Here is a 112,053-nt window from a genome sequence, read left to right as displayed (position 1 = left end):
CCCCCGGGAGGCGCCCAGCCGGGCGGCGGCACGGGGCGACATACTGGGACGTCCGCCGGGCCGGGGGCGGTCCGCGCGGCGCGGGAAAGGGAGAACGGTGATCAATCGGGTACGGCAGTTGCGCAAGGAGCGGCTGATGACACTGGAGGCGCTCGCCGAGCGGGCCGGCGTCACCAAGAGCTACCTGTCCAAGGTCGAACGCGGCCACAGCGTCCCGTCCATCGCCGTCAGCGCGGCACTCGCCCGCGCCCTGGACACCCCGCTCGACCGGCTGTTCTCCGACGCGGAGCACATCGCGGACGTCACCGTCACCCGTGCGGCGGAACGGCAGCCCCTCACCTCGGGCCGGGAACCGGGCTCCCACTACGAGGGCATAGCCCTCCAGGCCAGCACCAAGCGGATGACCCCGTTCATGCTCTACCCCCCGCACGACGCCGGTCCCGTGCCCTTCAGGGACCATCCCGGCGAGGAGTTCCTCTTCGTCCACGCCGGCCAGGCGGAACTCCTCCTCCCCTCCCGCTCCATCAGCCTCGCGCCGGGCGACTGCGCCTACCTCAAGGCCACCACGCCGCACAAGATGCGCTCCCTGAGCGCGGAACGCGCCGCGGTCCTCCTGCTCGTCTGCGACGACCACACCGCCCCGGGGACCCCCGGCCTCCACCACCCCTGAACCGGTGGGTCCGCCGGGAAGCCGGCCGTGTGCTCACGTGCGGCGAGCCGCTGCGCGGCCAGTTTCCGCAGCAACTCGCCCGACGTGGCGCTCAGGCGGGGATCCGGCGGGCGCGAGCCGCACAGGACACGGAGGGCCGCGGCCTCTCCCCCGCCGCGCGGCGGGCCGCGGGGGTCCCGGCCGGGCCCGGGCGCCGGAGGGCGGCGCGGGTGCGGCCGCCCGGCGCCCGGCGGCACGTCACCGGCGGTGGGCGCCGCCGGGGCAGTCGCCGGACGCGTCCGGCCGGGGGGGGCGCCGCGCGGACGCGCCAGCACCGGCCGGGGGCACGCCTGGTTGTGGCACCGGCCGACGTGACCCCTCGCGGGGGGGGCGGGAACTCGCCGGACGCCGACGCCGTGGACGCGATCCTGCTCTGCGAACCGCCCGGCCCAACCCGGGTCCGTCCGATTTTCGGGTGCGTCCTGCTCCCTTCTGCGAACAGCGTTCGACTACTAGCATCCGGGCACACCAATGGAAGCGCTCCCACGGGTCGGCCCCGCCTGCCCGTGGCCGGGCATGCTCGGGAAGGACGAACCGTGCGCAGAACACGACCGGTCGGCGCGCTGCTGGCCGCGCTGGCACTCACCGCCGGGTTACTGGGCGGCTCCGCGTCGGTGGCGGCGGCAGGCCCCCCTGCCGCGGTCTCCGCCGACAGCTACACGTGGAAGAACGTCCGGATCGACGGCGGCGGCTTCGTGCCGGGCATCGTCTTCAACCGGTCGGAGAAGGACCTCGTCTACGCGAGGACCGACATCGGCGGTGCCTACCGCTGGAACGAAGGCGCCCAGGAGTGGGTGCCCCTGCTGGACCACGTCGGCTGGGAGAACTGGGGGCACACCGGGGTCGCGTCCCTGGCCACCGACCCGGTCGACCCGGACCGGGTGTACGCGGCCGTGGGGAACTACACCAACAGCTGGGACCCCGGCAACGGCGCCATCCTGCGCTCCGCCGACCGCGGCGCCACGTGGCGCAAGACCGACCTGCCGTTCAAGCTCGGCGGCAACATGCCGGGCCGGGGCATGGGCGAGCGGCTGGCCATCGACCCGCACGACAACAGCGTCCTCTACCTCGGCGCCCCCAGCGGCCACGGCCTGTGGCGCAGCACGGACGCGGGCGTCACCTGGTCGGAGGTCACCGCGTTCCCCAACCCGGGCAACTACGTCCCGGACCCGGACAGCGACAACGACTACCTCACCGACGAGGTCGGGGTCGTCTGGGTGACCTTCGACGAGTCCACCCGCCGCCCGGACGGCCGGACGGGGACGCTCTACGTCGGCGTGGCGGACAAGGAGAACAACGTCTACCGCTCGACCGACGCGGGTGCCACCTGGGAGCGCGTGCCGGGGCAGCCGACCGGCTACCTGCCGCACAAGGGCGTCCTGGACGCCGAGAACGGCTACCTCTACCTGGCCACGAGCGACACCGGCGGCCCGTACGACGGCGCCAAGGGCGAGGTGTGGCGCTACGCCACGGACACCGGGACCTGGACGGACATCAGCCCGCTGGCGGAGGCCGACACCTACTTCGGCTACAGCGGACTGACCGTGGACCGGCAGAACCCGGGGACGGTGATGGTCACCGGCTACAGCTCCTGGTGGCCGGACACCCAGATCTACCGCAGCACCAACAGCGGTGAGGACTGGACGGCGGCGTGGGGGTACAGCTCCTACCCGAACCGCGAGGACCGGTTCACCATGGACATCTCCTCGGTGCCGTGGCTGTCCTTCGGGGGGAACCCCGCTCCCCCGGAGTCGGCCCCGAAGCTGGGCTGGATGACCGAGTCGCTGGAGATCGACCCGTTCGACTCGGACCGGATGATGTACGGCACCGGCGCCACGATCTACGGCACCGAAGAGCTGACGGCCTGGGACGCCGACGAGACGTTCACCATCGAGCCGATGATCAAGGGGCTGGAGGAGACGGCGGTCAACGACCTGATCGCCCCGCCCTCCGGCGCCACGCTGCTGAGCGGGCTCGGTGACATCGGCGGGTTCCGCCACACGGACCTCGACGAGGTGCCGGAGCTGATGTACCAGTCGCCGTTCATGGGCAACACGAGCAGCCTGGACTACGCCGAGGCGTCCCCCGGCACCGTGGTGCGCGTCGGCACCAGCGAGACCGGCCAGAACATCGCCTTCTCCACCGACAACGGCGCGAACTGGTTCGCGGGCGCCCAGCCTGCCGGGGTCAGCGGTGGCGGCACCGTCGCGGCGGCGGCGGACGCGAGCGGGTTCGTGTGGAGCCCGGACGGCGCGGGCGTGCACCACACCAGCGGCTACGGCAGCGCGTGGACGCCGTCGGAGGGCATCCCGGCCGGTGCGCGGGTCGAGGCGGACCGGGTGGACCCGGACACGTTCTACGGCTTCGCGGGCGGGACCTTCTACGTGAGCCGGGACGGCGGTGCGACGTTCACCGCGACCGGCGCCGAGGGCCTGCCCGGCAGCGGCAGCGTCCGGTTCAAGGCGGTGCCCGGCGAGGAGGGGCACGTCTGGCTGGCCGGCGGCACGGACGGCGGCACCTACGGCCTGTGGCGTTCCACGGACGGCGGCGGCAGCTTCACGCGGATCGAGGGCGTGGAGGAGGCCGACACCATCGGGTTCGGCAAGGCCGCCCCGGGGGCCTCGTACCAGGCGCTGTACACGAGCGCGAAGATCGGCGGGGTGCGGGGCATCTACCGGTCCGACGACACGGGCGCGAGCTGGGTGCGCATCAACGACGACGCCCACCAGTGGGGCTGGACGGGAGCCACGATCACCGGCGACCCCCGCGTCTACGGCCGGGTCTACGTCGGTACCAACGGGCGCGGCGTGCAGTACGGGGACAGCGCCGGCACGCAGGAGCCGGGCGACCCCGACGAGCCCGGTGACCCCGACGAGCCGGGCGATCCGGACGAGCCGGGCGAGCCCGGTGAGACCGGGTGCGTCGTGACGTACACCGTCACCAACCAGTGGCAGGGCGGTTTCCAGGCGGACGTGACGGTGCGCAACACCGGCGACACGGCCGTCGACGGGTGGACGGCCGCCTGGTCCTTCCCCGACGGCCAGCGCATCGGCCAGGCCTGGAACGCGCGGGCGACGCAGGAGGGCGCGCGGGTGACCGTGACCGCGGCCGACTGGAACCGGCGGCTGGAGCCGGGGGCCTCGGCGGCCTTCGGGTTCACCGGGACCTGGTCCGGCGCCAACGGCGTACCGGAGGAGTTCACCGTCAACGGCGCGGAGTGCGCAACCGGCTGAGCCGGGACGGGTGCCGCGGGGGGCCGGTGATCCGCCGGTCCCCCGCGGCGACGCGTTGACAGGGAGCGCGCGGCGGGCGAAGAATAAGCGAGCGCTTAGTCACCTCGGGATCGGACCTCGCCATGCCCTCCTCCCCGTCCGCCGCTTCCCTCCTGTCCCGCCAGGACCTCGCCTTCCAGCTCTACACCTGGCTCGACGCGGAGTCCCTCACGAGCAGGAAACGCCACGCCGACCACTCCCGTGAGACGTTCGACGCGGTGCTGGACCTGAGCAGCCAGCTCGCCGCCCGCTACTTCGCCTCGCACAACCGCGAGAACGACCTGCACGAACCGCACTTCGACGGCACCCGGGTGCACACGATCCCCCAGGTGGGCGAGGCGCTGGAAGCCTTCGCCCGCTCCGGGCTGCTGGGCGCGACCATGGACCACGAACACGGGGGCATGCAGATGCCGCACGTGGTGGCCACCGCCTCCTTCGCGTGGTTCCACGCGGCCAACATCGCCACCGCGGCCTACCCCTTCCTCACGCTGGGCAACGCCAGGCTGCTGTGCGCGCACGCCTCACCGGAGCAGGTCGCCACCTTCGTCGGCCCCATGCTGGAGGGCCGGTTCTTCGGCACCATGTGCCTGTCGGAGCCGCAGGCCGGTTCGTCCCTGGCCGATGTCGCCACCCGCGCCGAACCGCGTCCCGACGGCACCTACCGGCTGTTCGGCAACAAGATGTGGATCTCCGGGGGCGACCACGAGCTGGGCGAGAACATCGTCCACCTGGTGCTGGCCCGCATCCCCGGCGGCCCCGCGGGGGTGAAGGGCCTGTCGCTGTTCATCGTGCCGAAGTACCTCGTCGAGCCGGACGGCACCGTGGGGGAACGCAACGACGTCGTCCTGGCCGGGCTCAACCACAAGATGGGCTACCGCGGCACGACGAACGCGGCGCTCAACTTCGGCGAGGGCGCGCACCTCCCCGGCGGCGCGGCGGGCGCCGTGGGGCAGCTCGTCGGCGAGCCGCACCGAGGGCTCGCCTACATGTTCCACATGATGAACGGCGCCCGCATCGGGGTGGGCGCCGGTGCGGCCGCCCTCGGCTACACCGGGTACCTGAAGTCGCTGGAGTACGCCCGCAGCCGGCCCCAGGGGCGGCCGCTGGGCGCCAAGGACCCCGCCGCGCCGCAGGTCCCGATCACCGAGCACGCCGACGTCCGGCGCATGCTGCTCGCGCAGAAGTCGTACGTGGAGGGCGCGCTCGGCCTCGTCCTGTACTGCGCGCGGCTGGTGGACGAGCAGCACACCGCGCCCGGCGAACACGAGCGGGCGCGGGCGCGGCTGCTGCTCGACGTGCTGACGCCGGTCACCAAGAGCTGGCCCTCCCAGTGGTGCCTGGAGGCCAACAGCCTCGCGCTTCAGATCCACGGCGGGTACGGGTACACCCGCGAGTACGACGTCGAGCAGCACTACCGGGACAACCGGCTCAACCCCATCCACGAGGGAACCCACGGCATCCAGGCCCTCGACCTGCTGGGCCGCAAGGCCGTCATGGACGACGGGGCCGGGCTGCGGGCCCTCGGCGAGGCGGTCGGCGCCACGCTGGCGCGCGCGGAACGGGCCGGCGGTGAGACGGCGCGCCTGGGCGGGCTGGTGCGGGCGGCCTGGGACCGTGTCGAGGCGGTGACCGCACGGCTGTGGAGCACGGGTGACGCCGACCGGGCGCTGGCGGGTGCCACGACGTACCTGGAGGCGGTGGGCCACGTGGTCGTCGCGTGGATCTGGCTGAGCCAGTTCCTGGCCACGGGCGAGCGCGACGACGCGTTCCACCGGGGCAAGCGGCAGGCCGCGCGGTACTTCCTGCGCCACGAGCTGCCGCGGACCGGCCCGCAGTTCGACCTGCTGGAAGCCATGGACACGACCGTCACCGACACCGACCCCGGCTGGCTGTGACGGCCGGCCCGGCGCGGGCACCCCGGCTGGTGCCCACCGCGCCGGCGCCGTTGCCGGCCGGGGTGCCGGCCGCCGCGTACGTACGGTGTTGTTTGTGGTGTTATTTGCCGTGTTAGAGGTGGTTCCGGTGCGGTACCCGGGGCGGCATGCTGCTGCTGAGGCCCCCTGGGGTGTACGCCCCGCAAGCTGACACCTGGCTCCTGCGCCAGGCCCTTGAGGAAGCCGCCCTGGCGCCGGGCGCCCGCGTGCTGGACCTGTGCGCGGGCACCGGAGTGCTCGGCATGGCCGCGTTGCGGATGGGCGCCAGTGAGGTGGTGGCCCTGGACTGCGCGCGGCGGGCGGTGCTCGCGGCGCGCGTCAACGCGTGGCTGCGCGCGCTCCCGCTCACCGTGCGCCACGGCGACCTGGCGCACGGCGTCGGCGGGCGCCGGTTCGACGTGGTGCTCGCCAACCCGCCCTACGTTCCCTCCCCCGGGCCGGTCCCCCGGCGCGGGGGCGCGGCGCGCTGCTGGGACGGCGGGCCCAGCGGCCGGTCCGTGATCGACCGGCTGTGCACACAGGTTCCCCCGTTGCTGGACGGCGGCGGGACGCTGCTGATGGTCCACTCGGCCGTCTCCGGAACGCACCAGACGCTGGCGCTGCTGCGCCAGCAGGACCTCAAGGCGGCGGTGGTCGCCCGTGCCACCGAGCCCTTCGGCCCCGTCATGCGCGAGCGCGCCGCCTGGCTGGAGGCCAAGGGGTTCGTCGAGCCGGGGCAGCGCACGGAGGAACTGGTGGTGATCCGTGCCGACCGGACGTGAGGTGCCGGACGCGCCCCGGCGCCGGGTGCTGATCGACCCCGAGGGGCCGGTGCTGGTGGAGGGACCGGTGGAGATGCGGCTTGCCGACGGCACGCTTGTGTGCTCCGACCGGTTCATGGTGGCCGTGTGCACCTGCCGCCGGAGCCGGCGCTACCCCTGGTGCGACACCAGTCACCGGCGCCGGGAACGCCGCGCCCGCCGCGACGCCGCCGACGGGGCGGACGCGAACGGCGGCTGCCGGGACGGGGAGCGGGAACACCGGGAGCGGGACGAAGTGGAGCGGGAACACCGGGAGCGGGCGCACGGGGACCCCGTGCCGCCCGAGCCGGGTGGGCACGAGCGGCACGGGGGAGGCGGCGGGGAGCGCTGAGCGCCCGGGACGGTTACCGGCCCGCTCAGCCCGTGGGCGGGGAATCCGCCAGCGGGCGGCGCAGGGAGGTCGTCCCCCGCCGCCAGGCGGTGAGCAGGTGGTGCGCCAGGCGGTCCTCAAGGTGCTCGGTGGCCCGGATGCCGAGGACGACGTCGGCGGCGAGTTCGGGCTCGCGCCCGAGCAGGTCGCCCAGGACCTCACGGCGCATCACCTGCTCGTGGACGGCGTCGGCCTCGATGTGCTCGGTGAAGAAGTGCGCGCAGGCCGCGGCCGCCTCCATGCGCTCCAGGGCCTTGGCCATCTTGCGGGCACTGGGCGCGGTGGAGATCTCCGCCGCCGCGAAGTGCCCGACCAGCGCACCGCGCAGGGCCCGGTGCAGCCCGAACATCGACATCATGTTCACGATGGCGATCGCCGGGGCGGGCACGTCGTCCAGGTGGTGCAGGTAGCCGGGGTCGAGTCCGGCGCCGGTCAGGGCGTCGGCGAAGAGCCGGGCGTGCACCCGCGCGCCGTGGCCGCCGCCGAACTCGTCGAACTCCACGGCCACCAGGGACGCCTTGGCCTGGCCGTCGAGCCGGGGGATGACCCAGGCGTGCGGGTCGGCCTCCTTGAGGTGGTAGACGGAGCGGTGGGTGAGGTATTCGCGCATCTGCCACCAACGGCCCTCGTCGAGGAGGTAGCCGGCGACGCCGCCGCCCTCGGCGGGCTCGACCAGCAGTTCGCCGAGGGCCGCGTCCACGTCGTCCCCGGCCGCCGTGTCCGCGTGCAGAGCGGTGAGGAAGACGTCCTCCAGGGCGGCGCGCAGGGTCAGCAGCGCCGGGTCCCACTCGAAGCGGTCCGGTACCCCCTCCAGGCCCTGGTAGTGCAGCTCATAGCACAGGTGCAGCGCCAGGTGCAGGTCCTCCCCGTAGGGGTCGGTGCCGGGCGGCGGGGCGGGCAGCCGTCCGGGCGGGTCGCCCGCGCTCAGGACGCCGAGCACGGCGGCGCTCAGGTCGCCTCGGGGCGCGGGGAGGGGCGCTGGGGTCATGGGGTGTCGGGTCCCTTCGCTTCGGTCTGTGCGGCCAGGTACGCGGCGACGGCGGCCGGTCCGCCGCGCCGGAAGGCCCGGCGCTGCCGTTCCGCGCCGGTGCCGTGGGCGAGGACGGCCTTCAGCAGCCGCTGGACGGTGGGGGCGTCGCCGGTCTCCGCGAGGTGCGGGGCGACGTGGTCGAGCAGGGCCTGGAGCAGCGCGGTGGCGGGTGTGCGCCGCCCGGTGAACGGGTCGACGCCGTCGCCCGCGAGCCCGTACCGGGCGGCGGACCACACGCAGGCGGAGGAGAGCTGCGGATCGAGCGGGGGCTGTGGCCGCCCCGCCGCGATGTCGGCCAGGGCCCGCCGGACCAGGGCACGGCTGAGCGCGGCCTGGAGCACGGCTTCGGCGGCGGTGGGAACGGTGTCCGCGATCCGGAACTCGACGGTCGGCAGCCACGGGGAGGGGCGGGCCAGCCAGAACGTCATGCGGTCGTCGACCAGCACCCCGGCGTCCACCAGGGACCGCACGGCGGCGTCGTGGGCGGCCGCGTCGGGGAACTGCGGGGCGGCTCCGGAGCCGGGGAAGCGGGCCTGCTCCATCATGCGCCAGCTCGCGAAGCCCCGGTCGCGGCCCTCGGCCAGCGGTGAGTTCGCCGACAGGGCCAGCAGGCTGGGCAGCCAGGGGTGCAGGTGGCCGGTGACGGCGACGGCGGTGTCGCGGTCGGCGACCCCGACGTGGACGTGGCAGCCGCAGACCTGGTAGTCCCCGGCGACGTCGGCGTAGAGGCCGGCGACGCGCGTGAACCGCTCCCCCGGGGTCAGCCGCGGCCGCTCACCGGGCAGCGCGGGCGACCCGCAGGCGAGCAGGGCCAGGCCCAGCTCACGGGCCGCGCCCGCCAGCCGGGCGCGGGACGCGGCCAGGTCCGCGTGCAGGGCGTCCAGCGTGGTGCACACGCCGCTGGCGGCCTCGACCTGGGTGGTGCACAGTTCCGCCTTGACGCCCGTGCCCGGTCCCGCGTCCGGGGCGGGCTCGCGCGCGGCGCGGCGCAGGACGGCGTCCGCGCCGGGTGCGGGGCCGCCCGACGCCGGGTCGGCGAGGAGGAACTCCTCCTCCACCCCCATCGTCCAGCCGTCTGCGGTAGCGTCCCTGGTCACAGCGTGCGGGGTGCCCCGCTCGCCCTTGCCCAAACCGCCCCGCTCCCCCTGCCCGGACTGGAGCGGCGCGGGACGGGTAGCGTGCCGGGCACCGTCCTTACACGTCCGTACCCCCCCCGAGACAGAGGTTGTGCATGGCTGGTCTGCGGTTCGCCGCGGCACAGGGTCCGAACGGCGGCATCGCGGGATGGGTCACCAGCGTGATCGAGACGCTGGGCGGCCCCGGAGCGGGGCTGGCCATCGCGCTGGAGAACCTGTTCCCCCCGCTGCCGAGCGAGGTGATCCTGCCGATGACCGGGTTCGCGGCGGGCCAGGGCGTCCTCAGCCTGGCCGCGGCCCTGTGGTGGACGACGCTCGGGTCGGTGGTCGGGGCCCTGGCCCTCTACGGGATCGGCGCCGTCTACGGGCGCCGCCGCGTGTACCTGCTGTGGGCCCGGCTGCCGCTGGTGAAGACCTCGGACCTGGAACGCACCGAGGCGTGGTTCGCCCGGCACGGCAGGAAGGCCGTCTTCTTCGGCCGCATGGTCCCGGTGTTCCGCTCGCTGATCTCGGTGCCCGCGGGTGTGGAGCGGATGCCGGTCCCGCTGTTCCTGCTGCTGACCACCGCGGGCAGCTTCCTGTGGAACGCGGTGCTGATCCTGGCCGGGTACTGGCTCGGTGACCAGTGGACCGTGGTCGAGAGGTACGTCGGCACGTTCTCGACGGCCGTGCTGGTGGTGGTGGCGGCCCTGCTGGTGGTGTTCACCGTGCGGCGGCTCACGGAGCGCCGCCGCGGGGGCCGCCGGGGATGACGGCCGCGGCCCCGGTCCGCCGGACGCGCCGTCAGCCCGGGGCCGCCGCCCGGCCGGCGGCCCGTGCCGCCCCCTGCGGCCGGGCGCGGATGACGAGCGCCATCAGCGCCGCCGCCGCGCACAGCGCGCCGGAGGCGACCCAGGCGACGTCGTAGGAACCGAAGGCGTCCCGCGCCAGCCCCGCGAGGAAGGCGACGATCGCGGCGCCCGCCTGGTGGGAGGCCAGCACCCAGCCGAAGACGATGGCCCCTTCCGCGCCGAAGTGGGCCCGGCACAGCGCGATGGTGGGCGGTACGGTCGCCACCCAGTCGAGGCCGTAGAAGACGATGAAGAACACCATGGGCGGCTGCACGCTGTCGGTGAACAGCAGCGGCAGGAACAGCAGGGACAGCCCGCGCAGCGCGTAGTAGACGGCGAGCAGCCGCCGTGCGTCGAACCGGTCGGTGAACCAGCCCGAGGCGATGGTGCCGGCCAGGTCGAAGACACCGATGACGGCCAGCAGGGAGGCGGCGGCCGGCACCGACATGCCGTGGTCGTGGGCGGCCGGCACGAAGTGGGTGCCGACCAGGCCGTTCGTGGAGGCGCCGCAGATGGCGAAGGTGCCGGCGAGGAGCCAGAACACGCGGGTGCGGGCGGCCCCGGCCAGGGCGCCGAGCGCGCGGCGGGCGGCGCCCGCGGGTGCGGGCTCGGGAGGGCGGTAGTGCTCGTCCGCGCCGTAGGGCAGCAGCCCGACGTCCTCCGGACGGTCGCGCAGCAGCCAGGCCACCAGGGGCACGACGGCGAGTGCGGCGCCGCAGACGACCAGGGAGGCCGCCCGCCAGCCCGGTCCCTGCACGAGCAGGGCGATCAGGGGCAGGAAGACGAGCTGCCCCGCGGCACCACCGGCCGTCAGCACGCCGCTGACCAGGCCCTGCCGCCGGACGAACCAGCGGTGGGTGACGGTGGCGGCGAACGCGAGCGCCATGGAGCCGGTGCCGAGCCCGACGAGGACGCCCCAGCAGAGCAGGAGCTGCCAGGACGCCTCCATGAAGACGGTCAGCCCGCTTCCGGCGGCGACGAGGAGCAGCGCGCAGGAGACCACCCGGCGGATGCCGTACCGCTCCATCAGGGCGGAGGCGAACGGCGCGGTGAGGCCGTAGAGCAGCACGTTGAGGGAGACGGCGGCCGAGATGGTCCCGTGCGACCAGCCGAACTCGCGTTGCAGCGGGTCGATGAAGACGCTCGGCGTGGCGCGGAAACCGGCCGCGCCGACGAGCGCGACGAAGCACACGAGCGCCACCCACCAGGCACGGTGGACCCGGGGGCGCGGCGTGGCCGGCGGGGGGTCGTGCGGGCGGCCGGGCACGGGCCGGGAGGAGGCGGTCTGCGTCACGCCGCTCAGCCTCGCGGACGCCGGGACGGTCGACGAGTGGCCGCAGGGCCACGACGCGCAAGGATCGGGCCAGCCGGTCCGCCCGCGCCCCGGCCGCACCATCCGTCCCGTCCGCGCCGTCCGCCCGCGCCCCGGCCGCCGGGCGCGGTGGCGGCGCGGACGGACGGGGCGCGCCGGGGGGGTCAGCGCCAGATCGCGTCCACCCACTCGGGGCGGTCGACGAACGGGTTGCGGTTGTGCTGGAAGCGGTCGTGGATCACGTCGTTGCGCCGCCGCTCGAACGCGTCCGGCGGGTCCTGCTCGTGCCACTGCCTGAGCACCGACAGGCGCCCCATGTACGGCGCCGACCCGTTGCCGACCGCGTTGTTCAGCTCCAGGTCGGCGTGGCCGTCGCCGCCCTCGTAGCGCACGGCCATGTAGAAGATCATGCGTGCGACGTCGCCCTTGACGGCGTCGCGGGGCTCGAAGCTGTCGCCGTCGGTGTAGTTGCCGGGCGCCTGGCGAACCGTTCCGCCACCCTGGTCGAAGTCCTTGTTGCCGCGGATGCTGTTGACGGTCACGTCGGTGGGGCGCAGGTGGTGCAGGTCCGTGCCCGGCCCGGTGGACGTGCCGAAGCCGCCGTGGGACTTCGCCCAGACGTGCTCGCGGTTCCAGTCGCCGACGGAACCGCCGTTGTCGTACTTGCCGCGGGACTCCCCCGAGTACAGCAGGACGACGCTGGACGGGTCGCCCGGGGCCTCGTCGGTTTCGCGCAGGGCGCCCCAGACCTGGGAGTAGGAGAGCTTCGCCTGGTCGCGGACGATGCCGTGCAGGGCCGCCTTGAGCGCCGCGCCGCTCTTGCCCTCGGCGGCGTCGTAGTAGCCGGCTGCCGCTTCGGCCGTGGACGGCGGCGCGGTGGGCAGCGAGGCGGTGGCCGGGGCGGGCAGCGCGGTGGCCGCGAGGGCGGCGGCACCGGCGAGCGCGGTGGCCAGGGCCAGCCGGGGTCTGCGCAGGACGGGCATGGGGGCGTCCCTTCGGGTGCGCCCGCCCGGCCACGGGACACGCGGGGTCCCGGCCGGAGGGCGAGTTGACGTGAACCGGTCAGTTGAGCGTGGCATGCCGCCGACTGCCTGGCGTGAACATCCCGTGGCGGCTGGGTGCCCATCCGGCGGCCACCGCGGGCGGACCGGCCGCACGCGGGCGGACCAGGCGGCGGCGCCCACGGACGCCGGGCTGGCAGGATGCGGGCATGGGGAGCGGAATCGAGCTGCGCCGGCTGGACGAGGCGCTGCTGCGGGAGCTGCTGCGGGCGGCGGTCGCCGACGCGGAGCCACCGGAGGTCATGCCGCCCGTGCCGGGGCCGCCGGGCTGGAGCACCGCACGGCGCGCGGCCTTCACCGCCTTCCACCGGTCGAGGTCGCTGGCCGCGGAACCGGTGGAGCGGACGTACCCCGTCGTGCTGGCCGGGCGCGTCGTCGGGGCCGCCCGGCTGTGCCCGCCGCCGGAGACCGGGCGCCCGGTGGAGGCGGGGCTGTGGCTGGGGCGGTCGGTGCGGGGCGCGGGGGTGGGCACGGCGGTGCTGGGCCTGCTGCGGGAGGCGGCTGCGGCGGACGGAGCCGGACGGCTTCGGGCCCGAACGACGGCGGACAACACCGCGGCCCTGCGGGTGCTCTCCTCGATGGGCGCCGAGCTGAGGCACGACGGCTCCGAGGTCGGCGCGTGGCTGGAGACGGGCGCCGGGTGAGGTGACCGGGCTCCGCAGGGGCACGGTCACGGCGTATGTGGGTACCCGGGAGTGGACCCCGGGGCACGCCGGGGCCCGCGACCGCTGAAGGAGGCGAGTGACCATGGCCATCGCCACGGTGAACCCGGCCACCGGTGAGACCTTGAAGACCTTCGATCCGCTGAGCGCCGAGGAGCTCCAGCAGCGGATCGCCGAGGCGTCCCGGGCGTTCGACGTCTACCGCCGCACCGGGTTCGGCGAACGGGCGCGCCTGCTGGAGCGGGCCGCCGGTCTGCTGGAGGAGGAGCAGGACTCCGTCGCCCGCACCATTACCACGGAGATGGGCAAGCCGCTGGGCGCGGCGGGGGCGGAGGTGGCCAAGTGCGTGAAGACGATGCGCTGGTACGCGGCGCGCGCCGAGGCCCTGCTGGCCGACGAGCACCCGGACCCGTCCGACGTCGAGGACTCCGGCGGCGCGCGGGCGTTCGTGCGCTACCGGCCGCTCGGCGTGGTGCTCGCCGTCATGCCCGTGGAACTTCCCGCTCTGGCAGGTGATCCGGTTCGCCGCCCCGGCGCTCATGGCGGGCAACGTCGGTCTGCTCAAGCACGCGTCGAACGTGCCGCAGACCGCGCTCTACCTGGAGGAGCTGTTCAGCCGGGCCGGGTACCCGCGGGGCTGCTTCCAGACGCTGCTGGTCGGCTCCGCCGAGATCGAGGGCGTCCTGCGCGACGGGCGCGTCGCCGCCGCGACGCTCACCGGCAGCGAGCCCGCGGGCCGCTCGGTCGCCTCGATCGCCGGGGACGAGATCATGAAGACGGTGCTGGAGCTGGGCGGGAGCGACCCGTTCCTGGTGCTGCCCTCGGCCGACCTGGAGGGCGCGGCGGCCACCGCCGTGACCGCCCGGGTGCAGAACGCCGGACAGTCCTGCATCGCCGCGAAGCGGTTCATCGTCCACCAGGACGTCTACGACGCGTTCAGCGCCCGCTTCACCGAACGGATGGCGGCCCTGCGGGTGGGCGACCCGACGGCGCAGGACACGGACGTCGGCCCGCTCTCCAGCGAGCAGGGCCGGGCCGACGTCGAGGAGCTGGTCGAGGACGCCGTGCGGCGCGGGGCGACGGTGCTGTGCGGCGGGCGGCGGCCAAAGCAGCCGGAGCGCGGCTGGTTCTACGAGCCGACGGTGCTGGCGGACGTCACCGCGGACATGCGCATCCACCACGAGGAGGCGTTCGGGCCCGTCGCCACGCTCTACCGGGCGGCGGATCTGGAGGAGGCCGTGGCGCTGGCGAACGACACCCCGTTCGGACTCAGCTCGAACGCGTGGACCCGTGAGCCGGCCGAGCAGGAGCGGCTGGTGGCCGACCTCCAGGCGGGCGGAGTGTACTTCAACGGCATGACCGCCTCGCACCCGGGGATGCCGTTCGGCGGCACGAAGCGCTCCGGCTACGGGCGCGAGCTGGCCGGGCACGGCATCAAGGAGTTCTGCAACGTCACCACGGTCTGGTACGGGGCCGGGTGAGCGCGCGCCGTCAGTAGTTCTCCCACTCGTGGCGGGTGTACTCCAGGACCGCCGGGTCCATGAGCGTGCTGGCGCGCACGTCGGCGGCCCGGCGGTCACGGGGGAAGACGGTGGCGGCCCGCAGCACGTCCTCGTCCAGGAAGCGCAGCGCCGGCGCCTCCGCGGCCAGGCGCAGCCGGGGCGTGGACTCCTCCCGCGTGGCGATGACGAAACCCCAGTCGCCGAAGCTGGGCACGTCCACGTGGTAAGGGGTGGTGGCGTAGCCGGCCTCGCGGATGCCCGCCTCGATGGACCAGTACGCCTTCGGCGCGAAGAACGGGGAGCCGGCCTGGACGACCACCCGGGCCTCCGGGTCCAGCGCCTTGGTGAGCAGGTGGTAGAACTCCACCGAGTAGAGCTTTGCCATCGCGGCGGTGTCCGGATCGGGGAAGTCGATGATCACGGCGCCGTAGCGGCCGGGGACGTCCCGCAGCCAGGTGAAGGCGTCGGCGTTGACCACCCGCACCCGGGGGTCGGCCAGCGCGTCGCCGTTCAGTTCGCGCAGCGGCCGGTAGGAACGGGCGAGGCGCGTCATGGCGGGGTCGAGGTCGACGAGCGTGACCTCCTCGACGTCGTCGTAGCGCAGCACCTCGCGCAGGGCCAGCCCGTCGCCGCCGCCGAGGATGAGCACCGAGGAGCGGTCGCCCGCCAGGGCCGGGTGGGCGAGGGCCTCGTGGTAGCGGTACTCGTCGACGGAGGAGAACTGGAGGTCGCCGTTGAGGAACAGCCGCAGGTCGGCCTCGCCCGTGAAGGCGGCGGCACGGGTGACGACGATCTCCTGGTAGGGCGTGCGCTCGGTGCGCACGATCGGGTCCCGGTACAGCTGCTGGCGGGCGGTGACCTCGATGTCGTCGGCGAGCGCGTAGGCCCCGCCGAGGATGCCGAGGACGGCCGTCACTCCGGCCAGCAGGGCGCCCTGCACGGCGCGCCGGGTCTGGTGGCGGAAGATCCACAGCACCAGCAGGACCCCGGCGACGGCGTTGACCACGCCGATCACCAGGGCGCCCTTGAGCTGGCCGAAGGTCGGCAGGAGGAGCAGCGGGAAGCACAGCCCGCCGACGAGGGCACCGATGTAGTCCACGGCGAACATGTCGGCCACCGCGCCGCCCGCCTCCTGCTGCCGGATGCGCTGGAGCATCGTCATCAGCAGCGGGATCTCCGCACCGATGAGGACCCCGACGACGAACGCGATCACCACCATCGCCGGGGTGTAGATCTTCAGCCAGGCGAAGGCGACGTACAGGGTGAGCACGGACAGGCCGCCGACGAGGGCGAGGAGGCCCTCGACCAGGGCGAACGCGCCCACGGCGCGGCGCCGCAGCGGTTTGGCGGCCAGCGAGCCCACCCCCATGGCGAACACCATGACGGACAGGACGATGGACGTCTGGAGTACCGAGTTGCCGATGAGGTAGCTGCCCAGCGCGGTCAGCGCCAGCTCGTAGACCAGGCCGCACGCCGCGCACAGGAACACGGCGAACAGCAGCAGGAACCGCGGCAGGCGCGACGGAGCCGCGGGGGGCCGGGCGCTCACGCCGGTGCTCAGGTCAGCGCGGCACCGACCATGAAGGCCGTGCCGACGTACATCGCGCCCTGTACCCAGGCGGCGGGGTGGGGACGGTCGCCCTCGTCCTGGAGGACGGAGGAGCCCATCTTGCCGGGGGTGACGAGCCCGACCATGGCGAAGACGAAGGTCATCACCAGCACGCCGGCCAGACCGTAGAGCAGGGTGCTGACCAGGCCGTAGCCAAGACCCAGCTGGGACTCGCTCGCGCCGATGGCCTGCGCGATGACCAGGCCGATGCCAAGGGTCTGCCCGGTGAGGACGACGGCGGCGCCGCGGTTGCGCTCGGTCCACACGACTTGCACGAGCTTGCCGGGCGTGACCAGGTCCAGCGCGACGAAGCCGACCGCCATGACGACGAATCCGACCAGTCCGTACAGCAGGGCGACGCCGGCCGACTCCATGATCTCTGTCACGTTCTGCCTTCCAGGGGTGGGTGGTGCTCGGCCGGCCGGGGTGACGCGGCGAGCCGTGGGTGGGGGGTTACTTGCCGGAGCCGGGGCCGCCGCCCCGGAAGCCGTTGCCGCTGCTGCCCGGGGCCGGCCACACGTGCGCGACGTGGGAGTGCCAGCGCCGGTGACCGTCACGGTAGTCGTCGATCTCGATGCGGCTGCCGGCTCCCCGGTAGGGGCTGATCGCGACGATGTCGTCGCGGTAGCGCAGGAAGACCCGGTCGCCGCTGCGGGTGCGGTCGTGGGCGGAGCGGTGGTCGTCGATCTTGTTGGCCACCGCCCCCGGGCTGGAGCCCGCGGCGATGTAGTCGTCGCCGGAGCCGGCGTAGCGGTCGGCGATCCAGCTGCGCGGGACCTCGTTGGGGCCGCCACTGGAACACCCCGCCACCAGCGCCGCGGCAAGCGCGGTCGTGAGCGCGAGTCGGGTGGTGTGCTTCATCGTGCCTCCAGCCGGGTGTGCGTCGCCACGATCTGGCGGCTCTGCGGGTAGGTGTGCCAGGTGCGCCAGTCCAGTGCGGCGCCCCGCCGTTCCACGGCGAGCGCGGTGACCGCGTCGGGTGAACCGGGGAAGACCCCGCACAGTGCTTCGCGCCGCCCTTCCAGCCGCTCCCGGAGCGCGGCCACCCGGTCGGCGAACTCGGCTCGCCGGTAGTGCAGGACGCGCGCGGTGAACCGGTAGTTCCAGCCCTCCACCTCCTGTTCGACGGCCGGGGGCAGTCCGCCCGCCGTGCCCGGCAGGCAGGCGACGGTCTCGCGCACCGGTCCGGCGAACACCTGGTGGGAGGCGCCCAGCAGCCTGAGCTGGACGGTGGTCTCCCCCGCCGGGACGTCCCGCACCGCCAGTGCGGGACGGGCCGGCTGGTCGAGGGTGAAGGAGAGCTGGTCGGCGCTGGTGTCGAGGTAGGGGGCGGCGAGCCGTATGCCGCTCACACGCCGCTGCCCGGGTAGATCGTCAGGGTGCCGTCGGGCACGCGTTCGCCGAGGGACGCCTCCCAGGTGCCGCGGCCCTGCGCGCCGACGAAGCGTTCGAAGGCGAGGCTGCGCCCGCCGGGACCGTCGAAGTCGGCGTACTCCACGCGTCCGGTCTCGCCGAGCCCCGTGGTGCCCTCCGAGCGGTAGGAGGCGGTGCCGTGCTCGGTGCGGTGGTAGGTGACGCCCTCGACGACCAGCGTGGCACGGCTCGGAGTGAGGTCGGTGCCGCGGTGCTCGGTCCAGAGCACGACCTCCAGCGTCGGGTCCTCCTCCACGGACAGCCAGCGGCGGCCCCCCTCGGTGCCGTCCATGGCGTCCAAGAAGTGCTCGGACCAGGTGTAGCCGCCCTCGGTGAGCCGCAGGGACCCGCGCACGAACAGCCGTTCGCCGAGGTACTCGACCATGTCGCCGGCCTTCAGCGTCCGCGGGTCGCCGGCGGCGCTGTCCTCCGCGGCGAAGGGGTCGCGGGGCGGAGCCGGCGGAGCCGCGCGGCCGGCCGTGCGACGGCGCGCCCGGATGACGGCGGCGATCAGCGCGATGATGACGACCGCGGCGAGCAGGCCCATCAGAAGCCTCATGGTGTTTCCCCCGTGCGTGGTGCGACAAGCGTCGCCGAGTATCGCACAGCGGCCGGCGTGTCCCCCCGGCGGCGGGCCCTCCGGCCGTTTGCCGCCCGTTCCGGGCGGGAACCCGGCGCCCCATGGCGACTGACGACGCGTACGGAAAAGCGGTACGGAGTGTGCGACGGGTTCTGCCGGGCCAGGGGCCGGGCCGGGTGCTGTCCGCCGTCGACCGGCTGGAGCACGACACGCGGCTGGACGCGGCGGCGGCACCGCTGCGCGACTGGATCGGGAAGCTGCCGCTCGGCGGGGCGCGGGACGCGCTGCACGGGCGGTGGCTGGGGCATCCGCTGCACCCGCTGATGGTGCAGCTGCCCGTCGGGGCATGGCTGTCGGCGGCGGCGCTGGACGTCCTGCCCGGCCACCGGCGCGGCGCGCGGGCCCTGGTGGCGCTCGGCCTGGCCGGCGCCGGCCCCGCGGCCGTGGCCGGCTGGGTGGACTGGGCGGAGCTGAGGCCGCGCCAGCAGCGCGTGGGACTGGTGCACGCCGTGGGCAACGTGGCGGCCGTCGGGCTGTACGCGGGGTCGTTCGCGGCGCGCTGCGCCGGACGGCACGGGCTGGGACGGGCGCTCGGTTTCGCCGGGCTGACCGCGGTGGGGGCCAGCGGCGCGCTCGGGGGGCACCTCGCCTACCGGCAGTCCGCGGGCGCCAACCACGCGGAGGGGCTGGCCGCGCGGGCGGGCGGCGACTGGCACGACCTCGGTGAGCTGGGGGACTTCCCCGTGGGGGAGGCCGTCCTGCGGCGGGCCGGCGAGGTGGCCGTGGTGGTGGTGCGGGAGAGCGAGGAGACGGTGCGGGTCCTGGTGGAGCAGTGCAGCCACCTGGGCGGCCCGCTGTCGCAGGGCGAGGTGGTGGACGGCTGCCTCCAGTGCCCGTGGCACGGCAGCAGGTTCCGGCTGGAGGACGGCTGGAACGTCCAGGGCCCGGCGACGGCGCCGCAGCCGGCCTTCGAGACGCGGATCGAGGACGGGCGGGTGCAGGCCCGTCTCCGGGACTGACCCGCCCGCCCCCGCCCCGCGTCCGCCGTGAACGGCCGGAGCACATCCCCACATGGTCCCGGCCGTTCACGCCCCCCGAGCCGCGGGGCCGTAAGCGGAACCGCGTCAGACGCGCTGCCAGAGGGCCGGAACGTTGGGCGGTTCCCAGCCGGTCATCGACCGGTGGCCCTGCAGGCAGCGGTAGGTGGCGGACCCGTAGGTCACCTGGTCGCCCGCCCGGTAGTCGGTGCCCGCGGCCCAGGTGCCGCCCGGCTCACCGGGGTCGCCCGGGTCGCCCGGGTCACCGGGGTCGCCCGGGCCGGTGGTGGTCTTCAGGGTCAGGCCGTACGCCTGGAGGATCTCGTTGAGGGGCTGGTGGTACGTCGTCCCGCCGGTGCGGCAGTTGCCGGAGCCGCCGGAGGTGACGCCCTGCGCCTGGCTGCCGGAGATGTAGGCGCCGCCGGAGTCACCGGGCTCGGCGCACACCGAGGTCCGGGTCACACCGGTGATGGTTCCCTCGGGGTAGGTGACGCTGGTGTTGTGCTGCTGGATCGTCCCGCAGTGCCAGCCCGTGGTGGAGCCGGAACGGCAGATCGACGCGCCCACCGGCGCCTGGGTGGAACCGGCCACCTGGATGTTCTGGCCGCCGCTGCCCTTGACGTAGGGGGTGGCGGTCCAGCTGCTGTTGGTGGCGACCCAGGCGTAGTCGTTGCCGGGGAAGGACGAGCCCTGGAACGTCCCCTGGGCGGCCTGGTTGTAGCCGGACGTCGACGTGCCGGTCCGGCCGCAGTGCCCGGCGGTGGCGAAGCCCTGCTGGGTACCGCGGGTGACGGGGAAACCGACCGAGCAGCGGCCGCCGCTGCCCATGTAGTAGGCGTCCCCGCCGCGCAGGTCGTACAGCGGACGCGGCTGCTCGGCCGACCTGACGACGCGGACCAGGTCGCCGTCCACGCCGCTGGCGGTGACGAAGGCGCGGGCCTGTTCCGGCTTCGGGGAGTGCACGACGACCTGGTTGGCCGTGACGTCCACGTACCAGACGCGCGCCGCCTGGGGAGCCTGGCGGGTCGCGGCCCGGTCGAGCGCCGCCTTGGCCGCGTCGAGCTCGGTGAGCGCGTGCGGGACGACGCGGGCGCGGGCGCCCGCCGCGGTGATCAGGTCCGCCTCGGCGGTGTCGGTGGTGGCGACGGTGAGCGTGGCGGCGTCGCCGTGCACCCAGGCCCCGGCGAAGCTGCCGGCGAGGGTGGAGCGCAGGGTGTCGGCGGTGGCCCCGGCCCGGCTCTCGGCGGCCAGGCGTCCGACGGCCTCGTCCCGGGTGAGGCCGAGGTCGCGCTGGAGGGCGTCGAGCAGCTGCGGGTCGGCTGCCGGGGGTGCCGGAGCGGCGACGGGGGCGGGGCCGGCCGCCGCCGCCGGGTGTCCGGCGACGACGAGGGCACCGACCACGAGGGCGGCCGAACACGCGCCCTTGACGTATCTGTGGAGCATGGGTGTCTCCTTGGTTTCGGGTGAGCGAAACCGTAGCCGTGAGCACGTCAAATGCAGGAGTGATCAGCCGGCCCCTGCCCCGGTGTTATGGAAGGCGCCGCCGCGCCCCGGGAGGCCGCGCGGCGGCGGACCCCCGGGGCGTCAGACGGCCGCCGGGTGCGCGGGGCCGAACCCGGGGTGGCCGACGAGCCAGGCGGCGTAGTCGGTGTTGCGCGCGACGGCCTCGGCGTGTGCCTCGCGGGCGTGCCCCAGCACGGTGGTGGCCAGGCCGGCGGACGGCGCCCCGGGGTGCCAGCCGATGAGGTGACGCCAGCTCAGCGGCGCCCCCGCCAGCGGCCGGGTGACCAGCCCCGGGGTCGGCGGGAACGTCGCCCGGCACAGCCCCACGGCCCGTCCGACCTGCACGAGGTGGACGCAGGAAGCGGTGTCCGTCTCGTAGACGGAGGCCGGGGTGAAGCCCGCTCTGGCGCAGGCGGCGGCGAAGCAGTCGGCGAAGCAGCCGTCGCCGGGGACGTCCGTCCAGGAGGCGTGCGCGAGGTCGGCCAGGGAGATCTGCCGCCGGGCGGCCAGCGGGTGGTCGTGGGCGAGCATGACGAACACCGGGTCGGTGCCCACCTCCCGCCAGGTGAGCCGGTCGGTGGCCGGCGGCGGGCTCTCCCCGCAGGTGCCGATGAGGGCGAAGTCCAGCCGCCCCTCCCCCACGCCCTGGGCGACCTCACGCTCCGACCAGGAGGTGTACGTCGTCACCGGGACACCGGGGTGGGCGGTGGCGAGCCGGTCCACCAGTCCGCCCAGCAGCGGTCCGTGCGTGCCGCCGAGGCGGAAGCGCGGGGCCCCGGCGAAGGCATGGGCGAACCGCACGGCCTCCTCCTGGAGTTCGGTGACGGCGGGGAGCACCACCCGGGTGCGGTGCAGCACGAGTTCGCCCAGCGGGGTCGGCCGTACCCCGTGGCGTCCCCGCTCGAAGAGCCGGCCGCCCAGCATCCGCTCCACCCGCTTGAGCTGCGCGCTCAGGGCGGGCTGGGCGAGCCCGAGCACCGAGGCGGCCTTCGTGAGGCTTCCGGCCTCAGCGATCGCCCTGATGATCTTCAAGTGGCGCAGCTCCAGGTCCATGGTCCGAGCTTGGGCCTGGGCCCGCCGCTGCCACAAGGGCCCGGACGGCGCGGCCTGCGCTCCCCCGCCTGGCTCCGGCCGGATGACGGCGATGGGGGCGTAACCCGGCGCGCTGCGGGAACCCGCTCGGTTCAACGAGAAAGCGAGGTGGACGGCATGATCGGATCTGTGCGCCGCCGACCGGCCGAAACCCCCGAGTCATCGGTGGGCGAGCTGGTCGAACGGGCGTCACAGCAGCTCTCCGAGCTGGTGCGCCAGGAGATGCGGCTGGCGCAGGCGGAGCTGTCGGAGAAGGGCAAGCGGGCCGGGCTCGGCGGCGGCATGTTCGGCGGGGCGGCCGTGGTGGGCTTCCTGGCCCTGGCCGCCCTCGTGACGGCCGCGATCGCCGCAGTGGCGCTGGCCCTGCCGCTCTGGGCGTCCGCGCTGATCATCGGCGTGGTGCTGCTGGCGGTCACGGGCGTCCTGGCCCTGGCCGGACGCAAGCAGCTCGGCCGGGCGACCCCGGCCAAACCGGAGCAGGCCATCGGCAGCGTCAGGACCGACATCGAGGAGATCAAGGGGAGGGCCCACCGGTGAGCAGGGATTCAGCGGGCTCCTCCGACCAGGAGCGGCTGCGCGCGCAGGTGGCGGAGACACGCGGCCGGCTCGGGGACACCGTGGCCGAGCTGGCCGCCAAGACCGACGTGAAGGCGCAGGCCCAGGCGAAGGCGGCGGAGGCCAAGGCGCAGGCGCAGGTGAAGGCCGCCGAGGCCACGGCGCAGGCGCGGCACGTCGCCTCGGCGGCGGCCGAGCGGGGCCGCCGCCATCCCGGACCGCTGATCGCGGCGGGTGCCGTGGTGGTGCTGCTGGCGGTGGTGCTGGGCAAGCGCTGCGGAAGGGGCTGAGCCGCGATGAAGGTGATCAACCGGGTGATCAGCCTGCTGGTGGGCGCCGTCGGCGGTGTGGTGGCCGGGGCCCTGTTCAAGCGGGTGTGGAAGGTCGTCAGCAAGGACACGGACGCTCCGGACGCCACCGACCTGGACCGCAGCTGGCGCGAGGTGCTGACGGCCGCCGCGCTGCACGGGGCGGTCTTCGCCCTCGTCAAGGCGGCGCTCCAGCGGGGACAGGTGTCCGGCGCCCGCCGTGTGAGCGGCGGCCGGGCGGGCTGAGCCGCCACCGGGCGGGCCGCGCCGGCGGCGGTGGACGGCACCCGCGGGGGCGGCCGTCCAACCGCCGCCGGCGGCGTGTGCCGTGAACGAAATGAACACAAGCGTGACCCCTCCCGCGCGGCGGTGAAGAGTGGCGGCACCCCGCGGGTGCGGCCGTGAGCCGCACCCGCCGCCCCAGGGAGGAGACCAGCGTGACCGGGCAGACTCCGCCGCCCCACCCGTCACGGACGGGACACCCGTCGGTGCCGCCGCCGAAGCGGCGCGACCGCACCCACTACCTGTACATCGCGGTGATCGCGGCCGTCCTGCTGGGCATCACGCTCGGTTTCGCCGCGCCCGGCGTCGCCGTCGGGCTGAAGCCGCTCGGGACCGGCTTCGTCGCCCTGATCAAGATGATGATCTCTCCGGTGATCTTCTGCACGATCGTGCTGGGGATCGGCTCGGTGCGCAAGGCCGCGAAGGTCGGCGCCGTGGGCGGCCTGGCCCTCGGCTACTTCCTGGTGATGTCCACGGTGGCCCTGGCCATCGGCCTGCTCGTGGGGAACCTCCTGGACCCGGGCTCCGGGCTCCAGGTGACGGAGGCGACCCGGGACGCCGGAGCGGCGCAGGCCGGGGACTCCGCCGGGTCGACCACCGACTTCCTGCTGGGCGTCATCCCGACCACCCTCGTCTCCGCGCTGACCGGCGGCGAGGTGCTGCAGGCCCTGCTCGTCGCCCTGCTGGTGGGCTTCGCGCTCCAGGCCATGGGCCCCGCCGGTGAACCGGTGCTGCGGGGTATCGGGCACCTCCAGCGGCTGGTCTTCCGCGTGCTGGCGATGATCATGTGGCTGGCGCCGGCGGGCGCGTTCGGCGCGATCGCCGCCGTCGTGGGCGAGACGGGCGTGGACGCGCTGACCTCGCTGGCCGTCATCATGACCGGCTTCTACGCGACCTGCGCGCTGTTCGTGTTCGTCGTCCTGGGCCTGCTGCTGCGTGTGGTCGCCGGGCTGAACGTGTTCACACTGCTGAAGTACCTCGGCCGGGAGTTCCTGCTGATCCTGTCCACCTCCTCCTCGGAGTCGGCGCTGCCCCGGCTCATCGCCAAGATGGAGCACCTGGGGGTGAGCAGGCCGGTGGTGGGGATCACCGTGCCGACCGGCTACTCCTTCAACCTCGACGGCACGGCCATCTACCTGACCATGGCCTCCCTGTTCATCGCGGAGGCGATGGGCGACCCGCTGTCCCTGGGCCAGCAGGTCTCCCTGCTCGTCTTCATGATCATCGCTTCGAAGGGCGCGGCCGGGGTGACCGGCGCGGGGCTGGCCACGCTGGCCGGCGGCCTCCAGTCCCACCGCCCGGAACTGGTGGACGGTGTCGGCCTGATCGTCGGCATCGACCGCTTCATGAGCGAGGCGCGGGCCCTGACGAACTTCGCGGGCAACGCGGTGGCGACCGTGCTCGTCGGCACCTGGACCAGGGAGATCGACCGGGCCCGGGCGGGCGACGTGCTCGCCGGGAGGCTGCCGTTCGACGAACGGACACTGGTGGACGACGGGCACGGCGGCGCCGGGGGTGCGCAGAGCCCGGAGGGCGCCGAGGAAGCCGGTGCGCCACGGTCCGGGGAGGGTCCGGAGCCCGCACCGGCGCAGTCCTGACCCCGTCTCCGCCCCGCCCGGCCGCCGGGCGCCGCCGCACCGGCTTCCGCCCGGCGGCCGGGCGGAAGCGCGGGGCGTGGCCCGCGGCGGCGGCGCGGGTCAGCGGATGGTCATGCCCGACAGCGTGCGGGCGATGACCAGGCGCTGGATCTCGCTGGTGCCCTCGAAGACGGTGTAGATCGCCGCGTCGCGGTGCATGCGCTCGACCGGGTACTCCCGGGTGTAGCCGTTGCCGCCGAGGATCTGCATGGCCTGCGCCGTCACCGCCTTGGCGGTCTCCCCGGCGAACAGCTTGGACATCGAGCCCTCGGCCGAGGTGAACGGGCGGCGGGTGGCGGCCATCCACGAGGCGCGCCACACCAGCAGGCGGGCGGCGTCGATCTGGGTGCGCATGTCGGCGAGCTGGAAGGCCACGCCCTGGTTGTCGATGATGGGACGGCCGAACTGCACGCGCGTCCTTGCGTAGTCGAGCGCCGTCTCGTAGGCGGCCCGCGCGATGCCGACGGCCTGCGCGCCCACGGCCGGGCGGGACGCCTCGAAGGTGGCCATGGCGGCGTTGCCGCCGGTGCGCTTGCCGCCCTCCCGGGCACGGGCTAGCCGCTCGTCGAGCTTCTCCTTGCCGCCCAGCAGGCAGCTTCCCGGCACCCGGACGTCCTCCAGCACGACCTCGGCGGTGTGCGAGGCCCGGATGCCGTGCTTCTTGAACTTCTGGCCCTGGCTCAGGCCCGGGGTGCCGGGCGGGATGATGAAGGAGGCGTGGCCGCGGGCGCCCAGTTCGGGGTCGACGACGGCGACGACGACGTGCACGTTGGCGATGCCGCCGTTGGTGGCCCAGGTCTTCGTGCCGTTGAGCACCCACTCGTCCTTGGCCTGGTCGTAGACGGCGCGGGTGCGCATGGCGGAGACGTCGGAGCCCGCGTCGGGTTCGGAGGAGCAGAAGGCGGCGACCTTCACGTCGCTCACGTCCCCGTACATCTGCGGTATCCAGGTGCCCACCTGCTCCTCGGTGCCGTTGGCCAGGACGCCGACGGCGGCCAGTCCGGTGCCGACGATCGACAGGGCCAGGCCGGCGTCGCCCCAGAACAGCTCCTCCATGGCCATGGGGATGCCGAGGCCGGTGGGGTCGAAGAACTGCTGGGCGTAGAAGTCCAGGGAGTACAGTCCTATCTTGGCGGCCTCCTGGATGATGGGCCAGGGCGTCTCCTCGCGTTCGTCCCACTCGGCGGCGGCGGGGCGCATCACGTCGGCGGCGAAGCCGTGGATCCACTCCCGCACGGCCTTCTGGTCGTCGTTGAGGTCGAGTGCGAACTCGGTCATGGCGGGCCCTCCAGGACATTGTTACTAGCGGTAACCCAGTCTGTTACTCGCCGGTAGGCCGTGTCAACTCCCCCGGCCGCCGGTGGCCCGCGCCGTCCGGGTGTTACGTTGCGCGGGCAGCGCACGAGTACCGGCGGGAGTTACGCCTTGGAGACGACAAGCCAGGACGGCCAGCGCGGCGGTGCCTCCGCACGCAGACGCGAGGAACTGCTGGAGGCCGCCAACCGGGTGGTGATGCGGGAAGGCCCCGAAGCCTCCATGAACGCCATCGCCGCCGAGGCGGGCATCACCAAGCCCATCCTCTACCGGCACTTCGGCGACAAGGGCGGCCTGTACCGCGCGCTCGCGGTGCGGCACACCGACGCCCTCCTCGACTCCCTGCGAGCCGCGCTGGACGCCCCGGCCGACCGGCGGGAGCGGGTGGAGTCCACCCTGGACACCTACCTGGCCGCCATCGAGGCCCGCCCGCAGGTGTACCGCTTCCTGATGCACCCGGCCGAGGGCGGCGCGCGCGACGAGCAGGGCGTCACCGCCGGCCAGCACACCGCGCCGCTGCTGCGCCGGCTGGGCGAGGAGCTGGCCAAGGTCATCGACGACCGCGTCGACCTCGGGCCCGACAGCGCGGAACTGGCCCGCGTGTGGGGGCACGGCATCGTCGGCATGATGCACGCCGCGGGCGACTGGTGGCTGGCCGACCGGCCCTGCTCGCGCCAGCAGCTGGTCCGGCACCTCGCCGACCTGCTGTGGGGCCGCCTGGCCGCGGCCGGGGACCGGCTGGGCGGCCCGCGGTTCTGACCGGAGCGTCGTCGCGCGGCCTCAGCGCGGGGCCGCGCGGGCCCACCCCGCGCGGCGGGCGGACCACAGCAGACGGCGGCGGCGCAGCCCGCCGAGGCGGTCCGCGTACACCGTCCCGGCCAGGTGGTCGCACTCGTGCTGGAGGCACCGCGCGAAGAACCCGCCGCCCTGGACGCGCACGGCGGTGCCGTCGGCCCGGTACCCCTCGACCACCGCGTGGTCCGCGCGGACCGTGCCCGCCTCCAGGCCGGGCAGCGACAGGCAGCCCTCGGGCCCCCGCAGCGCCACACCACCGGTGTGCACCAGGCGCGGGTTGACGAGGTGCCCGACGTGCCGCACGTCCTCGTCGTCGGGGCAGTCGTACACGAAGACGCGCAGGCCGACGCCGATCTGATTGGCCGCCAGGCCGACGCCCCGGGCGGCGTACATGGTGGCGAACAGGTCCTCGACCAGGCGGGCCAGCGGCGCCCCGAAGCCGGAGACCTCGGCGCAGGGCGCGTGCAGGACCGGGTCGCCGAAGAGGCTGAGGGGGCGGACCCGGCCGGAACCACCGGGGATGGCGCGGCGTCGCATGACCGCCACCCTACGGCGCCGGGCCCGCCCGGGAACCGGTGCGGTGCGGGAGCGGCCCGGTGATCTCGGTAGGCTGCACTGTGACCGAAGCGCAAGGAGGACCCACCACGATGTCGGGCAACACGGAGCCGCTGTCGCCGCGCGCCAGGCTGGCAGTGACGGCAGGAAAGGCCGCGGCGGCGGTGTCACGGGCGGCGGGCCGCGGGAGCGGCTCGGTCATCGGCGGCCGCGTTGCCCTGAAACTCGATCCCGACCTGCTGGCACGGCTGGCCGCCCACCTGGACGTCATCCTCGTCTCCGCGACCAACGGCAAGACGACCACCACCCGGCTGATCGCCGAGGCGCTGCGGGACGCGCCCGAGGACGTCGTCTCCAACGCGCTCGGCGCCAACATGCCGGCGGGCATCACCTCGGCGCTGGCGGGTGGTTCACGGGCGCGCTTCGGCGTGATCGAGGTCGACGAGAAGTACCTCGCCACCGTCGCGCGCGACGTGACGCCGAAGGCCATCGCGCTGCTCAACCTCTCCCGCGACCAGCTCGACCGGGCCGCCGAGACCAGGATGCTGGCCGAGCGGTGGCGCGAGGGGCTCTCCGGCTCCAAGGCCGTGATCATCGCCAACGCCGACGACCCGCTGGTGGTGTGGGCGGCCTCGTCCTCACCGAACGTGGTCTGGGTGGCCGCCGGGCAGGAGTGGAAGGACGACGCCTGGTCGTGCCCGTCCTGCGGCGGCGTCATGCAGCGCCCGGGGGACGACTGGTTCTGCGGCGAGTGCGGCTTCCGACGCCCGACGCCCACCTGGGCGCTCTCCGGCGACCACGTGCTGGACCCGCACGGCTCGGCCTGGCCGATCAGGCTGCGGCTGCCCGGGCGCGCCAACAAGGCCAACGCGACGACCTCGGCCGCGGTGGCCGCCGCCTTCGGCGTACCGCCCCAGACGGCCCTGGAGCGCATGTACGCGGTCACCGCCGTGGCCGGACGCTACGACGTCGTCTCCTACGAGGGCCGGGAGATCAGGCTGCTGCTCGCGAAGAACCCGGCGGGCTGGCTGGAGACGTTCTCCCTGATCGACGCGCCCCCCGCGCCGGTGATCCTCGCCGTCAACGCGCGCGGCGCCGACGGCACCGACACCTCCTGGCTGTGGGACGTGGACTACGGACGGCTGGCCGGGCACCCGATCTGCGTGATCGGTGACCGGCGGCTGGACCTGGCGGTGCGGCTGGAGGTGGCGGGCGTGGACTTCCAGGTCTGCGAGAGCGCCGAGGAGGCCGTGCGCAGGTGCCCGCCGGGGCGGATCGAGGCGATCGCCAACTACACGGCCTTCCAGGACCTGCGCCGCGTCGTGGGCAACTGACGCCGTGCGCGAGAGGGGAAACGAACATGAGTGACAACCAGCTGCGGGTCGTGTGGGTCTACCCCGACCTGCTGAGCACCTACGGCGACCAGGGCAACGTCCTGGTGGTCGAGCGCCGGGCGCAGCAGCGCGGCCTGGGTGTGCAGCGCGTCGACGTGCGCTCCGACGAGCCGGTGCCCACCTCGGGTGACATCTACCTCATCGGCGGCGGCGAGGACCGCCCCCAGCGGCTGGCGGCGGAGCGGCTGGTGCGCGACGGCGGCCTCCAGCGGGCCGTGTCCAACGGCGCGATCGTCTTCTCGGTGTGCGCCGGGTACCAGATCCTCGGCCACGAGTTCGTCAACGACCAGGGGCAGCGGCAGGCCGGGCTCGGCCTGCTGGACGTCACCAGCGAGCGCGGCGCCGGCGAGCGGTGCGTCGGTGACGTGCTGGCGGACATGGACGAGACGCTGCGGCTGCCGCAGCTCACCGGCTTCGAGAACCACCAGGGCATCACACGGCTGGGACCGGCCGCGCGCCCGCTGGCCCGCGTGCGCCTGGGCCAGGGCAACGGCACGGGTGACGGCACCGAGGGCGCCTGGAACGGAACCGTCTTCGGCACCTACATGCACGGGCCGGTGCTCGCGCGCAACCCGCTGATCGCCGACCTGATGGTGAAGCTGGCGCTGGACGTCAACGCGCTGCCGCCGGTGGACGACCGCTGGTACGAGGCGCTGCGCGCGGAGCGGATCGCGGCGGCGACCCAGCCCGCCTAGGCCGGGCCGTCCCGCCCGGGGCCGCCCGGGGCCGTCCGGCCGCTCCGGCCGCCGTCCCGCCACGCCCGCCCCCGCCCGCAGCCGCGGCCGGGGGCGGTTCTACTCTGGTGCGGGCAATCGGTGCGAATGGGGAGCGTTGCGGATGGATCACGGCGGACACGGCATGACGGCGGACCTGCCGCCGTTCACCCTCGGCCGCGGGCTCGCTCTCACCGGGGAACCGGTCTTCCTGGCCGGGTGCGTGCTGGCGCTGCTGCTCTACGCGTGGGGCGTGGTCCGGCTGCGGCGGCGCGGGGACTCCTGGCCGCCGCACCGCGCCGCGGCCTTCGCCGCCGGGGTGCTGACCATCGCGCTGGTGATGTGCACCGCGCTCAACACGTACGGCATGGTGCTGTTCAGCGTCCACATGGTGCAGCACATGGTGATCAGCATGCTGTCGCCGATCCTGCTGCTGCTCGGTGCCCCGGTGACCCTGGCGCTGCGCGCCCTGCCCGCGGCCGGGCGCGGCAGGACGGGGCCGCGCGAACTGCTGGTGCGGGTGCTCCAGAGCCGGTACGTGCGGATCATCTCGCACCCGGTGTTCACCATCCCGCTGTTCATCGCCAGCCTGTACGGGCTGTACTTCACCCCGCTGTTCGACTTCCTGATGGCCTCCCGCCCCGGGCACATCGTGATGATGACGCACTTCCTGGCGGTGGGCCTCGTCTTCTTCTGGCCGATCATGGGGGTGGACCCCGGCCCGCACCGGCCGGGTTACGTCATGCGGATGCTGGAGCTGTTCGCGGGCATGCCCTTCCACGCCTTCTTCGGCATCGCGCTGATGATGGCCTCCGAACCCATGGTCGGCACCTACGCGGACCCGCCGGCCTCGCTGGGCGTGACGGCGCTCGGCGACCAGCACGCGGCGGGCGGCATCGCGTGGGCGTTCAGCGAGATCCCGTCCGTGCTGGTGCTGATCGCCCTGGTCTTCCAGTGGTACGCCTCCGAACAGCGGCAGGCCCGCCGCCAGGACCGGGCCGCCGACCGCGACGGCGACCGGGAGCTGGCGGAGTACAACGCCTACCTGGCGTCCCTGCGGGCCCGCAGCCGGTAGCGCCCGCCCGCCCGGCGGGGGACCATGGGTGCGGGCGCCGGAGCAGCCGGCGCCCGCCCGACCCGCGCGAGGAGGTGGCGGCGATGCCCTCGGCCGCGAAGGCCATGACGGTGACCACGGTGGTCACCCTGGTCCTGGTGACGGCGTACACGGTGGCGCTGGGCGGCAGCGGCTGGGTGTGGTTCGCCTGGATCGTGCTGGGCCTGGCCACGCTGGGCGTGGTGAACACCACGGGCGACTGACCGGCGCAAGCCGGTCACGGCGTCACGGCCGTTCCCGGTCCGGGCCCGGCCACACGTACGGCAGGTCGTCGGGCACGGCGGGGAAGTGCTCGCGGTAGAAGCCGGGGTCCTTGCGCACCAGCGCCGACTGGTGGCTGCGGTGGAACGCGGCGTCGCCCAGCCAGCGCGGCAGCGCGCCGTCTCCCGCCAGCTCCTCCTGGCTGCGCACGGCCGTGCGGCCCGTGCCCGCCGCGAGGTCGGTGGCGAGGGTCGTCGCGCAGGTGTCCTGCCGTCCGGCCGCGCACCAGACCCGGCACATCTCCAGGCCGTACCGCACGAGCGCCTCCTCGTAGCCCGTCCACATCAGCACGGCCGGGTGGCGGCGCCAGCCGTAGCCGGGCACCGTGAGGCCGCGCAGCACCTGGATCGTCTCGACGCGCTGCTTGCCCAGGCGGCGGGCGTCCAGCACGAGGGCGGTGGCCGAGAAGTCCGGGTACGGCAGGAAGGTCTGCATGGCTCCTGTCTAGCCTCCGTGCCCGGCGCCCGCCGCTGTACCGGCGGGCGGTGCGCCCATCACAGCCGGTCGGAGCAGCCGGGTACGGCCGGTCGGCGCAACGGCCGCCTTTCCCCCGGACCCGGACAGCCGTCCGCAGGCGCGCCGGGACGCCTAACTCCAGTCCCAGCGGTCATACGTTCGGATATGGAGCCGCACCGTCCGACCCGGAACGAGACCCCGCTGGAACGCGACGACCGCAACTTCGTGGAGCTGCTGCAGGAGCTGCGGGTCATCCAGACGGGGGTGCAGATCCTGTTCGCCTTCCTGCTGACGCTGGCCTTCACGCCCCGCTTCCCGGAGCTGGACGACGTCCAGCGCGGCACCTACGTCATCACCCTCCTGCTCTCGGCGCTGACGGCGATGCTGTTCACCGCGCCCGCCGTGGTGCACCGCGCGCTGTTCCGCCGGGGGGCCAAGCGGCGGGTCGTGGAGGTGTCGGCGAAGCTGGCGGCGACCGGGCTGGCCGTGCTGGGCCTGGCGCTGACCGGCGCGGTGCTGCTCGTGGTGGACTTCGTCCTGGGCCGTGGCTACGGCGTCGCGGTGGGGGCGGCCACCCTGGCGGCCTGCGCCGCGCTGTGGATCGCCGTCCCGTGGCGGGTGCGGCACACCCACGCGCGGGCGAACGGCCACACGGCGGCGCGGCAGCCGGACGCGGGGAACCGGGACGTACCGTGACGGGACGCCTCCGCGTACCGGGCGCGTACCAGGGCGGAGGCGCGGGACGGACGGGCGCCGTGGCGTGCCGGTGGGGGGACGGGCGCGCGCCGGGTGCGGGGCTCAGGGGTGGCGGGGGTGCCGCCACGGCAGGGTGACCCACACGGTCTTGCCGCCGTTCCCCGCGGGGACCACCGTGAACCGGCCCCCGGACTCGGCGGTCAGTGAGCGCACGATGACCAGCCCGCGCCCGTTGTCCTGCTGGACGGCGGCGGGCAGCCGGCGGGGACGGCGGGGGTGGCTGTCGGTGACGCCGACGCACAGCACCTCCTCCCGTTCCAGCCGCACCCCGACGGTGAAGGTGGGCGACAGCCCGGAGGTGTGCAGCACGGCGTTCGTGACCAGCTCCGAGACGATGAGCCGGACGGTGGTGACGACGTCGGCGCCCTCGGGCGCTCCCCAGTCGGCGAGGGCGTCCACGACGTACCGGCGCGCCGCCGCCACCGAGGCCGGAGCGCTCGGCAGGGTGATGGATGCTTCCTGACAATCTGCCATGCGACGCTGTCCCTTTCCCACCGCGGGGGCAGGCTCCGGGTGCGGGGGGCATGGGGGGCGGAGCCGCCTGCGGATGGCTTCGGGCGTCAGCCTGTCATCCGGACGGGTGTGCCGCTGCGGTTCCCCGGGATCTGCGGGTGACTGTCCCCCGATGCGGTGAACTGTGCGGCACCAGGGTGGTTTTGGGGAGGTATGCCCCGTACGCCGTCGGCCGGGAGGGGCCGCGGTCGGTCTCAGGGCGCCGCGGGGGCCGTGGCGACGACGGTGCGCACCGCCTGGTCGAGGTCGGCTCCGGTGAGGTCGGCGCGGGCCGTCAGCCGCAGCCGGGAGACGCCGTCGGGCACGGAGGGCGGGCGGAAGCAGCCCACCGCGAGGCCCGCGGCACGGCAGTCGGCGGCCCAGCGCACGGCCGCCTCCGGCGAGGGTGCCCGCACGGAGACCACCGCGGCGTCCGGCCGGACCGCCGTCAGACCGGCCGCCGTCAGCCGCGCGTGCAGGGTCAGGGCGATCTCACGGACCCGCTCGGCGCGCCGCGGTTCGGCGCGGAGCAGGCGCAGGGCTTCCAGGGCGGCCCCGGCCGCGGCGGGCGCGAGGCCGGTGTCGAAGATGAAGGTCCGCGCGGTGTTCGTCAGGTGCTCGATGACCGCGGCCGGTGCGGTGACGGCACCGCCCTGGCTGCCCAGCGCCTTCGACAGCGTGACGGTGGCGACCACGTCGGCGGCTCCGGCCAGCCCGGCCGCCGTCAGGGCGCCCCGGCCGCCGTCGCCGAGCACGCCCAGCCCGTGCGCGTCGTCCACCAGCAGACCGGCGCCCGCGCCGCGGCAGACGTCCGCGAGCGCCCCCAGCGGGGCGGCGTCGCCGTCCACCGAGAAGACGGCGTCGGTGACGGCGAGCGCGGGGCCCGGGTGGCCCGCCAGCGCCTTGGCGACGGCGGCGGGGTCGGCGTGCGGTACCACGGTGGTCCCGGCGCGGGCGAGGCGGCAGCCGTCGATCAGGGAGGCGTGGTTGTCCGCGTCCGAGACCACGAGAGCGCCGCCGGGGGCCAGGGCGGTGACGGCGGCGAGGTTGGCGGCGTAACCGGAGGAGAAGACGAGGGCGCCCTGCGTGCCGCAGAAGTCCGCGAGTTCGGCCTCCAGACGGGCGTGCAGCCGGGTGGTACCGGTCACCAGGCGCGACCCCGTCGCGCCCGCGCCCCAGCGGTGGGCGGCCTCGGCCGCCGCGGCGGTGACGCGCGCGTCGCGGGCGAAGCCCAGGTAGTCGTTCCCCGCCAGGTCCAGCAGGGGTGAGACGGCGGGCCGGGGGCGCAGGGAGCGGACGAGGCCGGCGCGACGGCGCTGCTCGCGGGCCGCGTCGAGCCAGCCGAACGGACGTGCGGTCATGGGCGGCGGTCCCTCCTGCGTCGGTGCGCCGGGCGGCGCCCCCTAGAACCTAGCGGTGCCCCGCCGTGTACGGTGTGTGGCGATCCACACACCGTCCAATGACCCTTGTTGTGTGTCCCGTCCTTGGCCAAGACCTCGTCCGTGAGCGAGGATGCGCGCCATGGACCTGCTGAACACGCTGGTGGACAAGGGGCTGCGGCGCGAGCTGCCGACGCGCGATGAGGCGCTCGCGGTGCTGGCGACCTCGGATGACGAACTGCTCGACGTGGTGGCCGCGGCCGGCCGGGTGCGGCGCCACTGGTTCGGGCGGCGGGTGAAACTGAACTACCTGGTCAACCTCAAGTCCGGCCTGTGCCCCGAGGACTGTTCGTACTGCTCGCAGCGGCTGGGGTCGAAGGCCGAGATCCTGAAGTACACCTGGCTCAAGCCCGACGAGGCCGCGCAGGCGGCCCGCGCGGGGCTGGCCGGCGGCGCCAAGCGGGTGTGCCTGGTCGCCAGCGGCCGGGGGCCGACCGACCGCGACGTGGACCGGGTCTCGGACACGATCGCCGCCATCAAGCGGGAGCACGAGGACGTGGAGGTCTGCGCCTGCCTCGGGCTGCTGTCGGAAGGTCAGGCGGCCCGGCTGCGCGGCGCGGGCGCCGACGCCTACAACCACAACCTCAACACCTCCGAGGCCACGTACGGCGGCATCACCACCACGCACACCTACGCCGACCGCGTCGACACCGTGCGGCAGGCCCAGGCGGCGGGGATGTCGGCGTGCTCGGGACTCATCGCGGGCATGGGCGAGAGCGACGCCGACCTCGTCGACGTCGCCTTCTCCCTGCGCGAGCTGGACCCGGACTCGGTGCCGGTGAACTTCCTGATCCCCTTCGAGGGCACGCCGCTGGCCTCGGAGTGGAACCTCACCCCGCAGCGGGCGCTGCGCATCCTGGCCATGGTCCGCTTCGTCTGCCCGGACGCCGAGGTACGTCTCGCGGGCGGGCGCGAGGTGCACCTGCGCTCCCTCCAGCCCCTCGCCCTGCACCTGGCCAACTCCATCTTCCTGGGCGACTACCTGACGAGCGAGGGGCAGGCCGGGCAGGCCGACCTCGACATGATCGCGGACGCGGGCTTCGAGGTGGAGGGTGCCGGCACCACCACGCTGCCGCAGCACCGGCGGGAGGCGGACGCGGCGGCCCCCGGCTGCGGCACGTCCGCGGACGGCGGCTGCGGGCCGTGCGGGGAGACCGGCGGTGCGCGGGACGCCGTGCCGCAGGCCCGCCGGGAGGCGCGGGCCGGGACGACCACCCAGGCCGCGCCGGGCGGGCCGGGCGCCCCCGTGGCCGGTCAGGCGCCGGGCGGGCCGGCGCGCACGGACCTGGTCGCGGTACGGCGCCGGGGCGCGGGCACGGAGCTGCCGCCCAATGCCTGAGCCGCTGACCACCTCCGAGCTGCTCGACCTGGACCGGCGGCACGTGTGGCACCCCTACGGTCCGATGCCGGGCCGCCAGGAGCCGCTGCCCGTCGCCTCGGCGACGGGCGTCCGGCTGCGGCTGGCCGAACCGGTGGCCGGGCACCGGGAGCTGGTGGACGGCATGTCGTCGTGGTGGTCGGCCATCCACGGCTACAACCACCCGGTGCTCAACGAGGCGGCGCGCGGGCAGCTTGAGCGGATGAGCCACGTGATGTTCGGCGGGCTCACCCACGAACCCGCCGTGCGGCTGGCCAAGCGGCTGGTGGACATCACACCCGAGGGTCTGGAGCACGTCTTCCTGGCCGACTCCGGGTCGGTGTCGGTCGAGGTGGCCGTCAAGATGTGCCTCCAGTACTGGCGTTCGGTGGGCCGTCCGGACAAGCGGCGGCTGCTCACCTGGCGCGGCGGCTACCACGGGGACACCTGGCAGCCGATGTCCGTGTGCGACCCGGACGGCGGCATGCACCACCTGTGGTCGGGAGCGCTGCCCCGGCAGGTCTTCGCCCCCCGGCCGCCGGACGGTTTCGACGCCGGGCCCGACGAGGCGTACGCGCGGCGGCTGCGGGAGCTGATCGCCCGGCACGCCGACGAACTGGCGGCGGTGATCGTCGAGCCGGTCGTGCAGGGGGCGGGCGGCATGCGGTTCCACTCCCCCGCCTACCTGCGGGTGCTGCGCGAGGCCTGCGACGCGCACGGTGTCCTGCTCGTGCTGGACGAGATCGCCACCGGGTTCGGACGCACGGGCGCGCTGTTCGCGGCCGGACACGCGGGGGTGAGCCCGGACGTGCTGTGCGTCGGCAAGGCGCTGACCGGCGGTTACCTGACGCTGGCGGCGACGCTGTGCACGGGCGAGGTCGCCCGGGGCATCGCGGAGGGCGAGGTGCCGGTGCTCGCCCACGGGCCGACCTTCATGGGCAACCCGCTGGCCGCCGCCGTCGCCGACGCCTCGCTGGGACTTCTGCTCGCCCAGGACTGGGCCGGTGAGGTCAAGCGCATCGAGGCGGGGCTGCGGGAGTCGCTGGCGGCGGCCGAGGGCGCGCCGGGCGTGCGCGACGTGCGGGTGCTCGGCGCCATCGGCGTCGTCGAACTGGACCGCGAGGTGGACATGGCCGCGGCGACGCGGGCGGCGGTGGAACACGGGGTGTGGCTGCGCCCGTTCCGCGACCTCGTCTACACGATGCCCCCCTACGTCACGGGCGACGAGGACGTGGCGCGCATCGGTGCGGCGGTGTGCGCCGCGGCGGCGGCGGGACGCGGCCGGTGAGCGTCTGGTGCGTGACCGGGACCGGGACGGAGGTCGGCAAGACGGTGGCCGTGGCGGCGCTGGCCGCCGCGGCCGTGGCGGCGGGGCGCCGGGTGGCGGTGCTCAAGCCCGCGCAGACCGGTGTCGCGCCGGACGAGCCCGGCGACGTCGCCGAGGTCGTGCGGCTGGCCGGCCCCTCGGTCACCGGCGTGGAACTGGCGCGCTACCCCGAACCGCTGGCCCCGGAGACGGCCGCGCGCCGCGCGGGCCTGCCGTACGTGCGTCCCGCCGACGTCGCCGGGGCCGCGCGGGAGCTGGCGGCCGGTCACGACCTGGTGCTGGTGGAGGGGGCGGGCGGCCTGCTGGTCCGCTTCGACGCGGAGGGGTCCACACTCGCGGACGCCGCCCGGCTGCTGGGGGCGCCCGTCGTGCTGGTGGCCGCCGCGGGCCTGGGCACGCTGAACACCACCGCCCTGACGGCCGAGGCGCTGCGCGCGCGGGGCCTGGCCTGTCCCGGTGTCGTCGTCGGGAGCTGGCCCGCCGTTCCGGACCTGGCGGCGCGCTGCAACCTCACCGATCTGCCCCGGGCGGCCGGGGCCCCGCTGGCGGGGCTGCTGCCGCAGGGCGCCGCCCGGCTGGACGGCGCGCGGTTCCGGGCGGCGGCTCCCGGCTGGCTCGCGGAGCGGCTCGGCGGCCGCGGCTTCGCACCGCCCGGCCCGGCCCCCGCCTCGACAGGGCACCGCGAGGGTGCTGGGATACGGGTATGAACGACGTGCGGATACGGACCGCGCGGCTCGCGGACGCCGCGGCGGTGCTGGACTTCTGGCGGGTGGCGGCCGAGGGCGTCAGCATCTCCGACGACCGGGACGGCGTGAGCGCCCTGGTCCTGCGCGATCCGGAGGCCCTGCTGCTCGCCGAGCGGGACGGCGCGCTGGTGGGCACCGTCATCGCGGGTTTCGACGGCTGGCGCTGCCATCTGTACCGGCTGGCCGTGCACCCCGCCCACCGGCGGCAGGGGGTCTCCACCGCGCTGCTGGCGGCGGCCGAGAAGCGCTTCGCTGAGCTGGGCGGCCGACGCGGCGACGCCATGGTGCTGGAGGGCAACACGGTCGCCCACCGCGCCTGGGGCTCGGCCGGGTACGCCCGCGAGCCGCAGTGGGGCCGCTGGGTCAAGCACCTGTGAGCCGCAGGGCCCGGGGTCGGCGCGACGGCCGTCGCCGCCCGGGCCCGTCCGGCGGTGATCGCGTACGCTGAACGTACCTGTCCGCGAAAGCGACGAAAGGGACCAGCGTCCGTCCATGGGCCAGCCCGACGGCGTCCGAGGCCGACCGCACCGCTCCGCAGGGCCCGCACCCGTGACGGGGGCGGCCCGATGACGGAGCTGCTCCTGCTGGGCGCGGCCGTCCTGCTCACCCTGGCCTGCGGCGTGTTCGTCGCCGCGGAGTTCTCCCTGACGACGGTGGAGCGCGGCGCGCTGGAGGAGGCCGCGGCCCAGGGGCAGCCGGGCGCGGCCGGAGCGCTGAGTGCGGTGCGGTCGCTGACGTTCCAGCTCTCCGGCGCCCAGCTCGGCATCACCCTCACCAGCCTGCTCATCGGCATGCTCGCCGAGCCGTCGGTGGCCACGCTCCTGGCGGGGCCGCTCCGCGGCGCGGGACTGCCCGCCTCGCTCACGCCGTCGGTGGCGCTGGCCCTGGGCACGGGCCTGTCCACGGTGGTGCTGATGGTGATCGGTGAGCTGGTGCCGAAGAACTGGGCCATCTCCCGTCCCCTCCCGGTCGCCAGGCGGGTCGGCCCCGCCCAGCGGGTCTTCTCCGCGGCGTTCCGGCCGCTGATCCGGCACCTGAACAACACCGCCAACCGCACCCTGCGCCGGCTGGGCCTCCAGCCCACCGAGGAGCTGGCCTCGGCCCGTTCCCCGCAGGAGCTGGTCGCGCTGGCCCGGCACTCGGCGAAGGAGGGCGTGCTGGAGGCGGACAGCGCCGATCTGTTCGTCCGCACCCTGCGGCTGGCCGAGCTGACGGCCGAGAACGTGATGACGCCCCGCGTGCAGGTGCACGCGCTGGACATGCGGGCCACGGCCGAGGACGTCGTCAGCGCCAGCCGTGCCACCGGCCTGTCCCGGTTCCCCGTCTACCGCGACAGCCTCGACACGGTGGTCGGCGTCGTCCACATCAAGGACGTCGTGGCCGTGCCCGCCGCCGCCCGGCCCCGGCGGCCGCTGGGGGGCCTGCTGCGCGAGCCGCTGCTGGTGCCGGAGTCGCTGACGGTGGACCGCCTGCTGGACGTGCTCTCGGAGCGGCGCAGCATGGCCGTCGTCATCGACGAGTACGGGGGCACCGCGGGGGTGCTCACGCTGGAGGACATCATCGAGGAAGTCGTCGGAGAGGTGCGCGACGAGCACGATCCGCAGGCCGTGCCCGGTCTGCTGGCGGCGGGCACCGACCCCGGCGGGCGGCCGGTGTTCGACGCCGACGGCGCGGTCCGCGCCGACCAGCTGGAGGACATCGGGCTGCGGCTTCCCGAGGGGCCCTACGAGACGCTGGCGGGGCTGGTGGCCACGGAACTGGGCCGCATCCCCGCACGCGGGGACCGCGTGGACGTGGCGGGCTGGCGGGTGGAGGTCGCCAACGCGGACGGCCGCCGGGCCGCCCGGCTGCGGCTGCGCGGCCCGCGGGCGGCGTCCGGCCCGCCCGGCGGCCCCGGGGAGGCCGGCCGGTGACCGTCCTGCAACTGGTCATCGGGGTACTGATGATCTCGTGCAACGCCCTCTTCGTCGGCGCCGAGTTCTCGCTGATCTCGGTGCGCCGCAGCCAGATCGAACCGCGCGCCGAGCAGGGCGACCGGCGGGCCGTGCGGGTGCTGTGGGCGCTGGAGCACCTGGCGCAGCTCATGGCGACGGCGCAGCTCGGCATCACGCTGACCACGCTCATCATGGGCATCGTCGCCGAACCGGCCGTCGAGCACCTGCTGGCCCCCGTCCTGCTGGCCGTCGGGGTCTCCGGCGCGCTCGCCCACACCGTCTCCTTCGTCCTGGCGCTGGCCTTCTTCACCTACCTGCACATGCTGTTCGGCGAGATGGTGCCCAAGAACATCGCGCTGGCGGAGCCGGAGCGCACCGCGCTGCTGCTGGGGCCGCCGCTGGCCGCGCTCACCCGGGGACTGCGCCCGGTGATCTTCTCGGTCAACTCCCTGGCGAACGCGCTGCTGCGGCTGCTGCGGGTGGAGCCGCGCAGCGAGGTGGAGTCGACGTTCTCCGACGACGAGCTGGCCCGGATCGTGGCGGACTCCAGTGAGGCGGGGCTACTGGAGGAGCGGGCCACGGCCCGGCTGCGGGACGCCCTGGAGCTGGGCCGCCGTCCGGTGGCCGAGGTGGTGCGGCCCACCGCGCGGGTGGTGTCGGCCCCGGCGGGGGTGACGCCGGACGGGCTGGAGCGGCTGTGCGCGGTCTCGGGGTACTCGCGCTTCCCCGTCGTGGACGGAGGCGGCAAGGCTCTGGGCTACCTGCACGTGAAGGACGCGCTGGACGCCGCCGTCCGCGACGCGCCGTTCCCGGCGTCGGCGCTGCGGCCCATCGCACGGGTGCGGGCACAGACCCCGCTGGACGACGTGCTGGGCGCGATGCGGGGCAGCGGGACGCACCTGGCCGCCGTCATCGGCGGCGACGGGCGGGCGGCCGGACTGGTGACGATGGAGGACGTCCTGCGCGAGCTGGTGGGCCGCACCCCGCCGGAGTCCGGCGCGCCGCCGGACGCGTCCCCCGGGAGTGGCGGTCCGAACAGTCGTTGACCTGGGCAACCGGTTACGATGGCCCGGCCATGGACACCACACCGCAGATCAGCAGTTTCGTCGCGCTCGGCGACTCCTTCACCGAGGGCATGTCGGACGTCGGCGCGCACGGCGCCTACCGCGGCTGGGCCGACCGCCTCGCGGAGCAGCTGGCCGCGGGCCAGGACGGGTTCCGCTACGCCAACCTGGCCGTGCGGGGCAAGCTCATCGGGCAGATCGCCGACGAGCAGGTGGACCGGGCGGCGTCCATGGGCGCCGACCTGGTCACCCTGGTGGGCGGGCTGAACGACGTGCTGCGGCCGTCCTGCGACATGGGCCGCGTCCGCGGGCTGCTGGAGGAGTCGGTGGGGAAGCTGGCCCCCTCCTGCGGGCAGCTCGTCCTCATGCGCAGCCCCGGACGGAGCGGCCCGGTGCTGGAGCGCTACCGGCCGCGCATGGAGCAGCTCTTCTCCTTCGTCGACGCGCTCGCCGCCCGGCACGGCGCCCTCGTCGTGGACCTGTACCGGTCACGGGCGCTCGGCGACCCGCGGATGTGGGCGGACGACCGGCTGCACCTGACGGCCGAGGGCCACCGGCGGGTGGCCGAGGCCGTCCGGCAGCGCCTGGGCCTCCCCGCGGCGTTCGACTGGGACGAGCCGCTGCCCGCCGTCGCGCCGGTGGTCTGGTACGACCGGCGCCGGGCGGACCTGCGCTTCGCCCGCGAGCACCTGGGGCCGTGGGTCGTCCGGCGGCTGACCGGGCGGTCCTCCGGCGACGGGCTGAGCCCCAAGCGCCCGGACCTCGCCCCGCTGGCCTGCGAGGACACCCCGTAGAATCCGGCACCGTGACAGACAAGCCGCGCATCCCGAACGTCCTGGCCGGCCGCTACGCCTCGGCGCAGCTCGCCCTCCTGTGGTCCCCCGAGTACAAGGTGACGCTGGAGCGGCGGCTGTGGCTCGCCGTGCTGCGGGCGCAGAAGGACCTGGGCATCGACGTGCCCGAGCAGGCCGTCACCGACTACGAGCGGGTGCTGGAGGACGTCGACCTGGCGTCGATCGCGCGGCGGGAGCGGGTCACCCGGCACGACGTGAAGGCGCGGATCGAGGAGTTCAACGCGCTGGCCGGGCACGAGCAGGTGCACAAGGGCATGACCTCCCGGGACCTCACGGAGAACGTCGAGCAGTTGCAGATCCGGCTCTCCCTGGAGCTGGTGCGCGACCGCACGGTGGCGCTGCTGGCCCGGCTCGGCGAGCTGGCGGGCGAGCACGCGGCGCTGGTGATGGCCGGGCGCTCGCACAACGTCGCCGCCCAGGCCACGACGCTGGGCAAGCGCTTCGCCACCGCCGCGGACGAACTGCTGGCCGGGTACGCCCGGCTGGAGGACCTGCTCTCCCGCTACCCGCTGCGCGGCGTCAAGGGCCCCGTCGGCACGGCGCAGGACATGCTCGACCTGCTGGGCGGGGACCCGGCCGGACTGGCGGAGCTCGAGCGCCGCGTGGCGCACCACCTGGGCTTCGCCCGCACTCTGACCTCGGTCGGCCAGGTCTACCCCCGGTCGCTGGACTACGACGTGGTGAGCACGCTCGTGCAGCTCGCCGGCGCGCCCTCGTCGCTGGCGAAGACGATCCGGCTGATGGCCGGCCAGGAACTGGTGACCGAGGGCTTCAAGGAGGGCCAGGTCGGTTCCTCCGCCATGCCGCACAAGATGAACACGCGGTCCTGCGAGCGGGTGAACGGCCTCGCCGTCATCCTGCGCGGCTACGCCTCGATGGCCGGTGAGCTGGCGGGCGACCAGTGGAACGAGGGCGACGTGTCGTGTTCGGTGGTGCGCCGGGTCGCGCTGCCGGACGCGTTCTTCGCCTTCGACGGGCTGCTGGAGACCTTCCTGACGGTGCTGGACGAGTTCGGGGCCTTTCCCGCCGTCGTCTCCCGCGAGCTGGACCGCTACCTGCCCTTCCTGGCCACGACGAAGGTGCTGATGGCCGCCGTCCGGGCCGGGGTGGGCCGGGAGGTGGCGCACGAGGTGATCAAGGAGCACGCGGTGGCCTCGGCGCTGGCGCTGCGGGCGGGGGCCGAACGCAACGAGCTGCTGGACCGCCTCGCCGCCGACACCCGCATCCCGCTGGACCGGGCGGGCCTGGACGCGCTGATGGCCGACCGGCTGTCCTTCACCGGAGCCGCCGGGGCGCAGGTGGCCGGGGTGGTGGCCCGGATCGAGGAGGTCACGCGCGAGCACCCGGAGGCCGCCGCCTACCGTCCGGGAGCCATCCTGTAGCGCGGCGCCCGGACGCCGGGGCACGTCCCGCGGACGCGCTCCCGGCGGAACGGGGGTTTCACACGCGCACAAGCGGCAACGAGATGGTCATGCCCACACACCGACGCTCCGTAGGCGCCGCCCGGGTCGTGACCGCTGTCGCCGACCTCGCGGCCTTCATCCTGGGCCTGTGGATCCTGATGTACCTGCTGGACGCCAACCGCACCAACGACCTGGTGATCTTCGTCCGGGACGTGGCGGGCTGGCTGGCCGGCTGGTCCCACGACCTGTTCACCTTCGACGCGGAATGGCTCCGGGTCGTCTTCGGCTACGGCCTCGCGGCCGTGGTCTACCTCTTCCTCGGCCACCTCGTGGCCGGACGCATCGTGCGCCGCACCTGACCCGCTCCGGGCCGCCCCGCCCCCTGCGGCGGCGCGGCACCGTACTGCTGTTCGCCCTCGTCCGTGCCAGTGGATACGATCCGCCCACGCGCACGGCACAGGGAGGCGATCGTGGGGAGGCTCACCGGCGGGGACCCCTCGCTGCTGCGGAGGATCAACTCGGCGGTCGTACTGCGCGCGTTGCGCGGAGCCGACGGCTCCCCCACGCTCACCGACCTGACCGGCCTCACGGGCCTGTCCCGCCCCACCGTCGAGGGCGTGGTGGAAGGGCTCGTGGAGTCCGGGCTGGCGGCCGAGGCCGCCGCCGGGACGTCCCCGGCCCGGCGCCAGGGGCGGCCCGCCCGGCGGTTCCGCTTCCGCGCCGAGGCCGGGCACCTGCTGGGCCTGGAGATCGGACCCCACCGGGTCTCCGCCGTCCTGTCCGACCTCACCGGCCGGCTGGTGGGCGCCTCCGAGCGCCCCGTGTCCGAGGAGGCCGGTGCCGACGAGCGGCTGGAGCGCGTCCGGGCCGCCGTCTCCGACCTGCTGCGCCGCTCGGAGGTGGCCCGCTCCACGCTGCGGGCGGTCGGCGTCGGGAGCCCCGGCATCGTCCACGCGGACGGCAGCGTGCGCCTGTGCACCGCGCTGCCCGGCTGGACGGGGCTGCCGCTGGGTGAGCGGCTGCGCCGCTCCTTCCGCTGCCCGGTGCTGGTGGAGAACGACGCCAACGCCGCCATCCTCGCCGAACGGTGGAAGGGCGCGGCGAGGGGCTGCGAGGACGCCGTCATGGTGCTGGCCGGGCTCAGCCCCGGCGCCGGATCGCTGATCGGCGGACGGCTGCACCGCGGGTACGGCGGCGCGGCCGGGGAGATCGGCGCCCTGCACCTGCTGGGCCGCGAGTCCTTCCCCGAGCGGCTGCTGTCCACCACGGGCGAACCGCTGCACCCGCTGGACGAGGCCGCCGTGGCCCGGGTGTTCCGCGAGGCCAAGGAGGGGGACGAGCAGGCGCGCCGGGCCGTCGACCGCTACATCCAGCGGCTGGTGCACGACGTGGCGGCCCTGGTGCTCGCGCTGGACCCGGAACTCGTCGTGATCGGCGGCTGGGCCGCCGGACTGGACGGGGCGCTCGCGCCCCTGCGGGCCGAACTGGCGCGCTACTGCCTGCGGCCGCCGCGGGTGACGCTGTCCCTGCTCGGCGAGGCGGCCGTGGCCACCGGAGCCCTGCGCGTGGCGCTCGACCACGTGGAGGACCAGTTGTTCTCCGTGCAGGAGGCCATGGGCTGAACGACGCCGCCGGCCGCCGCCGGCGCGGGGGCGTCCGGCGCGGCTGACGGCCGCCGGCGCGGGCGGCCGGGCCGTCAGCCGGCGAGCAGGTCCATGGCACCGCAGTCGCCGAAGGTGAGACGACAGGTGTCCGCGCGGTACGTGGCGGCGGACACCGCGACCGTCGCACCGCGGGCCAGGTAGCGGGTGGTGACGACGAGGACGGGGGCGCCCGGCAGCCGGTCGAGGCGGCGGGCGTCCTCCGCGGGGACGGATCCCAGCTCCACCGAGCGGTCCTGCCCGTCCGGCCCCAGCCGGTGCAGGGCGCGCAGGACGGCGCTCCCGCGCGCCGCCCCGGTGCCCGCCGGCTCCCCGGCGAGCGCGGCGGGCATGTACAGCACCTCGGTGGCGACCGGCTGGCCCAGCTCCGTCCGCAGGCGGCGCACCGCGTGGACGGGCCCCTCGGCGCCGTCCAGCAGCCGCGCGACGGCGGCCGGGAGCGCGCCGGGCGCGAGCAGCGCGCAGCCCTCCGTCCGCCAGGCGTCGCCGGGTGCGCCGGGCCGGGCCCCGGCCTCCGGCGCGACGTCCACGCCCATGCGCGGCGGGGCGACCGTCGTGCCCACCCCCCTGCGGCGGTGCAGCCGGCCCTCGAGTTCGAGCTGTTCGAGCGCCTGGCGCAGCGTGGCCCGTGCCACGCCGTACCGCGCGGCCAGTTCCCGCTCGTTCGGCAGGACCTGGCCGACGGCGAACTCCGAGTCGAGCGCCTCGGACAGCACCGTCTTGAGGTGCCAGTACTTCGGCTCCGGAACCGTCTCCACCGGTGTGGTCCCCACCCTTGCCTCCGCAGTCGCCGTGTTTCCCGGGGTGATTTCGCGCGATTGTTTTTTAAAGCTTGTTGCGTATGCCTCCCGTGAGGCTAGGACGGCTCCTCCCCTTGGTCAAGACCAATCCCGGTCCGCGCCGCGCCGGCGCCCCGCGTGGGATAGCGTCGTGGCGCCCCGGCCGCAGGGAGGCGGGGCGGGAGGGCGAGGCATGACACAGCAGGTCACGGTGGTCACGGGCGGCAGCCGAGGCATCGGAGCGGCGGTTGCCGTGCGGCTGGCCGCGGCCGGCCACCACGTGGGAGTGGGGTACGAGCGGGCTGCGGACGCCGCCGAGCGGACGGTGGCGACCGTGCGGGCCGCGGGCGGGGAGGCCGTGGCCGTCCAGGTGGACACGGCCTGCGAGACGCAGGTCGAGGCCCTGTTCGGCACGGTGGCCGAACGGCTGGGGCCGGTCACCGGCCTGGTGAACAACGCGGGCGTCACCGGACCGCTGGGCCGGTTCACCGAGACGCCGACGGAGCACATGCGCCGCGTGGTCGAGGTCAACGTGCTGGGTGCCCTGTACTGCGCCCGCCGCGCGGCCCTGGCGATGTCCACGCGGCACGGCGGCCGGGGCGGCGCGATCGTGAACATCTCCTCGGTGGCCGCCACCCTGGGCGGTCCGGGTGAGTACGTGCACTACGCGGCCAGCAAGGCGGCCGTGGACGCCCTGACGGTGGGCCTGGCCAAGGAGCTGGCCGAGGACGGGGTGCGGGTCAACTCGGTGCAGCCGGGGACGGTCGTCACCGGCATCCACGCGGCGATGGGCGACCCGCAGCGCCCCTGGCGCGTTGGGGAACGCGTGCCGATGCGGCGGCCCGGGGAGCCGGACGAGGTCGCCGGGGCGGTGGCCTGGCTGCTGTCACCGGAGGCGTCCTACACCTCCGGCGCCGTGCTGCGGGTGGCGGGCGGGCTCTGAGACCTGCCCGCCGTGCCGGTGCCGGAGGCCCGGGTCGTCCCCGGCACGCCGCGCGGAGGGGACGGGCGGGGGCCCTGCGGGGCCGGGGCTCCGGCGCCCGCCGCCCGGCGCAACGGGTGCCCCCGGGGGTGATCCGCCGCCGGGCCGGACGGGTGAACCGGCCGTCGCGGAACGGCGGCCGCCGACGCGCGGCCGACCTGGGGGTCCACCTCCGGTACCGGCGGCCGGCGGGGCCGCGCGGGGTTCCGCCCCGGGCTGCGGGAGCGGCGGACGGCCGGTATCGGCCGCCGGTACCGGATGGCCGACGGCCGTGTTCCCCGTCTTCACGCGGCGCATTACGATTCGGCAACGGGCCGCGCTTCCCGGCTGCGCACGCCAGGTGCCGGAGGCGGGCCCGCTGCCGCGCGGAAGGGTGGTCGCACTGTGCCCGCAGGGAACCATGCAGCGTGGGTGGGCGTTGGTGCAGGCACCCCGCCGAAGCGGTCGCACCGCCCCCGCAGAGGCGGGCGGCAGTCGAAGCGTCAACGCTGGAATGGCTCACATGGCTGAAAAGGCTTCCAAACCGTCAGAAGCACCCTTAACTCATCGGTCACAGAGCGTTCGTGACCAGGCAACACCCGTACCGGAGGGTGTCCGTATGCCTGACTGCACCGATGCCACCGCATCCGCCGCCGGAAGGCGGCCGGGCGCCCTCCGCAAGGGCGCGCTGCGCCGCCACCACTGGCGCCGCGACCTCGTCGAACTGGCGGCCGTGTTCACCGCCGTCACCGTGGCCGACACCCTCGCCAAAACCACCGTGAACAGCCCCCAGGGGCCGGTCCTGCTCCTCGGTTCGGCCGCCGTCCTGCTGACCACCGCCGGGGTCAACGCCTGGTGGACCCAGCGTCGGCGCCACGGACCGCCGCCCGATACGGGCCCCGCCACGGCACCCGGGCCCCGGACGGGTCAGGAGGGGACCACGGACACGGTGCTGTGGCGGATGCGCACCACCGTGCGCGACGAGCCGGGCGCGCTGGCCGCCCTGTGCACCGCGCTGGCGGTCCGGCGCGTGGACATCCTCGCGCTCCAGACGCACCCGCTGGGCGGCGCCACGGTGGACGAGTTCCTGCTGCGGGCCCCGCTGGAGCTGGAGCCGCGGCGGCTCACCGCGCTCGCCGCGCAGGGCGGCGGCACGAACACCTGGCTGGAGCGGGCCGACGCGCACGACCTGGTGGACGCGCCCGCCCGCATCCTGTCCCTCGCCACCCGGACCGCGCTCGACACGGCCGAACTCCCGCTGGCCCTGCGCGAGCTGCTGGGCCGCTGCACGATCCGTTCGGTCCCCGCCGCCCCGGCGAGCGGGACGCGGGACGAGCCGGCCGGGCCGGAGGGCGTGCTGGAGGAGACGGTGCTGCGGCTGCCGGACCCGGCGGGCGGGACGCTCGTCGTGCAGCGTCCGCACCTGCCGTTCACCCCGACGGAGTTCGCCCGCGCCCGCGCCCTGGTGGAGCTGGACGCGCGCCTGGGCCCGCGGATGCCGGCCCGCCGGGACGTGCTGACGCTCCCGGAGGGCGACGCCATCACGGTCCGCCGCGCCGGCCCTGAGGATCTGGAGGCCGCGCGGGCGATGCACCTGCGCTGCTCGGAGCGCACGCTCACGCTGCGCTACCACGGCCCCGTCCAGGACGCCGACCGCTACCTGTCGCACCTGCTGTCCCCGCGCTTCGGGCGCACGCTCGCGGTGGAGACGGCCTCCGGCCGGCTCGTGGCCCTGGGCCACCTGCTGTGGGACGGCGAGGAGACGGAGGTGGCCCTCCTCGTGGAGGACGAGTGGCAGCGCCGCGGCATCGGCGCCGAGCTGCTGCGGCGGCTGGTGGCGCTGGCGGTGGAGGCCCGGTGCGAGAGCGTCTACGCCGTCACCCGGGCCGTCAACACGGGCATGGTCGCCACCATGCGCGGCCTCGGCCTGCCGCTCGACTACCAGATCGAGGAGGGCACCATGGTGCTCAGCGCGCCGCTTGCCGCTGCGGCTGCCGCTGCTCCCGCCGACGGGCACTGAGGGTACCGAGGGCCGCGTCGAGGTCGCGCCACAGGTCCTCCACGTCCTCCAGGCCGACCGACATCCGCAGCAGCCGTTCGCTGATGCCGCCGGTGCGCCGGTCCTCCTCGTGGACGATCCGGTGGCTGATCGAGCCCGGATGCTGGATGAGGGTGTCGACGCTGCCGAGGCTGACCGCCGGGGTGATCAGGCGCACCCCGGCGATCACCTCGTGCGGGTCGCCGCTCACCTCGAAGGAGACCATCGCGCCGCCCAGCCGCGGGTAGTGCACCCGCTCCACGCGCGGGTCGGCGGCCAGCCGCCGGGCCAGTTCGGCCGCGGTCGCCGACTGGGCGCGCATCCGCACCGGCAGCGTGGACAGCCCCCGCAGCAGCAGGTAGCCGGCCAGCGGGTGCAGCACCCCGCCGGTGGCGAAGCGGACGCGGCGCAGTTCGCGCGCGAAATCCTCGTCGCAGGCGACGACGCCGCCCAGCACGTCGCCGTGCCCGCCCAGGTACTTGGTGGCACTGTGCAGCACCAGGCGCGCGCCGTGGGCGGCCGGGCGCTGGAGCACGGGCGTGGCGAAGGTGTTGTCCACCAGCAGCGGCACCTCGCCGCAGGCCCGGGCGACGGCCGCCAGGTCCACTTCGGCGAGCGTGGGGTTGGCCGGGGTCTCCACCATGACCAGTCCGGTGTCGGGACGGACGGCGCCGGCGATGCCCGCGGCGTTCGTCCAGGTCACCTCGGTGCCCAGCAGTCCGCTGCCGAGCAGGTGGTCGCTGCAGCCGTACAGCGGGCGGACCCCCACCACGTGCCGCAGCCCGCCCGCCCCCCTGGCCAGCAGGACGGCGGTCAGCGCCGCCATGCCGCTGGCGAAGGCGACGGCGGCCCCGGTCCCCTCCAGCCGGGCCAGCGCACGCTCGAAGCGGGCGACGGTCGGGTTGTCCAGCCGCGCGTAGACGGGTGGCCCCTCCAGCTGGGCGCCGGTTGCGGCGAAGTCGTCCAGCCGGGCGGCCTCCGCGCGGCTGTCGTGGCTGGGATAGGTCGTGGACAGGTCCAGCGGGGCGGCGTGCAGGCCCAGGGCCGCGAGGTCCTCGCGCCCGGCGTGCACGGCGTGGGTGGCCAGCGCGCCCGGGGCGGCGGCCGGGTCCTCGTGGGCGGGCGATCCCGTCGCGTGACGTGTGGTCTCCATATCCGCATGCTGAACAGCTACCGGGCCGTAGCGGGAAAACCCCGTGCTACGTTCGGCCCATGGCCGATTCCGTCCGTCTCGATCCGGTCGATCTGGAGATTCTGCGGCTCCTCCAGAACGACGCCCGGGCGACGTACCGCGACCTCGCCGCCGCGGTGGGGCTCGCCCCGTCCACGTGCCTGGACCGGGTGGCGCGGCTGCGCCGGGGCGGGCTCATCCTCGGTCACGCGCTGCGGCTGGATCCGGCCAAGCTCGGCCGCTCCCTGGAGGCGCTGCTGTCGGTACAGGTGCGGCCGCACCGGCGGGAGCTGATCGGTCCCTTCGTCGAACGGATCAGGACCCTGCCGGAGTCCCGGGCGCTGTTCCACCTGACCGGCCCGGACGACTACCTGGTGCATGTGGCCGTGACCGGCACGGCCGACCTGCAACGGCTGGTCCTGGACGAGTTCACCTCCCGCAGGGAGGTGGCGCGGGTGGAGACGCGGCTGATCTTCCAGCAGTGGTCCTGCGGCCCGCTCCTGCCTCCCGAGGCCCCGGCGCCCGAAGGCCCGCCCGGGCAGTAGGCCCGCCCCGCGCGGGGCCACGCACCGGGCGGGCGGGGCGCCGGTGACGGCCGGGGGTCTTGCGTTGCAGGATGGCACGCATGTCCGAGACCACGCGAGCGGCTTCGCTCCCCCGCCAGATCGCCGACGCCTACGTCGACGCCCTCGTCGCACTCGATCCCATCGCAGGCACCTATCTGGGCGTCCCCGGGAGCCACGACCGGCTGCCCGACTTCTCGCCCGACGGGCAGGAAGCCGTGGCGGCGCTCCAGCGCGCGACCCTCGCCCGGCTGTCCGGTGCCGAGTCGCTGCCCGGCGCCGACGTTCCGTCCGAGCGGCGCTGCGCCCGGCTGCTGCGGGAGCGGCTGACCGCGCACCTGCACGTCCACGACGCCGGGGAGGGCCTGCGGGCGGTGAGCAACCTGCGCTCCCCCGTCCACGCGGTGCGGTCGGCCTTCACCATCACGCCCACCGCCACCGAGGACGACTGGGCCGCCGTCGCCCGGCGGCTGCGGGCGGTCCCGGCCGCGCTGGAGGGCTACCGGGCGTCGCTGGCGGCGGGCCTGGACAAGCGGCTGCCGGCCGGGCCGCGCCAGGTGGCCACGGTGATCGGGCAGCTCGCGGAGTGGACGGGCGCGACGGGCCCCGGAAGCTGGTTCGCCGCCTTCGCCGCCGGGGGGCCGGCGGCGCTGCGCACGGAGCTGGACGCCGCCGCGGCGGTGGCGACGGAGGCGGTGGACGGGCTGCGCCGCTGGCTGCGCGAGGTGTACGCGCCGGCCGTCGAGGGGACGCCGGACATCGTGGGGCGGGAGCGCTACGCCGGCTGGGCGCGCTACTGGAACGGCACCGACCCGGACCTGGAGGAGGCGTACGCCTACGGCTGGGCCGAGTACCACCGCATCCACGCGGAGATGCGGACGGAGGCGGCGAAGATCCTGCCGGACGCGGCCACTCCCTGGGACGTGCTGCGCCACCTGGACACCCACGGCGAGGCGGTCGAGGGCACCGAGGAGGTGCGCGTGTGGCTCCAGTCCCTGATGGACGAGGCCATCGCGGCCCTGGACGGCACGCACTTCGACCTGGCCGAACGGGTCCGGCGGGTGGAGTCGATGATCGCCCCGCCGGGGGGTGCCGCCGCTCCGTACTACACCGCGCCCTCGCTCGACTTCTCCCGGCCGGGGCGGACCTGGCTGCCGACCATGGGCGAGACCCGGTTCCCCGTCTACGACCTGGTCACCACCTGGTACCACGAGGGGGTGCCGGGCCACCACCTCCAGCTCGCGCAGTGGGTGCACGTCGCCGATGACCTCTCCCGCTACCAGACGTCGGTCGGCATGGTGAGCGCGAACGCGGAGGGCTGGGCGCTGTACGCGGAGCGCCTGATGGACGAGCTGGGCTTCCTGACCGGACCCGAGCGGCGCCTGGGGTACCTGGACGCCCAGATGATGCGCTCCACCCGCGTCATCGTGGACATCGGCATGCACCTGGAGCTGCCCATCCCCGCCGACTCGCCGTTCCACCCCGAGGAGCGCTGGACCCCGGCGCTCGCCCAGGAGTTCTTCGGGCGGCACAGCGGGCGCCCCGCCGACTTCGTGGACAGCGAGCTGGTCCGCTACCTGGGCATGCCGGGGCAGGCGATCGGCTACAAGCTGGGCGAGCGGGTCTGGCTGCGCGGCCGGGAGGCCGCCCGCGCGGCGCGGGGGGCGGCGTTCGACGCCAGGGCCTGGCACATGGCGGCGCTCTCCCAGGGCTCCCTCGGCCTGGACGACCTGGCCGCCGAACTGGCCGCCCTGTAACGGGCGCCGCTCCGGGGCGTCAGCCGGCGGCCGGGACGGCGCCGGTGTGGTGGCGCAGCAGCGAGCCGGTGCGGTGCTTGACCACCTCCAGCTGGACGGGCACCCGCTGCCGCAGGTCCGCCACGTGGCTGACGATTCCCACGCAGCGGTCCCGCTCCCGCAGCGAGTCGAGCACCTCCAGCACCTCGTCGAGGGTCTGCTCGTCCAGGCTGCCGAAACCCTCGTCGATGAACAGGGTGTCCAGCCGCGTGCCGCCCGCCTCGTCGCCCACCACGTCGGCGAGGCCGAGGGCGAGGGCGAGCGAGGCGAAGAAGGTCTCGCCGCCCGAGAGGGTCGCGGTGTCCCGTTCCCGGCCCGTCCAGGCGTCGACGACGTGCAGCCCGAGGCCGGAGCGGGCACCGCGGCCCGCCCGGTCGTCGGAGTGGACGAGGGTGTAGCGGCCGGTGGACATCCGCTGGAGGCGGGCGCCGGCCGCGGCGGCGACCTGTTCCAGCCGCGCGGCCAGCACGTACGACTCCAGGCGCATCTTCCGCTCGTTCTCCGCCGAGGTTCCGGCGGTGAGGGACGCGAGGCGGCTGACGCGGTCGTGCTCCGCGCGGCGGGGAGCGGAGGCGCGGGCGGCCTCGGCGGCCCGGACGGAGAGCCGGTCCAGCTCGGCGCACATGGTGCGGGCGGCGGCGTCGGCGGCGTCGGCGGCCCGGCGCCGCGCGGTGGCCGCCGCCGCGGCCTGCCGCGCACCGTCCACGTCGGCGGGCGGCTCCTCGGCCGCGTCCCGCACCCGGGCGTCCGCCAGCTCGGCGGCGACGGCGGCCTCCTCCACCTGCCAGTCGTCCAGCCGGCGTTGCAGCTCACGGACGCGGCCGTCGTCCAGGAGCGCCTCGGCGGCCTCGCGCGGGGTGGGGAACCCCGCCCGCCAGGCGGCGTCGGCGAGGTGGTCGTCGGCCTGCTTGAGGTGGCGGGCGGCGGCCTCCGCCCGCCCGGCGCTCTCGGCCGCGCTCCTGAGCGCGGCGGCCAGCCCGTCCAGCGCGGCGGCACGCTCGGCGACGCTCGCCGCCCCGCCCCTGGCCTCGGCGACCTCCGCCAGCCGTGCGGCCTGTTCGTGGCGCAGCGCCTCACGCCGGGAGACGCGGGCGGCCGCGCGCCGCCCCGCCTCGCGCTGGGCGTCCAGGCGCCGGCCGTGCTCCCGCTCGGCCTGGTCCAGGGCCTCCCGTGCCGCGTGGGCGGTGGCGGCTTCCCTGCGAGCGCCGTCGAGGGCCTTCTCCAGGTCCTCGACGTCCGCCGCGCAGTCGGCCACACTCGCCGTGCCCGCCTCCTTCGCGGCGGCCGCGGCCGCCTCCTCCACCCGTTGCAGGGCGCGCTCGGCCTGCTCGCGGGCGGTCTCGGCGTCCTGGTGGGCGCTCAGCGCGGCCTCCTCGGCGGCGCCGTCCACGTGCCCGGCGGTCAGGGGGGCCTTGCGCGGGTGCTCCGGTGATCCGCAGACAGCGCAGGGACGGCCCGGTTCCAGGACGGCGGCGAGTTCGGCGGCGATGCCCGCCAGGCGCCGCTCCCGCACGTCGAGCCAGTCCGTGCGGGCCGCCGCCGCACGTTCCCTGGCCCCGGTGAGCGCCGCCGCCAGTTCCGTGCGCCGTGCGGCCAGCCGCTCCCGTTCCCGGGCGGCGGCGAGCCGGCCCTGGGCGGGGGCCAGCCGTCCGGCGAGCTGCTCGGCACGGGTGGCGGCCCCCTGGGCGTCCTCGACGCGGCGCCGGTGCCCGGCGCGGCGCGCGGGCCAGCGCTCCAGCCACTCCTCCGCCTCCCGCAGCACGTCCTCGTCGGCCGCCGTGTCGCGTTCCATGGCGGCCAGTTCGCGGGCGAGGGCCGTGGCACGCTCCTCGGCCCGGCGGGCGGCGTCCAGCGCTCCGCGCCGCTGCCGCACCGCGTGTTCCCGCTCGGTGAGGTGGCCGGGCGAGGCGCGGGCGAGGTCGTCGGGCAGTGCCGCGCGGGCGGCCTGTTCGGCGGTCGCGGCCCGGCGCTGCTCGGCCTCCGCGGTCGCCCGCAGGTCCAGCGCGGGTGCCACGGCGCCGGCCGCGCGGGCCCGGTCGAGCCGTTCGCGGACCTCGGCGCGCTCGGCCGCCCGCGCGGTGAGCGCCCGCGCCCGCTGCCGGGCCTCGTCGTGGCGCTGCTGGAGCGCGGCCCGCTCCTGCTCGGCCGCCAGCCGCCGCTCGGCGGCCCGGTGGGCGTCCTCGGCGGCGCGCACGGCCAGCGCGGCGGTCGTGGCCCGTTCCCTGGCGGTGCTGCGGGCCTGTGCCGCCCAGGCCAGGACGGCGTCGGGCAGCCCCGGGTCGCCCGGCGACCCGTCGCCCGGCGCCGCACCGGGGGGGGCGTCGTCCCCGGCGGCCTGCCGCATGCGGTGGGCCAGGGCCAGCAGCGTCTCGTCGGACTCGCGCAGCCGCTGCTGGGCGGTGGCGCGGCGGTCGGCGAGGTGCTGCTCGACGGCCCGGAAGCGTCCGGTGTCGAAGAGGCGCCCGAGCAGGTGGGCACGCTCCTCGGCCCCGGCGCGCAGGAAGCGGGCGAACTCTCCCTGCGGGAGCAGCACGACCTGGCAGAACTGCTCGCGGCTCATGCCGAGCAGCTCGCCGAGTTCCTGCCCGATCTCCTGCTGGGAACGGCTGAGCGCCCGCCACCGGCCGGTGGCCGCGTCGTACTCGCGCAGGAGCGACTGGGCCTTGTCCGTGGTCGTGCCCTGGCCGCGCCGCTTGGGCCGCACGTGCTCGGGCCTGCGGGTGACTTCGAGACGGCGTCCGCCGACAGTGAGTTCGAGGACGACCTCGGTGCGGGTGCCCGCGGCGGCGTGGGTGCTGCGCAGCCCGCCGCGGCCCTGGCTCTGCCGGGCACCGGGCACCCCGTCGTAGAGGGCGTAGCAGACGGCGTCCAGCACGGAGGTCTTGCCCGCGCCGGTGGCGCCGTGCAGCAGGAACAGTCCGGCGGAGCTGAGGGCGTCGAAGTCGACGTGCTGGGAGGCGGCGAAGGGGCCGAACGCGGTGACGGTGAGCCGGTGCAGTCTCACGCGGCCCCCTCGGTACGGGCGCCGGTGACGCGGACGCTGTCGAACGCGTCCCGCAGGACGTGCCGCTCGTCCTCGTCCGGGCCGCGCCCGGCGCGCACGTGGGTGACGAAGTCCTCGGCGATCTCCCGGTCGGTGCGCCCGCGCAGCCGCTCGGCATAGGAGCGGCCGGGCCCGCCGGGCCGCTCCTCGGGGTCGAAGAGGAGGCTGAGGGCATGCGGGAAACGGGCGGCGAGCCGGGCCATCGGGTCCGCGGGACGGGCCGCGTCGGTGAGGGTCGCCTCCACCCAGGAGCCGGTGTGCGCCTCCAGGGCCGGGTCCTCCAGCAGGTCCGCCAGCCGGCCGCGCAGACGGGCCAGGGGGCGCGGCACCGGGCAGTCGAGGCGTTCGGCGTGCACGCCGCCGCCGGCGTCGAGGTCGACCAGCCACATCGACTTGCGGTGTGCCGCCTCGGAGAAGGAGTAGGCCAGCGGCGAGCCGGAGTAGCGCACCCGGCCGGTGATGCGCTGGCAGCCGTGCAGGTGGCCGAGCGCCACATAGTCGACGCCGTCGAAGACGCTCGCGGGGACGGCCGCGGCGCCGCCGACGGTGATGTCCCGCTCGCTGTCGCAGGGCCGCCCGCCGGTCACGAAGGCGTGGGCCAGGACGACGGAACGGGTGGCGGCGGGCCGGGCGGCCAGGTCGGCGCGGACCCGTCCCATCGCGGCGCCCAGCACGTCGGCGTGCGCGGTGCGCGCGGCGCCCAGCTCGTCCCTGACGAGCGCCGGTTCCAGGTAGGGCAGCCCGTAGCAGGCGACGGGCCCGTGGGCGTCGGCGAGCAGCACCGGTGTGCCGCAGCCCGCCGGGTCGGTGCGCAGGTGGACGCCGGCGCGGTGCAGCAGCCGGGAGCCGACGCCCAGCCGGCGGGGCGAGTCGTGGTTTCCCGAGATCATGACCGTGGGCACGCCGAGGGCGGCGAGCCGGTGCAGGGCCTCGTCGAACAGTTCGACGGCGGGGAGCGGGGGCACGGCGCGGTCGTAGACGTCACCGGCCACGAGCACCGCCTCCACGCGCTCGCTCCGCACGGTGCGCACCAGGTGGTCGACGAACGCCTCCTGCGCCGCGAGGAGGCTCACGCGGTGCAGTCCGCGGCCCAGGTGCCAGTCGGACGTGTGCAGGAACCTCAACGCGCCACCCCAACCTGCATGTCTCCCCTTCCCCGTCCCGCGTCAGGCGCCCGGTTCACCCGGGGCCCGACGGCGCGGGACCTCGCCCGGCCCGACCCTAACCGCTGGCCGGGCGCGGCCCGCGGGCTGCCCCGTGCGAAGGGCGCCTTCGCGCGGGCCCAGTGGCGGGTTCCGGGGGCGGAGCGGCTCAGGCATCGGTGAGGGTGATGCGCAGTCCGACGGTGCCGTCGGCGCCGCGGCGCAGCCTGCTTCCCGCGAGCGTGAGCCGTCCGATGAGGCCGTACTTGCGGGCGATCAGCGTGCGGCAGCGCCGCGTGCCCCCGGCGTCCAGGATCTTCGCGCGCCCCGGCACCGCGTCGCCCGTGGCCCGGCCCCGGACGTCGCAGGGGGCGAGCAGGACGTCGGCGCGGTTGCGGATGCGCTTGACCTTCCCCGACCCGGCCCCCGTCCACACCGTCAGCGCGTCCCCGTCCCGTGCCGCCCACACCGGGGTCGGCACCGGCTTCCCGCTCCGTCGGAAGGTGGTGACCAGGAGGTACTTCCCCTCGCCCAGCCGGCGCAGGGTGTCTGTGGCTTCGGTCATGGCCCCCAGCCTACGCACGTGCCGCGGCGCGGCCGTCTGGCAAGGGCGGTCAGGAGGGGGCGGGGCCGTAGCCGTCGCCGTGCAGTTCCAGCCGGGCGGTGCCCGCCGTGGCGTCGGCCACCCACGCGCGGAAGTCCGCCACGTCGGCGGTGGGCAGGCCGAGGTCGAAGGCCACCTCCGCCCCGTACCGGACCGCGCGCACGTCGCGTCCCGTGGCCCGCAGGTCGTGTCCCAGCCGTCCCGCGCGGTCGTGCCCGACGGTGAGCGTGGCGAGCCGCAACCGCTGCCGGGTGACGGTGCCGACGGCGTCCAGCGCGGCCCCGACGGCGCCGCCGTAGGCGCGGATCAGCCCGCCGGCGCCCAGTTTCGTGCCGCCGAAGTAGCGGGTGACGACGGCGACGGCGTACCGGACGTCCCGGCGCAGCAGCATCTGGAGCATGGGCTGCCCCGCGGTGCCGCCGGGCTCCCCGTCGTCGGAGGACTTCTGCACGTCGGCGTCGGCGCCGATGACGTACGCGTAGCAGTGGTGGGAGGCGGCCGGGTGCCCGGCGCGGACACGGGCGAGCACCGCCTGCGCCGCCGCCTCGTCGGCCGCGGGGGCCAGCGCGCACAGGAACCGCGACCGGCTGACCTCGCTCTCGTGCACACCCGCCGCCGCCACCGTCACGTACCGCTCCCGCATCCCGCCACCCTAAGCGGGGAATGCGGTGGCGGGCACACCGGTTGTCGCGGGCATGGATGACGCACTGCGGGCGGACGAGAGCGCCGTACGACGGATTCTGACCGGGACGGGCGACACCTGGGCGGTGGTGGGGCTGTCGAACAACACGGCACGGGCGGCCTACGGCGTCGCCGGGGTGCTGCAGCGGTTCGGCAAGCGTGTGGTGCCCGTCCACCCCAAGGCCGAGACGGTGCACGGAGAGCACGGTTACGCCTCGCTGGCGGACATCCCGTTCCCCGTGGACGTGGTCGACGTGTTCGTCAACTCGGGCCTGGCCGGGGCCGTGGCGGACGAGGCTGTGGCGGTGGGCGCGAAGGCCGTGTGGTTCCAGCTCGGTGTGGTGGACGAGGCGGCCTACGCGCGCACGAGGGCCGCCGGGGTGGAGATGGTCATGGACCGCTGCCCGGCGATCGAGATCCCCCTGCTGTGAGCGGCGTCCGCCCGCTCACCGCCCGCCGTCCCGCTCCCCGGGCTCCGGCTGGGGCGCTCCTCCGTCACCGGTCTCGGTGAGGGCGGACAGCGCCAGGAGCTGCTGCGCGGTGACGCCTTCGGGGACGGGGACGGGCGGCGGGGTGCGCAGCGGGGGCTGCCAGCCCGCCGTCGCGTCCCAGCGCCGCACGACGCGGGCGGGAGCGCCTGCGACGACGGCGTGGTCGGGCACCTCCCCGCGCACCACCGAACCGGCGGCCACGACCACGTTGCGGCCGAGCCGGGCGCCGGGGAGGACCACCGCGCCGTGCCCCAGCCAGCTTCCGGAGCCGATCTCCACCGGCGCCGAGCGCGGCCACTGCTTGCCGACGGGCTGGTGCGGGTCGTCGTAGGAGTGGTTGGTGGAGGTGACGTAGCAGTAGGGGCCGAAGAACACGTCGTCGCCCACGGTCACGGTGGTGTCCGCGATGACGTGGCTGCCGCGGCCCAGGACCACGCCGTCGCCCAGCCGCAGCACGGTGTCGGCGCCGAGGTCGAGGCCCGGCATCATGCCCGCCGTCAGGGTGACGTCGGCGCCGATGACGCAGTGGTCGCCCAGTTCGATCCAGGGCGTGCCGAAGACGGTGCCCTGCGGGAACGCCAGCCGGGTGCCGGTGCCGATGCGGCGGAACGTGTAGGGGCCGGGCCGTCCGGCCGTGACGGCACCGGCCTGCTGGACGCGGCGCCAGGTGCGGTGGACCGCCTTCGAGAGCAGGACGCCGGCGGCCTGACGGAGCATCTCAGCCCGCTTCCCGGCCGTCCGCGGCGGCGCGGTGCGTCTTCGCCAGCTCTTTGTAGGCGGCCGCGTTGAGCCGGATGTGCTCGCGTTCCTCGTCGGTCAGCTGCCGCTTCACGCGGGCCGGGACGCCGGCGACCAGCGAGCCGGGCGGCACCGTCATGCCCTGCGGCACGAGGGCCTGCGCGGCCACCAGCGAACCCGCGCCGATCACGGCGCCGTTGAGCACGGTGGCGCCCATGCCCACGAGCACGTCGTCGCCGACGGTGCAGCCGTGCAGCACGGTGTTGTGCCCGACCGACACCCGGGCGCCGATCAGGACGTCGAAGCCGGGGTCCACGTGCACCGTGCAGTTGTCCTGCACGTTGCTGTCCGGCCCCACCGTGATGGTGCCCATGTCGCCGCGCAGCACCGCGTGGTACCAGACACTGGCGCCGGGTGCGATCCGCACGTCCCCCACCACGACGGATGTCGGCGCGGTGTACGCCTGTCCGGCGACGTCGGGTTCCCTGCCGCCCACGCACTCGATCAACGCCTCGGTCATGGCATCTCCTCACCTGTGTCGGGAGCCGCGTCCACCGGCACCGTAGCGAACGGTCCGGTAGTCCGCCGCCGTGGTCAGTCCTTCGGGCGCAGGGTCCACGTGATCGTCATCTCGCCGGTGACGGCGCCGTCCTGTCGGGTGATGGTGACCTCGACCGGGAACTCGGGGCGCTCCCCGGCGTCGAGCTGCGCGATGACGTCCGCGGCCGGGCGCCCGAGCCGCGCGGTGGCGGTCACCGCCCCCATGGCGAGTTTGCGGTAGCCGATCTCGGCGCGGACGGCGAGCGGCACAGCGCGGGAGAGCTGGTCGCCGAAGGCGGCCAGGACGACGGCGCCGCTGGCGGACTCCGCGAGGGTGAACATCGCGCCGGCGTGCGGGCCTCCGACGTGGTTGTGGTACTCGCTCTGGTCGGGCAGCCGGACCACGGCGTGTCCGGGCGTGGTCTCGCCGAACTCCAGGCGCAGGGTGCGGGCCATCGGCACGGTGGCCGCCATCATCTCGCCGATCGACGGCTGGTTCGCTGACATGGCCGCACATTACCAGTCGGTAGCTTGCGGCTCCCGGTCCTCCGCGCGGCGGCCGGTTGTCGCTGCCGCGTATCAAAACGGGGGCGGCCGTGGCCCGGCCCCCGGACCGCTCGTAGAGTGCGGGCTTATGTGGCCAGGACAGCAGCAGCCCGGGGGCGGCCAGAATCCGCAGGACCCGAACCCGTACCAGCAGCCGGGATACCAGCAGCCGAACCCCTACCAGCAGCCGGGGCAGCAGCCTCCCGGCTACCAGCAGCCGGGGTTCCAGCAGCCCAACCCGTACCAGCAGCCGGGGCAGCAGGGGCACCCGCAGCCGGGGCCCGGCCCGTGGGGCGCCCCCGGCGCGCCGGGCCCGCCCGGCGGCGGGCGGAAGAACGCCAGGCGCAACACCGTCATCGCCATCGCGGTGTCCGTCGCCGTCGTCGCCGCGGCCGTCGTGACCGGTGTGGTGCTGCTCGGTGACGACCCGGACGGGGCGTCCCCGGCCGGCGGGGGCGCCCCCAGCGCCAGCGCCTCCGCGCCGCAGGACCCGAAGGAGGCCGCGGCCGACCCCTCGGAGGAGCCCGGCGGTCACCGGGACCCGGACAGCCCGCGCGGCAGCGGCGAGGACGAGCCCGGCCCGGAACCGGTGGTGGACGGCTGGCAGGTCGTGGTCAATCCCAAGCACCACAGCGCCTTCGACGTGCCGAAGGGCTGGGAGCTGGCCAGCCAGGACACCATCGTCGGGTGGGGCGAGAAACAGGACGAGGACGCCATGTTCGCCACGCCCCAGGTGGCCATGAGCGCCCCGGCCTTCCTTGAGGAAGGCTGGTGCGAGGACTCCGACGGCGGTACGTACTCGCGGGCGACCGTCGGCACCAAGGGGGCGCAGGGCGCCAAGAACACCAGCGAGGCGGCGCTCAGCGCGGCCCAGAACTTCGTCTTCTACCGTCACGACGAGGACAGGGACAAGCTCACGTGGACGGAGGCCGAGCCGTTCACCAGCGACCACGGCATCAAGGGGCACGTCGCCACCGCCGCGATGACCGGGGTGGAGAAGGCGAACAAGTGCGTCGCCGACGGCAAGGCGGTGGCCGTCTCCTGGCTCGACGCCTCCCGCGACCTGCGGCTGTGGGTCCTCATCAGTGACGCCGGCGTCCCCGACGAGGTGGACCAGAAGACCATCGACACGATGATGAAGAGCCTGCGCCCCTACGGCGAAGAGGAATGACACCGGCGGCGCGGCCCACCGCGAGCGGGACCGGGCCGCGCCGCCCCGCCTGGGCGGGCCGCAACTACGTCCTGCTCACCGCCGCCGCCGTCATCACCGGACTGGGCGGCTCCGGTGCGCTGATCGCGTCGGCGTTCGCCGTGCTGGAGGCCGGCGGCAGCGCCACCGACGTGGGCCTGGTCGCCGCGGCGCGCACCGTCCCGCTCGTCGCCTTCCTGCTGGTCGGCGGCGCCGTCGCCGACCGCTTCCCCCGCCACCGCGTCATGGTGGCGGCCAACGTGCTCAACTGCGTCTCGCAGGCCCTCTTCGCCGTCCTCGTCCTGACCGGGCAGGCCCAGCTGTGGCAGATGGCGGTGCTCGCGGCGCTCGGCGGGACCGGGCAGGCGTTCTTCGCCCCCGCGGCCGAGGGCATGGTGCTGGCCTCGGTGACCGGCGAGCAGGCGAGCCGGGCCTTCGCGGTGTTCCGCATGGGCATGAACGGCGCCGGGATCGGCGGGGCCGCCCTCGGCGGCGCGCTGGTCGCCGCCGTCGGGCCCGGCTGGGTGCTCGCCGCCGACGCCGCCGCCTTCGCGCTGGCCGGAGCGCTGCGGGCCTTCCTGGACGTGAGTGGGATACCGGTGCGCGAGGCCACCGCCGGGCTGCTGCGCGATCTGCGCGAGGGCTGGCGGGAGGTGGCCGGACGGCGCTGGCTGTGGGCCGTGGTGCTCCAGTTCGCCGTCGTCAACTCCGTGGTCGCGGCGGCCGAGGCGGTGTACGGGCCGCTGGTGGCCGAGGAGCACCTGGGCGGCGCCCGGCCCTGGGGGCTGGCCCTGGCCGCCTTCGGCGCGGGCACGGTGCTCGGCGCGCTGGTCATGACGCGCTGGAAGCCGCGGCGCATCCTGCTGACCGGGGTGCTGTGCGTCTTCCCGCTCGCCCTGCCGTCGGCCGCCCTGGCCGCCGCTGTGGAAGCGCCGGTGCTGACGGCGGTGATGTTCGGCAGCGGGCTGGCGGTGGAGGTCTTCGCCGTGACGTGGATGCTGGCGCTGCACCAGGAGATCCCGGAGGAGAAGTTCTCCCGGGTGGCCTCCTACGACTGGCTGGGTTCGCTGGCCCTGGTCCCCTTCGCCACGGCGCTGGCCGGGCCGGTCGCCGGCGCCGTCGGCCGGGACACCGCCCTGTGGGGCTGCTCGGCCCTGATCGTCGTCCTCACGGCCGCCGTGCTGTGCGTGCCGGAGGTGCGCCGGCTGCGGCGCCGGGAGGGGGCGCCGGCGGCGCCGGTGGCGGACGCCGCCGTGGCGCCGGACCCGGCTCAGCCGATGCTGAAGGCCCCCGCGGGCGGCTCCGGCGACGGCACGGCCGACGCGTCCTGAACCGGCTGCGCGTCACCGGTCATCCGGTGCAGGGCCCGCCCGTGGACGACGCGGGCGGGGAACGCGTCGGCGGCGGCCCGGCGGGCCAGCTCCGCGGTCGGCAGCGGCGCCCGTGAGGCGGCCACCACCACGTTGCCGAAGCGGCGCCCGCGCAGCACGGCGGGTTCCGCGAGGAGGCACAGTTCGGGGAAGACGGCGGCGAGCGTGGCGAGCTGGGAGCGCAGGAAGCCGAAGGGCGTCCCGTCGGCCAGGTTCACCACGTACACGCCGTGCGGCCGCAGGGCGCGGGCGGCGGCCCGGCCGCAGGCGACGGTGGTCAGGTGCGCGGGCACCCGCGCGCCGCCGAACACGTCGGCGACGACGAGGTCGGCACCGGCCGGCGCCGCCGCCTCCAGCGCCTCCCGGGCGTCTCCCGCGGACACCGTCACGCCGCTGCCCTCGGGCATCGGCAGTTCCTTCGCCACCAGGGCGAGCAGGGCCGCGTCCAGCTCCGCGACGTGCTGCCGCGACCCGGGGCGGGTCGCCGCGGTGTACCGGGGCAGGGTGAGCGCGCCGCCGCCGAGGTGGAGCACGTCCAGCGGGCCGGGAGGCCGCGCGGTGTCGATGACGTGCGCGATGCGGCGGGTGTACTCGAATTCCAGGTGGGTGGGTTCGGCGAGGTCGACGTAGGACTGGGGCGCGCCGTCGACGGTCAGCAGCCAGGCGCGCCGACGGTCCACGTCGGGCAGCAGCCGGGCGGTGCCGAAGGTGACGGCGCGGCTCACCGGCAGGGGTTCGTGCACCGTCCCATTGTGCGGGCCCGTGCCCACCGGGGGCCGCGGGGGGCGCCCGGCACCCCCCGGTTGGGGCCCGCGTCACCGTACGGACCCCGCCGCTTCACCTTGGTCGGTTACCCTCCCCCGGTGCCCGCCCCTCCCCCGTCCGCCCTTCCGGTCCGGCCCTCCTCAGCACCGGCCGCGCCGGTCGCACCGGCCCGGCCCGCAGCGCCGGCCGTCCGCCGCTCCGTCCTGGCCGCCGCCCGCCCGTGGCTGCGGCTGGGACTGCTGCTGGCGCTGGTCGCGGCGGGCTCGGCGGCCGCGGTGGTGTACGAGCCGCAGCGGCTGTTCACCGGCCCGTGGGCCGACGGGCTGCCCACCGTGGTGGCGGCGACCGCCTTCGCCGCGGCCTACGGCGTGTGCACGTCGGCCTTCGTGCCGCGCCCGGTCCTGACCCTCGCCGCCGGCCTGCTGTTCGGTGCTGCGGCCGGGACCGCGGCGGCCCTGGCGGGCACGGTGCTGGGCGCCGCGCTCTCCTTCGGGCTCGGCCGGCTGCTGGGGCGAGAGGCGCTGCGCCCCCTGCTGCGCAACCGCCGGCTCGCGGCGGCCGACCGGCTGCTGAGCCGGGACGGCTTCCGCGCGGTCCTGGTCCTGCGGCTGCTGCCCGGGGTGCCGTTCGCGGCGTCGAACTACGCGGCGTCGGTGTCCCGGATGCGCTGGCCGGCCATCGTCACGGGCACCGCCGTCGGCGGGCTGCCGCACACCGCCGCCTACGCGGTGGCGGGCAGCCGGGCGGCCGACCCGACGTCACCGGCCTTCCTGGCGGCCTCCGCGTTCCTCGCCGTCACCGGCGTGGGCACGGTGGCGCTGGCCTGGCGCCGACGTCACCGGCTGCGCGCACCCGCGCCGCCCGTGCCCGCCGCTGCGGTGGGCTGACGTCCGCCGCGCTGTGCGCACGCCGTAGCATCACTTTCCTGTCCGCCCACCCGACCACAAGGACGAGCGCATCCCGACATGACCTGGTTCGAATCACTCATCCTCGGGATCGTCCAGGGGCTCACCGAATTCCTGCCGATTTCCTCCAGCGCCCATCTGCGCCTCACGGCGGTCGCCGCCGGATGGCCGGACCCGGGGGCCGCGTTCACGGCCGTCGTCCAGATCGGCACCGAGGTCGCCGTCCTCATCTACTTCCGCAAGGACATCACGCGCATCCTCAGCGCCTGGTCACGCTCGCTCGTCGACAAGGCGGCGCGCCGGGACTTCGACGCCAAGATGGGCTGGCTGGTGATCGTCGGCACCATCCCGATCGCCGTGCTGGGCCTGACGCTCAAGGACTACATCGCCGGGCCCTTCAGGGACCTGCGGCTCATCGCGTTCAGCCTCATCGCGCTCGGCATCGTGCTCGGGGTGGCGGACCGCCTGGCGGCCAACGCCGCCCGGCGGGCGGAGACCGGCGGACGGCACCGGGCCACGCGGCACGGCAAGGAGCTGGAGGACCTGACGGTCCGCGACGGCATCCTCTACGGCTTCTGCCAGGCCCTGGCGCTCATCCCCGGCATGTCCCGCTCGGGCTCCACCATCACGGGCGGGCTGTTCCTCGGCTACAACCGTGCGGCGGCGGCCCGCTACTCCTTCCTGCTGGCCATCCCCGCCGTGCTGGCCTCCGGCGTCTACGAGCTGACCGAGATCGGCGAGGACGGCAGTCACGTCTCCTGGCTGCCGACCCTCTTCGCCACGCTGGTCAGCGGCCTCGTCGGCTACGCGGTGATCGCGTGGTTCATGAAGTTCATCTCCACCCGGAGCTTCCTGCCGTTCGTCGGCTACCGGGTGGCACTGGGCATCGTGCTGCTGGTGCTCATCCAGGTCGGCGTCATCGACCCCCTGGCGGGCAGCCAGGCGGGTCACTGACGGCGCCTGACGGCCGCCGCGCGGGCGGCGGCCGTCAGGCGGCGGACGCGAGCACGGAGGTGACGACCTGTTCGCACAGCTCGTGGGTCAGCAGCGCGTCCCGGGCGTCGAGCGTGCGGCCGGTGCGCACGGCGTCCAGGAAGGCGAGCGCCGCCTGCTCGATGCCGCGCTGGCGGGCCACCGGCACCCAGTCGCCCCGGCGCCGCACGCTGGGCTGGCCCTTGTGGTCGACGACCTCGGCCAGGTTGCGCACCTCGCGCTTGCTGTCCTGGCCGGAGACCTCCAGGATCTCCTCGGCCGATCCGGAGAGCCGGTTCATGATCCCCAGCGCTGTGCAGGAGGGGCCCGAGAGCTGGAGCACGACGTGGTGCAGCAGCCCGTCGCGCACCCGGGCCCGGACATCGACCCGGTCATACGGCTCGGGCGCGAGGAAGCGGAGCGTGTCGACGACGTGGATGAAGTCGTCGTAGACCATCGGGCGCGGCTCCTCGGGCAGCCCGACGCGGTTCTTCTGCAGCAGGACGAGGTCGCGCGGGTGGTCCAGGCACTGGACGTAGCCGGGGGCGTGGCGCCGGTTGAAGCCGACGGCGAGACTGACGCCGCCCTCGCGCGCGAGGGCCACGAGCCGCCGCGCGTCCGTGAGGTCGTAGGCCAGCGGCTTGTCGACGTACGTGGGCACCTTGGCCTGGAGCAGGCGGGTGACCAGCTCGGGGTGGACCTCGGTCGGCGCGTGTACGAACGCGGCGTCCAGCCCGGCGCCGAGCAGGGAGTCCAGGTCGGCGTGGCGGTGCTGCCGCGGCACGCGCCAGGTGTCGCCGGTGCGCTGGAGCGTGGCCGGGGTGCGGGTGTGCAGGTGCGGCTCGACACCCGGCTGGGCGGCGATCACGGGCAGGTAGGCCTTCTGGGCGATGTCCCCAAGACCGATGACGCCGACCCTCACTGCATGCTCCTCGCCTCGTCCGCTACGGCTGCCCCTGCGGGACCCCGGCAGCATACGCGGACGGCGGCGCGGTCCGGCCGTCACTCCTGCGGGGAGTTACCGTCCGCCGCGCGCTGCGGCACAGTGGCCGGGTGCGACGCACCACCCGAACCCTGCTGCTGGCCGCGGCCGCGCTCGCCGGAGCGTCCGGCTGCGTCTCGGTGCCCGCCGCCGAGCGGGACCACCCGCCGGCGGCCACACCCGCGCCGGTCCGCCCCGCGAGCCCTCCCGCGCTCACCCCGTCGGCCGCGCGGGAGACGATCACCGAGCCCCGGCGCAGGCAACCGCCGGCGGCCCTGGCTCCCCGTATCCCGCCGGCCGCCGGCGGGCCCGGTCCGCGCCCTGCTCCGTCCCCGTCTCCCGAGCCGCCGCCCGCCGGGCGCCGCCTGCCGCAGCAGGCCCCGCCCGTCCCGCTGCCGGACCCGGTGGCGACGGCCGCCCGGGGCCGGGGCGCCTGCGAGCTGGGTGAGGCGTACGGCGGCTGGAGCCCCGGCGGCGAGCTGGCCCGGCTGTGCCGGGACGTCTACGGCGGGTGAGGACCGCGCGGCGCCGTCGGGCCGGACGCCTCGGCCAGGCGCCGCTCCATGCGGTCGGCCGCGGCGCGGACGCCCGCCCCGTAGGCGTCGTCGTCCAGCTCCCCCAGGCAGGCCCGGCACCGGTCGAGTTCCTGCCGGGCCGCCACCGTGTCGGCGACCTTCAGGTAGGCCGCCGACAGGTTGAGGTAGAGCGACGGGTAGAGGGCGCGCACGGCGAGGGCGTTGCCCTCCCGGGCGACCTCGTCCGTGGTCAGGGCGTCGGCCGCCGCCAGCGCCCGCAGGTCCCACGCGAGTTCGTCGTGCGCGTCCTCCTGGGTGTCGGCCATGTAGTGGGCGACGGTCAGCCGGTGGAAGAGGTCACCGTCCTCGCCCAGCTCCCTCCACAGGTCCGTGAGGCGGTTGCGGGCCTCCTCCCGGTCCCCGCCGTGGAGGAGGATGACGGCCTGACCGATCCGCGTCGTCATCGCCTCCCCGGACGACTCCTGCTGCTCGGTCACGTGCTCCTCCTGGCTGACGGTGGGGATGCCGGGCGTGCGCGGGCGCCGCGGGGGCGGCCGCGCGTCCGACGCTAGCCGCCCGCCGCCGTGATGCGGGGCAGGCGTTCAGTCCGCCAGGCCGGGAATGCACCAGTCGACGGGCGGGTGCCCCTGGGCTTCGACGGCGCGGTTGATCTGGGTGAAGGGCCGGGAGCCGAAGAACTTCTTCGCCGACAGCGGCGAGGGGTGCGCCCCGTGGACGACGGCGTGCCGCGCGGTGTCGATGAGCCGCAGCTTCTTCTGCGCGTAGTTCCCCCACAGCACGAACACCACCGGGTCCGGCCGGGCGTCGACCGCCTGTATGACGGCGTCGGTGAACTGCTCCCAGCCCTTGTTCTTGTGCGAGTTGGCCTCGCCCGCCCGGACCGTCAGCACCGCGTTCAGCAGCAGCACGCCCTGCTCGGCCCACGGCATCAGGTAGCCGTTGTCCGGGACCGGGCAGCCCAGCTCGTCGTTCAGCTCCTTGAAGATGTTGCGCAGGGAGGGCGGGACGCGCACGCCCGGCCGCACCGAGAAGCACAGCCCGTGTCCCTGCCCGGCGCCGTGGTACGGATCCTGGCCGAGCACGAGGACCCTGACCCGGTCGTACGGTGTGGCCTCCAGGGCCGCGAACACCTCGTCGCGCGGCGGGTAGACGGGCCCGCGCGCCCGCTCCTCCTCGACGAAGGCGGTCAGTTCCCTGAAGTAGGGCTTCTCCAGCTCCGCGCCGAGTACGTCCTGCCAGGAAGCGGGCAGCATGCCGTTCACGTCGTCACCCCTCCGGTGCGCTCGCCTGCGCTGACGGTCCCGTCAGACGCCGTCGAAGGTACCGGTGCCCACTGACAGCCGTCTCACCAGCTCGACTTGCGGTGCAGTTCCCACATCCGCATGATCGTCGACGCGTCGATGGTCCATTCGATCCCGGCGATCTCCTCGTGCGCCGCGATGTAGACCCGGCCCTGCCACAGCGGCAGCAGCCGCGCGTCCTCGGCGATGACGCGCTGGGCCTCCTTCAGCATGTTCCCCGCGGCCGCGCGGTCGCTGAGCCGGCGGGACTGCGGCAGCAGGGTGCCGGTCAGTTCGGGGTTCTCGTAGGGCACGCCCAGCGAGTTCCTGGTGCCCACGAAGGGACCGATGTAGTTGTCCGCGTCGGGGAAGTCGGGGAACCAGCCGCGGCCGAACGCGCCGTACTTGCCGGTGCTGTAGCCCTCGTGGAAGGTCTTCCACTCCTGGCCCTCGATCTGCACCTCGAAGAGGCCCGAGTCGTTGAGCTGGCGCTGGATCTCCTCGAACTCGGCGCGGGTGCTCGTGCCGTAGCGGTCGGTGGTGTACCAGAGCTTCAGCGGCACGGGGGTGCTCACGCCCGCCTCCGCGAGTAGCTGTTCGGCCTTGCTCTGACTGGGCTCCCCGTACGCGTCGAAGTACGCGCTGGTGTGTCCGGTGATGCCGCCGGGAACCGTGGAGTACAGCGGCTCGGCGGTGCGCTGGTACACCTCCCGCACGAGCGCCTTGCGGTCGATGAGCTGGGCGACGGCCCGTCGCACGGCCGGTTCGTCGGCGCCGGGGTGGGCGGGGTTGAAGACGAGGTAGCGCACCTCGGTGCCGACGGCCTCGTGGAGGGTGAGGTTGTCGTTCCCCGCCTGCCCGCCCCGGAAGGCGGAGATCTGCTCGGGGGTGAGGCCGCGGAAGCTGAGGTCGACCTCCTCGTCCTCCAGCGCCCGCACCATGCTCGCCGAGTCCTTGAAGTAGCGGATCGTCACCGCGTCGTTCTTCAGGTGCGCCGCGCCCTGGTAGCTCTCGTTGCGCACCAGCTCCGCCGACTCGCCCGGTGCGTACGCCGCGAGGCGGTACGGCCCGGACCCGGATATCTCCGCGCCCTCCAGCAGCCGGTCCGCCGGGTACGTCTCGGGGTCCACCAGCGAGGCGGCGGGGGTGGCGAGGACGAGCGGGAACGTGGCGTTGGACTCCTTGAGGTGGAAGACGACGGTGTCGGCGCCGCTGGTCTCCACGCGGTCGAGCGAGGCGAGGAGCTGCGCGGGCCCGGAGGGCGCGTCGATGTTCAGCGTCCGGTCGATGGAGTACTTGACGGCCCGCGCGTCCAGCGGGTTGCCGCCGGAGAACGTCAGTCCGTCCTTGAGCGTGCAGCGGTACACCTGGCTGGCGTTGTCGGTGAACTCGCAGGCGCGGGCCGCGTCGGGCTCCGGGGTGCCACTGGAGTTCGGGAAGTGCAGCAGCGTCTGGTAGACGTTGCGGTACAGCTCCCAGGAGCCGTCCCAGGCACCGGCCGGGTCGAGCATGGTCGGCGCGCTGGTGGTGCCGACGACGATCGTCCCGCCCTCGTCCCCGTCGTCCCCCGGCAGCGCGGTACAGCCGGCGAGCACGGCCGTCACGGACAGCATCGCCATGGTTCTGAGAGGGCTGATCCGGCTGACCACGTGCACGCTCCTCGTTCAACGGGGCCGTCGCGGGACGCCGTGCGTGGGAGGTGTTCACGGACCGAGCGGCGCGCGGGCGCCCGGCTCGGCCCCGCGCAGAGCGCACCGGTGCGGTGGAGGGAACCCGCGGGCCTGTGACAGCGCAGACCCTACCGCAGCCCCCGCCGGTTCTGCATGGACAGATCAACCATCTTCGCCGCGCGTCCGGCGGTCGTCACGGAACCGGCCGGGAACGTGACGGGGCGGGAAGGACGGCGGCGGGCCGCGGGCCGCTTCCGGGCGGTCGCGGACGCCCGGAAGCGGGGGTCCGCGACCGCCGCCGGACGGGTGGCCCGTCACGCCCGGCGGGCGGGACGGAGCACAGCCGGCGGGTCAGGCGACGCCCGCGTTGAGGAAGAGGCCCCCGTCGACGACGAGCGTCTGGCCGGTGATCCAGCCGGAGTCCTCGGAGGTGAGGAACGCCGCCGCGCCACCGATGTCCTCGGGCACGCCGAGGCGGCCCATCGGGTACCGGGCCAGCACCTCCTCCTCACGGCCTTCGTAGAGGGCCGTGGCGAACTTCGTCTTGACCACCGCCGGGGCGATGGCGTTGACCCGCACGCCGGGCGACAGCTCGTGTGCGAGCTGCTGGGTGAGGTTGACCATCGCCGCCTTGCTGACGCCGTACGCCCCGACGAACGGGGACGCCTGGAGTCCCGCGACGGAGGCGATGTTGACGACGCTCCCGCCGTGGTCGCGCTGCCAGGCGGCCCAGGTGCGCTGGGCGAAGCCGAGCGCCGAGACGACGTTCGTCTCGAAGACCTTGCGCACGACCCCCAGGTCGAGTTCGGCGATGGGACCGAAGACGGGGTTGGTCCCGGCGTTGTTGACCAGGTGGTCGACGCGGCCCCAGGCGGCCATCACGCGTTCCACGGCCTCGGCCTGGTGCGCCTCGTCGTGGGCCTTCCCGGCCACGTACATGGCCCGGTCGGCGCCCAGCGAGGCGACGGCCTCCTTCAGCGGGCCCTCGTTGCGCCCGGTGACGCACACCCGGTCGCCGCGCGCGACCAGCGCCTGCGCGATGCCGTAGCCGATGCCGCGGCTGCCACCGGTCACCAGGGCCACCCGGCCACTGTCCTGCACTGTCATCGTCCCTCTGCCTTTCTCGTCCGTATGGGCGGCCGGGTCAGTCGAGCGGCCCGCCGGCCACGTACAGGACCTGGCCGGAGACGAAGCCGTTGTCCTCGCCGGTGAAGTAGGCGACGGCTCCGGCGACGTCCTCGGGCCGGCCCACGCGCTGGACCGGGATCTGGGTGGCCGCGGCGGCCTTGAAGTCCTCGAAGTCCATGCCCACCCGGGAGGCGGTCGCCGCCGTCATGTCGGTCGCGATGAAGCCCGGGGCAACGGCGTTGGCCGTGACGCCGAACTTGCCCAGCTCCTTGGCGAGCGTCTTGGTCAGCCCCTGCAGGCCGGCCTTGGCGGCGGAGTAGTTGGCCTGGCCGCGGTTGCCGAGCGCCGAGCTGGAGGAGAGGTTGACGATCCGGCCGAAGCCCGCGTCCACCATGTGCTTCTGGCAGGCCCGGGCCATCAGGAAGGCACCGCGCAGGTGCACGTTCATGACGGTGTCCCAGTCCGACTCGCTCATCTTGAACAGCAGGTTGTCGCGCAGGACCCCGGCGTTGTTGACGAGGATCACCGGCGCGCCCAGTTCGCCGCTGATCCTGGCGACCGCCGCGTCGACCTGCTCGGCGTCGGAGACGTCGCAGCCGACGGCCAGCGCGCGGCCGCCCGCCGCGGTGATCGTGCCGACCGTCTCCGCACAGGCGGCCTCGTCGAGGTCGAGCACGGCGACGGCGCGGCCCTCCTCGGCCAGCCGGACGGCCGTGGCCGCGCCGATCCCGCGGGCTGCGCCCGTCACGACCGCGACACGCTGCTCAGTGCTGGGCATGCTGGTTCTCCTCGTCCTGGTGGGTGAGCAACCGCTTAGTATCTTCGGCAGACGTGACGCTAGAAGCCCGTCCGACGACTGTCAACGGTTGCCCTGGTCACGTCCGCGGTGCCGGGGCCGGGACAGGGAGGGGGCGGGGCGCGCGGACCATCACGTCGAGCAGCCGTTCCGCCTCCGCCCGCGGGTCGGCCGTGAGCCCGGTGTGCACCGGTCCCGGCTGCACCACGGTGCTGCGCGGCGCGATCAGCCACCGGAACCGCCGCCCGGCGTCGTCGGAGGCCGCCTGCCCCGCGCCGGAACCGCCCCGGCAGACGTCCTCCACCGCCCGCAGCGCCGCCCGCACCCCGGCCACGTCCACGGCCGGGTCGAGCGCGCGCAGCCGGTCCTCGTCCAGCGCGGTGCGGGCGCACAAGAAGGCACGGGCGCGGCAGTACACCAGCACACCCGCGTTGATCCGCTCGCCCCGTTCGACGCGGGGGACGACGCGCAGCAGCGCGTACTCGAAGACGTCGCGGTCCGCCGTCGCCCCGCTCACCGGACCGCCTCCGTCCGGCCGGTGAGCCAGCCCGGTGCCTGCGAGGGCCGGTCGGTGCTCGGCTCCCCGAGGGTGACGCGCTCGTGGATCGACGGGGCCCGCGCCGCGAGGGCGTCGGTGTAGGCCCGGCGCACCTCGTCCGGCGAGGCGAAGCCCGGCTCGTCCGCCAGCCACACGTCCGGCACCTCCGCGGCGCATGCGCCCAGCATCTCGCGGGTGACCCGGGGCGCCAGCTCTGCGGCGGCCGCGGCGACATCGGGCCCGAAGGGGGCGAGCACGTGGTCGGACGCGTCGTAGCCGCGGGCGGCGGCGGTGGCGGCGGTGGGCCAGTTGTGGTGCCAGATTATGGTGGCGCCGTGGTCGATGAGCCACAGGTCCCCGTGCCAGACGAGCAGGTTGGGGTTGCGCCAGGACCGGTCCACGTTGCCCACGAGCGCGTCGAACCACACCACCCGGCCGGCCTCGGCCGCGTCCACCCGGTAGGCCAGCGGATCGAAGCCGATCGACCCCGGCAGGTAGTCCATGCCGAGGTTCAGCCCGCCGCTGGCCTTCAGCAGCTCCTGCACCTCCTCGTCCGGCTCGCTGCGGCCGATGACCGGATCGAGCCGCATCCGCACCAAGGCGGGCACCCGCAGCCCGAGGCGCTGGGCGAGCCGGCCGCAGATCACCTCGGCGACGAGGGTCTTGCGGCCCTGCCCCGCGCCGGTGAACTTCATGACGTAGGTGCCCAGATCGTCCGCCTCGACGATCCCGGGGAGCGAGCCACCCTCACGCAAAGGCGTGACATAGCGGGTCGCTACGACCTCTTCCAACACGTTCCCAGGCCACCCATCTCTTCAGCCTTACGATCCACGGACGACTCCCCCGGAGCGTAGAGGCAGGAATCACCGGTCAACGGCGCCGGGGAGCGTCGGGGGAGTTTCGGCTGGCGAGCCGGTCCCCCGCTCCCCCAGCAGACCGTCGAGGGTGCCGCGCCCCTTGCTGCCAGCTTCCGGCATGCAGTGAGCATAGTAACCGAGGGTGATCGCCGGCGAGGAGTGTCCGAGCCCTCGGACCAGGGTCACGACGGATTGTCCGGCTTCCAGCATGATCGAGGGCGTAGGTGTGCCGAAGCACGTGGAAACCATCCTTCGGGGCCGCCGCCCACTGCCAGGCTTTCGCCCCCTCGGCACGTGGCGGGATGACGCCAGCCTTGGCCAAGGCTGGCTTCCACGTATAGGTGTTCCATGTGTTCACCGCGACGGCGTTGCCGAAGCGTGTGGTGAGCAGCAGGGAGAACTTCTTCCTCTCCCCCTCCGGCTTCCCCCACGGCAGCTCCACCTGTACCGGCGGGAACGCTTCGATGTGACGCATGACTTCCTCGGCTACCGAGGGGGGCAGGTCCACCGTGCGGATCTTCTTCCCCTTCGGCAGGGCGAAGTACAGCCTTCCGTGAATCGCCTGCACCCGGCGCCGCACGTGAAGCATGCCGCGTTCATAGTCGATGTCCTCCGGACTCAGCCCGAACACCCCGCCCTGGCGAAGTCCACACCCCAGACCGACTACGACGGCGATCCTGTTCCGCTCGCTGATGGCATCGCGAACTCGCAGTGCCGTAGCCATCGACCACGCATCGCGCCGCTCCCGCGGCGACTTGGGCCACCGCACAGACTTCACGCGCATAGGGTTGCGTGCAAGGCGCTTGTCGTCGACGGCCGCTTCCAGAATGGAGGAAAGCTCGGACAGGATGCCACGCTGGTAGTCGACTGACGAGACTGTCGACTCCAACTTGGTTATGAAGGCGCGCAGATCCGTTGCGGCGATGCTCCTGAGCGGAAGCTGGCCCAGCTGCGGGACTATATGGAGACGCGTTTTACGCTCTTGACTGTCCTGGGTTTTCGGGGCTCCTCCTCGCCCTGGCGCCCAGTGCGTCGCGATGTAGTCGGCCAGCGTGATGGACCCGTCGCGCGGGTCTACGAACTCGCCTCGCTCCTCGTCCGTGGCTGCCCTGCGAAGCCATGCCTTGGCGTCCTCAAGCACATCGAAGGATCGGTCCCGCACTCCAGGTATGCCAGCAACCTTGTACCGCTTTCCCTTACCGTAGCGAGCGGTCTTCTCTCTTCTCCCGGTGACGGGGTCCTTCTTTTTCTTGATCCAACGGTCCTCGATGTAGCCGGCCAAGCTGGTTTCCTTTAGAAATGGCGTGAATGGTGCGCACCGATATTCGAGTCGTCAGGAACCGGCGTTCCTGCGTCGCTGCGGAGGTGCACTCAGCGGGCTCAAAGCAGAGTTACTGAGGTTGAACGCGTGGTGTCGTAGGGGGCGACGGCTGGCCGGTGGCTGCGGTATCACCGGAGTCATGCGGTATCCACAAGGGGGCGGGCTGACCGCCGAACGGCAGCAGTTCCGCGAAGAGTTACGGCTCCAGGCGGCCGAGCGGTTCGCCCGGGGCGAGGGCAGTACCGGTGATCGCCAGAGATCTGCGGGTCAGTGTCCGCTCGGTCCAGCGATGGCGTCACGCGTGGGCCGAGGGCGGCCCGCGATCCCTGCGGTCGCAGGGGCCGGCGTCGCTGCCGAGGCTGAGCGATCAGCAGTTCGCTCAGCTGGGGCGGAGCTGGCCAAGGGGCCGGCCGCGCATGGCTGGGAGGACCAGCGCTGGACGCTGAACCGCGTGAAGACGGTGATCGGCCGACGCTTCCATCTGACGTACACGATCCAGGGCGTGCGGAAGCTGTTGGTGCGTAACGGCTGGTCCTGCCAGGTCCCGGCCCGTCGTGCCATGGAGCGGAACGATGATGCGGTCGCGGGATGGGTCAAGGAGGTGTGGCCCCGCGCGGAAGGTTAGCGGCGGCCCGTGGGGCCTGGCTGGTCTTCGAGGACGAAGCCGGCTTCTCCATGACGCCGCCGCACGCCAAGACATGGTCACCACGAGGCCGCGCCCCGGTGGTCCGGGGCCGGGGCCGTTCCCGCAGACGCATATCCATAGCCGCGCTGACCTGCTACAAACCCGGCCACCGATCCCGGCTGATCTACCGACCACGACGGGACGACGGCCGGCGCGACGGGCGCAAAAGCTTCTCCTGGCGTGACTACCGGGACCTGCTGGTCGCCGCCCACCAACAACTCGGCGGCCCGATCATCCTCGTCTGGGACAACCTCAACGTCCACAAAGCCGCAGGTCTGCGGGAGTTCGCCGAAACCCGGGACTGGCTGACCATCCACTACCTGCCGCCCTACGCACCCGACCTCAACCCCGTCGAAGGCGTCTGGTCCCTCCTGCGGCGCGGCTGGCTCTCCAACGTCGCTTTCTCCACACCAGAGCACCTCATCCGCACAGTCCGGAGCGGCCTACGGCACATCCAGTACCGCAGCAACCTCATCGACGGCCACCTCACCGAGACCGGCCTGACCATCCGACCCGCCTGACCAGCAGCACGACATCCCGAGTTCAACCGCAGTAGAGCGGGAGTCTGAGCGTTCCTGTTCACGGATCCAGGCATCAAGGGCCTCCCACCGATCCTTTTCAGCGTTGACGCTCAAGGGTGAGGATGGCAGCGGCCATGACCGTCATGCGGTTGGGGCTGCAGCAGGCTCTGCGGAAGACGCGCCAGGACTTCAGTCTCGCCGACGCTTCGTTCGACCGGTGCTCGTGCCGCTGACAGGGCCCGGTTGATCGTCCGCTGGGTCGTGGTGAGGTCCTGGTGCGGAAGACGCCTGATCGGCGTGGTCACCCATGAGCCGGCCCCGATGTAGGCGCGGTCGGCGAGGACGGGTACGCCCTGGCGTTCGCAGATCCGGATGATGCGGTGGGTGCGGGCCGCGGTCAGGTCGTGGGTGCGGCCGGGCAGCGCGGGCGAGATCCACAGCAGCTTCCCCGCAGGGTCGGCAATGACCTGCACGTTCACGCCGTGGCGGCGGTGCTTCTGGGAGAAGTCGGCCTGGCTGTCACCGACCCGGTCGCATTCGGCGAGCGTTCCGTCGAGCAGGACGTGATCGGGATTCGTTTCCCGCAGGACCCGCAGCAGCCCGGGCGTCCGGCGGGACGGATGGCCGACGACGGCGGCGACGTAGGTGTGGGCAGTGCCGACGGATATGCCGAAACCGGCGGCGATCTGCGCGAGCGTGTCGTGCCGGTGAAGGTAGACCAAGCCGACGAGGGCACGCTGGTGCGGCGGGAGCTTGCAGCGGCGGTCACCCTCACGGGTGACGATGAGCATGGTTACCCACTCGACCGGGGCCTGCGGGAGGTCGAGTGCGGCAGGATAGGGAACCAACGAGGCTCCTGTGCTGATGAGTTGAGACGTCGAACACCTCTCTCAACGGCACAGGAGCCTCGTGCGTTGCGGGAGGCCGCCCCGTCACCCGGCCGGTGGCCACTCTGAAAACGCTCAGTGAACCTCTTTCATCCTGAATAGTCGCAGGTCAGTAGTACGTAGACGGCTTGGACGGTGCGGCTGATGCGGCGGGTCGAGCAGCGTGCTCTGCGCATGATGTGCCAGGACTTGAGTCGGGCGAAGGCGCGTTCGCCGGGGGCTCTCAGTCGTGCGTGGTCGCGGTTGAACTGCTGGTAGTGCTCGGGTTGTTCGCTGTGGTGGTAGTAGGGGGTGCGGAAGGTGGCGCCGGCGCCCTGGTAGGCGCGGTCGGCCAGGACAAGGATCTGCCGGGTGAGGCAGGCCTGCACGATGCCGTGGGCCCGGGCCGCGGTCAGGTCGTGGGTGCGGCCCGGTGTCGCGCGGGAGAACCACAGCGGGGTGCCGTCGGGGCGGGCGATGACCTGCACGTGCATGCCGTGCTTGCGGTGTTTCATCGAGTAGTACGGCTCATCCGCGCGGACGCGGTCGATGGGGAAGAGTGCCGTCAACGATGACATGGTCGCCCTCACCGAGACCGGTGAGGGCTTCATGAAGGCCGGGAGCCCAGGCAGCCAGCGCCTCCAGGGCTTCGTCGACGTACCGCCAGGCGGTGGCCTGCGATATCCCGAACCCGGCGCCGAGCTGGGCGAACGTCTCGTTCTTGCGTAGGTGGACCAGCGTGAGCAGTGCCTGGTCGAAGCAGCCGAGCTTGCGCCAGCGGGTGTTGCGGGTCCGGCGGTGCTCGTACAGCAGCCACGAGACATGCTCGACGAGTTCGTGCGGGACGTCGAGCGTGGCAGGATACGGAACCAACAGGGCCCTTCGGTCGCCGGTGTGTTGAGTGGAATCACCACGCCAACGACGAGGGGCCCTGCCTCGTCACCGCACCCGCTGACCAGCCCATTTCACCCGCCAGCACAGGATGAAAGAGGTTCAGTGTCTCGTGATTTCGTTTATGTCACTTTGAGTTGTTTCTGACCAGCTCGCTCTCTGGCATGAGGACTTTGAGGACAGGGACATTCGAGTTCTGCTGCGGTTCATCTCCCAGTCGGCAGGGAATGTGCCAGTCAGCCCGGAGGAAGCAGAGCTACTGCGCGGCGCCCGGGAGCGGCTCGCCGACGGCGACAAGCTCGGCGTGCTTCAGGCGCAGTTCCCCCGCAGGTACTGGCTGCAGCGCACCTGCCCTACGTGCGAGGCCACTGCAGGGGCGCAACGCGACCAGAGCTGCGACCCGCAGCACGGCGTAGCCACGACTCGGCAACTCGGCACGCGCTGATAGGCAAGCTATGGCGGGCTGCCCGCCGTCCAAGTACACCCCTGGGGGAACGGTGACCGGATCGGCTATGACGGATTCGGCGCTCAAGCGAGCCCGGCTGGCACAGAATCTGACGCAAGAGGAAGCGGCTGATCAGCTGAACGAGATCACCGGTGGCGCGACGGACGCGAGTCTTCTCAGCGCATGGGAGTCGGGGCGCAAGCGCACCGGGGCGAAGAACCGCCGGGCGCTGTGCCAGCTCTACCGGGAACGCTCGGAGGTGCTCTTCGCCCACCAGGACGGGCGTGATTCCGCCAGTGCTCTGGAGGCCACCGGCACCGATGTGGTCATGCGGGTGCTCACCCGGTACACCGATCTCGTCGAGGCCATGGTCGAGGTGGTGGCCGGCGCGCGTGAGCACCTGGTGGTCACAGGGTCCCGCAGCCGGGAGAAGGCGTACCTGGCGGCGATTGAGACGGCCGTGGCGCAGCAGCCTGATCTGGTGCACTACCGGGTGCTGTACGGGCCGCCACGTCACCGCGGGTTGTCCGAGCACTTGGTGCGGCTGCTGGCGCTGCGCGACCCCGGTGAGCGCCGTAACGGTGTCAAGACGCTTCACATCGGGCTCGTCGAGCCGCTGGAGGCGATGGAACGCTACTTCGTGGCGTCGGAGAGTGCGGCCGTGGTCCCGCTGCCGAGCTTTCATGGGGCTGAGGGGTTCGATTGCGGGGTGTTGTTGGGCCGTGAGGCTGCGGTAGGTCTGGTGCAGCATGGGCGGGAGGCGTGCGCGTCCGCGCGGCCGGTGGAGACGTTGGAGGCCGTTCGCGCGCTGCCGGTCCGGCACGGCGCGACGCCAGGACGGGGAGAAGCGTTATGAAGGACTTGGTGGCCCATGCCGCTGCGCGGTCGGCGTCCGTGATTGAGCTGGCCCAGGAGCTGATCCGCAGGCCCAGCCGCGGGGGAATCGACGACTACGCACCGGTCCTCACCGTCCTGGAGGACTGGCTGACCAGGCGTGCTCTGCCGAACCGGCGCCTGCGCGACGAGGCGGGCCAGCTGGTGGGGCTGCTGGTCGAGGTCGCTGGCGGGCGGCCGGGCCCGTGGTGGACTTTGGACGCCTGCGTGGACACCGCCTCCTTCGGCGACGAGGACGCGTGGACGTTCCCGCCGACGGCCGGAGACATCGTCGAGGGGTTTCTGCGGGGCCGGGGGGCTGCCGACTCCAAGCTCGCGGCTTCGGCGTTCTGCCACATCGCTGCCGACCTGCTGCCCCACGTCACAAGGCTGCGTGGTGGCTTGGCGGTCCTCCTGGACGTCGACGAACACACCGGCGGCTTCGGCGGGGCCCGCGCCTACCTCGCTGACCCGGAAGCCGCCGTCCCGGCGGGCGTGATGATCGGTTACCCCGGCATGGATGACGTCGTCGTCGGCGGCCGGGGTCTGTGGCGTGCGACCCTCACGGTGTCCGCTGAGTCCGGGCACTCCGGTTCCAGTCGGAGCGTCCTGGGCGCCGTTTCCCGTGCCGCGCGCCTGGTCCAGCTCCTGGACACCGCCGACCTGCCTGGCCTCCCGGCGGCGGACGCGGCGTTCGGGTTGCCGCCGAAGCTGTCGGTCACCGCGATCCACGGCGGCGAAGGGTTCTCCGTGGCAGCGGACCGGTGCGACCTGAACGTCGACGTGCGCACGACTCCGGCCTTCGACGCCCACGACGCTGAGACGCTGGTCCGCAAGGCCGCCGCCGAGCTCGACGCCGAGCTGCCCGGCCCCGCCCCCACCCGCATCACGCCGGTCGCCAGCTGGCCGCCGTTCCAGTTGCAGCCGCACGAGCAGCCCGCCGCCGCGCTGATGGGTGCCGCCGCCTCCCTGGGCATGACGGTGCACGCCAAGACCGCCGGCCCGTCCAACATCGGCAACCTGCTGGCCGGGCAGGCAGGAGGCATCCCGTCGACCGCCGGATTCGGCGTCCCCTACCAGGGTCTGCATGGGATCGACGAGCGCGCCAGCCTCGCCGAGCTCCCGCAGGTGTACGCGGTCTACCACCGCGCCGTCTGCGAACTCCTGGACGCCCGCTGACCTCGCTACCTCCCAGTCGCATACCAGTTCCGTCCCAGTTCGGGTTCTACAAAGTCCCCAACTTCTGCTCTGTTACGCGGGGTTGGCGCGCGGTGTCATAGAGGAGCTCGAGAGGCCGTACGGGAGATGCCAGACACCCCGTACCGCCGGAGGACATCCGAAGCGCGACGACTACCGGAGGTACTTCATGGACACCACCGCCACGACCGCCGACAACGAGACCTACACCGCGCCTGTGCTGAGCGAGCTGGGCAGCGTCACCGGCACCACCCTCGGCTCCGCGGGCACCAACGACGCGGACGACACCCAGTACTACCAGTGACGCAGCGCCCCCAGCGGGGCGTGAGCCGGTGAGTGAGCGCCCGGAGCGTCGGCCGACGGCCGGCGAGCCGGGCGCTCACGGGCTGAACAGCACCAGCAGACCAGTCAGGACAAGCGGATCGGGGTGGCCACGATGCGGTTCATTGCCGGAACATGCGACACAGGACGCGGAAGCTGGGCCGGGAACGACTGGCGCCCCCGGGGAGCCCGGGATGCTCTCAACGAGGGGCCGGCGCGCATCTGGACGACCGGGTTCGAGCCGGGCGAGGTCCGCCGCTGCTCGGACCGCAACGGCCAGGCCGAGGTGCTGGCGATCGGATGCTGCCTGGCCACCCGGGAGGAGCTCTCCGCGGCACGCGCAGACGCCGAGCGCGGAGCATGGGCGCAGGCGACGCGTCTGCCCGGCTCCTTCCTCACTGTCGTGCGCGACCGTACCGGGCTGCGTATCGCCGGTGACCGGGCCGGGACGGTCACCGTGTACTGGATCCGGGTCCGTGAGGGTGTGCTGTGGGCGACGGCGGCTGCCCCACTGGCCGCGTTCGCCAAGGCCCAGCCCAACTTCGCCGTGCTGCTAAGCATGTTCATGGTGCGAGGCGTCGACGTCCTGGCCGCCGACAGCCACTTCCGCACGGTGCGCCGCGTTCCGCCCGGCCATGTCCTCGTTCTGGCGCCCGGACGGCAGCCGCGGACCGAAGCCGTACCGGCTCTCACGGCCAGGACGTCCATCGAGGAAGGCGCCACGGCGGTGCGCGAGACCATCACCACCGCCGTCGGCCGGCGGGCCACCAGTTCGGGCCCGATCTCCTCGGATCTCTCCGGAGGCGTCGACAGCGGCACCGTCACCACCCTGGCCGCCACCCGCGGGCCGCTGCTGGCCGTCACCTATACCGACGCGCGCATGAGCGAACAGGACGATATGCGCTACGCCGAGCGCATCGCCCACGACCACCCGCAGATCACCCATACGAAGATCCACGGCGCCCGGGCCGGCGTGCAGCACTTCGACGGCCTGGAGGACCCGGCCGTCCTGCCATTCACCGATACCCCCTCGTTCACGCTCGGCCTGCTGGCCATCAAGGCCGCGCAACTCGCCCCGGCCACCGCTCACGGCTCCCGTGCACACCTGACCGGCCGCGGCGGCGACGACGTCCTGGACGCGGTCCCGACCATGGCCATCGACCAGTACCGGGCGGGGCACCGCATGGAGGCACTGCGCCGCACAGCGACGCTCGTCCGCACACGCCGCGCCGCCCTGTGGCCGGTGCTCGAACAGGCCGCCCGCACGCAGCGCACCCGCTACCCGCAGGCGCTTGCCGCCCTGGCGGACACGATCAACGCCGGACCCGAGCACACCGCCCAGCGTGGCCCCGGGACACCGGTCGCGCAGTTGCTCACCTGGTGCGGAAGCGGCTCCGCCGCAGCCTGGCTCACGCGCACCGGCCGGGCGGCGGTCGCCGACCTGGTCACCGCCCGCGCACAGACCGCCCGGCCGGACACCACCCCCGGCGCCCTCCACGAGCGGCTCGCCCTGGAACTGATGGGCGACGGCCACGCCACCTTCGACCAGATCAGCCGCCAGCAATGGGGCTTGCCCGTCCACGCCCCGCTCCTGGACAACCCCGTCGTGAACGCCTGTCACGCGATCCCCGGCTACGCACGCACCCAGCCCGGCGACTTCAAGCCCCTGGCCCGCGCCGCCTTCCCCGGCCACGTCCCCGACTACCTGCTGCACAGGCGCACCAAGACCGCCTTCACCAGCAGCCTGTTCACCGGACTGCGCGCCAACGCCCCCGTCCTGCGCCGCATCCTCGGCCGCTCCCTCCTCGCCCAGGCCGGTCTGCTCGACCGCTCGAAGGCCCTGGCCTCCCTCGACAGCGCCGCACGCGGTGAACCCGCGCCCCTGGCCGCGCTACACGCCCTGATCGTGACCGAGCTGTGGCTCGCCACGCTGTCCACCGCCCGCACCACGTGGTGGGAGACGACCACCGCCCGCACACAGAACGTCATCCGATGAGCGCGCGCAGCGGCGTCTACGCCGCAACCAGCCCGGACGGCACCGCACTGGTGGACATCCGCGCCGGGCGCGGCCAGTGGCTCTTCCTCGATCCGGTCGGCGCCCGCCTGTGGCAGAAGATGACCGACGGCGTCGCCCCGGCCACGGCCATCGACGACCTCACCGCCTACTGGCGCAGCAAGGGCGCCGACCCCGCCCAGGTCCGCTCCGACCTCACCGCGCTCGCCGACGACCTCGAGCGCGCTGACCTGCTCCACCCCGTAGCCCTCTCCGCGCAGGCCAGCCGCACCGAAATCCGGTTCGCCACCCCCGTCCCCGTCAGCGCCGCCCACCGCCTGGCCGGGCACGCCGGACTGTTCCTGGCGATCCTCCTGCTCCGCCTCCTGCCCATCCGCTTCGCCATCGCCAGCGCCCGCGCGGCGACCCTCCTGCCCGGACGCGCCGCCCTGCCCCAGGAGGCAGAGACCGCCTTCTGCGCCGTACGCCGCGCCGCCCGCCTCTGGCCCGGCCGCGCCGCCTGCCTGGAAGAGTCCCTGGCCACACACTTCGCAGCCGCGCTCACCGGGCACCGCGTACGGTGGGTGCTCGGAGCCCGCTTCATCCCTCAAGGGGCTCACGCCTGGACCGAGGCCGGCACCGCGATCATCGGTCAGGACGAGACCGACCGGGTCTGGCCCTACGTCCCCGCTCTCCAGGTGGAACGCTCGAACTGAGATTCGCCACCCTTCGCCACCACAACCACCCGTATGGGTGAGGCGTTGCCCAGGATGTGACAGACACCGCGCACCGCAGCGCCACCCGACAGACCCTCACGACCTCCGCCACGGGGCGGCGACGGCTACGGCGGCCGTGGCCGCGCCGGCGCCCCACCGGCGGGGAGCCCATCCCGCAGTACACGGTCAGCGCCGAGCGGCACGACAACGCCCTCGCCGACGACTTCACCACCATCGCCCGGCGCCTGCCCGCCCTGGCCGCGACCGCGCTCCGCCTGGCCTGGGACGCCGACCGCCGCGCCGTCCTGCTCACCGCCCTTCTGCAGCTGGCCACCGGCGTCATCACCGCGCTCGGCCTCTACGCCATCCGCGGTGCCCTCGCACCCCTACTGGCCGCCGGGCCGACTGCCGAGCGCATCCAGACGGCGCTGCCCTCTCTCGTCCTGATCACCGGCGCCGCCGTCGGCCGCTCCCTGGTCGCCGCCGCCACCCTGGCCGTCACAGCCCGCATCGGCCCACGCGTCGATGCGATCGCCGAACTGCGCTACCTCAACGCGGCCACCCGCGTCCCGCTCGCCTCCTACGACGACCCGGCCTGGTGCGACCACAGCGAAGCCGCCAACCGGGCCTCCAAGGACGCCCACCTGATGATCGACGCCCTCACCGCCCTGACCGCGGCCCTCCTCAGCCTGCTCGCCGCCGCCGGCATCCTCACCGCCCTCCACCCCCTCCTGCTCCCGCTCCTGCTGCTCGCCGTGATCCCCCGGGGCGCGGCCGCCGTCCGCGGCGCACGCGCCGCCCACCTCGCCGAGCGGCACACCCTGGCCGACCGCCGCCTGCGCCACAACCTCATCTACTGCACCGCCGGCCGCGCCACCGCCCTCGACGTGCGGGCCAACACCATGCGCAGCTGGCTCCTCGGACAATTCACCGCCGTCACCGACCGGCTCACCGCGCACGCCGCCCGCATCGGCCGCACCACCGCCCGCTACCAGCTCCTCGGCGACACCCTGGCCGGAGGCGCCGCCCTCGTCGTCTACGGCGCCCTGCTCACCCTCGTGCTCGGCGGGCACATCCCGGCGGCCGCAGCGGGCACCGCGTTCATCGCCGTCCAGACCTGCCGCCTCCTCCTGGGCCAGCTGGTCACCGGCATCAACTCCACCTACAAGACCGGCCTCTACCTCGGCGACTGGTCCACCTTCCTCACCGACGCCGAACACCGCGCCGAGCTGCCCACCACGCCCGTCCCGGTACCCGACCGGCCGGCCGCCATCGCCGCGCACAACATCACCTTCCGCTACCCCGGCAGCGAGCTGCCCGTCCTTGAGGACATCAGCGTCACCGTGCGCCGCGGCGAGGTCCTGGCGATCGTGGGCGCGAACGGCGCGGGCAAATCCACCCTCGCCAAACTCCTCGCCGGCCTCTACACCCCCACCACCGGCACCGTCACCTGGGACGACGTGGATCTGACCACAGCCGACCCCGAACAGGTGTGGTCGCGTCTCGCGCTGCTGCCCCAGGACATCGCCCGCTGGCAGGTCACCGCCCGCGACAACATCACCCTCGGCCAAGGCGACGGTGACGACGAGACCGTGATGGCCGCAGCCCGCGCCTCCGGCGCCGACGACGTCATCGCCCGCCTGTCCGACGGCCTCGACACCAACCTCGCCCCCTCCCAGTGGGGCGGACGCGACCTGTCCGGCGGCCAATGGCAGCGCCTGGCCGGCGCCCGGGCCTTCCACCGCAAGGACGCACCCGTCCTCATCTGCGACGAGCCGACCTCCGCCCTCGACCCCCGCGCGGAGGAAGCCGTCTACGACCGCATCCGCACCCTCAGCGAAGGTCGCACCGTCATCCTGATCACCCACCGCCTCGGCTCCACCCGCGCCGCAGACCGCATCATCGTCCTGGACAGCGGACGCCTCCTGGAAGAGGGCACCCACGACTCCCTCCTCGCCGCCGACGGCGAGTACGCCACCCTGTGGCGAAAGCAGGCGCAGACCTACGCCAGCCAGCCGCAAGGGTGAATCTGCGGCCGACCGGGCCGGTCTGTTCAGCCGACGACCGCACTCCTGCAGATGTCACCGCCGACTGGCTGTACCGCCGCCCCAGCGGCTGGTCCACCGGGGTCCTGGAACAGTTGGGCCTCCACGCGCCTCAGCAGGTACCGGACCCAGCCCGCTACGGCGACGGCACGGAGGACTCAGTCCGTTACGGCATCGCGGCAGGCCCGGTCGCTGAGAAGCTCGAAAGCAGGAGCTGAGTCGGCAGGTGCCGAACGGGGCGCGGGCCTCCGCACCCCGTCGCGGGCCCCGGTCACTCCTTTATGGGACGCGCGGCGGGGAGGAAGAAGCCGCCGCCATCGCCGTAGAGGACGGCCAGCAGTTCCCTCCAAGGGCAGCGCGGGCCCACCCGCCGCACCGCCGAGCGCGCCGCCGTGCGGTCCGTCCCGGCCGACATCCCCGGCACGGCCCCCGGCGCGGTTCCAGGCTGGCGGCTCGTGGTCACCGCCGTGCCCGCGTCGTCCAAGACCTCGACGGCCTGTGGCTTGCCCCCGGCTCCCAGGCGGCACTTCCCGACGGTGCGCTCGTCCTGCCGTCGACGTCCACGACGCTGGACGATCACTTCCCTGCGCGCCCTCCTCACTGGCGACGCCGCCAGCCACGCAGTGCGCGTCCTCGCCGAGCCGAACCGGGCACGGCTCCTGCCGATCACCATCAGCAACACCGACCGCGAGGCTCTGGAAGACCGCCAGGCCGCCACCATCCGCCACAACGCCGCCCGCGGCGTGCGCTCCATCGAAGGCCTGTCCGAGACGGTCCTCCAACTCGTGCAGGGGCGGAAGAACTTCGACTGGTTCGAGAAGAACCTCGGCATGTAGCCCGACGAGGTCATCCGCCTCGCCCAGGTCAGCGGACTGGCCGCCGCCTTCGCCGACGCTGAGTTCTCCGAGGCCTGGACAGCCGACACCGACCCCTTCGCTCCTGGACGTGCACATTGCCGTCCCCCCCCCGGATCGGGACGGTGAAGTGCGGCTCAATCGGAACGGCGGATGTCTCTACCGCAGTTACGAGGTGCTCGATCATCGGGAGACCACCCCTTGCAAACGGAGGCGCTATCCCGAGTAGAGGTGAAGACCGAGCCTTCGGTATGACGAGCTGCGCCTATAGCATCGGACGAGATGCTTGTGCCACCGGCTTCGGCATTGGGCAGGAACGCTCGGGCCGGCCCATCTGCCGTTGGGCCGGCCCGTTGTCGTGTACTGGTTCAGGGCAGAGTCACAGATCGAGGATGAAGTCGAAGTCCGTATCCTTCGCGCCGAGCAGCCACGCCTTGGCCTCGGCCGGGGTGTAGACGTGGGGCAGGCGATCGGGGTTTTGCGAGTCTCCGATCAGGACGTACCCGTTCACGACGGCGACCCGCACGCAGTTTCCGCCGCCGCCGCTGTACGTGGACACCGACCATTCGACCGATGTGAGGTCGAATGCGGACGGGTCCGGCTTTTCTGTCACTGTTCTAGCTCCTTGATCCGTTTCTTGAGGCGCGTGCGCGTCTCGTCGGGGTCCAGCGCCCGCTCCCACAGGATGGTGAAAGCCGCTGTGTAGCGCTGCACATCTTCTTCCCTGTCGAAGTACAGCGAACTGACCATCGTCTCCACCCACACGACCTGGCGGGCGGCCTCGGGGAAGGCCATGGTGACGAACGGGCCTGCGGCCCCCGGATGTAGTCCGACTGCCTCCGGCAAAATGCGGACGGTGTTGCGGGAGTCCTCGGACTCCTCCAGGCTGCGCTCCAGCTGCCGCCGCGCCACCGCTCGGTCGTCGACGGCTGCACGGAGGACTCGCTCGTCCACCAGGGCGCGGAATTCTGAGAGTGCGCCTTGCCGAACCTGCTGCTGTCGATCCATGCGAACGTTGACGAGTGCCTTGACCTCGGAGGGGCGCAGATCCGGCCTCATCTGAGCGATGACGCTGTAGGCGTAGTCCTCGATCTGAAAGAGGCCCGGCCAGAAGTCGCGCTCGTAGTTCGACAGCGCGGTAGCCCGGCGCTCCATCTTCAAGAAGCCCTCGAACTGCATGGGGCCCAGGAGGTGAGCGTTACGCCGCCAGAGAGCGGGGCGCGGTCGGCCAGCGGGGGTGGTGTCCGCGCCCAGGAGGTCCAAGATCTCGGAGCGTTCCGTGACATTGGCTTGGTAGACCTCGAGCAACGCCTCAACGAGGTCGCGGGCGACGCGGCGGCGCTGTCCGCGCTCCAGCCTGCTCAGCCCGCTCTTGTCGATTTTGATACCGCGGCAGCGCAGCACTTCGTGGTTGGCGACGTCACCCTGGGTGAGGCCGCGGCGTTCGCGCAGCTCTTCAAGGCGCAGGCCGACTTCGCTGAGGGTCAACGACCACGGCGTCTTCGCTTCTGGCATGGTGGCCAGTCTGACGGCTCGGCACGGGACCTACAAGCAATATGGTCGAGCAATTTGCTCGACCATATTGCTAAGGACTTGCCCTAGGGAGCATCCTAGCCAGGGTCACGAAGTGTGCAGCGCCCGTCGCCACGCGTGGAGGCGCTCCGCTGCCCGTACACCTGCCCAGGGAGGAGCTTCCGCGATGCGCCGGACGCTGTTCAGCCTCCTACTGAAAGACCGGGCCCTTCTCGGGTGGGAGGTGTTCTGCGTCCACTTCGCAGCTTCTGGTCGTGAGCTCGCGCGCGAGACCGGCAACCGCCGACTGGCCACGGCCAGCGTTGGGCGCACTACGTTCGACCGGTGGGCGTCGGGCACATGGTCCGGTCGTCCCCGCGGCGAGGCTGCTCAGATCCTGGAGCGCATGCTCGGACACACTGTCGAGGAGCTGTTCAACCTCGCGCCCGAAACGAGCAAGCCGACGGCAGCGTTGGAGTCGGTGGCTGAGCGGATCGGCTCGCGCTGGCCCACGTCCACCTTGATGCTCCCCGTCGGCGGGCCTGCTGGGATCTGGGAGATCTCCGGACAGCAGCGCCTGGACGGCACCAGCGCCGCCATCCATCTTCTTCCCGTCACCAGACTAGGTGGGGAAGCAAGCGTGCACGGGCTGGACCCTGACGGACTACGAGACCTGGAACGGTTCTTACGGCCGGCCCGCCGCGGTTTCCTTGTCGGCGTCGAGGAAGGTCAGGACGACGTCAACGTGTACGTCCGCGACGCCGCGGGCGCTCGCAGGCCCGCTCTTCCCGGACCGCCTGTCACCGGGCCGACGTCGATCCCCTCGGCCTACCTCTTGGACGACCTCTCCTACGGCATTCTCTGGGCGCTCACCCAGCTCGATGACGGCCTCTTGTCCGATGATCAGGCGCTCGACGCCGAACAGAACCTTCTCGACACCTACCTGTCCATGCCCCGCTCGGCGCCCAGCCAGCTGCTCGTTGACCTGTCGACCGTCGGCAGTAGTTGGATGGGATCGGCGTTCTGCGCCCGGCACATCCGGCAAGAACTGACGGACGCGGGGGAAGTCCCGATCTTCTGGACTCGTGAGCAGACCGGCGAAGAGGCAGCCTGCTGGCTGTTCTTCAGGCACAAGCTGGAGTACCTGCAAGCACTTGAGCGCTTCCACGGAGCGACAGCGCAGACCGTCCGGGTGTTCTGTCTACCCGAGGCCGATGTGGCGCGCTCGGAGAAGTACGAGCGGGTCTTGCTGCTGCTGGCGATCGCCCTGATGGAGCGCTGCGGGATCCGTGTGAAGGTAGTGCCGAAGACGGAGTACTCGGAGGTGGACGGGGTAGCCCTGGTTCCCGGTCAACGGGCCGTCGTGGCCAACTGGGTCCGGGCGCCAGGCGGTGCACTGTGGGCGGCCCGAAGCACGTCGTCCCGCGGAGAGCTGCGTTCCTACGCCACCGTGTTCGCCGACGCGCAGGGAGCCGACGTGCTCGTAGGCGCGGACCCGGCGAGCCGCCTGCGGTCGCTCGCGGACTACCTGGGCCTGGACTGGAACTGGTTGACCGCCCGCTGCCACGCTCTGGGCGAGTACGGCGTGGCCGGCCTCGTTCGGCCTCGCAGTCGTCTGCTCACCGTGGATGCGCTGGATGAGACCCTGCTCTTCCTCGGCAAGCTCGGCTAGCCCCGATGACTGCCGTCCGCGCAACTACCCCGTCCGAAAGGCCCTCCGTGTTCTCCGCAGACCGTGCCCCGAACCGCACCGTCCTGGTGCTCACCCTCGGCGGCACCATCGCCATGACGCGCACCGCAGCGACCCCCGGCGTCGCGCCGACGCTGACCGGCTCCGACCTGGTGGGCGCCGTTCCCGGCCTTCAGGGCACCGATGAGGTCACAGTGGAAGACTTCCGGCAGCTGCCCGGAGCCTCCCTGGCGACCAGCGACATCGTCAGCCTCGTGGAGCGGATCAGCAGGGCCATACGAGAGGGCTTCGTCGGGGTGGTGGTGACGCAGGGCACCGACACCCTTGAGGAGACCTCGTACCTGACCGACCTCCACTACCAGGGCGCGATGCCGGTGGTCTTCACCGGCGCGATGCGCAATGCCGCGTCGGCCGGAGCCGACGGTCCGGCGAACCTACTGGCCGCCGTGCAGACCGCAAGGAGTGCAGATGCCCGGGGCGCCGGGGTCCTCGTGGTCCTAGGCGACGAGATTCATGCTGCCCGCCACGTGCGGAAGACGCACACGACCAGCCCGGGAGCATTCGGATCGCCGAACACCGGGCCGCTCGGCCACGTGGTGGAAGGGGCGGCGCGGTTCCACCAGTTGCCGAAACCGGTCGCTCCCCTGCCGCTACCCGTCGGTGAACTGCCGCAGGTGGAGATCGTCACTGCGTCCCTGGGTAGCAGCGGGACGCTGCTGAAGGGCCTGGAGGGCGAGGTCTCCGGCCTCGTGGTCGCCGCCTTCGGCGTCGGACATGTCCCCGAGAGCTGGTGCAGTCGGCTGGAGGCCCTGGCGGCCGCGATGCCGGTCGTTCTCGCCTCCCGCATCGGTACCGGCCCCATCCTGACCTCGACTTACGGATTCGCCGGCTCCGAGAGCGACCTGTTTGCCCGTGGCCTGATCGGGGCGGGAACCCTCGACCCGTACAAGGCCCGTCTGCTTCTCGCCGCCCTGCTGGCAGCCGACACGCCGCGCACGGAGATCGCGAAGGCGTTCCTCGACCGCTCCTGATCCGCCACCGACCAGCACAAAGGACATCCGCCATGCGATTCGCCCAGGTCCGCACCGGCAGGCAGTTCGTGCTCGCCCTCGACCACGGGGAAGACTTCCTGGAGAGCCTCACGCAATTCTGCGCGGACCAGGGCATCCGGGCCGGGTACATCCCAACGTTCATCGGCGGCCTCCGAGCGGCCCGGCTGGTGGGCTCGTGCGGACCTCTCGCCGACCCCGAGGCCCCCTTGTGGGAGGAGATCACCGTCGAGGCGCTCGAAGCGCTCGGCGGCGGGACGCTCGCCTGGGATCCCGAGAAGAACTGCCTGACCCCGCACATCCACGTCGCTGCCGGCCTCAAGGCGAAGTCGGCCGAAGGGCGGGTATCGCACCTGCTCGGCGCGACGGTGCAGTTCATCTGCGAGATCCCCATCGTCGAAGTCGTCGGCGACTCCGACGGGCCTGCTCTGATGCGCCGGCGCAGCGCGGACCTGTACGACGTACCCCAGCTCGGCTTCGGCACAGGCAGCTGAAGGCGAGGGTGACGATGCCCAGGGCGATCCGCTTCCCAGAGGTGGTCGAGACCCACCGCATGCGCGTCTTCGAGACGTTCACGGTCCACTTCCAGCGGGCGGCCAAGGAGGTTGCCCAGCTCGACGGCAACGCCTCCCTCGCCTCCGTGTACGTCGCACGGTCGACTTGGGACCGCTGGATGGCCGGAGACATCAAGGGCCTCCCGCGACCGACGACGTGCCGTGTCCTGGAGCACTTGTTCGGCGAACCGGCCGAACAGCTCTTCGGCCCGCTGGAGCCGGAGGCTACACCTACGGCTGCCACGGCGGGGAGCGGCTCGATGTCGCCCCACCTCGCCGCCATGGAGTCGTTCCGCCTCGCTGACCGCCAGCTCGGCGGCGGGCACGTGTACCGGTCTGTGGTGCACTACCTCAAAACGGTCATCGCCCCGGCCCTCTTCAGCGCAGCGGACAACGGTGAAGACAGCGAGATCACCTTCGGCGCGGCGGTCGTCCTCACCGAGATGGCAGCCTGGATGGCCCACGACGCTGGCCGAGACGACCTGGCGTCCGGCCACTTCGACCGCGCCCGTCGGCTGTCGCAGAGCCTGACCGACGTGACGGCGGGCGCGAACGTGATGGCCGGCATGAGCCACCTGGCCCTACAGACCGATCAGGTCGACACCGCGGCCGATCTCGCCCGCAGCGGGCTCGCACGCCTCGCGGACGGCCCGCAGGTACCGACCCTCACGGCCCGCCTCCACGCCATGGAGGCCCGAGCGCTGGCGCAGCTCAATACCGAGCCCGAGGCGCAGCGCGCGCTCGAGACGGCACGCGAGGCCCTGGCTCTCGCACGGACGGAGCCGACGTCCAGATGGGTAGCTCCGTTCGACGAAGCAGCGCTCGCCAGCGAGGCAGCCTCCGCCCTCCTGGATCTCGGCGCGCTCAAAGCGGCAGCCAAGGAAGCGAAGCACGCCTTGGCGCTGCGCGATGCGAGCCGGGTCCGCAGCCGAGCGTTCGGGCAGGTCACGTTGGCGCGAATCCTCCTCGCGCAAGGGCATCCCGACGCGGCGTGCTCGGTCGGCACGGAACTGCTGAACGCCAGCCAGTCGGTGACGTCTCTACGGCTTAGCCGCCAACTCGCCTTACTACAGGCTGATTTCGGTCCTTACCAACAGATTCCGGAGGTCCGCGAACTCCTCTTGCGGATGACCTCCACGGCACAGCACCGCAAATTGCTGCTCGGCAGTCTCGCGCTCCCGGAAGGTCCGCAGTGAAAGATGCACCCATGCCAGGCGATCCCCGACGTGAGGCGTACCTTGCCGAGGGCAATGCCCGGCAGGCCCGGAAGCGTGCCGCCGCGGACGCGCTGATCCGGGATCACGCCGGGAGGCTGCTTCTGGTGAATCCGACCTACAAGTCGGGCTGGGATCTGCCCGGTGGCATGGCCGAAGAGAACGAGGCCCCCGAGGACGCCCTTCGACGCGAACTCAGGGAAGAGCTCAATCTCGCGGTCGCCGACCTGCGGTTCCTGTGCGTCGACTGGGTCGGGCCCCACGGCCCATGGGACGACCTCCTCGGGTTCGTCTTCGACGCCGGTGTCCTGTCACCCGAGCAGGTTGCCGGGCTCAAGCCGGTCGACGAGGAGATCTCTGAGCACCGCTTCTTCGAGATCCCGGAAGCGCTGCCGTTGTTGCCAAAGCGCCAGCGAGCACGGGCCGTCAACGCCCTTCAGGTCCTGGACGACGGAGTCCCGCGCTACCTCCGCGACGGAGCCACTCTCTAAACGAGGCCGGCTCCTCGGACGATCACACGATGGCCTCCACGGATGGAGCACGCTCCTCGGGCTTGAACAGCCCGCTCCGCACGCGGGCGAACACCGCTTCGGCGAAGGCGAGTTCCTGCTCGGACAGGGGGCGGCCGAGGAGACCATGGTCGTGCCGGTGCTGCTGCTCGTCTCCGAGGCCGAGCACCAGCACGGCGCTGTGCACACGCTGAAGGATGGACCGCAAAGCCACCCGGGCCAGATCCTGCGGAGACGAACCGAACCGACCGCCCAGCGGTGCCAGACCGTGGGCGACTGCTGACGCTACCGCCCCACGGTCGACCGCTGTGCCCGGCCACGCGGCCAGAGCACGCTCCACACGGCCCCCCGCGAGCACCCCGTGGGCCAGCGGCGAGGCGATCACCAGACCGACGCCGTGGCGCACCGCGAAGGCGCCGAGGTCTTCGCCTCCCCCGAGATCGACCAGCGGCAGCAACCCGCTCGCCTGTGTCCAGAGCACATCGGGGCGGATCCGGTCGAACAGGTCCAGGAAACGTCGGATTGAGCGTTCCGAGGAGCGAGATCCCGGACTTCGCAGCCCGATAGCGCGGATCTGGCCGAGATCGCGCAGAGCCCGCAGCTGCTCGACGACCGGGTCAAGATATCGGTCGCCAAACCCGAAGTCGTAGGACTCCAGGGTGTAGAGGGCCAACTGGTCCAGGTACAGGTTCTCCAGGGTCTGTTCAAGCTGGTGGCGGACCCGCGGGCCGGCGTAGGGGTGCGGAGCGGAACCCTGCACCCGGCCGACCTTGCTCGCGACCTGGGCCCTGTGGCCCGGGTGCTCCTTGAGGACCTTGCCGACCAGCCGTTCGGCGTGACCGCACCGGTGGCTGTCGGCTGTGTCGAGCAACTGCACTCCGTCATCGTCGCCGCCAGCGTTCAGAGCGCGCCGCAGCCCGTCGAGTAGCCGTGCGTCCTGGGGCTGGGAGGCGCTCGGTGCCCAGCGGGAGGTTCCGCTGCTGATGCCCAGCGGTCGCACCGTCAGGTCCGGGGCCAGCCGGCGGGGCGCGAGATCGCTCAGTGTCATCGGTCAGCAACTCCCGTCGGGTAGAGGAAGATCGCGATGACCCGCTTCCCCTTCTTGTCGCGCTGGGCCCCCCAGGCACTCGCCAGTATGTCCACCAGAAACAGGCCTCTCCCGCCTTCGTCGTATTCATCAGCGGACGGGGGCGTCCCCGGCACCGCCGTGATGTCTTCGCCGCCGTCCCGCACCTGGACTGCCACTCCCCAGTCGTACACAGCGAGGGAGATGTCGAGCGCGGCTCCAGCGTGCTCGACGGCGTTGCCCACCAGTTCGTCAGCCACCAGAACCACGTCGTCCGTGTATTCGCTGTCGGCCTTCCCCGCGAGGGTCGTGCGAACTATGTGCCGAGCGGCTCTTTGCGGGGCTTCGAGGTCGTAGAGGTCGATCGCAGCGTGCGTCACCTCGCCACCGCCGTCGCGTCCATGGACGCATGGCAAGACAGTGCTGGTGGGACCAAGCACGGGGATCACTCCTCGCTGCATTCGCAATGCCCGGGGCACGGACGGGACGTCCTGTTGAACACCGTGTCGCATGTCATGGCGCGGGTGATAGCGAAACCCGTCCCCACTTCTCCCCACTTCACCGACGACCGAGCCCACTTCCAGCGCGCACAGAGACGCACCAAGGGAACCGGAGCGGGAACAAAGAGGCGATATGCGCGTGATCTGCGCACGCCGAAGTGTTCCGGAGAGGGGCCGCCACTCATTCTCCCGTACAGCAGCGAGGCACCGATCCGCGCTCCAGATGCCGCCTCACCTGGGCGGACACCAAGAAGCAGATCTCAATGACCGCGCAAATCGCGCTTACCACGTCTCCGCAATTCCGGTCAAGCACTTCCAGGGAAGTGGGGCGAAGTGGGGTGGCGAAGCCGTTCTTCAGTGGCGGTGGCGCCCAGAAGGGCATCAACGCCGGGCTGGGTGCCCGGATTCTTCTCAATTGTCCGCGCCTCTCCAGGAGGCGAAAGGGGGTTTCCGCTGTCCTCCGCGTCGTCGAAGTGGGGAGAAGTGGGGTCCGATTTCGCTATCGGAGTACGCCGAGGAACGGCAACGTTATTCGCAGCTCCTTCGCCCTGCCGTCCACGGAGAGGTTGCCGTGATCACTTACGTCTCGTCGGTTTTCGGCGCCCTGTCCGGTGCCGCAGCCCGCCCGGCCAGCTCGGCAGGCCGCCTTCGTCTCAGGCACCTCCGGCGCAGCGGTAACGACATGGTCGTCGCCCAGCCGGAGGTGCCGGTCACGACCGACCAATCCGTGCTGAGGCTGCGGTGACCAGCACCGGGCTGATCATCATCGGTCTGATCGTCGGAGCTATGGCCGTCCTCGTCGTCCGAGGACAGAGAACAAGCCGACAGCCCCGGCCGGGGTCCACCGACACCCGGTCATCTGTGCCACGCGACCAGTCCTGAACCCTTCGGCCCCACCACGCAAGGACCATCATGTTTGACCTCCTCCCGCCGCCCACCGAAGTGCCCCAGGCACCTGCCCGGATCGTGGCGGGTGTGTACCTGCGCGGTCTGCGTGAGGCGAAGGGCGTCACGCAGCAGGACGCGGCGCGCGTAGCGGGGGCGCCGGTCTCGGCTCTCAGCCGGTGGGAGCGTGCCCAGTCCTCCATCCCGCTCGGCGCGCTGAGGACGCTGCTGCGCCACTTCGGCGTGACGGGGGAGCATGCCGACTACCTGGCACTGCACCTGCCACCGCAGAACTACGTCCGCCGCGAGCGCGAGGAGCAGGGCTTCGCCCGACGCGCCCCGCATGACCACTGGGCGGACGTGGCGGGGTCCGAAGCGGCGGCCCGTTACATCGCGGTAATGCGCATGGCGAGCACCATCGTCGAGTTCTGCACGCTGGTCCCCGCTGGGCTGCGGACCCCCGCCTACCAGGCTGTGGTGCTTGATCCCGCGGACGGTCTGGACCCGGATGAGCCGGTACTCGGTCTGCCGCCGTGGGTGCACCGCATGGAGTGGGCTGGAGGGCAGCAGCGGACCGTCCTGCTGGATGAGGCCGTGCTTGCCCGGCCGCTCGGTGGCCCCGAGGTGTTAGCTGGCCAGCTCCGTCATCTGGCCGACCTCATGAGCGCTGAGAGGGCGGACGGCGGGGGGCTGGTCATCCGCGTCCTGCCGCTGGACCGGGCTCTGTTCATTCACACGGTCAGCTCTCCCGCCGAAGTGACCGTCCATGGGCACCGCCTGGTGACCAATCGGGGAATCTCCTTCGGTTACGAGACCGGTTCCGGCGCCGCGCACATCATGAGCGCCGGGCTACGGGAGGCCGTGTCCGCCGCGTACAGCCGCGAGAGGACGTACGACCTGATCGTGGCCTCGGCCCAGGCGATGGAACGGAGGGCTGCGTCGTGACCGCCGCCCGGCTGCTTGCACTCCTCCTCGAATCGTCGGCCGACGCTCCCATGACCCGGCTTCTCGTCCTTGACCGGGAGGCCTTCGACTGCCGTGCACGAAGCGCGCGCCGTGCCAGCGACGGGGCGATCCGCCGTATCGCCTGCGCGCGGCACAGGGCGGGGGTGCCGTCGTGAACCGGGTCATGATTCCTCCGGAGTACTTCGTGCGGCCGGTGGTCGCCCGGGTGCAGGACTTCCTGGACGGCGGCACCGACAACTACGCCGCCGACCGGGAGCTCGCCCGGGATCTCGTGGCTGTCGCGCAGTGGCTGCGGGGCAGTGTGCGTATCAACCGCGTCCACGGGGCCCGTGTCCTTGGTCACCTCGCCCGTGAGCTCGGCATCGACCAGGCCATCGACCTCGGCTGCGGCCTGCCGCACGACGAGCACATGCACGTGCCGGACGCGGTGCGCCGCATCGTCTACGTCGACAGCGACCCCGTCGTCGAAGCCCACGCGCGCATGAGCCTGACCGAGCGCACGGGCACCGCCTCGCTCCTGGCGGACTTGACCGACGTGACCGCCCTCCTGTCCGCTGCGCCGATCAGGCGCCTCGACCACGACCGGCCGATCGCGGTGCTGCTGCACGACGTCCCTCCGTGGCTCGACGACGACACCGCACGCACAACCCTGCAGGCCCTGCATGCCCGCCTCCCGCCGGGGTCCGTGCTGTCCCTCACGCACGCCACCGGCGACTTCGCTGCAGATACGCAGATGCAGCACCTGGCCGAGCTCTACCGGGAGGCCGGGATCCCCTTCTGGCCCCGAAACCGCACGACCCTTGCGATGCTCCTCGGCCCGTGGACGTTGCCGGGAGACCGCGGGCTCGTGACCACCGCCGCCTGGCGGCCCCCTGGCGTCGCCTTCAGCCAGCCGCTGTCCGTGCATACCTGGCTTGACCACTCCCACGCCTACGCCGCACTCGCCACGACCGGAGAACGGACCACATGACCCCCCAGCTCAAGAGCGCTCGCCCGCTCATCGAGGACCACGCGCTCATAGGCGACATGCAGACCGCTGCCCTGGTTGCCCGCGACGGCAGCATCGACTGGATGTGCCTGCCCCGCTTCGACTCCGGCGCCACGTTCGCCGGCCTGCTCGGCACGGACGAACACGGGTCCTGGCGAATCGGCCCCGCCACCCCCGCGGGCGCGCCCGCCCCCGGCGCGGACCGCCGCCGGTACCGGGGAGAGACGCTCGTCGTCGAGACCGAGTGGGACACGGCCACCGGCACGGTCCGCGTCCTGGACTTCATGCCGCCCCGTAAGGGGCGCGCCCCGCAGGTGATCCGCATTGTCGAGGGTGTCAGCGGCGCGGTGGAGATGCAGTCGAGGCTCTCCCCGCGCTTCGGCTACGGCAAGCGACTGCCGTGGATCCACGACACGGGCGGGCGTACGGCTGCGATGTCCGGGCCGGACGCGCTCTGGCTCGACACGTCGGTTCCCGGCTGGGAGAAGGACGGCGTCGTGCACCACGCCTTCACCGTCACGGCCGGCGAATGCGTGGCCTTCGCCTTGAGCTGGCAGCCCTCCCACAGCCCGGCCCCGCAGGTCCCCGACGCGGAGGGCGCCCTGATCACCACGAGCTCCTTCTGGAAGGACTGGGTCGGGCAGCTGGTCTACGACGGCCCCCACCGCGAGGCCGTCGTCCGCTCCCTGATCACGCTGAAGGCGCTCACCCACGCCCCGACCGGTGGAATCGTCGCCGCCCCCACCACCTCCCTGCCCGAAGAGCTCGGCGGGGTGCGCAACTGGGACTACCGCTACGTGTGGCTGCGGGACGCCGCGGTCACCCTGTCCGCGCTGCTGCGGACCGGCTACCGCGATGAGGCCGTGGCGTGGCGGCGGTGGCTGCTGCGCACGCTGGGGGGCGATGTCCACAATCTGCAGATCATGTACCGGCTGGACGGCGACCCGAACATGCCGGAGCAGCTGCTGGGATGGTTGCCCGGCTACGAGGACTCCAGTCCGGTCCGGGTGGGCAACGAGGCCGTCGAGCAGCTGCAGCTGGACGTGCCTGGAGAGGTCATCGAGACGCTCGCCCTGGCCCACGAGCACGGCGTCGCGCGGTGCGAGAGCACCGAGGGCCTGATCCTCAAGCTCGTCGGCTACGTCCGCGAGCACTGGCGCAAGCCCGACGACGGGATCTGGGAAGTGCGCGGCGGGCGCCGTCACTTCACCCACTCCAAGATCATGTGCTGGGTCGCGGTCGACCGTGCCGTGCGCCTCGTCGAGCAGGGCGTGCTCGACGCCGATCTGGACGCGCTGGTGCGCTTGCGCGACGAGATTCACGCCGAGGTGTGTGAGCGGGCCTACGACCGGGCCCGCAACACCTTCACGCAGGCGTACGGGTCTGCGGAACTGGACGCCTCGCTGCTGCTGCTGCCGCACACCGGGTTCCTGCCGGCCGACGACCCGCGCGTGGTCGGCACGGTCGACGCCGTCCGCCGGGAACTGGCTCCCGACGGGGTCCTGGTCCACCGGTATCTGACGGAGGGCCCCAGTGTGGGAAGGGACGGGCTCCCGGGCGGCGAGGGTGCGTTCTTGCTGTGCTCCTTCTGGCTGGTCGACGCGCTCGCGCACACCGGCCGCCTGGCCGAGGCCGAGGAACTGTTCGAGCGGCTGCTGGCGCTGCGCAGCGACCTGGGCCTGCTCGCCGAGGAGTACGACCCGGTGACCGGTCGGCAGTTGGGGAACTTCCCGCAGGCGTATTCGCTGCTGGGTCTGGTGAACACCGCCGTCCTGCTGCACAACCGGCGCAAGGCCGCGGCCGTGCCGGTGATGGCCGCGTGAGCCGAGCGGTGAACGCTCCCGCCGTGTACTGCCGGCCCCTGCCCTTTGCCCGGCCTGCCGGGCGCCGCTCCGCGGCCGGCCTCGGCCGCGCCGTTGCCTCCTGCCGCGCACAGCCGACCCCCACGTGTGAGGACACTCCATGCTCGATCCACAGGTGACCGTAACTGCCCTGCTTGGTGCCGGTTTCGTCGCCACGTCGGCAGGACTCGTCGTGCAGACCCGCAGCAAGCGGGCCCTGGCCGTCCGGGGCGCCTGGGCGGAGCAGCAGCGTGATGCCGCGGAGCAGCAGCGTGATGCCGCCGCCGCCCACGGTGCCGCGCTGGAGAGGGAAGTGCGGCACTTCGCCGAGGGGACGATGCCCGCCCTGGTGGATGTCCTGGCGCGCGGGTACCGCGGTGTGCCCGTCCCGGGCCTTGGCCAGGAGCAGCTCGCCGGCACCGCTGTCGACCTAGCTCATCAGGCTGTCCGGCGGATGCTGCAGGAGGCCGTGTCCGTCACGCGCGAGCAGATCGGGCGTGCGGCCAGGTCCTCGGTGCGGGACATCATCGACGAGGCGCAGACCCGTCTGCACCGCTGTCAGATGTCCGTCCTGCAGGAGATGGAGCGCCACCCCGACGGCACCGCGTACCACCAGAGCCTGATGAACTTCGATCACCTGGTCACCCAGGCTCTGCACACCCTCCAGCGCACGCGGATCCTGACCGGATCGTGGCCCGGTCTGCAGCGCGCGGACTGCACCGTGCGCGAGGTCGTGGAATCGGCCCGGGGGCGGATCAGCGACTACCTGCGGGTCTCCTACACCTACGAGCCGGGCACCGGGGAGACCTGGCTGGAGGGACGCGTGGTCGAGCCGGTCACCGTCGCGCTCACGGAGCTGCTGTCCAACGCCACCGCGTACTCCTCGGGCAAGGTCTACGTCGAGGTCCAGGTCGTCCAGACCGGGCTCTGCTTCTTCATCGACGACGGCGGTCTGAACATGAACGCCTTCCAGCGCGAGGAGGCAACCCGGCAGCTGGCGCAGCGGGAAGTGCTGGACGTCACCAACGTGCAGGACTCCGGCCAGCTCGGGTTCGCGGTCATCGGCCGTCTGGCCGGCGAGTACGGCTTCGTCGCCGATGTCACCAGCACCTCCCCCTTGGGCGGCCTCCGCGCTGTCCTGCGTGTCCCGCGGGCGCTGTTCGGGCACGGCCCGAGTGATGAGGAGATCCAAGCCGAACGGCATGCGGCCATGGCCCTCACCACCCAGGCCCCCCTCACCCCTGCCTCCCTCTCACCCGCCGGTGACGGCCGCACCCCGCCAGCGGAGACCACCGGCCCCGCAGGACTGCCGCAGCGGCGCCGGCGAGCCGCCCGTACTGCGGAGCCCGCCCGTGACGGCGCGCCCGCGCCGGCGGATGACCCCGATGCGTTCTCCGCCGGCCTCGCCCACCTGGGGCGGACCATCCACGACACCGAGACGCACACCCTCGAAGGAGACCAGCCCCATGCCTGAGCAGCAGCCCACCGCCGACACCCACGACATGACCTGGGTCCTCACCCGTCTCACCGAGGAGAAGGACGTCCTGCACGCCGTTCTCTTCACCACCGACGGCCTGGTGCTGGCCCACTCCAAGGAGCTGCACCGCGACGTGGCCGACCCCGCCGCCGCCAGCTCCTCGAGCCTCTTCTCGCTGGGCCGCAGCCTCGCGCAGTTCACCCAGACACCCCCCGACACGGCCCCCCGCAAGATCATCATCGACCTTCCAGACGCGTGCGTTCTCATCTTCGGAGCCGGACACAACTCGGTGCTCGCCGTCTCCATCCGCGCGGAGATGACCGAACCCGAGGTGGCGGTCGCGTCCGCGGCGACCATCAAGACCATCAAGGGGCTGGCGCCCGCCCTGTCCGCGCGCGCCAGGACCTCGTGACGCCCCGCGGACGCAGGCGTGCCGGAATGGTGCGGCCCTACACGCCCACCGGGGGCAAGGCCGCACCCACCCGTCGCACCCTGGATCTGGCCACGCTCCTGATCGCCGACCCGGACAAGCCCCTGGCCGGGCTGGACGCTCACTCCCACCGGCTGATGCAGCACTGCCTGCCCGGTGTGCTGTCGGTAGCCGAGGTAAGCGCCGATCTGCAGCTTCCGGCCGCCGTGACCAAGGTCCTCGTCGCCTCGCTCGTCGACAGCGGCCACCTCCTCAGCCGCAACCCCGTGCCCGCCGCTCAGCAGAACGACCGGCATCTGCTGGAGAGGATTCTCGATGCGCTCCACAAGCTCTGAAGGCCGCTACCTGGCGCCCGGGGTCGACCAGTCCGTCAAACTCCTCGTGCTCGGCCCGTTCGCCGTGGGCAAGACCACCCTCGTCAGCGCCGTGTCCGAAATCGAGCCGGCCTCGACCGAGGAACGCATGACGCGGGCCGGTGAGACGGTCGACACCCTGCGCGGCCTGACGGACAAGACCACCACCACGGTCGCGCTCGACTTCGGCCGGCTCACCCTGACCGACGACATCGTGCTCTACCTGTTCGGCGGCCCCGGCCAGCCCCGGTTCAGCTTCATGATCGACGAGCTGATGCACGGCGCGCTGGGCGGCGTGGTCCTGGTCGACACCGCCCGGGTCACCGAGTCCTGGGACGCCATGGAGCGCATGGAGGAAGCCGGCCTGCCCTACGTCGTCGCGGTCAACACCTTCGACCACTCCCCCCGCTACGGCGAAGCCGAACTGCGCCAGGCCCTGGACCTGCACTCGTCCACCCCCCTGGTCATGTGCGACGTGCGGCGCAGGGAGTCGGCCAAGACCCCACTGATAGCACTCGTCTCCCACCTGCTGTCCCGCCCCAGCCTGGAGCCCGCCCCATGACGACGCCTCCCCCGCTCTCCGCCAGCGGCTGCCCCATGCTGCACGGCGACACGTTCGCCGCCCGCCCGAACGCCGTCTACGAGCAACTGCGCACCCAGGGCCCGGTCGGCTGGGCTGAGATCGCCCCGAACGTGCACGCCCTGGTCGTCACCCAGCACCGCGCCGCCGTCACCCTGCTCAACGACGCCCCTACCTACTCCAAGGACTCACGCCTGTGGGCGGCCCTGGCCGCCGGTGAAATCCCCCAGGACAGCCCGGTCCTGGGCATGATGAGCTGGCGGCCCTCCGTCCTCTACACCGACGGCGAGGAGCACGTCCGCCTGCGCCGGGCCATGGACGACTGCATCGCCCGGATCGACCCCCACCGGCTGCGGGACATCACCCGGCGCAGCGCGCTGTCGCTGATCGCCCGCGTCATCGGCACCGGCCGGGCCGAGCTGATGAGCGACTTCGCCGACGTGGTGCCCATGCTCGTCTTCGCTGAACTCCTGGGCTGCCCACCCGAGATGACCCACCGGATGGTGCGCGCCTGCCAGGACCTCATCGGCGCCGGCCCCGAAGCGGCCCAGGGCGCCCAGGACTTCGCGGGGCTGCTGTTCGAGCTCATCCAGCTGCGCCGTACGCAGCCCGGCCAGGACCTCACCTCCTGGATGATCAACCATGCGGCCAAGCTGAGCGACGAAGAGGCACTCAACCAGCTCTTCTGCGCCGTCGGCGCAGGCATCATCCCCGTCGCCGCCTGCACGGCCTGGACCCTGCACCTGCTCCTGCGCGACGACGAGCACGCCGGCAGTCTCGCCGCCGGCACCCTCACCGTGCGCCGGGCCCTGGAGAAGTCGCTGTGGGAACGCGCGCCGATGGCGAACTTCTCCGTCCACTTCGCCCGCGGCGACACCCACCTCCACGGCGTGCCCCTGCCGGGCCGCGTCCCCATCCTGATCTCCCACGCGGCCGCCAACACCGACCCGTCGCTGCCGCAAGACCACGGCTACGACAGCCGCGCCCACCTCGCCTGGTCCACCGGCCCGCACCGCTGCCCCGCGATCTCCCAGGCCACCACGATCGTGCAGACCGCCGTCGAGACGATCCTCGACCAGCTCTGGGACATGACGCTGAGCGACGACAACCCCGAACCCCCACTGCGCCACGGACCCTTCCACCAGTGCCCGCAGTCGATGCCCGTCACCTTCCGCCCCAAGCCGCACGACCGTCTTCCCGCCAACGCAGGAGGTTTCTCGTGACCAGCACAACCACCCCGGCCGTCACCCTCGACAGCAGCGGCGGCCGCCGCCTGTTCACCCAGGCCGACGAACTCCGAAGCGCTGGCCCCGCCGTCCTGGTCCGCCTGCCGGACAACGTGACGGCCTGGTCGGTCACCCGCGGAGACGTCGCCAAACGGCTCCTGACCCACCCCGACGTGTCCAAGGACGCCCGCACGTCGTGGCCGTCCCACACCCCCGGGTCCATACCGTGGCTGTACGCCTGGGTCGACGTCGTCAGCATGTTCACCTCCGACAGCGACGACCACAAGCGCCTGCGCCAGCTGGTCAGCCGTGCCTTCACCCCCGGCCGGGTCGAAGCGATGCGCCCGGTCCTCCACGCCATCGTCACCGACCTCCTGGACAACCTGGCCGGCCAGGACCGCAGCGTGCCCCTCGACCTGCGCACCCACTTCTCCTACCGGGTGCCCACCCGGCTGATCTGCGACCTGTTCGGCGTACCCGCCGACCAGCGCCCCGAGATGCTCCGTGTCATCGACTCCGTCCTGGCCACCGACGTCACCGCACAGGAAGCCGAAGCCACCAAGCACAACCTCTACCAGGCCATGCAGACGCTCATCGACATCAAGCGGGACTCACCGGGCGAGGACATGACCAGCCTGCTGCTGGCCGCCCACGAGAAGGACGGCGACCGGCTCAGCCACATCGAGCTGATCTCCACCCTGATCCTGATGATCGGCGCCGGCAGCGAAACCGCCGTCGCCCTCATCAACGCCGCCGTGCGCGAGCTCCTCACCCACCCCGACCAGCTGGCGACCGTGCTGGCCGACCCGGCGCGCTGGCACGACGTCATCGAGGAGGCCCTGCGGCTGCACCCGCCGATCATGCACCTCCCCCTGCGCTACGCCACCAAGGACATCGACCTCGGCGAGGACGCCACCATCGCGGCCGGCGACGCCATCCTGATCGGCTTCGGCGCCCCCGGCCGCGACCCCGACATCCACCAGGACCCCGCGGCCTTCCGCATCGACCGGGCCGACAAGGACCACATGGCCTTCGGCCACGGCATCCACTACTGCCTGGGCGCACCGCTGGCCAGGCTCGAAGCCGAGGTCGCGCTGCCGGCACTGTTCGACCGGTTCCCCCAGATCGCCCTGGCCGCCCGCCCCGAGGACCTCGAACCGCAGCGGTCCTTCATCGGCAACGACGTCACCGCCCTGCCCGTCCTGCTGGAGGCCGCGCCGTAGGGCGGACCCGATCGCACACCGGGCGGGGCGGCCCTCTCACCGCCCCACCCGGCCCGCCCCGCCCTCCCTGCCCCCGACCACCACCAGTTCCTCTGCGACCGGGACCCCAGATGACCACCGCTCCACCGATCACGCCCCTCACCGAACCGCACAAGCGCGCAACCGCGCCCCTGCCCTCCGCGACCCAGGAACCCTCGATGACCACCGCCACGACCGCCCCCATCACCCCCATCACCCCCGCCCAGAAGCGGATCGCCGCCCACCTGGTGTGCGGACTGACCAACAGCGAGATCGCCGGCAAGGAGCAGCTGGCCCACGACACCGTCAAGTCCCACATCCGCACGATGCGCCAGAACCTGCGCTGCCCGCAGCGCTCCTCCCGCCCGGTCCTCGCTCACACCCTCCTCCGCCACGCGCAGGTGTCCCCGCCCCCGCTCCCTGCGGGGTGCGGGGCTTTCGAGGCGGACGAAGACGACCAGCGGCTCATCCGCGCCATCGCCGAGCACTCCCGCCCGGCCGACATCGCCCGCGCCGCAGGCATGACGCAACGGCACCTGCGCGACCGCGCCAACGACCTCGCACACCGGGCGGGCGCCGCCGACACCACGCATCTGGTCGCCCTGGCCCACACCCACGGCATCCTCAACAGCGAAGGAACAGCCGCCACGCAGCCCCCGGTCACCGCCCCCCAGGAAGCAGCGGTCTCCGAGGGAGACTTCCAGTGAGCCAGAACCCGCATCCCGCGCTGGAGCCCGACGCCCCGGCCACTCACGCTTCCGTCTACCTGGTGCGGCCGCTGGCCAGCGACGCCGAGCGGGACGAAGCCGCCGCTCTCGTCGAGGACCGCCGCAGCTGGCTCACCCGCCGCGGCCTGCCCCTCCCCGCCCGCCTGGACACCCCCGCGCTCTACCGGGACGCCCAGAGCGCAGCAGTGGGGCTGTTCGAAGACGAGGACCTGCTCAGCTGCCTGATCCTGGACCCGCGCCCCGACCTCCGGCGCTGGGGAACCAACGGCGCAGGCCCCAGCCTGCTTCTGCGCGAGGTCCACACCCTCCCGGGACGCCCGGACAACGCCATCCGGCTCCTCACCCTCTGGGCTGCCGACTACGCCGCGCGTCTCAACCTGCCCTGCGTCAGAGCAGAGGCACCCGCCCGATACCCCCTCAACGTCGACCCCATCACCCGCGTCCTGGACCGCCTGCGGCACATGGGATGGGAGATCCGCGGAACAGGACCCGGCGCCGACGGCGACCAGGCCGCCCTCCTGGAACTGCGGTCCCAGCTCCATCCACGGCTCACGCCGCTCGTCGGCTGCATGGTCCCGCTCGCCCTCTCCGGCTCATCAACCGACAGCCCCGCATCAAAGGGAGCGACCCAGCGATGACAAAGCCACCGCGACTGCCCCCCACCGCCGCGCATCGCCTGACCGGCCCGCCCACGCACGCCTGGCCGTTCGCCGCACCGGGCCCCGCGCACCCGTGGATCCCGCACGACCGCACCGTCGCTATCGCATGTGGCCGCTACTTCGACGCCGTCCGGGTGCGCGCCGACATAGCCGCACCAGCTCTCCGACGCCTCGGAAGCCGCACCGGGCCCATCCTCGCCAACGACATCACCCGCATCTGGTGGTTCCTCCTGACGCCCGGCAAGATCAAGCACGGCCTGTGGAGCCCCGGGGTCCGGGTCCTGCGCCCCGGCACAAGGATCGGCATCCCGCCCCTCCACATCACCACCGGCAAAGACGTGCGCTGGGTGATCGCACCAGGCCACGGTGACACCACCCCCGACCAGCTCTACGAGTCTCTGCCCACCGCAGCAGTCCCCTCGCTCTCCGCAGACCGCCCCGGCACACGCCAGCCCTCCCGCACACAGCAACGCGGCGGACAACCGCGGCCCCTCACACCCGCGCAACTACGCGTCGGCAAACGCCTCCTCGCCGGAGACACCGTGCAGGAAACGGCCGACGAACTCGGAGTGTCCGTCCCCACCATCCGCGAGCACCTGTTGGGCATCAGCCACCGGGCTGGTGGCACCACCTCAGCCGGCCGCGCCACTGCCCTGCTCACCGGACGGCACCTGCCCCCGCCGTCGACCGACGAGATCGCCGCACCTGCCTTCACCGCGCTCGACCTGGCGGTCCTGCACGTGCTCGCCGAGGTCTCCACCGAGGCGACCCTCCCCGCAGAGATGCGTCTCAAGCCCGCTCTCACGGCGTACGCCGCCAGCCTTCGTCACCGGACGGGCGCCCGGAGCAACGCCCACCTCGTGGGCCTGGCCTACGCCTGGGGCCTGCTGGCTCCCACAGCCGAGCGCGGGAGCCAGGCTCCATAACCGCGCTCCCGGCCGGAGCCACTCCGCCCTCTTCACTGACCTCACCACGACGGGCGGCGCGCCATGCCGAGACCAAGATCAGCGAAGCCGGAGCGCAACGAGCAGCTCGGCTGGCAGGAAGCGGTGGATGAGGGCGGTGCCGGGCGCCACGATGGTGAAGTAGTCGTCCAGGCGGACGACTCCGAGCGTACCGGGCGGGCCCCACGGTCGACGCCGTAGTGGGCCAGCGCCCGCTGCGGCGCCCCGCGGGCGATGTGCGGGACACCGGTCAGCGAACGGGGCGAGCGCGCCGGCCTCGGGGAGGCGGTGCGCGGACAACCGCCTGCCCGCCCACCACCGTGCCCGGCCCAAGGAACAGAGCGCCCGCCCGTGCGTCCCGCGCCGGGGCCCAGCCCGAAGACGTGGCCGCCGCCAATCGTCCTCCTCCCGACTCAGCCGAGTTGCCCGAGGATCAACGGATCCCGCCAAAGCCGCTCTGGGCGGCACCCGTCGCCCGTAACGTGCAGCGGCATGACTGTGCTGATCATCGGCGGCAGCGGCTTTCTGGGGGCCGAGCTGGTACGCCAGGCAGTGTCCGCGGGCCAGCGCCCGGCCACCACCTTCCACTCCCGCCCCGGCAGCGACGACGGAGCGGCGTGGCATCACCTCGACCTCCGTGACCCCGCCCGTCTAGAGGAGGTTCTCGACACAGTGGTTCCGGCCGCGGTGATCAACGCGACGAGCGGCGGCGCGGACTGGGCGGTCACCGCCGAAGGCGGTATCCACCTCGGCCAAGCCGCAGCCAAGCGCAGCATCCGCCTGGTGCACGTCTCCAGCGACGCGATCTTTTCCGGCACGGGCCGCGACTGGTACGACGAGTCCTGCCTACCGGATCCGCTCACCCCGTACGGGGCCGCGAAGGCGGCCGCCGAGACCGCCGTACGCCTCCTGTGCGCCCACGCGGCCGTCGCCCGCACCTCACTGATCATCGGCAACGGCCGCTCCGAACACGAGCAGCTGGTGCACGCGCTGGCCGACGGCATCCGGCAGGGCGCCTTGTACACCGACGACATCCGCTGCCCCGTACACGTGGCAGACCTGACCGCCGCCCTGTGGGAGATCACTCGATCCGAAGCCTCCGGCGTGTTCCACCTGGCTGGCCCGGAGGCCCTGAGCCGCTACGAGCTGGGCGAGCTCATCGCCCGCCGCGACGGCCTCGACCCCGACCGGCTGCCCTCGGCGCGCCGCTCCGATACGGGACTGCCCGGCGGGCTCGACGTACGACTCGACAGCCGCGCCACCCAGCAGAAGCTGCACACCCGGCTCCGCGGCGCCCGCGAGTTCCTGAGCGGAAACGCCGTAGAGCTGACCTGAGAGGCACGCTTCCCGACCCTGTGGACGAGGGGTACAGGTTTCGCAGGGCGGCCTTCGGGCAACCGCGGAGGACGGCGGTCCTTTGACCGACTCGATATTGCTCCCGACTACGCCGGTGATCAGCAGCGTCACGGCCGGTGGTGGAGCATCGCCGTCACGCCGCCCTCCTCTCTGGCCTCGTCGGAGATGCCGCGTAGGACCGCGGCCGGGGCCCCGCGGCCTCGCTGGCCGAGGATGATTCCGGCGGCGGCTGCGATCAGGTCAGTGAGCGCTTCTTCCTGTCGCTTGCCCTCGTGGTCGGTAATCCGCAGGGGTGCCACGCCCGCCGCGCCGATCGAAAGGACGGTGACCCCCCGCCGGTCGGCGCGGCCGTCGAAGTCCGCAATCGCCACGGCGACTTGGGCGCCGGTGTGGGTGATCAGGGCATCACGCAGGGCGCGGGCGGAAGCATCGGGGGCCGCTGGCAGCAGCCACGCACCCTCGGTGCCGGCGCGGTCGATCCCGGCCGAGGTGAAGATCCACTCGGCGGGGATGCCGGCCCGCTCCATCGCCAGGACGAATCCGGTGCTGTGTTCCAGGTAGTGGTCGCGGAAGAGCAACGCCCAGCCGTCGAAAGCCTGCTGCGGAGTAGTGCTGTAGCGCTCCAGCAGCGGCATGGCGGCCCGGATGCCGTCCAGTTCGCTGTCGGTGTAGGGCAGGGCGCGGGCGGACAGTGCGTCGTGGAGTTCGGCGGCGAGCCAGCCGGCGCCGGGGGTGGGATCGATCAGGATCTCCACGGCGGCCGGAGCAGGGAGCTGAAAGCCCAGCGTGCGCGGCGCCTGGGGCGGCAGTGTCTTCCACCGCACCGTCACCAGGAAGTGCGAGTCGGGGCTGGCGAGGTGGATCGCGTTGTGGTCTGCCTGGTGGCACTGAAGCTGATGCCGCTCGGCAACTGCGGTAGCGGCGGCGATCACCGCGGCGGAGTCGACCGGTCCGCGCAGGACCGTCCAGTCGCCCTCGGCCAGCAAGGCTGTCGTGGACATCGTGCCTTCCCTGTCTCTCTGGCACCGGCCGTCGGCCGAGAACGGTCAGCGGCTGCGGGACACCTGGGCGAGTGCGGTTTCGACGTCGGCCAGGTTCTCCAGCAGCCGGTGGGCGGCTGCGTGCCGCAGCAGCCAGAACTGGTCCAGGTCGTCTTGGAGGAGGCCCGGCCGCAGGTAGTGCTGCTTGACCCCGTACAGGCTGGTCATCAGCTGCAGCAGCGCCACGCGGGCGCACGCGGTGACGTCGGCTGCCGGCAGGTGGGGGTTGGTGTCCAGGTAGGCGGCCACGAGGTTCACGCCGGCGGCGATCCAGTCGTCGTTGAGGACGACGGCGCGCGGGTCGAAGGCGATGCGGCCCAGTTCGTAGGCGACCAGGAACGGGTCCGGGGGGAGGAAGTCCAGCACGGCGGTCAGCGTGTCGCCGTCGAAGAGCAGGTTGACCGCGGAGTAGTCGCCGTGCAGGACCTGACAGGTGAGCTGGGGAAGGCCGGCCAGGAGTTCGGGGATGCGGTGCAGCACCGCGCGCCGCTCGGCCAGGGTCCGAAGCGCGGCTTCGTCGAACGCGTCGCGCTGCGCGCGCTCACCCGCGATGCCCAGCAGCTTGACGGTGGTGGCTTCCAGTTTGTCGATGTCCGGGTGCATCCACTTGTCGAGCTTCGACGACGGGTCGGCCCCGGCCGGGTGATCGGCGAACGCCACATGGATGCGGCCCAGCGCCGCGCCGGCGGCACGCTGCTGGGCAGGGTTCAGCCCGGTCTCGACGACCGTGCCGGACACCCACTCCCACACGGAGACCGCGACGCGGTCCTGGGAGACGATGCTGCGTCCGTCGGTCGAGCGCCGCACCCTGGCCACCGGGACCTGGTGCGTGCCGGCCAGGGCGGCCTGGTCGACCGCCTGCTGCTCAGCCGCCAAGTCCGCGCCGTTCTGGTACCGCTTGACGAACAGCACTTCATCCCCGGCCTGGGCACGGTAGTTGACGGTGACCTGGCCGATCGGCAGCCGCTGAAGTACCACGGCGGGCAAGGCGTAGGCGCCTGCGAGGACCGAGGCGAGATCAGCGTGCGCGTCCGGGTCCAACACGACCCCTCCTTGTAACCTGTCGTGACCGGAGGGACACTCTATGGTCTCGCCGGGGAGGTGGAACCATACTCGGCCCACCACCGGCAGGCGGACCGGTATCGCTCCAGGCAAGCCTGCGCGGTGCGGCGCCGGCCGGTCCACTCCACGGCGAGCTCGATGCCATGCCCGCCCGCGATCCGTTGCGCGGCCCGCGCAGCGACCATCCTGTGCCCGGCCGTGTCCAGTCCGAAGCCGTCGTCGGACAGATGCACGACCCGGGCGAACCCGAGAACCCGCTGCAGCGCGGCATCCGCGCCTGGGCCTGCGGACGGTACGGCAGCGGCCAGTTGCGCGGTGTCGGCCAGCAGCCGCAGGCGGGGCCATCGCTCCAGCAGCACCTCCAGCGCGTTCAGCGCGGCGGGCTCGAGCCAGTCGGGGTGGTGGAGCTCGACCAGCAGCGGGAGTTCGGCCTCCGGCAGCTCGCCACCGTGCATGGCCTGAAACAACCGGCCCCACGGGACGGTGCGGCCCAGCAGCCGCACCCACCCGGCGCCCAGCATCACCCCGGCGGCATCGAGCCGCTCCAGCTCCGTCCGGGCGCGGGCTCGTGCTTCCTCGTCGGCGGTGAACAGGTCGGCCAGGTCCAGATTCGCCGTCACCCCGGTGACCGGCGCCAACTGCCGTGCGCACCGGCTCACCGCCCTGACCACCACCCTCCCGCAGGTCCAGTCCATCCGATGCCGCACCCTCCTCGCCCGAGTCCGCACAGCCGCCGGTCGGCAACTGCGCACCGCCGGACACAGTGATGCGCTCGACGCCCTGCGCACGGCACTATCGTCACCATGACCTCGCTGCTCCAAGCCGCCCCCGAATGGACGCTCACCGCCGTCCCCTACGGCAGCCCCGACGCCCGCGCGCTCGCCCATGCCCTCCACCAGGAGCAGCTGGCCACCTACGGCACCGCCGACGACCCCGAAGCCACCGAGGAGGCGGAATTCAACGCCCCCAGCGGCCTGTTCCTCGTCGCCCGGTTCGGGGACGGACCGGCACTGGCCTGCGGCGGCTGGCGCACTCTCAACGCCTCGGCTGCCGAGATCAAGCGGATGTACGTGGCGCCGGCCGCTCGCGGGCAGGGACTCGGGCGCCGGATCCTCGCCGCTCTGGAACAGGACGTGCTCGGCCGCGGCCCCACCGAGATCCTGCTGGAAACCGGCATGCGCAACGTCGCCGCCCTCGGCCTGTACGCCGCATGCGGCTACGAGCCGATCCGCTCGTACGTCCCCGGCCGCAACCCCGGGATCAACCGGGCACTGAGGAAGGTCATCCGGCCGCAGCCGGCGTCCCATCCCCCCGCCGGCCTGCTCGTGTAGCACGCGCCTCAGGCCCAGGATCCGGTGCGGGTGACGGGACGAGGGTGATGTGCATCCACGGCACGGCGTGCTCGCGGAAGGAGTGGCCCAGTGGTTCGATGCCGCTCTGGTCAGCGAGGCTGAACCCGGTGACCATGGCCATGTCGGAGTCGTCGGCGATGGACACGAGCTGCGATCCGCAGTCGGGACAGAAGCCGCAGCGAAGGGTGGGGTAGGGGTACCACCATTTCGGCTCGCCGCCGGAGCCAGTCCAGCTCAGCGAGTCCTTGGGGAACCCCACCCATAGCACGGCGGGCCCGCCGGACACCCGAGTTTCTCGCTCACAGGAGCACAGGTGCGGGTCGTCCGGAATGCCGCTGACCTGGTAGGAAATGTGGCCGCACGCGCAGTGCCCTGTCCGGACATGCATCTGGGGACCGGTGGTGGAGGCGGTGTTCGGCGACAGGCTGTGGGCAGGCTCGGTCGGCAGCGGCGCAGTGGGTGCGGTCTGCTTGCCGGCAGCAGGCGATGAGCTGGTCATGGGAGTCCTCGCTTCGAGGTGGGCCCGGCCTCCTGGGGTCGGGCAGGGACTGTCAGAGGGCGAACGTGTCGAGGGCCGGTTCGGTGATGGGCTGGCGTACGGCTTTGGGGATGCCGAGCCGGTTGCGGGCTTGGTGGAGGGCGGTGAGCTGGTCGGCGGCCGGCTCGCCCCAGTCGAAGAGCTCCAGGGTCTGTTCGGGTGTGGCCAGGATGCGGATGTAGGTGCGGCCGGTGGCCGGATCGACAGGCGCAGGCCCCAGGCGGGTGAGCGCGGCGGCGTACCGCAGGCGGGAGCACGTTTCGTCGTGGGCGGCAAGGTGCCCGATGAACAGCGGTTCCCCGATGTCGGCTGCGGCCTCCTCGTGGATCTCCCGGCGCAGTGTGAGCAGAGGGTCGCCGCGGTCCTGGAGTTCGGGAGTGCCGCCGGGCAAAGCGAGCGGGTTCGTCGCGAACTGGAGCTGGAATCCAGGGAACCCACGCGTGAGTGGCCACTCTGGAAGGGAGAGTATGGCGGGTTGCGCTCCTCGCGGCGGCTGGGCTCCGGCGCCACGGTCTCGGGCCGCACCGAGTTGGGCGGAGTTCTCTACAGCACGGGGAGCCGGAGGTTCAGCTGTCCACCGAGCGGGACTCGTAGCGCGCTCAGGACGTGTCCCGTCTCAGTTCCGCCGCAGTATGGCTCAACCAGCACTTCGGAGTGCCTCACGACCATCTCATCTGCGCCGCGACACCAACGACAAGATTGTCGGTCCAGCATGACGACTTCCGCATCTCTACCCGCCACAGCCCCCGTGGCTCGGTCGGAACCGGCCTGGAACTATCTGGTGTCGGCGTACACGTGAACGCGGCTCTGGCAAGATTTTCGTAGGCGGAGAACATCGCGGTGCAACGGTCGGCCGGTCCGTTAGCGTCGGCGCAGGTGGGCGATCAGGACGACGCGGTGGCGGAGAAGAGAGACGCTGGCACGTCCGGCCGTGATCCGTTTCTGCAGCTTGACGTCGGCGATGCGGCCTTCGTTGACTCCGGAGTTGTAAGGGGTCGTAGCGTGACCACGACGCCGTGGTCGCCGCGCTCACACTCCCGTACAGCAACGGCCCCACCGAAGGCGTCAACACCAAGACTAAGCGCATCGCACGCCAGATGCGCGGGCGAGCAGATTTCGCACTCTTCCGCCACCGCATCCTCCTCGGATAGAACCACTCTGCGTCACCACCGAATGTGGGACAGGGCCGTTTACTGGACAGACCCTCCCGTGTGG

General features: G+C 73.3%; 109 protein-coding genes and 5 pseudogenes. 68 read left to right on the top strand and 46 right to left on the bottom strand.

Translation table 11 applies throughout. From position 1 onward, the window contains the following. Positions 1-97 precede the first annotated feature (97 nt). The 5 genes from V1J52_RS21680 (at position 98) to V1J52_RS21660 (ending at position 7,046) form a co-directional block, all read left to right on the top strand. A complete protein-coding gene (locus V1J52_RS21680; RefSeq protein ID WP_330141621.1) occupies positions 98-670 on the top strand; it encodes a helix-turn-helix domain-containing protein in 573 nt (190 codons plus the stop codon). Between the two features lie 575 nt (positions 671-1,245). Beyond that, positions 1,246-3,942 carry a cellulose binding domain-containing protein gene (locus V1J52_RS21675; protein WP_330141620.1) on the top strand — a complete coding sequence of 899 codons (2,697 nt, stop codon included), beginning with the start codon at positions 1,246-1,248 and terminating at the stop codon, positions 3,940-3,942. A 122-nt stretch (positions 3,943-4,064) separates the two neighbouring features. Further along, positions 4,065-5,876 (top strand): acyl-CoA dehydrogenase, encoded by a 1,812-nt coding sequence (locus tag V1J52_RS21670; protein WP_330141619.1) that lies wholly within the window; start codon positions 4,065-4,067, stop codon positions 5,874-5,876. Between the two features lie 146 nt (positions 5,877-6,022). Continuing rightward, positions 6,023-6,676: a HemK2/MTQ2 family protein methyltransferase gene (locus tag V1J52_RS21665; RefSeq protein WP_330141618.1), complete on the top strand. Its 654-nt coding sequence runs from the start codon at positions 6,023-6,025 to the stop codon at positions 6,674-6,676. Continuing rightward, complete coding sequence (locus V1J52_RS21660; protein WP_330141617.1) at positions 6,660-7,046, top strand: CDGSH iron-sulfur domain-containing protein; 387 nt, start codon at positions 6,660-6,662, stop codon at positions 7,044-7,046. The genes V1J52_RS21665 and V1J52_RS21660 overlap by 17 nt, the downstream gene beginning before the upstream one ends. 25 nt (positions 7,047-7,071) lie before the next feature. Here V1J52_RS21660 and V1J52_RS21655 read toward each other — a convergent pair whose 3' ends face one another. After that, entirely contained in the window at positions 7,072-8,073 is a 1,002-nt protein-coding gene (locus V1J52_RS21655) for an iron-containing redox enzyme family protein (RefSeq protein WP_330141616.1), read from the bottom strand. Beyond that, positions 8,070-9,212: a carboxylate-amine ligase gene (locus V1J52_RS21650; RefSeq protein ID WP_330141615.1), complete on the bottom strand. Its 1,143-nt coding sequence runs from the start codon at positions 9,210-9,212 to the stop codon at positions 8,070-8,072. The genes V1J52_RS21655 and V1J52_RS21650 overlap by 4 nt, the downstream gene beginning before the upstream one ends. A 134-nt stretch (positions 9,213-9,346) precedes the next feature. Between V1J52_RS21650 and V1J52_RS21645 the strand changes: the two genes are divergently transcribed. Then, a complete protein-coding gene (locus tag V1J52_RS21645) occupies positions 9,347-10,003 on the top strand; it encodes a DedA family protein (protein WP_330141614.1) in 657 nt (218 codons plus the stop codon). A 31-nt stretch (positions 10,004-10,034) separates the two neighbouring features. Here V1J52_RS21645 and V1J52_RS21640 read toward each other — a convergent pair whose 3' ends face one another. Both V1J52_RS21640 and V1J52_RS21635 read right to left on the bottom strand, forming a co-directional pair. Continuing rightward, positions 10,035-11,375 carry an MFS transporter gene (locus tag V1J52_RS21640; RefSeq protein ID WP_443075893.1) on the bottom strand — a complete coding sequence of 447 codons (1,341 nt, stop codon included), beginning with the start codon at positions 11,373-11,375 and terminating at the stop codon, positions 10,035-10,037. A 182-nt stretch (positions 11,376-11,557) separates the two neighbouring features. Continuing rightward, a complete protein-coding gene (locus V1J52_RS21635) occupies positions 11,558-12,376 on the bottom strand; it encodes an endonuclease I family protein (protein WP_330141613.1) in 819 nt (272 codons plus the stop codon). A 227-nt stretch (positions 12,377-12,603) separates the two neighbouring features. Here V1J52_RS21635 and V1J52_RS21630 point away from each other — a divergent pair, with 227 nt between their 5' ends. After that, positions 12,604-13,098: a GNAT family N-acetyltransferase gene (locus tag V1J52_RS21630; protein WP_330141612.1), complete on the top strand. Its 495-nt coding sequence runs from the start codon at positions 12,604-12,606 to the stop codon at positions 13,096-13,098. A 103-nt stretch (positions 13,099-13,201) separates the two neighbouring features. Then, positions 13,202-14,597 (top strand): annotated as a pseudogene (locus V1J52_RS21625) (NADP-dependent succinic semialdehyde dehydrogenase). Between the two features lie 10 nt (positions 14,598-14,607). Here the strand turns inward: V1J52_RS21625 and V1J52_RS21620 are convergent. The 5 genes from V1J52_RS21620 to V1J52_RS21600 form a co-directional block, all read right to left on the bottom strand. Continuing rightward, positions 14,608-16,179, bottom strand: a complete 1,572-nt coding sequence (locus tag V1J52_RS21620) for a polyamine aminopropyltransferase (RefSeq protein ID WP_443075896.1) — start codon at positions 16,177-16,179, stop codon at positions 14,608-14,610. Continuing rightward, positions 16,176-16,613 carry a DUF350 domain-containing protein gene (locus tag V1J52_RS21615; RefSeq protein WP_330141610.1) on the bottom strand — a complete coding sequence of 146 codons (438 nt, stop codon included), beginning with the start codon at positions 16,611-16,613 and terminating at the stop codon, positions 16,176-16,178. Before V1J52_RS21615 ends, V1J52_RS21620 begins: the two co-directional genes overlap by 4 nt. Before the next feature lie 67 nt (positions 16,614-16,680). Then, complete coding sequence (locus V1J52_RS21610) at positions 16,681-17,088, bottom strand: DUF4247 domain-containing protein (RefSeq protein WP_330141609.1); 408 nt, start codon at positions 17,086-17,088, stop codon at positions 16,681-16,683. Then, the gene (locus V1J52_RS21605; RefSeq protein WP_330141608.1) at positions 17,085-17,579 is read right to left on the bottom strand and encodes a DUF2617 family protein; all 495 of its coding nucleotides are present in this window, start codon (positions 17,577-17,579) and stop codon (positions 17,085-17,087) included. Before V1J52_RS21605 ends, V1J52_RS21610 begins: the two co-directional genes overlap by 4 nt. Continuing rightward, positions 17,576-18,199: a DUF4178 domain-containing protein gene (locus tag V1J52_RS21600; protein WP_330141607.1), complete on the bottom strand. Its 624-nt coding sequence runs from the start codon at positions 18,197-18,199 to the stop codon at positions 17,576-17,578. The genes V1J52_RS21605 and V1J52_RS21600 overlap by 4 nt, the downstream gene beginning before the upstream one ends. A gap of 122 nt (positions 18,200-18,321) precedes the next feature. On the opposite strand from V1J52_RS21600, the gene V1J52_RS21595 reads away from it, so the two are divergent. Continuing rightward, entirely contained in the window at positions 18,322-19,239 is a 918-nt protein-coding gene (locus V1J52_RS21595) for a Rieske (2Fe-2S) protein (RefSeq protein ID WP_330141606.1), read from the top strand. Between the two features lie 105 nt (positions 19,240-19,344). On the opposite strand, the gene V1J52_RS21590 is transcribed toward V1J52_RS21595, so the two are convergent. Together V1J52_RS21590 and V1J52_RS21585 are read right to left on the bottom strand one after the other, a co-directional pair. Then, positions 19,345-20,700, bottom strand: a complete 1,356-nt coding sequence (locus tag V1J52_RS21590) for a carbohydrate-binding protein (RefSeq protein ID WP_330141605.1) — start codon at positions 20,698-20,700, stop codon at positions 19,345-19,347. Between the two features lie 141 nt (positions 20,701-20,841). Continuing rightward, positions 20,842-21,813: a LysR family transcriptional regulator gene (locus tag V1J52_RS21585; RefSeq protein ID WP_330141604.1), complete on the bottom strand. Its 972-nt coding sequence runs from the start codon at positions 21,811-21,813 to the stop codon at positions 20,842-20,844. Positions 21,814-21,969: 156 nt separating this feature from the next. On the opposite strand from V1J52_RS21585, the gene V1J52_RS21580 reads away from it, so the two are divergent. The 4 genes from V1J52_RS21580 to V1J52_RS21565 all read left to right on the top strand — a co-directional run bounded on the left by V1J52_RS21580 (position 21,970) and on the right by V1J52_RS21565 (position 24,595). Beyond that, positions 21,970-22,389: a phage holin family protein gene (locus V1J52_RS21580; RefSeq protein ID WP_330141603.1), complete on the top strand. Its 420-nt coding sequence runs from the start codon at positions 21,970-21,972 to the stop codon at positions 22,387-22,389. Next, positions 22,386-22,697 (top strand): DUF3618 domain-containing protein, encoded by a 312-nt coding sequence (locus tag V1J52_RS21575; RefSeq protein WP_330141602.1) that lies wholly within the window; start codon positions 22,386-22,388, stop codon positions 22,695-22,697. The genes V1J52_RS21580 and V1J52_RS21575 overlap by 4 nt, the downstream gene beginning before the upstream one ends. Positions 22,698-22,703: 6 nt before the next feature. Next, positions 22,704-22,961 (top strand): DUF4235 domain-containing protein, encoded by a 258-nt coding sequence (locus V1J52_RS21570; protein ID WP_330141601.1) that lies wholly within the window; start codon positions 22,704-22,706, stop codon positions 22,959-22,961. A 242-nt stretch (positions 22,962-23,203) separates the two neighbouring features. Then, positions 23,204-24,595, top strand: a complete 1,392-nt coding sequence (locus V1J52_RS21565) for a cation:dicarboxylate symporter family transporter (protein WP_330141709.1) — start codon at positions 23,204-23,206, stop codon at positions 24,593-24,595. A gap of 99 nt (positions 24,596-24,694) precedes the next feature. Here V1J52_RS21565 and V1J52_RS21560 read toward each other — a convergent pair whose 3' ends face one another. Beyond that, positions 24,695-25,912 carry an acyl-CoA dehydrogenase family protein gene (locus tag V1J52_RS21560; protein WP_330141600.1) on the bottom strand — a complete coding sequence of 406 codons (1,218 nt, stop codon included), beginning with the start codon at positions 25,910-25,912 and terminating at the stop codon, positions 24,695-24,697. Between the two features lie 147 nt (positions 25,913-26,059). Here V1J52_RS21560 and V1J52_RS21555 point away from each other — a divergent pair, with 147 nt between their 5' ends. Further along, positions 26,060-26,707 carry a TetR/AcrR family transcriptional regulator gene (locus tag V1J52_RS21555; RefSeq protein WP_330141599.1) on the top strand — a complete coding sequence of 216 codons (648 nt, stop codon included), beginning with the start codon at positions 26,060-26,062 and terminating at the stop codon, positions 26,705-26,707. A gap of 21 nt (positions 26,708-26,728) precedes the next feature. On the opposite strand, the gene def is transcribed toward V1J52_RS21555, so the two are convergent. Continuing rightward, entirely contained in the window at positions 26,729-27,280 is a 552-nt protein-coding gene (def, locus tag V1J52_RS21550) for a peptide deformylase (RefSeq protein WP_330141598.1), read from the bottom strand. A 110-nt stretch (positions 27,281-27,390) separates the two neighbouring features. Here def and V1J52_RS21545 point away from each other — a divergent pair, with 110 nt between their 5' ends. The 4 genes from V1J52_RS21545 (at position 27,391) to V1J52_RS21530 (ending at position 30,722) form a co-directional block, all read left to right on the top strand. Further along, entirely contained in the window at positions 27,391-28,632 is a 1,242-nt protein-coding gene (locus tag V1J52_RS21545) for a MurT ligase domain-containing protein (protein ID WP_330141597.1), read from the top strand. A gap of 26 nt (positions 28,633-28,658) precedes the next feature. Continuing rightward, the gene (locus V1J52_RS21540) at positions 28,659-29,387 is read left to right on the top strand and encodes a type 1 glutamine amidotransferase (protein WP_330141596.1); all 729 of its coding nucleotides are present in this window, start codon (positions 28,659-28,661) and stop codon (positions 29,385-29,387) included. A 142-nt stretch (positions 29,388-29,529) separates the two neighbouring features. After that, the gene (locus V1J52_RS21535) at positions 29,530-30,480 is read left to right on the top strand and encodes a cytochrome c oxidase assembly protein (protein ID WP_330141594.1); all 951 of its coding nucleotides are present in this window, start codon (positions 29,530-29,532) and stop codon (positions 30,478-30,480) included. A gap of 83 nt (positions 30,481-30,563) precedes the next feature. Beyond that, positions 30,564-30,722: a hypothetical protein gene (locus V1J52_RS21530; RefSeq protein WP_330141593.1), complete on the top strand. Its 159-nt coding sequence runs from the start codon at positions 30,564-30,566 to the stop codon at positions 30,720-30,722. Positions 30,723-30,744: 22 nt separating this feature from the next. On the opposite strand, the gene V1J52_RS21525 is transcribed toward V1J52_RS21530, so the two are convergent. Continuing rightward, entirely contained in the window at positions 30,745-31,215 is a 471-nt protein-coding gene (locus V1J52_RS21525; RefSeq protein ID WP_330141592.1) for an MSMEG_6728 family protein, read from the bottom strand. Positions 31,216-31,401: 186 nt separating this feature from the next. Here V1J52_RS21525 and V1J52_RS21520 point away from each other — a divergent pair, with 186 nt between their 5' ends. Next, entirely contained in the window at positions 31,402-31,932 is a 531-nt protein-coding gene (locus tag V1J52_RS21520; protein ID WP_330141591.1) for a DUF6328 family protein, read from the top strand. 102 nt (positions 31,933-32,034) lie between these two features. Here V1J52_RS21520 and V1J52_RS21515 read toward each other — a convergent pair whose 3' ends face one another. Together V1J52_RS21515 and V1J52_RS21510 are read right to left on the bottom strand one after the other, a co-directional pair. Beyond that, positions 32,035-32,466 (bottom strand): ATP-binding protein, encoded by a 432-nt coding sequence (locus V1J52_RS21515; protein ID WP_330141590.1) that lies wholly within the window; start codon positions 32,464-32,466, stop codon positions 32,035-32,037. Between the two features lie 233 nt (positions 32,467-32,699). Further along, positions 32,700-33,845 (bottom strand): 8-amino-7-oxononanoate synthase, encoded by a 1,146-nt coding sequence (locus tag V1J52_RS21510; RefSeq protein WP_330141589.1) that lies wholly within the window; start codon positions 33,843-33,845, stop codon positions 32,700-32,702. A gap of 160 nt (positions 33,846-34,005) precedes the next feature. Here V1J52_RS21510 and bioB point away from each other — a divergent pair, with 160 nt between their 5' ends. From bioB to V1J52_RS21460, 10 genes are all read left to right on the top strand, one after another. After that, on the top strand, positions 34,006-35,262 hold the full coding sequence (gene bioB, locus V1J52_RS21505) for a biotin synthase BioB (RefSeq protein WP_330141588.1): 1,257 nt from the start codon (positions 34,006-34,008) through the stop codon (positions 35,260-35,262). Further along, a complete protein-coding gene (locus V1J52_RS21500) occupies positions 35,255-36,568 on the top strand; it encodes an adenosylmethionine--8-amino-7-oxononanoate transaminase (protein ID WP_330141587.1) in 1,314 nt (437 codons plus the stop codon). Before bioB ends, V1J52_RS21500 begins: the two co-directional genes overlap by 8 nt. Beyond that, a complete protein-coding gene (gene bioD, locus V1J52_RS21495) occupies positions 36,565-37,314 on the top strand; it encodes a dethiobiotin synthase (RefSeq protein WP_330141586.1) in 750 nt (249 codons plus the stop codon). Before V1J52_RS21500 ends, bioD begins: the two co-directional genes overlap by 4 nt. Continuing rightward, a complete protein-coding gene (locus V1J52_RS21490; RefSeq protein WP_330141585.1) occupies positions 37,311-37,730 on the top strand; it encodes a GNAT family N-acetyltransferase in 420 nt (139 codons plus the stop codon). The genes bioD and V1J52_RS21490 overlap by 4 nt, the downstream gene beginning before the upstream one ends. A 189-nt stretch (positions 37,731-37,919) precedes the next feature. Further along, a complete protein-coding gene (locus tag V1J52_RS21485) occupies positions 37,920-39,266 on the top strand; it encodes a hemolysin family protein (RefSeq protein WP_330141584.1) in 1,347 nt (448 codons plus the stop codon). Next, a complete protein-coding gene (locus tag V1J52_RS21480; RefSeq protein WP_330141583.1) occupies positions 39,263-40,333 on the top strand; it encodes a hemolysin family protein in 1,071 nt (356 codons plus the stop codon). Before V1J52_RS21485 ends, V1J52_RS21480 begins: the two co-directional genes overlap by 4 nt. Positions 40,334-40,362: 29 nt before the next feature. After that, positions 40,363-41,145, top strand: a complete 783-nt coding sequence (locus V1J52_RS21475; protein ID WP_330141581.1) for an SGNH/GDSL hydrolase family protein — start codon at positions 40,363-40,365, stop codon at positions 41,143-41,145. An 11-nt stretch (positions 41,146-41,156) separates the two neighbouring features. After that, on the top strand, positions 41,157-42,587 hold the full coding sequence (purB, locus tag V1J52_RS21470; RefSeq protein WP_330141580.1) for an adenylosuccinate lyase: 1,431 nt from the start codon (positions 41,157-41,159) through the stop codon (positions 42,585-42,587). An 89-nt stretch (positions 42,588-42,676) separates the two neighbouring features. Beyond that, the gene (locus V1J52_RS21465) at positions 42,677-42,967 is read left to right on the top strand and encodes a hypothetical protein (protein WP_330141579.1); all 291 of its coding nucleotides are present in this window, start codon (positions 42,677-42,679) and stop codon (positions 42,965-42,967) included. Between the two features lie 111 nt (positions 42,968-43,078). After that, positions 43,079-44,230, top strand: coding sequence for an ROK family protein (locus tag V1J52_RS21460; protein WP_330141578.1), 1,152 nt, complete (start codon positions 43,079-43,081; stop codon positions 44,228-44,230). Positions 44,231-44,304: 74 nt separating this feature from the next. On the opposite strand, the gene V1J52_RS21455 is transcribed toward V1J52_RS21460, so the two are convergent. Then, a complete protein-coding gene (locus V1J52_RS21455; protein WP_330141577.1) occupies positions 44,305-45,042 on the bottom strand; it encodes a GntR family transcriptional regulator in 738 nt (245 codons plus the stop codon). A 199-nt stretch (positions 45,043-45,241) separates the two neighbouring features. Between V1J52_RS21455 and V1J52_RS21450 the strand changes: the two genes are divergently transcribed. Both V1J52_RS21450 and V1J52_RS21445 read left to right on the top strand, forming a co-directional pair. Further along, complete coding sequence (locus tag V1J52_RS21450) at positions 45,242-45,991, top strand: SDR family oxidoreductase (RefSeq protein ID WP_330141576.1); 750 nt, start codon at positions 45,242-45,244, stop codon at positions 45,989-45,991. A 637-nt stretch (positions 45,992-46,628) separates the two neighbouring features. After that, positions 46,629-48,029: a GNAT family N-acetyltransferase gene (locus V1J52_RS21445; RefSeq protein WP_330141575.1), complete on the top strand. Its 1,401-nt coding sequence runs from the start codon at positions 46,629-46,631 to the stop codon at positions 48,027-48,029. Here the strand turns inward: V1J52_RS21445 and V1J52_RS21440 are convergent. Beyond that, entirely contained in the window at positions 47,977-49,200 is a 1,224-nt protein-coding gene (locus tag V1J52_RS21440) for a trans-sulfuration enzyme family protein (protein WP_330141574.1), read from the bottom strand. The two genes, V1J52_RS21445 and V1J52_RS21440, sit on opposite strands and share 53 nt — an antisense overlap. Before the next feature lie 59 nt (positions 49,201-49,259). On the opposite strand from V1J52_RS21440, the gene V1J52_RS21435 reads away from it, so the two are divergent. Together V1J52_RS21435 and V1J52_RS21430 are read left to right on the top strand one after the other, a co-directional pair. Then, the gene (locus V1J52_RS21435) at positions 49,260-49,763 is read left to right on the top strand and encodes an Lrp/AsnC family transcriptional regulator (protein ID WP_330141573.1); all 504 of its coding nucleotides are present in this window, start codon (positions 49,260-49,262) and stop codon (positions 49,761-49,763) included. Between the two features lie 80 nt (positions 49,764-49,843). Further along, complete coding sequence (locus V1J52_RS21430; RefSeq protein WP_330141572.1) at positions 49,844-51,538, top strand: DUF885 domain-containing protein; 1,695 nt, start codon at positions 49,844-49,846, stop codon at positions 51,536-51,538. 19 nt (positions 51,539-51,557) lie between these two features. On the opposite strand, the gene V1J52_RS21425 is transcribed toward V1J52_RS21430, so the two are convergent. From V1J52_RS21425 to V1J52_RS21410, 4 genes are all read right to left on the bottom strand, one after another. Further along, the gene (locus V1J52_RS21425) at positions 51,558-54,581 is read right to left on the bottom strand and encodes an AAA family ATPase (protein ID WP_330141571.1); all 3,024 of its coding nucleotides are present in this window, start codon (positions 54,579-54,581) and stop codon (positions 51,558-51,560) included. Next, positions 54,578-55,744 (bottom strand): exonuclease SbcCD subunit D, encoded by a 1,167-nt coding sequence (locus V1J52_RS21420; protein ID WP_330141570.1) that lies wholly within the window; start codon positions 55,742-55,744, stop codon positions 54,578-54,580. The genes V1J52_RS21425 and V1J52_RS21420 overlap by 4 nt, the downstream gene beginning before the upstream one ends. 187 nt (positions 55,745-55,931) lie before the next feature. Then, positions 55,932-56,327, bottom strand: coding sequence for a PPOX class F420-dependent oxidoreductase (locus V1J52_RS21415; RefSeq protein WP_330141569.1), 396 nt, complete (start codon positions 56,325-56,327; stop codon positions 55,932-55,934). 49 nt (positions 56,328-56,376) lie between these two features. Then, the gene (locus V1J52_RS21410; RefSeq protein WP_330141568.1) at positions 56,377-57,009 is read right to left on the bottom strand and encodes a YigZ family protein; all 633 of its coding nucleotides are present in this window, start codon (positions 57,007-57,009) and stop codon (positions 56,377-56,379) included. A 52-nt stretch (positions 57,010-57,061) separates the two neighbouring features. Here V1J52_RS21410 and V1J52_RS21405 point away from each other — a divergent pair, with 52 nt between their 5' ends. Then, entirely contained in the window at positions 57,062-57,478 is a 417-nt protein-coding gene (locus V1J52_RS21405) for a CoA-binding protein (protein ID WP_330141567.1), read from the top strand. Positions 57,479-57,493: 15 nt separating this feature from the next. On the opposite strand, the gene V1J52_RS21400 is transcribed toward V1J52_RS21405, so the two are convergent. From V1J52_RS21400 to V1J52_RS21390, 3 genes are all read right to left on the bottom strand, one after another. Beyond that, a complete protein-coding gene (locus tag V1J52_RS21400) occupies positions 57,494-58,255 on the bottom strand; it encodes an acyltransferase (RefSeq protein ID WP_330141566.1) in 762 nt (253 codons plus the stop codon). Between the two features lies 1 nt (position 58,256). Then, a complete protein-coding gene (locus tag V1J52_RS21395; RefSeq protein WP_330141565.1) occupies positions 58,257-58,796 on the bottom strand; it encodes a gamma carbonic anhydrase family protein in 540 nt (179 codons plus the stop codon). Between the two features lie 74 nt (positions 58,797-58,870). Continuing rightward, positions 58,871-59,323, bottom strand: a complete 453-nt coding sequence (locus V1J52_RS21390; RefSeq protein WP_330141564.1) for a DUF4442 domain-containing protein — start codon at positions 59,321-59,323, stop codon at positions 58,871-58,873. Between the two features lie 127 nt (positions 59,324-59,450). Here V1J52_RS21390 and V1J52_RS21385 point away from each other — a divergent pair, with 127 nt between their 5' ends. Together V1J52_RS21385 and V1J52_RS21380 are read left to right on the top strand one after the other, a co-directional pair. After that, on the top strand, positions 59,451-60,533 hold the full coding sequence (locus V1J52_RS21385; protein ID WP_330141563.1) for a DUF8017 domain-containing protein: 1,083 nt from the start codon (positions 59,451-59,453) through the stop codon (positions 60,531-60,533). Further along, positions 60,530-61,882, top strand: a complete 1,353-nt coding sequence (locus V1J52_RS21380) for an MFS transporter (RefSeq protein WP_330141561.1) — start codon at positions 60,530-60,532, stop codon at positions 61,880-61,882. Before V1J52_RS21385 ends, V1J52_RS21380 begins: the two co-directional genes overlap by 4 nt. Here the strand turns inward: V1J52_RS21380 and V1J52_RS21375 are convergent. Continuing rightward, positions 61,822-62,664, bottom strand: a complete 843-nt coding sequence (locus V1J52_RS21375; RefSeq protein ID WP_330141560.1) for a spermidine synthase — start codon at positions 62,662-62,664, stop codon at positions 61,822-61,824. The genes V1J52_RS21380 and V1J52_RS21375 overlap by 61 nt on opposite strands. 120 nt (positions 62,665-62,784) lie before the next feature. Here V1J52_RS21375 and V1J52_RS21370 point away from each other — a divergent pair, with 120 nt between their 5' ends. Together V1J52_RS21370 and V1J52_RS21365 are read left to right on the top strand one after the other, a co-directional pair. Further along, positions 62,785-63,573 (top strand): TVP38/TMEM64 family protein, encoded by a 789-nt coding sequence (locus V1J52_RS21370; protein WP_330141559.1) that lies wholly within the window; start codon positions 62,785-62,787, stop codon positions 63,571-63,573. Between the two features lie 78 nt (positions 63,574-63,651). Next, positions 63,652-64,545 carry an undecaprenyl-diphosphate phosphatase gene (locus tag V1J52_RS21365; RefSeq protein ID WP_330141558.1) on the top strand — a complete coding sequence of 298 codons (894 nt, stop codon included), beginning with the start codon at positions 63,652-63,654 and terminating at the stop codon, positions 64,543-64,545. Positions 64,546-64,579: 34 nt separating this feature from the next. Here V1J52_RS21365 and V1J52_RS21360 read toward each other — a convergent pair whose 3' ends face one another. Continuing rightward, positions 64,580-65,485: a Gfo/Idh/MocA family protein gene (locus V1J52_RS21360; RefSeq protein WP_330141557.1), complete on the bottom strand. Its 906-nt coding sequence runs from the start codon at positions 65,483-65,485 to the stop codon at positions 64,580-64,582. A 131-nt stretch (positions 65,486-65,616) separates the two neighbouring features. Between V1J52_RS21360 and V1J52_RS21355 the strand changes: the two genes are divergently transcribed. After that, a complete protein-coding gene (locus tag V1J52_RS21355) occupies positions 65,617-66,060 on the top strand; it encodes a hypothetical protein (protein ID WP_330141556.1) in 444 nt (147 codons plus the stop codon). Here V1J52_RS21355 and V1J52_RS21350 read toward each other — a convergent pair. The 8 genes from V1J52_RS21350 to V1J52_RS21315 form a co-directional block, all read right to left on the bottom strand. Beyond that, positions 66,048-66,557: a hypothetical protein gene (locus V1J52_RS21350; protein WP_330141555.1), complete on the bottom strand. Its 510-nt coding sequence runs from the start codon at positions 66,555-66,557 to the stop codon at positions 66,048-66,050. The two genes, V1J52_RS21355 and V1J52_RS21350, sit on opposite strands and share 13 nt — an antisense overlap. A gap of 105 nt (positions 66,558-66,662) precedes the next feature. After that, positions 66,663-67,334, bottom strand: coding sequence for a uracil-DNA glycosylase (locus tag V1J52_RS21345; protein ID WP_330141708.1), 672 nt, complete (start codon positions 67,332-67,334; stop codon positions 66,663-66,665). 92 nt (positions 67,335-67,426) lie between these two features. Next, on the bottom strand, positions 67,427-68,980 hold the full coding sequence (locus tag V1J52_RS21340) for an ABC transporter substrate-binding protein (RefSeq protein WP_330141554.1): 1,554 nt from the start codon (positions 68,978-68,980) through the stop codon (positions 67,427-67,429). 402 nt (positions 68,981-69,382) lie between these two features. Next, a complete protein-coding gene (locus tag V1J52_RS21335; protein ID WP_330141553.1) occupies positions 69,383-70,138 on the bottom strand; it encodes an SDR family oxidoreductase in 756 nt (251 codons plus the stop codon). 37 nt (positions 70,139-70,175) lie between these two features. Then, the gene (gene fabG, locus V1J52_RS21330; protein WP_330141552.1) at positions 70,176-70,937 is read right to left on the bottom strand and encodes a 3-oxoacyl-ACP reductase FabG; all 762 of its coding nucleotides are present in this window, start codon (positions 70,935-70,937) and stop codon (positions 70,176-70,178) included. Positions 70,938-71,034: 97 nt separating this feature from the next. Continuing rightward, complete coding sequence (locus V1J52_RS21325) at positions 71,035-71,472, bottom strand: DUF3037 domain-containing protein (RefSeq protein ID WP_330141551.1); 438 nt, start codon at positions 71,470-71,472, stop codon at positions 71,035-71,037. Then, the gene (locus tag V1J52_RS21320) at positions 71,469-72,287 is read right to left on the bottom strand and encodes a HipA family kinase (protein ID WP_330141550.1); all 819 of its coding nucleotides are present in this window, start codon (positions 72,285-72,287) and stop codon (positions 71,469-71,471) included. Before V1J52_RS21320 ends, V1J52_RS21325 begins: the two co-directional genes overlap by 4 nt. A gap of 76 nt (positions 72,288-72,363) precedes the next feature. Then, positions 72,364-73,632 carry a tyrosine-type recombinase/integrase gene (locus tag V1J52_RS21315; RefSeq protein ID WP_330141549.1) on the bottom strand — a complete coding sequence of 423 codons (1,269 nt, stop codon included), beginning with the start codon at positions 73,630-73,632 and terminating at the stop codon, positions 72,364-72,366. Between the two features lie 178 nt (positions 73,633-73,810). Between V1J52_RS21315 and V1J52_RS26175 the strand changes: the two are divergent. After that, a pseudogene (locus tag V1J52_RS26175) lies at positions 73,811-74,877 on the top strand (IS630 family transposase). A 97-nt stretch (positions 74,878-74,974) separates the two neighbouring features. Here the strand turns inward: V1J52_RS26175 and V1J52_RS21300 are convergent. Both V1J52_RS21300 and V1J52_RS21295 read right to left on the bottom strand, forming a co-directional pair. Continuing rightward, positions 74,975-75,725, bottom strand: a pseudogene (locus V1J52_RS21300) (transposase). Between the two features lie 128 nt (positions 75,726-75,853). Next, positions 75,854-76,657: pseudogene (locus tag V1J52_RS21295) on the bottom strand (transposase family protein). Between the two features lie 489 nt (positions 76,658-77,146). On the opposite strand from V1J52_RS21295, the gene V1J52_RS21290 reads away from it, so the two are divergent. The 7 genes from V1J52_RS21290 to V1J52_RS21260 all read left to right on the top strand — a co-directional run bounded on the left by V1J52_RS21290 (position 77,147) and on the right by V1J52_RS21260 (position 85,060). Continuing rightward, entirely contained in the window at positions 77,147-77,935 is a 789-nt protein-coding gene (locus V1J52_RS21290; RefSeq protein ID WP_330141548.1) for a helix-turn-helix domain-containing protein, read from the top strand. Then, entirely contained in the window at positions 77,932-79,131 is a 1,200-nt protein-coding gene (locus V1J52_RS21285) for a M20 family metallopeptidase (protein WP_330141547.1), read from the top strand. Before V1J52_RS21290 ends, V1J52_RS21285 begins: the two co-directional genes overlap by 4 nt. Before the next feature lie 187 nt (positions 79,132-79,318). Next, entirely contained in the window at positions 79,319-79,453 is a 135-nt protein-coding gene (locus tag V1J52_RS21280) for a hypothetical protein (protein ID WP_330141546.1), read from the top strand. A 132-nt stretch (positions 79,454-79,585) separates the two neighbouring features. Further along, a complete protein-coding gene (locus tag V1J52_RS21275; RefSeq protein WP_330141545.1) occupies positions 79,586-81,466 on the top strand; it encodes an asparagine synthase-related protein in 1,881 nt (626 codons plus the stop codon). Beyond that, positions 81,463-82,179 (top strand): lasso peptide biosynthesis B2 protein, encoded by a 717-nt coding sequence (locus V1J52_RS21270; protein WP_330141544.1) that lies wholly within the window; start codon positions 81,463-81,465, stop codon positions 82,177-82,179. The genes V1J52_RS21275 and V1J52_RS21270 overlap by 4 nt, the downstream gene beginning before the upstream one ends. A gap of 56 nt (positions 82,180-82,235) precedes the next feature. Then, a complete protein-coding gene (locus V1J52_RS21265; RefSeq protein WP_330141543.1) occupies positions 82,236-84,206 on the top strand; it encodes an ABC transporter ATP-binding protein in 1,971 nt (656 codons plus the stop codon). Between the two features lie 410 nt (positions 84,207-84,616). Then, a complete protein-coding gene (locus V1J52_RS21260; RefSeq protein ID WP_330141541.1) occupies positions 84,617-85,060 on the top strand; it encodes a hypothetical protein in 444 nt (147 codons plus the stop codon). Positions 85,061-85,457: 397 nt separating this feature from the next. Here the strand turns inward: V1J52_RS21260 and V1J52_RS21255 are convergent, their stop codons facing one another. Beyond that, positions 85,458-85,691, bottom strand: coding sequence for a DUF397 domain-containing protein (locus V1J52_RS21255; RefSeq protein WP_330141540.1), 234 nt, complete (start codon positions 85,689-85,691; stop codon positions 85,458-85,460). After that, positions 85,688-86,593 carry a DUF5753 domain-containing protein gene (locus V1J52_RS21250; protein ID WP_330141539.1) on the bottom strand — a complete coding sequence of 302 codons (906 nt, stop codon included), beginning with the start codon at positions 86,591-86,593 and terminating at the stop codon, positions 85,688-85,690. Before V1J52_RS21250 ends, V1J52_RS21255 begins: the two co-directional genes overlap by 4 nt. 184 nt (positions 86,594-86,777) lie before the next feature. Here V1J52_RS21250 and V1J52_RS21245 point away from each other — a divergent pair, with 184 nt between their 5' ends. Genes V1J52_RS21245 through V1J52_RS21225 form a run of 5 tightly spaced genes read left to right on the top strand, consistent with a single transcriptional unit; the run spans position 86,778 to position 91,588 of the window. Beyond that, positions 86,778-88,262 (top strand): hypothetical protein, encoded by a 1,485-nt coding sequence (locus V1J52_RS21245; protein ID WP_330141538.1) that lies wholly within the window; start codon positions 86,778-86,780, stop codon positions 88,260-88,262. A gap of 47 nt (positions 88,263-88,309) precedes the next feature. Then, a complete protein-coding gene (locus V1J52_RS21240) occupies positions 88,310-89,311 on the top strand; it encodes an asparaginase (RefSeq protein ID WP_330141537.1) in 1,002 nt (333 codons plus the stop codon). A 32-nt stretch (positions 89,312-89,343) separates the two neighbouring features. After that, a complete protein-coding gene (locus V1J52_RS21235; RefSeq protein WP_330141536.1) occupies positions 89,344-89,823 on the top strand; it encodes a PPC domain-containing DNA-binding protein in 480 nt (159 codons plus the stop codon). A 14-nt stretch (positions 89,824-89,837) separates the two neighbouring features. Beyond that, positions 89,838-91,079: an NsdA family TPR-like regulatory protein gene (locus V1J52_RS21230; protein ID WP_330141535.1), complete on the top strand. Its 1,242-nt coding sequence runs from the start codon at positions 89,838-89,840 to the stop codon at positions 91,077-91,079. Between the two features lie 11 nt (positions 91,080-91,090). Beyond that, the gene (locus V1J52_RS21225) at positions 91,091-91,588 is read left to right on the top strand and encodes an NUDIX domain-containing protein (protein ID WP_330141534.1); all 498 of its coding nucleotides are present in this window, start codon (positions 91,091-91,093) and stop codon (positions 91,586-91,588) included. 22 nt (positions 91,589-91,610) lie between these two features. On the opposite strand, the gene V1J52_RS21220 is transcribed toward V1J52_RS21225, so the two are convergent. Both V1J52_RS21220 and V1J52_RS21215 read right to left on the bottom strand, forming a co-directional pair. After that, positions 91,611-92,654 (bottom strand): aldo/keto reductase, encoded by a 1,044-nt coding sequence (locus tag V1J52_RS21220; RefSeq protein ID WP_330141533.1) that lies wholly within the window; start codon positions 92,652-92,654, stop codon positions 91,611-91,613. After that, on the bottom strand, positions 92,651-93,052 hold the full coding sequence (locus V1J52_RS21215) for an ATP-binding protein (RefSeq protein ID WP_330141532.1): 402 nt from the start codon (positions 93,050-93,052) through the stop codon (positions 92,651-92,653). Before V1J52_RS21215 ends, V1J52_RS21220 begins: the two co-directional genes overlap by 4 nt. 691 nt (positions 93,053-93,743) lie before the next feature. Here V1J52_RS21215 and V1J52_RS21210 point away from each other — a divergent pair. From V1J52_RS21210 to V1J52_RS21145, 14 genes are all read left to right on the top strand, one after another. Further along, positions 93,744-93,917 (top strand): hypothetical protein, encoded by a 174-nt coding sequence (locus V1J52_RS21210; protein WP_330141531.1) that lies wholly within the window; start codon positions 93,744-93,746, stop codon positions 93,915-93,917. Positions 93,918-94,084: 167 nt separating this feature from the next. Further along, positions 94,085-95,002: a Scr1 family TA system antitoxin-like transcriptional regulator gene (locus V1J52_RS21205; RefSeq protein WP_330141530.1), complete on the top strand. Its 918-nt coding sequence runs from the start codon at positions 94,085-94,087 to the stop codon at positions 95,000-95,002. A 172-nt stretch (positions 95,003-95,174) separates the two neighbouring features. Next, positions 95,175-95,993 carry an SAM-dependent methyltransferase gene (locus V1J52_RS21200; protein WP_330141528.1) on the top strand — a complete coding sequence of 273 codons (819 nt, stop codon included), beginning with the start codon at positions 95,175-95,177 and terminating at the stop codon, positions 95,991-95,993. After that, entirely contained in the window at positions 95,990-97,834 is a 1,845-nt protein-coding gene (locus V1J52_RS21195; RefSeq protein WP_330141527.1) for a glycoside hydrolase family 15 protein, read from the top strand. The genes V1J52_RS21200 and V1J52_RS21195 overlap by 4 nt, the downstream gene beginning before the upstream one ends. A 139-nt stretch (positions 97,835-97,973) precedes the next feature. Next, positions 97,974-99,326 carry a histidine kinase gene (locus V1J52_RS21190; RefSeq protein WP_330141526.1) on the top strand — a complete coding sequence of 451 codons (1,353 nt, stop codon included), beginning with the start codon at positions 97,974-97,976 and terminating at the stop codon, positions 99,324-99,326. Then, positions 99,319-99,741, top strand: coding sequence for a roadblock/LC7 domain-containing protein (locus V1J52_RS21185; RefSeq protein ID WP_330141525.1), 423 nt, complete (start codon positions 99,319-99,321; stop codon positions 99,739-99,741). The genes V1J52_RS21190 and V1J52_RS21185 overlap by 8 nt, the downstream gene beginning before the upstream one ends. Before the next feature lie 26 nt (positions 99,742-99,767). After that, positions 99,768-100,094 (top strand): DUF742 domain-containing protein, encoded by a 327-nt coding sequence (locus tag V1J52_RS21180; RefSeq protein WP_330141706.1) that lies wholly within the window; start codon positions 99,768-99,770, stop codon positions 100,092-100,094. Beyond that, a complete protein-coding gene (locus tag V1J52_RS21175) occupies positions 100,075-100,674 on the top strand; it encodes a GTP-binding protein (protein WP_330141524.1) in 600 nt (199 codons plus the stop codon). Before V1J52_RS21180 ends, V1J52_RS21175 begins: the two co-directional genes overlap by 20 nt. Further along, the gene (locus V1J52_RS21170) at positions 100,671-101,915 is read left to right on the top strand and encodes a cytochrome P450 family protein (RefSeq protein ID WP_330141523.1); all 1,245 of its coding nucleotides are present in this window, start codon (positions 100,671-100,673) and stop codon (positions 101,913-101,915) included. Before V1J52_RS21175 ends, V1J52_RS21170 begins: the two co-directional genes overlap by 4 nt. Next, positions 101,912-103,141, top strand: a complete 1,230-nt coding sequence (locus V1J52_RS21165) for a cytochrome P450 family protein (RefSeq protein WP_330141522.1) — start codon at positions 101,912-101,914, stop codon at positions 103,139-103,141. The genes V1J52_RS21170 and V1J52_RS21165 overlap by 4 nt, the downstream gene beginning before the upstream one ends. 197 nt (positions 103,142-103,338) lie before the next feature. Beyond that, a complete protein-coding gene (locus V1J52_RS21160) occupies positions 103,339-103,866 on the top strand; it encodes a LuxR C-terminal-related transcriptional regulator (RefSeq protein ID WP_330141521.1) in 528 nt (175 codons plus the stop codon). Further along, positions 103,863-104,525 (top strand): hypothetical protein, encoded by a 663-nt coding sequence (locus tag V1J52_RS21155; protein WP_330141519.1) that lies wholly within the window; start codon positions 103,863-103,865, stop codon positions 104,523-104,525. Before V1J52_RS21160 ends, V1J52_RS21155 begins: the two co-directional genes overlap by 4 nt. After that, on the top strand, positions 104,522-105,472 hold the full coding sequence (locus V1J52_RS21150; protein WP_330141518.1) for a hypothetical protein: 951 nt from the start codon (positions 104,522-104,524) through the stop codon (positions 105,470-105,472). Before V1J52_RS21155 ends, V1J52_RS21150 begins: the two co-directional genes overlap by 4 nt. A gap of 510 nt (positions 105,473-105,982) precedes the next feature. Continuing rightward, positions 105,983-106,825 (top strand): SDR family oxidoreductase, encoded by an 843-nt coding sequence (locus V1J52_RS21145; protein WP_330141517.1) that lies wholly within the window; start codon positions 105,983-105,985, stop codon positions 106,823-106,825. 128 nt (positions 106,826-106,953) lie between these two features. Here the strand turns inward: V1J52_RS21145 and V1J52_RS21140 are convergent, their stop codons facing one another. Genes V1J52_RS21140 through V1J52_RS21130 form a run of 3 tightly spaced genes read right to left on the bottom strand, consistent with a single transcriptional unit; the run spans position 106,954 to position 109,643 of the window. Beyond that, complete coding sequence (locus V1J52_RS21140; RefSeq protein WP_330141516.1) at positions 106,954-107,847, bottom strand: coenzyme F420-0:L-glutamate ligase; 894 nt, start codon at positions 107,845-107,847, stop codon at positions 106,954-106,956. Positions 107,848-107,892: 45 nt separating this feature from the next. Next, the gene (locus tag V1J52_RS21135) at positions 107,893-108,930 is read right to left on the bottom strand and encodes a phosphotransferase enzyme family protein (RefSeq protein WP_330141514.1); all 1,038 of its coding nucleotides are present in this window, start codon (positions 108,928-108,930) and stop codon (positions 107,893-107,895) included. 38 nt (positions 108,931-108,968) lie between these two features. Continuing rightward, positions 108,969-109,643, bottom strand: a complete 675-nt coding sequence (locus tag V1J52_RS21130) for an AP endonuclease (protein ID WP_330141513.1) — start codon at positions 109,641-109,643, stop codon at positions 108,969-108,971. A gap of 108 nt (positions 109,644-109,751) precedes the next feature. On the opposite strand from V1J52_RS21130, the gene V1J52_RS21125 reads away from it, so the two are divergent. Continuing rightward, entirely contained in the window at positions 109,752-110,279 is a 528-nt protein-coding gene (locus V1J52_RS21125; protein WP_330141512.1) for a GNAT family N-acetyltransferase, read from the top strand. Here V1J52_RS21125 and V1J52_RS21120 read toward each other — a convergent pair. Both V1J52_RS21120 and V1J52_RS21115 read right to left on the bottom strand, forming a co-directional pair. After that, positions 110,230-110,688 carry a GFA family protein gene (locus tag V1J52_RS21120; RefSeq protein WP_330141705.1) on the bottom strand — a complete coding sequence of 153 codons (459 nt, stop codon included), beginning with the start codon at positions 110,686-110,688 and terminating at the stop codon, positions 110,230-110,232. The genes V1J52_RS21125 and V1J52_RS21120 overlap by 50 nt on opposite strands. Positions 110,689-110,851: 163 nt before the next feature. Beyond that, a complete protein-coding gene (locus tag V1J52_RS21115) occupies positions 110,852-111,229 on the bottom strand; it encodes a hypothetical protein (protein ID WP_330141511.1) in 378 nt (125 codons plus the stop codon). 610 nt (positions 111,230-111,839) lie between these two features. Between V1J52_RS21115 and V1J52_RS21110 the strand changes: the two are divergent. Next, a pseudogene (locus V1J52_RS21110) lies at positions 111,840-111,989 on the top strand (transposase); the annotation flags it as partial. Positions 111,990-112,053: the final 64 nt, after the last annotated feature.

The organism is Streptomyces solitudinis, from assembly GCF_036323765.1.
GTDB lineage: Bacteria > Actinomycetota > Actinomycetes > Streptomycetales > Streptomycetaceae > Streptomyces.
This window is presented reverse-complemented; position numbering and strand designations above follow the sequence as displayed.

Coding starts and splice junctions, on each gene's coding strand:
- V1J52_RS21205 (WP_330141530.1), top strand. CDS start 94,085: ATGTTTGACCTCCTCCCGCCGCCCACCGAAGTGCCCCAGGCACCTGCC.
- V1J52_RS21270 (WP_330141544.1), top strand. CDS start 81,463: ATGAGCGCGCGCAGCGGCGTCTACGCCGCAACCAGCCCGGACGGCACC.
- V1J52_RS21290 (WP_330141548.1), top strand. CDS start 77,147: ATGACGGATTCGGCGCTCAAGCGAGCCCGGCTGGCACAGAATCTGACG.
- V1J52_RS21445 (WP_330141575.1), top strand. CDS start 46,629: ATGCCTGACTGCACCGATGCCACCGCATCCGCCGCCGGAAGGCGGCCG.
- V1J52_RS21430 (WP_330141572.1), top strand. CDS start 49,844: ATGTCCGAGACCACGCGAGCGGCTTCGCTCCCCCGCCAGATCGCCGAC.
- V1J52_RS21570 (WP_330141601.1), top strand. CDS start 22,704: ATGAAGGTGATCAACCGGGTGATCAGCCTGCTGGTGGGCGCCGTCGGC.
- V1J52_RS21250 (WP_330141539.1), bottom strand. CDS start 86,593: ATGCCAGAAGCGAAGACGCCGTGGTCGTTGACCCTCAGCGAAGTCGGC.
- V1J52_RS21645 (WP_330141614.1), top strand. CDS start 9,347: ATGGCTGGTCTGCGGTTCGCCGCGGCACAGGGTCCGAACGGCGGCATC.
- V1J52_RS21525 (WP_330141592.1), bottom strand. CDS start 31,215: ATGCAGACCTTCCTGCCGTACCCGGACTTCTCGGCCACCGCCCTCGTG.
- V1J52_RS21540 (WP_330141596.1), top strand. CDS start 28,659: ATGAGTGACAACCAGCTGCGGGTCGTGTGGGTCTACCCCGACCTGCTG.
- V1J52_RS21530 (WP_330141593.1), top strand. CDS start 30,564: ATGCCCTCGGCCGCGAAGGCCATGACGGTGACCACGGTGGTCACCCTG.
- bioB (WP_330141588.1), top strand. CDS start 34,006: ATGGACCTGCTGAACACGCTGGTGGACAAGGGGCTGCGGCGCGAGCTG.
- V1J52_RS21365 (WP_330141558.1), top strand. CDS start 63,652: ATGACCTGGTTCGAATCACTCATCCTCGGGATCGTCCAGGGGCTCACC.
- V1J52_RS21285 (WP_330141547.1), top strand. CDS start 77,932: ATGAAGGACTTGGTGGCCCATGCCGCTGCGCGGTCGGCGTCCGTGATT.
- V1J52_RS21595 (WP_330141606.1), top strand. CDS start 18,322: ATGGCGACTGACGACGCGTACGGAAAAGCGGTACGGAGTGTGCGACGG.
- V1J52_RS21275 (WP_330141545.1), top strand. CDS start 79,586: ATGCGGTTCATTGCCGGAACATGCGACACAGGACGCGGAAGCTGGGCC.
- V1J52_RS21590 (WP_330141605.1), bottom strand. CDS start 20,700: ATGCTCCACAGATACGTCAAGGGCGCGTGTTCGGCCGCCCTCGTGGTC.
- V1J52_RS21170 (WP_330141523.1), top strand. CDS start 100,671: ATGACGACGCCTCCCCCGCTCTCCGCCAGCGGCTGCCCCATGCTGCAC.
- V1J52_RS21670 (WP_330141619.1), top strand. CDS start 4,065: ATGCCCTCCTCCCCGTCCGCCGCTTCCCTCCTGTCCCGCCAGGACCTC.
- V1J52_RS21145 (WP_330141517.1), top strand. CDS start 105,983: ATGACTGTGCTGATCATCGGCGGCAGCGGCTTTCTGGGGGCCGAGCTG.
- V1J52_RS21235 (WP_330141536.1), top strand. CDS start 89,344: ATGCGATTCGCCCAGGTCCGCACCGGCAGGCAGTTCGTGCTCGCCCTC.
- V1J52_RS21560 (WP_330141600.1), bottom strand. CDS start 25,912: ATGACCGAGTTCGCACTCGACCTCAACGACGACCAGAAGGCCGTGCGG.
- V1J52_RS21655 (WP_330141616.1), bottom strand. CDS start 8,073: ATGACCCCAGCGCCCCTCCCCGCGCCCCGAGGCGACCTGAGCGCCGCC.
- V1J52_RS21415 (WP_330141569.1), bottom strand. CDS start 56,327: ATGACCGAAGCCACAGACACCCTGCGCCGGCTGGGCGAGGGGAAGTAC.
- V1J52_RS21395 (WP_330141565.1), bottom strand. CDS start 58,796: ATGACCGAGGCGTTGATCGAGTGCGTGGGCGGCAGGGAACCCGACGTC.
- V1J52_RS21490 (WP_330141585.1), top strand. CDS start 37,311: ATGAACGACGTGCGGATACGGACCGCGCGGCTCGCGGACGCCGCGGCG.
- V1J52_RS21185 (WP_330141525.1), top strand. CDS start 99,319: ATGCCTGAGCAGCAGCCCACCGCCGACACCCACGACATGACCTGGGTC.
- V1J52_RS21180 (WP_330141706.1), top strand. CDS start 99,768: ATGGTGCGGCCCTACACGCCCACCGGGGGCAAGGCCGCACCCACCCGT.
- V1J52_RS21140 (WP_330141516.1), bottom strand. CDS start 107,847: ATGTCCACGACAGCCTTGCTGGCCGAGGGCGACTGGACGGTCCTGCGC.
- V1J52_RS21160 (WP_330141521.1), top strand. CDS start 103,339: ATGACCACCGCCACGACCGCCCCCATCACCCCCATCACCCCCGCCCAG.
- V1J52_RS21515 (WP_330141590.1), bottom strand. CDS start 32,466: ATGGCAGATTGTCAGGAAGCATCCATCACCCTGCCGAGCGCTCCGGCC.
- V1J52_RS21630 (WP_330141612.1), top strand. CDS start 12,604: ATGGGGAGCGGAATCGAGCTGCGCCGGCTGGACGAGGCGCTGCTGCGG.
- V1J52_RS21410 (WP_330141568.1), bottom strand. CDS start 57,009: ATGCGGGAGCGGTACGTGACGGTGGCGGCGGCGGGTGTGCACGAGAGC.
- V1J52_RS21450 (WP_330141576.1), top strand. CDS start 45,242: ATGACACAGCAGGTCACGGTGGTCACGGGCGGCAGCCGAGGCATCGGA.
- V1J52_RS21435 (WP_330141573.1), top strand. CDS start 49,260: ATGGCCGATTCCGTCCGTCTCGATCCGGTCGATCTGGAGATTCTGCGG.
- V1J52_RS21405 (WP_330141567.1), top strand. CDS start 57,062: ATGGATGACGCACTGCGGGCGGACGAGAGCGCCGTACGACGGATTCTG.
- V1J52_RS21345 (WP_330141708.1), bottom strand. CDS start 67,334: ATGCTGCCCGCTTCCTGGCAGGACGTACTCGGCGCGGAGCTGGAGAAG.
- V1J52_RS21130 (WP_330141513.1), bottom strand. CDS start 109,643: ATGGACTGGACCTGCGGGAGGGTGGTGGTCAGGGCGGTGAGCCGGTGC.
- def (WP_330141598.1), bottom strand. CDS start 27,280: ATGCGACGCCGCGCCATCCCCGGTGGTTCCGGCCGGGTCCGCCCCCTC.
- V1J52_RS21485 (WP_330141584.1), top strand. CDS start 37,920: ATGACGGAGCTGCTCCTGCTGGGCGCGGCCGTCCTGCTCACCCTGGCC.
- fabG (WP_330141552.1), bottom strand. CDS start 70,937: ATGCCCAGCACTGAGCAGCGTGTCGCGGTCGTGACGGGCGCAGCCCGC.
- V1J52_RS21465 (WP_330141579.1), top strand. CDS start 42,677: ATGCCCACACACCGACGCTCCGTAGGCGCCGCCCGGGTCGTGACCGCT.
- V1J52_RS21225 (WP_330141534.1), top strand. CDS start 91,091: ATGCCAGGCGATCCCCGACGTGAGGCGTACCTTGCCGAGGGCAATGCC.
- V1J52_RS21390 (WP_330141564.1), bottom strand. CDS start 59,323: ATGTCAGCGAACCAGCCGTCGATCGGCGAGATGATGGCGGCCACCGTG.
- V1J52_RS21175 (WP_330141524.1), top strand. CDS start 100,075: ATGCGCTCCACAAGCTCTGAAGGCCGCTACCTGGCGCCCGGGGTCGAC.
- V1J52_RS21125 (WP_330141512.1), top strand. CDS start 109,752: ATGACCTCGCTGCTCCAAGCCGCCCCCGAATGGACGCTCACCGCCGTC.
- V1J52_RS21380 (WP_330141561.1), top strand. CDS start 60,530: ATGACACCGGCGGCGCGGCCCACCGCGAGCGGGACCGGGCCGCGCCGC.
- V1J52_RS21440 (WP_330141574.1), bottom strand. CDS start 49,200: ATGGAGACCACACGTCACGCGACGGGATCGCCCGCCCACGAGGACCCG.
- V1J52_RS21220 (WP_330141533.1), bottom strand. CDS start 92,654: ATGACACTGAGCGATCTCGCGCCCCGCCGGCTGGCCCCGGACCTGACG.
- V1J52_RS21665 (WP_330141618.1), top strand. CDS start 6,023: ATGCTGCTGCTGAGGCCCCCTGGGGTGTACGCCCCGCAAGCTGACACC.
- V1J52_RS21580 (WP_330141603.1), top strand. CDS start 21,970: ATGATCGGATCTGTGCGCCGCCGACCGGCCGAAACCCCCGAGTCATCG.
- V1J52_RS21195 (WP_330141527.1), top strand. CDS start 95,990: ATGACCCCCCAGCTCAAGAGCGCTCGCCCGCTCATCGAGGACCACGCG.
- V1J52_RS21340 (WP_330141554.1), bottom strand. CDS start 68,980: ATGGCGATGCTGTCCGTGACGGCCGTGCTCGCCGGCTGTACCGCGCTG.
- V1J52_RS21190 (WP_330141526.1), top strand. CDS start 97,974: ATGCTCGATCCACAGGTGACCGTAACTGCCCTGCTTGGTGCCGGTTTC.
- V1J52_RS21230 (WP_330141535.1), top strand. CDS start 89,838: ATGCCCAGGGCGATCCGCTTCCCAGAGGTGGTCGAGACCCACCGCATG.
- V1J52_RS21535 (WP_330141594.1), top strand. CDS start 29,530: ATGGATCACGGCGGACACGGCATGACGGCGGACCTGCCGCCGTTCACC.
- V1J52_RS21150 (WP_330141518.1), top strand. CDS start 104,522: ATGACAAAGCCACCGCGACTGCCCCCCACCGCCGCGCATCGCCTGACC.
- V1J52_RS21510 (WP_330141589.1), bottom strand. CDS start 33,845: ATGACCGCACGTCCGTTCGGCTGGCTCGACGCGGCCCGCGAGCAGCGC.
- V1J52_RS21600 (WP_330141607.1), bottom strand. CDS start 18,199: ATGAGGCTTCTGATGGGCCTGCTCGCCGCGGTCGTCATCATCGCGCTG.
- V1J52_RS21280 (WP_330141546.1), top strand. CDS start 79,319: ATGGACACCACCGCCACGACCGCCGACAACGAGACCTACACCGCGCCT.
- V1J52_RS21335 (WP_330141553.1), bottom strand. CDS start 70,138: ATGACAGTGCAGGACAGTGGCCGGGTGGCCCTGGTGACCGGTGGCAGC.
- V1J52_RS21245 (WP_330141538.1), top strand. CDS start 86,778: ATGCGCCGGACGCTGTTCAGCCTCCTACTGAAAGACCGGGCCCTTCTC.
- V1J52_RS21385 (WP_330141563.1), top strand. CDS start 59,451: ATGTGGCCAGGACAGCAGCAGCCCGGGGGCGGCCAGAATCCGCAGGAC.
- V1J52_RS21585 (WP_330141604.1), bottom strand. CDS start 21,813: ATGGACCTGGAGCTGCGCCACTTGAAGATCATCAGGGCGATCGCTGAG.
- V1J52_RS21610 (WP_330141609.1), bottom strand. CDS start 17,088: ATGAAGCACACCACCCGACTCGCGCTCACGACCGCGCTTGCCGCGGCG.
- V1J52_RS21500 (WP_330141587.1), top strand. CDS start 35,255: ATGCCTGAGCCGCTGACCACCTCCGAGCTGCTCGACCTGGACCGGCGG.
- V1J52_RS21475 (WP_330141581.1), top strand. CDS start 40,363: ATGGACACCACACCGCAGATCAGCAGTTTCGTCGCGCTCGGCGACTCC.
- V1J52_RS21120 (WP_330141705.1), bottom strand. CDS start 110,688: ATGCATGTCCGGACAGGGCACTGCGCGTGCGGCCACATTTCCTACCAG.
- V1J52_RS21635 (WP_330141613.1), bottom strand. CDS start 12,376: ATGCCCGTCCTGCGCAGACCCCGGCTGGCCCTGGCCACCGCGCTCGCC.
- V1J52_RS21545 (WP_330141597.1), top strand. CDS start 27,391: ATGTCGGGCAACACGGAGCCGCTGTCGCCGCGCGCCAGGCTGGCAGTG.
- V1J52_RS21520 (WP_330141591.1), top strand. CDS start 31,402: ATGGAGCCGCACCGTCCGACCCGGAACGAGACCCCGCTGGAACGCGAC.
- V1J52_RS21400 (WP_330141566.1), bottom strand. CDS start 58,255: ATGCTCCGTCAGGCCGCCGGCGTCCTGCTCTCGAAGGCGGTCCACCGC.